Origin of the sequence: Bradyrhizobium sp. McL0616 (genome assembly GCF_049993385.1) — a bacterium.
In the GTDB taxonomy this organism is placed as follows: domain Bacteria; phylum Pseudomonadota; class Alphaproteobacteria; order Rhizobiales; family Xanthobacteraceae; genus Bradyrhizobium.
In genome coordinates, this window is the sequence record NZ_CP188255.1 from 4,609,950 (window position 1) to 4,720,259 (window position 110,310).

At 62.8% G+C, this 110,310-nt stretch carries 112 protein-coding genes and 6 pseudogenes (1 of these 118 cut by a window edge); 60 read left to right on the forward strand and 58 right to left on the reverse strand.

Annotated features, from left to right (window positions below):
• Nucleotides 1-787, forward strand: partial view of a VCBS domain-containing protein gene (locus ACPPVR_RS22395; protein WP_426608756.1) — the 3' portion only. 674 nt of this gene lie to the left of the window's left edge; 787 of the gene's 1,461 nt are visible here — the last part of the coding sequence; the start codon falls outside the window, past its left edge; the stop codon is at nt 785-787.
• 588 nt (nt 788-1,375) lie between these two features.
• Here the strand turns inward: ACPPVR_RS22395 and ACPPVR_RS22400 are convergent.
• Nucleotides 1,376-1,585, reverse strand: a complete 210-nt coding sequence (locus ACPPVR_RS22400) for a hypothetical protein (protein ID WP_426608757.1) — start codon at nt 1,583-1,585, stop codon at nt 1,376-1,378.
• 430 nt (nt 1,586-2,015) lie between these two features.
• Complete coding sequence (locus ACPPVR_RS22405) at nt 2,016-2,219, reverse strand: hypothetical protein (protein ID WP_426608758.1); 204 nt, start codon at nt 2,217-2,219, stop codon at nt 2,016-2,018.
• Nucleotides 2,220-2,350: 131 nt separating this feature from the next.
• Between ACPPVR_RS22405 and ACPPVR_RS22410 the strand changes: the two are divergent.
• Both ACPPVR_RS22410 and ACPPVR_RS22415 read left to right on the forward strand, forming a co-directional pair.
• Nucleotides 2,351-2,665, forward strand: a pseudogene (locus ACPPVR_RS22410) (recombinase family protein); the annotation flags it as partial.
• Nucleotides 2,666-2,844: 179 nt separating this feature from the next.
• A pseudogene (locus ACPPVR_RS22415) lies at nt 2,845-3,056 on the forward strand (SDR family oxidoreductase); the annotation flags it as partial.
• A gap of 6 nt (nt 3,057-3,062) precedes the next feature.
• Here ACPPVR_RS22415 and ACPPVR_RS22420 read toward each other — a convergent pair.
• The 5 genes and pseudogenes from ACPPVR_RS22420 to ACPPVR_RS22440 form a co-directional block, all read right to left on the reverse strand.
• Nucleotides 3,063-3,520, reverse strand: a pseudogene (locus tag ACPPVR_RS22420) (MaoC family dehydratase).
• Nucleotides 3,521-3,532: 12 nt separating this feature from the next.
• Complete coding sequence (locus ACPPVR_RS22425; protein ID WP_426608759.1) at nt 3,533-4,183, reverse strand: 3-oxoacid CoA-transferase subunit B; 651 nt, start codon at nt 4,181-4,183, stop codon at nt 3,533-3,535.
• Nucleotides 4,184-4,187: 4 nt separating this feature from the next.
• Nucleotides 4,188-4,835 carry a CoA transferase subunit A gene (locus tag ACPPVR_RS22430; protein WP_426608760.1) on the reverse strand — a complete coding sequence of 216 codons (648 nt, stop codon included), beginning with the start codon at nt 4,833-4,835 and terminating at the stop codon, nt 4,188-4,190.
• Nucleotides 4,836-4,929: 94 nt separating this feature from the next.
• Nucleotides 4,930-5,523, reverse strand: coding sequence for a hypothetical protein (locus ACPPVR_RS22435; protein WP_426608761.1), 594 nt, complete (start codon nt 5,521-5,523; stop codon nt 4,930-4,932).
• Nucleotides 5,520-6,446 (reverse strand): alpha/beta fold hydrolase, encoded by a 927-nt coding sequence (locus ACPPVR_RS22440; RefSeq protein WP_426608762.1) that lies wholly within the window; start codon nt 6,444-6,446, stop codon nt 5,520-5,522. The genes ACPPVR_RS22435 and ACPPVR_RS22440 overlap by 4 nt, the downstream gene beginning before the upstream one ends.
• 127 nt (nt 6,447-6,573) lie before the next feature.
• Here ACPPVR_RS22440 and ACPPVR_RS22445 point away from each other — a divergent pair, with 127 nt between their 5' ends.
• The 6 genes from ACPPVR_RS22445 to ACPPVR_RS22470 all read left to right on the forward strand — a co-directional run bounded on the left by ACPPVR_RS22445 (nt 6,574) and on the right by ACPPVR_RS22470 (nt 11,925).
• The gene (locus tag ACPPVR_RS22445) at nt 6,574-9,081 is read left to right on the forward strand and encodes an alpha/beta hydrolase (protein WP_426608763.1); all 2,508 of its coding nucleotides are present in this window, start codon (nt 6,574-6,576) and stop codon (nt 9,079-9,081) included.
• Nucleotides 9,082-9,090: 9 nt separating this feature from the next.
• Nucleotides 9,091-9,954, forward strand: a complete 864-nt coding sequence (locus tag ACPPVR_RS22450; protein ID WP_426608764.1) for an alpha/beta fold hydrolase — start codon at nt 9,091-9,093, stop codon at nt 9,952-9,954.
• 25 nt (nt 9,955-9,979) lie between these two features.
• Nucleotides 9,980-10,330 (forward strand): phasin, encoded by a 351-nt coding sequence (locus tag ACPPVR_RS22455; protein WP_426608765.1) that lies wholly within the window; start codon nt 9,980-9,982, stop codon nt 10,328-10,330.
• 225 nt (nt 10,331-10,555) lie between these two features.
• The gene (locus tag ACPPVR_RS22460; protein WP_426608766.1) at nt 10,556-10,726 is read left to right on the forward strand and encodes a hypothetical protein; all 171 of its coding nucleotides are present in this window, start codon (nt 10,556-10,558) and stop codon (nt 10,724-10,726) included.
• 140 nt (nt 10,727-10,866) lie between these two features.
• Nucleotides 10,867-11,130 (forward strand): hypothetical protein, encoded by a 264-nt coding sequence (locus ACPPVR_RS22465; RefSeq protein WP_426608767.1) that lies wholly within the window; start codon nt 10,867-10,869, stop codon nt 11,128-11,130.
• A 189-nt stretch (nt 11,131-11,319) separates the two neighbouring features.
• Nucleotides 11,320-11,925, forward strand: coding sequence for a MarC family protein (locus ACPPVR_RS22470; protein WP_426608768.1), 606 nt, complete (start codon nt 11,320-11,322; stop codon nt 11,923-11,925).
• Nucleotides 11,926-12,124: 199 nt separating this feature from the next.
• Here ACPPVR_RS22470 and ACPPVR_RS22475 read toward each other — a convergent pair whose 3' ends face one another.
• The 5 genes from ACPPVR_RS22475 to ACPPVR_RS22495 all read right to left on the reverse strand — a co-directional run bounded on the left by ACPPVR_RS22475 (nt 12,125) and on the right by ACPPVR_RS22495 (nt 16,310).
• Nucleotides 12,125-12,601 carry a DUF992 domain-containing protein gene (locus tag ACPPVR_RS22475; protein WP_426608769.1) on the reverse strand — a complete coding sequence of 159 codons (477 nt, stop codon included), beginning with the start codon at nt 12,599-12,601 and terminating at the stop codon, nt 12,125-12,127.
• Nucleotides 12,602-13,201, reverse strand: coding sequence for a hypothetical protein (locus ACPPVR_RS22480; protein ID WP_426608770.1), 600 nt, complete (start codon nt 13,199-13,201; stop codon nt 12,602-12,604). It lies immediately after the preceding gene.
• Nucleotides 13,188-14,318 (reverse strand): AI-2E family transporter, encoded by a 1,131-nt coding sequence (locus ACPPVR_RS22485; protein ID WP_426608771.1) that lies wholly within the window; start codon nt 14,316-14,318, stop codon nt 13,188-13,190. Before ACPPVR_RS22485 ends, ACPPVR_RS22480 begins: the two co-directional genes overlap by 14 nt.
• A 284-nt stretch (nt 14,319-14,602) precedes the next feature.
• The gene (locus tag ACPPVR_RS22490; RefSeq protein ID WP_426608772.1) at nt 14,603-15,910 is read right to left on the reverse strand and encodes an amino acid permease; all 1,308 of its coding nucleotides are present in this window, start codon (nt 15,908-15,910) and stop codon (nt 14,603-14,605) included.
• Nucleotides 15,911-16,088: 178 nt separating this feature from the next.
• Nucleotides 16,089-16,310 (reverse strand): DUF6894 family protein, encoded by a 222-nt coding sequence (locus ACPPVR_RS22495; RefSeq protein ID WP_426616159.1) that lies wholly within the window; start codon nt 16,308-16,310, stop codon nt 16,089-16,091.
• A 235-nt stretch (nt 16,311-16,545) separates the two neighbouring features.
• Here ACPPVR_RS22495 and ACPPVR_RS22500 point away from each other — a divergent pair, with 235 nt between their 5' ends.
• On the forward strand, nt 16,546-17,256 hold the full coding sequence (locus ACPPVR_RS22500) for a Bax inhibitor-1/YccA family protein (protein WP_426608773.1): 711 nt from the start codon (nt 16,546-16,548) through the stop codon (nt 17,254-17,256).
• A gap of 5 nt (nt 17,257-17,261) precedes the next feature.
• Here the strand turns inward: ACPPVR_RS22500 and ACPPVR_RS22505 are convergent, their stop codons facing one another.
• The 8 genes from ACPPVR_RS22505 to ACPPVR_RS22540 form a co-directional block, all read right to left on the reverse strand.
• Complete coding sequence (locus ACPPVR_RS22505) at nt 17,262-17,765, reverse strand: DUF1269 domain-containing protein (protein WP_426608774.1); 504 nt, start codon at nt 17,763-17,765, stop codon at nt 17,262-17,264.
• 197 nt (nt 17,766-17,962) lie between these two features.
• Entirely contained in the window at nt 17,963-19,735 is a 1,773-nt protein-coding gene (locus ACPPVR_RS22510) for a complex I subunit 5 family protein (RefSeq protein ID WP_426608775.1), read from the reverse strand.
• Nucleotides 19,735-20,076, reverse strand: a complete 342-nt coding sequence (locus ACPPVR_RS22515) for an NADH-quinone oxidoreductase subunit K (RefSeq protein WP_426608776.1) — start codon at nt 20,074-20,076, stop codon at nt 19,735-19,737. Before ACPPVR_RS22515 ends, ACPPVR_RS22510 begins: the two co-directional genes overlap by 1 nt.
• The gene (locus tag ACPPVR_RS22520) at nt 20,073-21,017 is read right to left on the reverse strand and encodes an MnhB domain-containing protein (protein ID WP_426608777.1); all 945 of its coding nucleotides are present in this window, start codon (nt 21,015-21,017) and stop codon (nt 20,073-20,075) included. Before ACPPVR_RS22520 ends, ACPPVR_RS22515 begins: the two co-directional genes overlap by 4 nt.
• Nucleotides 21,014-21,307: a cation:proton antiporter gene (locus tag ACPPVR_RS22525; RefSeq protein WP_426608778.1), complete on the reverse strand. Its 294-nt coding sequence runs from the start codon at nt 21,305-21,307 to the stop codon at nt 21,014-21,016. The genes ACPPVR_RS22520 and ACPPVR_RS22525 overlap by 4 nt, the downstream gene beginning before the upstream one ends.
• Nucleotides 21,304-21,594, reverse strand: a complete 291-nt coding sequence (locus tag ACPPVR_RS22530; RefSeq protein WP_426608779.1) for a monovalent cation/H+ antiporter complex subunit F — start codon at nt 21,592-21,594, stop codon at nt 21,304-21,306. The genes ACPPVR_RS22525 and ACPPVR_RS22530 overlap by 4 nt, the downstream gene beginning before the upstream one ends.
• A complete protein-coding gene (locus ACPPVR_RS22535) occupies nt 21,587-22,108 on the reverse strand; it encodes a Na+/H+ antiporter subunit E (RefSeq protein ID WP_426608780.1) in 522 nt (173 codons plus the stop codon). Before ACPPVR_RS22535 ends, ACPPVR_RS22530 begins: the two co-directional genes overlap by 8 nt.
• A gap of 105 nt (nt 22,109-22,213) precedes the next feature.
• Complete coding sequence (locus ACPPVR_RS22540; RefSeq protein WP_426608781.1) at nt 22,214-22,417, reverse strand: DUF3551 domain-containing protein; 204 nt, start codon at nt 22,415-22,417, stop codon at nt 22,214-22,216.
• A 261-nt stretch (nt 22,418-22,678) separates the two neighbouring features.
• Here ACPPVR_RS22540 and ACPPVR_RS22545 point away from each other — a divergent pair, with 261 nt between their 5' ends.
• The 8 genes and pseudogenes from ACPPVR_RS22545 to ACPPVR_RS22580 all read left to right on the forward strand — a co-directional run bounded on the left by ACPPVR_RS22545 (nt 22,679) and on the right by ACPPVR_RS22580 (nt 30,756).
• Nucleotides 22,679-23,788 (forward strand): efflux RND transporter periplasmic adaptor subunit, encoded by a 1,110-nt coding sequence (locus ACPPVR_RS22545; RefSeq protein ID WP_426608782.1) that lies wholly within the window; start codon nt 22,679-22,681, stop codon nt 23,786-23,788.
• Complete coding sequence (locus tag ACPPVR_RS22550) at nt 23,785-26,856, forward strand: efflux RND transporter permease subunit (RefSeq protein WP_426608783.1); 3,072 nt, start codon at nt 23,785-23,787, stop codon at nt 26,854-26,856. Before ACPPVR_RS22545 ends, ACPPVR_RS22550 begins: the two co-directional genes overlap by 4 nt.
• Before the next feature lie 141 nt (nt 26,857-26,997).
• Nucleotides 26,998-27,153 (forward strand): annotated as a pseudogene (locus ACPPVR_RS22555) (arginine-ornithine antiporter); the annotation flags it as partial.
• On the forward strand, nt 27,146-27,412 hold the full coding sequence (locus ACPPVR_RS22560; RefSeq protein ID WP_426616335.1) for a hypothetical protein: 267 nt from the start codon (nt 27,146-27,148) through the stop codon (nt 27,410-27,412). The pseudogene ACPPVR_RS22555 and the gene ACPPVR_RS22560, both read left to right, overlap by 8 nt.
• A gap of 59 nt (nt 27,413-27,471) precedes the next feature.
• On the forward strand, nt 27,472-27,714 hold the full coding sequence (locus tag ACPPVR_RS22565; protein WP_426608784.1) for a hypothetical protein: 243 nt from the start codon (nt 27,472-27,474) through the stop codon (nt 27,712-27,714).
• A 342-nt stretch (nt 27,715-28,056) separates the two neighbouring features.
• Nucleotides 28,057-29,223: an ATP-binding protein gene (locus ACPPVR_RS22570; RefSeq protein ID WP_426608785.1), complete on the forward strand. Its 1,167-nt coding sequence runs from the start codon at nt 28,057-28,059 to the stop codon at nt 29,221-29,223.
• A gap of 113 nt (nt 29,224-29,336) precedes the next feature.
• On the forward strand, nt 29,337-29,966 hold the full coding sequence (locus ACPPVR_RS22575) for a response regulator (RefSeq protein ID WP_426608786.1): 630 nt from the start codon (nt 29,337-29,339) through the stop codon (nt 29,964-29,966).
• A 154-nt stretch (nt 29,967-30,120) separates the two neighbouring features.
• Nucleotides 30,121-30,756: a response regulator gene (locus ACPPVR_RS22580; protein WP_426608787.1), complete on the forward strand. Its 636-nt coding sequence runs from the start codon at nt 30,121-30,123 to the stop codon at nt 30,754-30,756.
• A gap of 358 nt (nt 30,757-31,114) precedes the next feature.
• On the opposite strand, the gene ACPPVR_RS22585 is transcribed toward ACPPVR_RS22580, so the two are convergent.
• Nucleotides 31,115-31,543: a YybH family protein gene (locus ACPPVR_RS22585; RefSeq protein WP_426608788.1), complete on the reverse strand. Its 429-nt coding sequence runs from the start codon at nt 31,541-31,543 to the stop codon at nt 31,115-31,117.
• A 484-nt stretch (nt 31,544-32,027) separates the two neighbouring features.
• On the opposite strand from ACPPVR_RS22585, the gene ACPPVR_RS22590 reads away from it, so the two are divergent.
• Entirely contained in the window at nt 32,028-32,219 is a 192-nt protein-coding gene (locus ACPPVR_RS22590) for a hypothetical protein (protein WP_426608789.1), read from the forward strand.
• A gap of 43 nt (nt 32,220-32,262) precedes the next feature.
• On the opposite strand, the pseudogene ACPPVR_RS22595 reads toward ACPPVR_RS22590, so the two are convergent.
• Nucleotides 32,263-32,505, reverse strand: a pseudogene (locus tag ACPPVR_RS22595) (hypothetical protein).
• Between the two features lie 224 nt (nt 32,506-32,729).
• Here ACPPVR_RS22595 and ACPPVR_RS22600 point away from each other — a divergent pair.
• Entirely contained in the window at nt 32,730-33,047 is a 318-nt protein-coding gene (locus ACPPVR_RS22600; protein WP_426608790.1) for a DUF1476 domain-containing protein, read from the forward strand.
• 10 nt (nt 33,048-33,057) lie between these two features.
• Here ACPPVR_RS22600 and ACPPVR_RS22605 read toward each other — a convergent pair.
• Nucleotides 33,058-33,637 (reverse strand): annotated as a pseudogene (locus ACPPVR_RS22605) (TIGR00645 family protein).
• Nucleotides 33,638-33,808: 171 nt separating this feature from the next.
• On the opposite strand from ACPPVR_RS22605, the gene ACPPVR_RS22610 reads away from it, so the two are divergent.
• Nucleotides 33,809-34,084, forward strand: a complete 276-nt coding sequence (locus ACPPVR_RS22610; protein WP_426608791.1) for a hypothetical protein — start codon at nt 33,809-33,811, stop codon at nt 34,082-34,084.
• A gap of 26 nt (nt 34,085-34,110) precedes the next feature.
• Here the strand turns inward: ACPPVR_RS22610 and ACPPVR_RS22615 are convergent, their stop codons facing one another.
• Nucleotides 34,111-34,239 (reverse strand): hypothetical protein, encoded by a 129-nt coding sequence (locus ACPPVR_RS22615; RefSeq protein WP_426608792.1) that lies wholly within the window; start codon nt 34,237-34,239, stop codon nt 34,111-34,113.
• 801 nt (nt 34,240-35,040) lie between these two features.
• Here ACPPVR_RS22615 and ACPPVR_RS22620 point away from each other — a divergent pair.
• Nucleotides 35,041-35,979 (forward strand): septal ring lytic transglycosylase RlpA family protein, encoded by a 939-nt coding sequence (locus ACPPVR_RS22620; RefSeq protein WP_426608793.1) that lies wholly within the window; start codon nt 35,041-35,043, stop codon nt 35,977-35,979.
• Nucleotides 35,980-36,171: 192 nt separating this feature from the next.
• On the opposite strand, the gene ACPPVR_RS22625 is transcribed toward ACPPVR_RS22620, so the two are convergent.
• Nucleotides 36,172-37,128, reverse strand: a complete 957-nt coding sequence (locus ACPPVR_RS22625; protein ID WP_426608794.1) for an alpha/beta fold hydrolase — start codon at nt 37,126-37,128, stop codon at nt 36,172-36,174.
• 152 nt (nt 37,129-37,280) lie between these two features.
• Here ACPPVR_RS22625 and ACPPVR_RS22630 point away from each other — a divergent pair, with 152 nt between their 5' ends.
• From ACPPVR_RS22630 to ACPPVR_RS22655, 6 genes are read left to right on the forward strand one after another with little or no spacing between them, the layout of a single operon-like run.
• Nucleotides 37,281-38,543: a D-alanyl-D-alanine carboxypeptidase family protein gene (locus tag ACPPVR_RS22630; RefSeq protein WP_426608795.1), complete on the forward strand. Its 1,263-nt coding sequence runs from the start codon at nt 37,281-37,283 to the stop codon at nt 38,541-38,543.
• Nucleotides 38,544-38,545: 2 nt separating this feature from the next.
• Complete coding sequence (gene tmk, locus ACPPVR_RS22635; protein WP_426608796.1) at nt 38,546-39,232, forward strand: dTMP kinase; 687 nt, start codon at nt 38,546-38,548, stop codon at nt 39,230-39,232.
• Nucleotides 39,229-40,275 carry a DNA polymerase III subunit delta' gene (locus ACPPVR_RS22640; RefSeq protein ID WP_426608797.1) on the forward strand — a complete coding sequence of 349 codons (1,047 nt, stop codon included), beginning with the start codon at nt 39,229-39,231 and terminating at the stop codon, nt 40,273-40,275. The genes tmk and ACPPVR_RS22640 overlap by 4 nt, the downstream gene beginning before the upstream one ends.
• 47 nt (nt 40,276-40,322) lie before the next feature.
• The gene (gene metG / locus ACPPVR_RS22645) at nt 40,323-42,293 is read left to right on the forward strand and encodes a methionine--tRNA ligase (RefSeq protein ID WP_426608798.1); all 1,971 of its coding nucleotides are present in this window, start codon (nt 40,323-40,325) and stop codon (nt 42,291-42,293) included.
• A gap of 12 nt (nt 42,294-42,305) precedes the next feature.
• Complete coding sequence (locus ACPPVR_RS22650; protein WP_426608799.1) at nt 42,306-43,082, forward strand: TatD family hydrolase; 777 nt, start codon at nt 42,306-42,308, stop codon at nt 43,080-43,082.
• Nucleotides 43,083-43,095: 13 nt separating this feature from the next.
• Nucleotides 43,096-43,893, forward strand: a complete 798-nt coding sequence (locus ACPPVR_RS22655) for an MBL fold metallo-hydrolase (RefSeq protein WP_426608800.1) — start codon at nt 43,096-43,098, stop codon at nt 43,891-43,893.
• A gap of 6 nt (nt 43,894-43,899) precedes the next feature.
• Here ACPPVR_RS22655 and ACPPVR_RS22660 read toward each other — a convergent pair whose 3' ends face one another.
• From ACPPVR_RS22660 to ACPPVR_RS22675, 4 genes are all read right to left on the reverse strand, one after another.
• Entirely contained in the window at nt 43,900-44,139 is a 240-nt protein-coding gene (locus ACPPVR_RS22660) for a hypothetical protein (RefSeq protein WP_426608801.1), read from the reverse strand.
• Between the two features lie 82 nt (nt 44,140-44,221).
• Nucleotides 44,222-45,865 carry an acyl-CoA synthetase gene (locus ACPPVR_RS22665; RefSeq protein ID WP_426608802.1) on the reverse strand — a complete coding sequence of 548 codons (1,644 nt, stop codon included), beginning with the start codon at nt 45,863-45,865 and terminating at the stop codon, nt 44,222-44,224.
• 18 nt (nt 45,866-45,883) lie between these two features.
• A complete protein-coding gene (locus tag ACPPVR_RS22670) occupies nt 45,884-47,767 on the reverse strand; it encodes a TRAP transporter large permease subunit (RefSeq protein ID WP_426608803.1) in 1,884 nt (627 codons plus the stop codon).
• Nucleotides 47,768-47,791: 24 nt separating this feature from the next.
• Complete coding sequence (locus ACPPVR_RS22675; protein WP_426608804.1) at nt 47,792-48,811, reverse strand: TRAP transporter substrate-binding protein; 1,020 nt, start codon at nt 48,809-48,811, stop codon at nt 47,792-47,794.
• Between ACPPVR_RS22675 and ACPPVR_RS22680 the strand changes: the two genes are divergently transcribed.
• Nucleotides 48,810-49,091 carry a hypothetical protein gene (locus ACPPVR_RS22680; RefSeq protein WP_426608805.1) on the forward strand — a complete coding sequence of 94 codons (282 nt, stop codon included), beginning with the start codon at nt 48,810-48,812 and terminating at the stop codon, nt 49,089-49,091. The genes ACPPVR_RS22675 and ACPPVR_RS22680 overlap by 2 nt on opposite strands.
• 185 nt (nt 49,092-49,276) lie before the next feature.
• On the opposite strand, the gene ACPPVR_RS22685 is transcribed toward ACPPVR_RS22680, so the two are convergent.
• Together ACPPVR_RS22685 and ACPPVR_RS22690 are read right to left on the reverse strand one after the other, a co-directional pair.
• Entirely contained in the window at nt 49,277-50,611 is a 1,335-nt protein-coding gene (locus tag ACPPVR_RS22685; RefSeq protein WP_426608806.1) for an MFS transporter, read from the reverse strand.
• A gap of 85 nt (nt 50,612-50,696) precedes the next feature.
• A complete protein-coding gene (locus tag ACPPVR_RS22690; RefSeq protein ID WP_426608807.1) occupies nt 50,697-51,710 on the reverse strand; it encodes a methyltransferase in 1,014 nt (337 codons plus the stop codon).
• Nucleotides 51,711-52,126: 416 nt separating this feature from the next.
• Here ACPPVR_RS22690 and ACPPVR_RS22695 point away from each other — a divergent pair, with 416 nt between their 5' ends.
• A complete protein-coding gene (locus ACPPVR_RS22695) occupies nt 52,127-53,683 on the forward strand; it encodes a winged helix-turn-helix domain-containing tetratricopeptide repeat protein (protein WP_426616160.1) in 1,557 nt (518 codons plus the stop codon).
• Between the two features lie 359 nt (nt 53,684-54,042).
• Here the strand turns inward: ACPPVR_RS22695 and ACPPVR_RS22700 are convergent, their stop codons facing one another.
• From ACPPVR_RS22700 to ACPPVR_RS22715, 4 genes are all read right to left on the reverse strand, one after another.
• Nucleotides 54,043-54,849 (reverse strand): hypothetical protein, encoded by an 807-nt coding sequence (locus ACPPVR_RS22700; protein WP_426608808.1) that lies wholly within the window; start codon nt 54,847-54,849, stop codon nt 54,043-54,045.
• Nucleotides 54,850-55,041: 192 nt separating this feature from the next.
• Nucleotides 55,042-55,455, reverse strand: a complete 414-nt coding sequence (locus ACPPVR_RS22705; RefSeq protein ID WP_426608809.1) for a nuclear transport factor 2 family protein — start codon at nt 55,453-55,455, stop codon at nt 55,042-55,044.
• 152 nt (nt 55,456-55,607) lie between these two features.
• A complete protein-coding gene (locus ACPPVR_RS22710) occupies nt 55,608-56,603 on the reverse strand; it encodes a cupin-like domain-containing protein (RefSeq protein ID WP_426608810.1) in 996 nt (331 codons plus the stop codon).
• 98 nt (nt 56,604-56,701) lie between these two features.
• Nucleotides 56,702-57,163, reverse strand: coding sequence for a GrpB family protein (locus ACPPVR_RS22715; protein WP_426616161.1), 462 nt, complete (start codon nt 57,161-57,163; stop codon nt 56,702-56,704).
• Nucleotides 57,164-57,555: 392 nt separating this feature from the next.
• Between ACPPVR_RS22715 and ACPPVR_RS22720 the strand changes: the two genes are divergently transcribed.
• The 5 genes from ACPPVR_RS22720 (at nt 57,556) to ACPPVR_RS22740 (ending at nt 64,151) form a co-directional block, all read left to right on the forward strand.
• Nucleotides 57,556-59,565, forward strand: a complete 2,010-nt coding sequence (locus ACPPVR_RS22720) for a S53 family peptidase (RefSeq protein WP_426608811.1) — start codon at nt 57,556-57,558, stop codon at nt 59,563-59,565.
• 207 nt (nt 59,566-59,772) lie between these two features.
• Nucleotides 59,773-60,726, forward strand: coding sequence for a glycosyltransferase (locus ACPPVR_RS22725; RefSeq protein ID WP_426608812.1), 954 nt, complete (start codon nt 59,773-59,775; stop codon nt 60,724-60,726).
• 10 nt (nt 60,727-60,736) lie between these two features.
• Nucleotides 60,737-61,660 (forward strand): glycosyltransferase family 2 protein, encoded by a 924-nt coding sequence (locus ACPPVR_RS22730; RefSeq protein ID WP_426608813.1) that lies wholly within the window; start codon nt 60,737-60,739, stop codon nt 61,658-61,660.
• Nucleotides 61,657-62,580 carry a glycosyltransferase family 2 protein gene (locus ACPPVR_RS22735; RefSeq protein ID WP_426608814.1) on the forward strand — a complete coding sequence of 308 codons (924 nt, stop codon included), beginning with the start codon at nt 61,657-61,659 and terminating at the stop codon, nt 62,578-62,580. Before ACPPVR_RS22730 ends, ACPPVR_RS22735 begins: the two co-directional genes overlap by 4 nt.
• Nucleotides 62,581-62,954: 374 nt before the next feature.
• A complete protein-coding gene (locus tag ACPPVR_RS22740; protein WP_426608815.1) occupies nt 62,955-64,151 on the forward strand; it encodes a M24 family metallopeptidase in 1,197 nt (398 codons plus the stop codon).
• On the opposite strand, the gene ACPPVR_RS22745 is transcribed toward ACPPVR_RS22740, so the two are convergent.
• Nucleotides 64,148-64,975, reverse strand: a complete 828-nt coding sequence (locus tag ACPPVR_RS22745) for a hypothetical protein (RefSeq protein ID WP_426608816.1) — start codon at nt 64,973-64,975, stop codon at nt 64,148-64,150. The two genes, ACPPVR_RS22740 and ACPPVR_RS22745, sit on opposite strands and share 4 nt — an antisense overlap.
• Before the next feature lie 155 nt (nt 64,976-65,130).
• Here ACPPVR_RS22745 and ACPPVR_RS22750 point away from each other — a divergent pair, with 155 nt between their 5' ends.
• Nucleotides 65,131-65,583 carry a universal stress protein gene (locus tag ACPPVR_RS22750; RefSeq protein WP_426608817.1) on the forward strand — a complete coding sequence of 151 codons (453 nt, stop codon included), beginning with the start codon at nt 65,131-65,133 and terminating at the stop codon, nt 65,581-65,583.
• A gap of 35 nt (nt 65,584-65,618) precedes the next feature.
• Here ACPPVR_RS22750 and ACPPVR_RS22755 read toward each other — a convergent pair whose 3' ends face one another.
• Nucleotides 65,619-67,616, reverse strand: a complete 1,998-nt coding sequence (locus ACPPVR_RS22755; protein WP_426608818.1) for a primary-amine oxidase — start codon at nt 67,614-67,616, stop codon at nt 65,619-65,621.
• A gap of 15 nt (nt 67,617-67,631) precedes the next feature.
• Nucleotides 67,632-68,828: a serine hydrolase domain-containing protein gene (locus ACPPVR_RS22760; RefSeq protein WP_426608819.1), complete on the reverse strand. Its 1,197-nt coding sequence runs from the start codon at nt 68,826-68,828 to the stop codon at nt 67,632-67,634.
• Nucleotides 68,829-69,007: 179 nt separating this feature from the next.
• Here ACPPVR_RS22760 and ACPPVR_RS22765 point away from each other — a divergent pair, with 179 nt between their 5' ends.
• Nucleotides 69,008-69,994, forward strand: a complete 987-nt coding sequence (locus tag ACPPVR_RS22765; protein WP_426608820.1) for a helix-turn-helix domain-containing protein — start codon at nt 69,008-69,010, stop codon at nt 69,992-69,994.
• 119 nt (nt 69,995-70,113) lie between these two features.
• On the opposite strand, the gene ACPPVR_RS22770 is transcribed toward ACPPVR_RS22765, so the two are convergent.
• The 4 genes from ACPPVR_RS22770 to ACPPVR_RS22785 all read right to left on the reverse strand — a co-directional run bounded on the left by ACPPVR_RS22770 (nt 70,114) and on the right by ACPPVR_RS22785 (nt 74,562).
• Nucleotides 70,114-70,779, reverse strand: coding sequence for a methionine ABC transporter permease (locus ACPPVR_RS22770; protein WP_426608821.1), 666 nt, complete (start codon nt 70,777-70,779; stop codon nt 70,114-70,116).
• Nucleotides 70,769-71,902: a methionine ABC transporter ATP-binding protein gene (locus tag ACPPVR_RS22775; protein WP_426608822.1), complete on the reverse strand. Its 1,134-nt coding sequence runs from the start codon at nt 71,900-71,902 to the stop codon at nt 70,769-70,771. The genes ACPPVR_RS22770 and ACPPVR_RS22775 overlap by 11 nt, the downstream gene beginning before the upstream one ends.
• 237 nt (nt 71,903-72,139) lie before the next feature.
• Complete coding sequence (locus ACPPVR_RS22780) at nt 72,140-73,615, reverse strand: DASS family sodium-coupled anion symporter (RefSeq protein ID WP_426608823.1); 1,476 nt, start codon at nt 73,613-73,615, stop codon at nt 72,140-72,142.
• Between the two features lie 140 nt (nt 73,616-73,755).
• On the reverse strand, nt 73,756-74,562 hold the full coding sequence (locus tag ACPPVR_RS22785; protein WP_426608824.1) for an enoyl-CoA hydratase/isomerase family protein: 807 nt from the start codon (nt 74,560-74,562) through the stop codon (nt 73,756-73,758).
• Nucleotides 74,563-74,684: 122 nt separating this feature from the next.
• Between ACPPVR_RS22785 and nthA the strand changes: the two genes are divergently transcribed.
• Genes nthA through ACPPVR_RS22800 form a run of 3 tightly spaced genes read left to right on the forward strand, consistent with a single transcriptional unit; the run spans nt 74,685 to nt 76,350 of the window.
• The gene (gene nthA, locus ACPPVR_RS22790; protein WP_426608825.1) at nt 74,685-75,320 is read left to right on the forward strand and encodes a nitrile hydratase subunit alpha; all 636 of its coding nucleotides are present in this window, start codon (nt 74,685-74,687) and stop codon (nt 75,318-75,320) included.
• On the forward strand, nt 75,317-75,976 hold the full coding sequence (gene nthB, locus ACPPVR_RS22795) for a nitrile hydratase subunit beta (protein WP_426608826.1): 660 nt from the start codon (nt 75,317-75,319) through the stop codon (nt 75,974-75,976). The genes nthA and nthB overlap by 4 nt, the downstream gene beginning before the upstream one ends.
• Nucleotides 75,976-76,350, forward strand: coding sequence for a nitrile hydratase accessory protein (locus tag ACPPVR_RS22800; protein WP_426608827.1), 375 nt, complete (start codon nt 75,976-75,978; stop codon nt 76,348-76,350). Before nthB ends, ACPPVR_RS22800 begins: the two co-directional genes overlap by 1 nt.
• Here the strand turns inward: ACPPVR_RS22800 and queC are convergent.
• The gene (gene queC, locus ACPPVR_RS22805) at nt 76,347-77,060 is read right to left on the reverse strand and encodes a 7-cyano-7-deazaguanine synthase QueC (RefSeq protein ID WP_426608828.1); all 714 of its coding nucleotides are present in this window, start codon (nt 77,058-77,060) and stop codon (nt 76,347-76,349) included. The genes ACPPVR_RS22800 and queC overlap by 4 nt on opposite strands.
• A 126-nt stretch (nt 77,061-77,186) precedes the next feature.
• Here queC and mazG point away from each other — a divergent pair, with 126 nt between their 5' ends.
• Nucleotides 77,187-78,041 (forward strand): nucleoside triphosphate pyrophosphohydrolase, encoded by an 855-nt coding sequence (mazG, locus tag ACPPVR_RS22810; protein WP_426608829.1) that lies wholly within the window; start codon nt 77,187-77,189, stop codon nt 78,039-78,041.
• A 22-nt stretch (nt 78,042-78,063) separates the two neighbouring features.
• Here mazG and hflX read toward each other — a convergent pair whose 3' ends face one another.
• From hflX to ACPPVR_RS22830, 4 genes are all read right to left on the reverse strand, one after another.
• A complete protein-coding gene (gene hflX, locus ACPPVR_RS22815; protein ID WP_426608830.1) occupies nt 78,064-79,446 on the reverse strand; it encodes a GTPase HflX in 1,383 nt (460 codons plus the stop codon).
• An 11-nt stretch (nt 79,447-79,457) separates the two neighbouring features.
• Complete coding sequence (hfq, locus tag ACPPVR_RS22820; protein ID WP_007591126.1) at nt 79,458-79,706, reverse strand: RNA chaperone Hfq; 249 nt, start codon at nt 79,704-79,706, stop codon at nt 79,458-79,460.
• 238 nt (nt 79,707-79,944) lie between these two features.
• Entirely contained in the window at nt 79,945-81,315 is a 1,371-nt protein-coding gene (locus ACPPVR_RS22825) for a sigma-54-dependent transcriptional regulator (RefSeq protein ID WP_426608831.1), read from the reverse strand.
• A 17-nt stretch (nt 81,316-81,332) separates the two neighbouring features.
• Nucleotides 81,333-83,762, reverse strand: coding sequence for an ATP-binding protein (locus ACPPVR_RS22830; protein ID WP_426608832.1), 2,430 nt, complete (start codon nt 83,760-83,762; stop codon nt 81,333-81,335).
• Nucleotides 83,763-83,950: 188 nt separating this feature from the next.
• Between ACPPVR_RS22830 and ACPPVR_RS22835 the strand changes: the two genes are divergently transcribed.
• Nucleotides 83,951-84,127: a hypothetical protein gene (locus ACPPVR_RS22835; RefSeq protein WP_426608833.1), complete on the forward strand. Its 177-nt coding sequence runs from the start codon at nt 83,951-83,953 to the stop codon at nt 84,125-84,127.
• 136 nt (nt 84,128-84,263) lie between these two features.
• On the opposite strand, the gene ntrC is transcribed toward ACPPVR_RS22835, so the two are convergent.
• From ntrC to dusB, 3 genes are read right to left on the reverse strand one after another with little or no spacing between them, the layout of a single operon-like run.
• Nucleotides 84,264-85,706, reverse strand: coding sequence for a nitrogen regulation protein NR(I) (gene ntrC / locus ACPPVR_RS22840; RefSeq protein WP_426608834.1), 1,443 nt, complete (start codon nt 85,704-85,706; stop codon nt 84,264-84,266).
• A gap of 9 nt (nt 85,707-85,715) precedes the next feature.
• Nucleotides 85,716-86,891 (reverse strand): two-component system sensor histidine kinase NtrB, encoded by a 1,176-nt coding sequence (locus ACPPVR_RS22845; RefSeq protein WP_426608835.1) that lies wholly within the window; start codon nt 86,889-86,891, stop codon nt 85,716-85,718.
• The gene (gene dusB / locus ACPPVR_RS22850; protein WP_426608836.1) at nt 86,888-87,889 is read right to left on the reverse strand and encodes a tRNA dihydrouridine synthase DusB; all 1,002 of its coding nucleotides are present in this window, start codon (nt 87,887-87,889) and stop codon (nt 86,888-86,890) included. Before dusB ends, ACPPVR_RS22845 begins: the two co-directional genes overlap by 4 nt.
• A gap of 281 nt (nt 87,890-88,170) precedes the next feature.
• Between dusB and ACPPVR_RS22855 the strand changes: the two genes are divergently transcribed.
• Both ACPPVR_RS22855 and ACPPVR_RS22860 read left to right on the forward strand, forming a co-directional pair.
• Nucleotides 88,171-89,352, forward strand: coding sequence for a bifunctional 2-C-methyl-D-erythritol 4-phosphate cytidylyltransferase/2-C-methyl-D-erythritol 2,4-cyclodiphosphate synthase (locus ACPPVR_RS22855; protein WP_426608837.1), 1,182 nt, complete (start codon nt 88,171-88,173; stop codon nt 89,350-89,352).
• Between the two features lie 3 nt (nt 89,353-89,355).
• Complete coding sequence (locus tag ACPPVR_RS22860; RefSeq protein ID WP_426608838.1) at nt 89,356-89,964, forward strand: CinA family protein; 609 nt, start codon at nt 89,356-89,358, stop codon at nt 89,962-89,964.
• 97 nt (nt 89,965-90,061) lie between these two features.
• Here the strand turns inward: ACPPVR_RS22860 and ACPPVR_RS22865 are convergent, their stop codons facing one another.
• The gene (locus ACPPVR_RS22865) at nt 90,062-90,241 is read right to left on the reverse strand and encodes a hypothetical protein (protein ID WP_426608839.1); all 180 of its coding nucleotides are present in this window, start codon (nt 90,239-90,241) and stop codon (nt 90,062-90,064) included.
• A gap of 449 nt (nt 90,242-90,690) precedes the next feature.
• On the opposite strand from ACPPVR_RS22865, the gene ACPPVR_RS22870 reads away from it, so the two are divergent.
• From ACPPVR_RS22870 to ACPPVR_RS22895, 6 genes are read left to right on the forward strand one after another with little or no spacing between them, the layout of a single operon-like run.
• Nucleotides 90,691-91,398, forward strand: a complete 708-nt coding sequence (locus ACPPVR_RS22870; RefSeq protein ID WP_426608840.1) for a c-type cytochrome — start codon at nt 90,691-90,693, stop codon at nt 91,396-91,398.
• 11 nt (nt 91,399-91,409) lie between these two features.
• Nucleotides 91,410-92,648, forward strand: a complete 1,239-nt coding sequence (locus ACPPVR_RS22875; RefSeq protein WP_426608841.1) for a cytochrome c — start codon at nt 91,410-91,412, stop codon at nt 92,646-92,648.
• An 8-nt stretch (nt 92,649-92,656) separates the two neighbouring features.
• The gene (locus ACPPVR_RS22880; protein ID WP_426608842.1) at nt 92,657-92,833 is read left to right on the forward strand and encodes a hypothetical protein; all 177 of its coding nucleotides are present in this window, start codon (nt 92,657-92,659) and stop codon (nt 92,831-92,833) included.
• Nucleotides 92,830-93,393 carry a cytochrome C oxidase subunit II gene (locus ACPPVR_RS22885; RefSeq protein WP_426608843.1) on the forward strand — a complete coding sequence of 188 codons (564 nt, stop codon included), beginning with the start codon at nt 92,830-92,832 and terminating at the stop codon, nt 93,391-93,393. Before ACPPVR_RS22880 ends, ACPPVR_RS22885 begins: the two co-directional genes overlap by 4 nt.
• On the forward strand, nt 93,380-95,002 hold the full coding sequence (locus tag ACPPVR_RS22890; protein WP_426608844.1) for a b(o/a)3-type cytochrome-c oxidase subunit 1: 1,623 nt from the start codon (nt 93,380-93,382) through the stop codon (nt 95,000-95,002). The genes ACPPVR_RS22885 and ACPPVR_RS22890 overlap by 14 nt, the downstream gene beginning before the upstream one ends.
• A complete protein-coding gene (locus tag ACPPVR_RS22895) occupies nt 95,002-95,817 on the forward strand; it encodes a c-type cytochrome (protein ID WP_426608845.1) in 816 nt (271 codons plus the stop codon). Before ACPPVR_RS22890 ends, ACPPVR_RS22895 begins: the two co-directional genes overlap by 1 nt.
• On the opposite strand, the gene ACPPVR_RS22900 is transcribed toward ACPPVR_RS22895, so the two are convergent.
• Nucleotides 95,818-96,288, reverse strand: coding sequence for a type II toxin-antitoxin system RatA family toxin (locus tag ACPPVR_RS22900; protein WP_426608846.1), 471 nt, complete (start codon nt 96,286-96,288; stop codon nt 95,818-95,820).
• Between the two features lie 6 nt (nt 96,289-96,294).
• A complete protein-coding gene (lipA, locus tag ACPPVR_RS22905) occupies nt 96,295-97,251 on the reverse strand; it encodes a lipoyl synthase (protein WP_426608847.1) in 957 nt (318 codons plus the stop codon).
• Between the two features lie 130 nt (nt 97,252-97,381).
• Between lipA and ACPPVR_RS22910 the strand changes: the two genes are divergently transcribed.
• Entirely contained in the window at nt 97,382-97,984 is a 603-nt protein-coding gene (locus ACPPVR_RS22910; RefSeq protein ID WP_426608848.1) for a DNA-3-methyladenine glycosylase, read from the forward strand.
• A gap of 2 nt (nt 97,985-97,986) precedes the next feature.
• Here the strand turns inward: ACPPVR_RS22910 and ACPPVR_RS22915 are convergent, their stop codons facing one another.
• The 5 genes from ACPPVR_RS22915 to ACPPVR_RS22935 form a co-directional block, all read right to left on the reverse strand.
• A complete protein-coding gene (locus ACPPVR_RS22915; RefSeq protein ID WP_426608849.1) occupies nt 97,987-100,863 on the reverse strand; it encodes a valine--tRNA ligase in 2,877 nt (958 codons plus the stop codon).
• Nucleotides 100,864-100,992: 129 nt separating this feature from the next.
• Nucleotides 100,993-101,775, reverse strand: coding sequence for a PopZ family protein (locus ACPPVR_RS22920; RefSeq protein ID WP_426608850.1), 783 nt, complete (start codon nt 101,773-101,775; stop codon nt 100,993-100,995).
• A 304-nt stretch (nt 101,776-102,079) separates the two neighbouring features.
• Complete coding sequence (locus ACPPVR_RS22925; RefSeq protein ID WP_426616162.1) at nt 102,080-103,471, reverse strand: TolC family outer membrane protein; 1,392 nt, start codon at nt 103,469-103,471, stop codon at nt 102,080-102,082.
• A gap of 228 nt (nt 103,472-103,699) precedes the next feature.
• Nucleotides 103,700-104,362 (reverse strand): protein-L-isoaspartate O-methyltransferase family protein, encoded by a 663-nt coding sequence (locus ACPPVR_RS22930; protein WP_426608851.1) that lies wholly within the window; start codon nt 104,360-104,362, stop codon nt 103,700-103,702.
• Between the two features lie 139 nt (nt 104,363-104,501).
• Nucleotides 104,502-104,681 (reverse strand): hypothetical protein, encoded by a 180-nt coding sequence (locus tag ACPPVR_RS22935; protein ID WP_426608852.1) that lies wholly within the window; start codon nt 104,679-104,681, stop codon nt 104,502-104,504.
• A gap of 394 nt (nt 104,682-105,075) precedes the next feature.
• Here ACPPVR_RS22935 and ACPPVR_RS22940 point away from each other — a divergent pair, with 394 nt between their 5' ends.
• The 9 genes from ACPPVR_RS22940 to ACPPVR_RS22980 all read left to right on the forward strand — a co-directional run bounded on the left by ACPPVR_RS22940 (nt 105,076) and on the right by ACPPVR_RS22980 (nt 109,457).
• The gene (locus tag ACPPVR_RS22940; RefSeq protein ID WP_426608853.1) at nt 105,076-106,317 is read left to right on the forward strand and encodes a tyrosine-type recombinase/integrase; all 1,242 of its coding nucleotides are present in this window, start codon (nt 105,076-105,078) and stop codon (nt 106,315-106,317) included.
• Nucleotides 106,317-106,883 carry a hypothetical protein gene (locus tag ACPPVR_RS22945; protein ID WP_426608854.1) on the forward strand — a complete coding sequence of 189 codons (567 nt, stop codon included), beginning with the start codon at nt 106,317-106,319 and terminating at the stop codon, nt 106,881-106,883. Before ACPPVR_RS22940 ends, ACPPVR_RS22945 begins: the two co-directional genes overlap by 1 nt.
• Before the next feature lie 103 nt (nt 106,884-106,986).
• Complete coding sequence (locus ACPPVR_RS22950) at nt 106,987-107,187, forward strand: hypothetical protein (RefSeq protein WP_426608855.1); 201 nt, start codon at nt 106,987-106,989, stop codon at nt 107,185-107,187.
• Entirely contained in the window at nt 107,187-107,372 is a 186-nt protein-coding gene (locus tag ACPPVR_RS22955; protein WP_426608856.1) for a hypothetical protein, read from the forward strand. Before ACPPVR_RS22950 ends, ACPPVR_RS22955 begins: the two co-directional genes overlap by 1 nt.
• Nucleotides 107,372-107,587 carry a hypothetical protein gene (locus ACPPVR_RS22960; RefSeq protein ID WP_426608857.1) on the forward strand — a complete coding sequence of 72 codons (216 nt, stop codon included), beginning with the start codon at nt 107,372-107,374 and terminating at the stop codon, nt 107,585-107,587. Before ACPPVR_RS22955 ends, ACPPVR_RS22960 begins: the two co-directional genes overlap by 1 nt.
• Nucleotides 107,584-107,895 (forward strand): hypothetical protein, encoded by a 312-nt coding sequence (locus tag ACPPVR_RS22965; RefSeq protein WP_426608858.1) that lies wholly within the window; start codon nt 107,584-107,586, stop codon nt 107,893-107,895. Before ACPPVR_RS22960 ends, ACPPVR_RS22965 begins: the two co-directional genes overlap by 4 nt.
• A complete protein-coding gene (locus ACPPVR_RS22970; protein WP_426608859.1) occupies nt 107,895-108,221 on the forward strand; it encodes a putative PDDEXK endonuclease in 327 nt (108 codons plus the stop codon). Before ACPPVR_RS22965 ends, ACPPVR_RS22970 begins: the two co-directional genes overlap by 1 nt.
• The gene (locus ACPPVR_RS22975; protein ID WP_426608860.1) at nt 108,214-108,453 is read left to right on the forward strand and encodes a hypothetical protein; all 240 of its coding nucleotides are present in this window, start codon (nt 108,214-108,216) and stop codon (nt 108,451-108,453) included. The genes ACPPVR_RS22970 and ACPPVR_RS22975 overlap by 8 nt, the downstream gene beginning before the upstream one ends.
• Nucleotides 108,450-109,457, forward strand: a complete 1,008-nt coding sequence (locus tag ACPPVR_RS22980; RefSeq protein WP_426608861.1) for an AAA family ATPase — start codon at nt 108,450-108,452, stop codon at nt 109,455-109,457. The genes ACPPVR_RS22975 and ACPPVR_RS22980 overlap by 4 nt, the downstream gene beginning before the upstream one ends.
• The last annotated feature ends 853 nt before the right edge of the window (nt 109,458-110,310 follow it).

The window sequence follows — 110,310 nt, forward strand, 5'->3', positions numbered from 1 at the left end:
CGTCGACGTCGACGGACCTTCGGATGATTTCGATGCGGCGCCGTGTCCCGAGAGGAGCGACCACGGCTACGGCAGCTTCACGATGACCGCCGACGGCCACTGGACCTACGCGCTCGACAATGGCAATTGCGCTGTCCAGGCGCTCAACGTCGGCGACAGCCTCATCGACAGCTTCACGGTGAAGACCGCGGACGGGACCGCGCAATTGTTGACCGTCACGATCGAGGGCAGCAACGACGCGGCGACGATCTGCGGCGACGCCGACGGACGCGTCACCGAGCCGAGCAACTCCTGCGCCCCGCCGCCGAGCGCCTGCGGCACTCTGACCGACAAGGACGTGGACAATCCAGACGACACCTTCACGGCGACAGCGTGCCCGCAGGCGAGCGAGCACGGCTACGGCAGTTTCACCATGACCGCCGGAGGCGTCTGGACCTATACGCTCGATCCGGCCAATCCGGCGGTCGAGGCCCTGCGATCCTGCGACAAGTTGATCGACTGCTTCACCGTGACCACGGTCGACGGCACGCCCCAGGTCGTGACGGTGGCGATCCAGGGCGCCGGCGATCCGCACGACCAGTCCTTCCATTTCAAAGAGGACGCGGCCCCGCCTGCTCCCCCGAGTGCAGCCGCCGCGCCGCCGGATCCGGTCCCGCCGGCCGCCCAGGCGGAGCCGCCCGCGCCGCATCCGACCGCACTCGGGTCGGACGTCTGGCATCTCGCCGGACACGACGACGGCACCGTCCACGCCGGCCTGCCTCTCCCGCATCACGACCTTCTCGTCTGAGAGGCGGGTTCCGGTCTTGCGGGCTTTGCGTTTTCCGCACGCATCAACGGCATTTGCTGGCATCTGCGGAAGTGCAGGGGTCCCGGGGAGGTCGGCGTGCCGCGCGCGCTGGGTCGGAAACTACGGTCGTCAAGATGCAAATAATGACCGTGGCTGCGACCGTAGATTCCGCGAGAGGCGCGCGGAAAAAACGCGCGATATCAACAAGGTTGACCAGACATCCCTGGAGCTTTGATTGCCTGCGGAACGGCCATCTCCTTTGGCAGCGATCGCACTTTGGTCGATTTGCCGCGTTTTAATGCGAGCACCAGATGGTGCGCATCTTCTTGGGTCGTTCAGGGTAGATGTCCAGGGGCCGAACAGGCCACCCTTTGGTGGTGCTTTTGTGCTTTCCTAGGTCGCAAAGGTGCATCCGTGCGGCCCGCGAGTTGCTCCCGCAGGCGGCGGCGCCTAAAATCGGAATCTCCATTTTACTTTTGGTGAGTTTTAGAGCGCCAGAGTTATATCCGTATGGACACACGGTGACTGAGGGATGAGTAAGGCCCTCCGGCGTGAACCGGCGGGCCTTGTTTCGTTAGATCCCTCTGGCTACTGCGCGGCAGGCTTCGTCATCTTGGCCGGTGGCTTGGCGGTGGGGGTGCCGCTTTTCGGCGTGCCATAGTGCGCCACATTTGGACCGCCGCCGGGCTTGCCATTCATTTTGCCGGCCGTCGCCGGCCCCGCCATAAATCCCGCGGCGAGTATGACGCCTCCGAATGTAACGATCATGAATAGGGCGATAGCTCTCAGGACTGACATGTGCTGCTCCTAAAATGCTTTCTGAACCGCCACGTGAATATGCGCGTAGCTCGGAGAGCCTATGCCAGATCAACGACACCTGCGAGCCATTCCTCCTGTCAGGGCCTCCCAGTGAGAATTGGATCAGGAGGCTGCCAAAAAAGGCCTGAGGAAAGGAGACCTGGGGCCCAAGACTATCTTGTTGCTTCGGCCATACGCCGAAACCCGGTTCGCGGGTTGGACCGTTCCTACATGTCCGCTCCCGCACCGGCCAAAAGAAAACCCGCCAACCTTGTGAGCCGGCGGGAGTTTAATTGAGATTGTTGGCAATCGGCGGGCATCGATCACCGGGTTGGGTTAGTAGAGCCGCCAGCACAGCGCGAATTCGCCGGGCCCTTGTTTAATCACCTGAGCCGCCGGCGGTGCGTCATCAACCGCTGCCGGTCGCGCTTCATGTGCCCGGCTTTCCGCCGCCGAGCCGCCAGTCACCGTCGTCGTACTTCATCTCAAATCGAAGCAACATCTCCCTGAGATGATAGATGCCAAACATGGCCAGGTTTCGCTTCTCACACGTCGGAGGTTCACCCTCTGCATCGTGAGCGAGATCTGCAGCAATGCGCCCCATGTTGACCAGATCGCGGAGGTCGCTCTCCATCTCCTGGTAGGCGCCAGCGTCTCTCTTGTCGCGCTCAGCTTTTTCCTGATCGTTCGTGCGACGGCTCCCATGACCGTCGGCTGATCTTTGGCTGCACGAATGGGCAAACGACAGAGAACCAGCGCCGCGAGCTGGAGGCGGTCGCAGCACATTCCGGATGGCAGGTTGTTGGCGTTTACGAGGACGCCGGCATCTCGGGCGCAAAAGGTCGGGACAAACGCCCAGGGTTCGATCATCTCCTAAAGGATGCTACGGCGCGCAAAATAAACATGATCGCCGCCTGGTCCGTCGACCGGCTCGGGCGCAGCCTCCAGGACTTGGTCGGGTTTTTGTCCGAGCTGCAAGCGTTGGGCTGCCATCTGCATCTGCACCAACAGGCACTCGACACCAGCACGCCGTCGGGCCGGGCGATGTTTCAGATGTGTGGCGTCTTCGCCGAGTTTGAACGCGCCATGATCCGAGAGCGGGTCAACGCCGGGCTTGCACGGGCCAAGGAGCGCGGCACAAGACTTGGTCGTCGCCCGGTCAAGTTATCGATTGAAACTCGCATTCGTGAACTTCGGGCCGAGGGCATGGGTATGCTCAAACGCGGGCGTACCCTCGGGATCGGCACCTCGGTGGTGCAGCGATTTCGCCGGGACCGCTGGCAACGCGCGCCGCGTCAGGCATTCCCGAGTTCGACGAGCTCATGGACAAGGCGCAAGCGAAGGCGCCGGCGCGCAGCCTCGTCAGCATCGATGATGTCGGCAATGCCACCGCGTTTCTTGCGCTCGACGGCGCCAAGCTGATCACCGCAGCGTGCTCTATATCGACGGCGGATATCACATCATCGACTGAGCGCGATCAGCGATAATGCAAGGCAATGAGCTCAGCGGCGCAGGCGGGCTTTTTGCCGCCTTCAATCTCGATCACCAGGTGATAATTGACGCGTAGGCCGTCCGGCGGCACGTCCTCGGCCTCGGCGACCGTGACCCGCCCGCGCAGCCTGGAGCCCGACGGCACGGGTGCGAGATACCTGATCCGATCGGCGCCATAGTTCAGGGTGTTGCGCAGCCCTTTAGGCCAATCACCGAACGGATGAACAGCGGTGCCAGCGCTAGCGACAGCAGGCCGTGGGCGATGGTCTTCCCACCTGGCATCTCCCTGGTCGCACGCGTCTGGTCGACATGGATCCACTGCTCGTCGCAGGTTGCCTCCGCAAACTGGTTGATGCGATCCTGTGACACCTCGACCCAGTCACTGACGCCGATCTCGGTGCCGACGGCGGATTTGATCTCGTTGAAGTCGCCAAATATCCGCATGGGCCGCCCCCATCAGAGTGCCATTTCCTTCACGGAATCGGCGATCGCGAGTTCGGCTTCAGTCACGGCCAGGACTTCTCCGACCTTGACGCCGGGTGCGGTCTCCAGCAGCGTCGCCTTGCCGTCGGGAAAGCCGATCACGGCCATGTCGGTGACGATCAGGTTGACCGGCCGCGCCGAGGTCAGCGGCAGCGTGCATTTGGCGACGATCTTGGACTTGCCCTTGGCGGCGTGCTGCATGGCGACGATGACGCGTTTGGCGCCGCTGACGAGGTCCATCGCGCCGCCCATGCCCGGCACCATCTTGCCCGGAATCATCCAGTTGGCGAGCAAACCATGCGCATCGACCTGGAGACCGCCGAGCACGGTGACATCGACATGACCGCCGCGGATCAGCCCGAACGACATCGCGCTGTCGAAAGTCGCCGCACCCGGCAGTGCGCTGATCGGCCGGCCGCCGGCGTCGGTGAGCAGGGGATGGGCCATGCCTTGCTCCGGAATGGGTCCGGTGCCGATCAGGCCGTTCTCCGACTGAAAAAACACCTTGAGATCGGCCGGGACGTAGTTCGCGACCAGGGTCGGAATGCCGATGCCGAGATTGACGAGGTTGCCGCTCTTCAGTTCCTGGGCGACGCGCCGGGCGATGATGATCTGCGGATCCATGATCTCACCCGTTCGTAATGAGGTAGTCGACGAGCGGCGCCGGCGTGACGACATGATCAGGCGCGATGACGCCGACCGGCACGATGTGCTCGGCCGTCACGATCACCGTGTCCGCCGCCATGGCCATGATCGGGTTGAAATTGCGCGCGGTGAGCGCGTAGGTGAGGTTGCCGAGATAGTCGGCGAGGAAGGCGTGGACCAGCGCGAATTGCGCGCGGATGGCGGTCTCCAGCAGGAACGGCTTGCCGTCGACCTCGATCAGGCGCTTGCCCTCCGCAACCAATGTGCCGACACCTGTGGGCGTCAGCACGCCGCCCAATCCGCAGCCACCGGCGCGAATGCGCTCGACGAAGGTCCCTTGCGGCACCAGATCGACGTTGATCTGGTTCGCAAGCATCTGCTGCTGCGCTTTCGGATTGAGCCCGATATGGGTTGCGGTCAGCCGCGACACCAGCGTCGCATCGAACAACTTGCCGACGCCTTTCCCGACGAAGGCGGCATCGTTGGAGATCAGCGACAGGCCGGTCTTCTGCTGCCTCACCACTTCGTCGAGCAACCGCTCCGGTGTTCCCACGCCCATGAACCCGCCCACCATGACGCTGGCGCCTGCCGGGATCATCGCAACTGCTTCTTCGACGGAAACGGCCCGCATGGTTGGAACTCCGGTCGGCGCGCGCAGGCAGCGGCAACAAGCCGATGTTGGCGGGCGATCGCGTGCTACCGTTGATCTGCGTCAAGGCTCCGCATCATTCGCGCGCGTCGATGCCGAGGCCCGCCAGCATCTCGCGCCAGTGCCTGCGCACCTCGGCATGACGCTTTTCCAGGGCCACGCTGACCGCATCACGAAAAGGCAGAAGATCAGGCCCTTTCAGGAACAGGATCTGGGCCTGCATCAGCCGGCCGCTTTCGAACTCGATGCGGCGTAGCGCCAGCACAAAGGGGTCCGCAGCGTTGACCTCGACCGGCAGAAGGGCTGCGGGACGAATGCCGGCATGAATGGCATGGGCAAGCGTTGCGAGATTGATTGCCGGCGCGAGCGCGCGGTCGACCGTTTCCATCGGCGCGGGAAACCAGCTGGTCTCCCAGGAGGCGGCCATGTAGCCGAGGGCGATGTCAGGCACCCAGGACGTCGTGCGTTGCAGCAGCGAGACGATCTCCGACTCTCGGTAGAACTGCGCGTTCAACTCGGTCTGCCATGCGGCCTCGATCCGCAACGGCAGTGCCAATGCGAACTGGCGCGCCAGTGCGCCATGCGCCGAGATCAGAAAGGCAGCAACGCGCGTCTGCTGACGTGGTGGCACGCACCCCTCTGCGTCGAGTGGCCCGAGAAAGCCGCTCATGATGCCGGCCTCTGCACCGGGATGGCGCGCAGATGGTCGTAGCCGGCCGGAAATGGCGTGATCTCGCCGCCGGGCTCGTTCGGAGCCACCCGAACGGCCTTGCTGCCTTGCCAGCGTCCGGCCAGCACGTCCTCGGCAAAGCGCGCGAGCAAATCGGCCGTGAGCGCGCCTTTCTCGAGGGTGAAGGCGTGATAGGCCTCCGGAATGATGACGAGCGCACTGTTTGGGATCTCGACTCGCAAGGTCTCGTGCAGGGCGCGGGGCGTCAGGAAATCAAATTCGCCATTCAGGATCATGGTCGGGACCGCGATCGACGAGAGTTCCGCGGTGATCGGCTGGAAATCGAGAAACGACTCCATCAGGTTTTGCAGGGCGTAGACGTCGTTGACGAGCCAGCCCTGCCGCTTCACGCCGTCGAGCTTGTCCAGAAGCGGTTTGAGCCATTGATCGGACAAGTTCATCGGCAGCAGTAGGTCCTGGAGATAGCCGGTGCCGCCGAGGATCAGGCCGGTGCGCAGGGCATTACCGATCAGGAGCAGTTGTGGCGTTAACTCCGCAAAGCAACTCATGGGCACCAGGCCGGACAGCCGCTCGCCATACCGGATGGCGTAGCGCAGCGCGATCAGGCCGCCAAAGCTGATGCCGCTGAGGAAGACGGGACCATCACCGAGCTCACCGATCAGGCCATGAAGGGCTGCAACCTGGTCGTCCTGGTTGATGAACAGGGCGGGCTTGTCGGAGCCGCCCTGGCCGAGCATGTCGAAGGTCGCGACTCGAAAGTGCCGTGCGAGCAGGGCGTCACGGTAGGCCGTCCATAGTTCGGCATATTGCGTAAGCCCGTTCACCAACACATAGACGGGGGCACCTGCCGGTCCGTCCAGCTCATAGCGAATTCGGTATGAGCCGTGAGTGAGAAACGGCATTGCGGCGACCGGGGGTTTCGACGCTGCAATCCTCGCCCGGCAGATGCGCATTCCATTGAGTTAGATCAATGCTCGGCTGGTGGCGCTGCCTAGCGTCGCGCCAAATTGCGGGAGGGAGGACGCCGTCATGATCGGGAGAGATCTCGTGAAGCGTTGTTTCGTCAGCCTGATCCTACTGCTGGTCGGCACTGCGCTCGCAGTCGCGCAGCCCTTCACGCGACGTTCGTCGCAGATGCAGCATGACAGTTTGAAGAAGACGTATGAGATCGCTAATTTCAAGATCGGCGGCAAGTACGATCTCGCCGATCCCGGCAAATGGGAGTTCGGCGGCGAGGGCGGCGTCACGCTGGAATCGCTCGGCGCGGGCAAGCTGCGCACCGGCTATATCGCGATCGGCACCGCGCGGCGCAACGCGGCGGGCGAGATCACCAATGCGGTCGTCATCAGCTCCTATTATTCCGGCGACTCGACCGACATGTACGAGCAGTGGGTCAAGGGCGCGCCACTGTCTGGCGGCGTGCCGATCGTCGGCCCTGGCCGGCCGATCGATACCGACCGCTATTACGTCATCATGGTGGACCCTCTCGGCACCTGGGGCGCGAGCAAGCCGTCGGATGGGCTCGGCATCAAGTTTCCGCAGTACAGTTACTACGACATGGTTCAGGCGAACTATCGCCTGCTGCGCGACGAGCTGAAGGTCGCGCGCGTCGCGCTGGTCACGGGCGTCTCCATGGGTGGCACGCAGACCTATGTCTGGGGCGTGATGCATCCGGAATACATCAACGCCTTGATGCCGATCGGCGGCACCACGCAATCCGACGGCGAGGATCCCGTCGGCAACTGGACCTTCCAGATGATGACAGCCGCGATCGAGGGCGATCCGGTCTGGCAAGCGACCAAGGGCGACTACTACAATCTGCCCAAGGAGAAGCATCCGATGCCGGGCGTGGCGTTCGGCTGGTCGATCCTGGGCATGACGGGCTACGACTTTGGCTATCGCACGACCCAGAACTGGACCGCGGTCCAGCCCGAGATCTTCTACTGGGATCCGCCGAACGAGAAGGCGGGGCTCAGTGTCATCAACCGCGCCAAGCTCTATGATGCCGTCGATCTCGTCTGGCGTAACAGGGTCGGCGAGACCCACAACATCAATCCCTATCTCGGCCGCATCCAGGCGCGCACGTTGGTGATGCACATCACCAACGATCTCTGGCTGAACTTCAAGCTGGCCCAGAAGGCCGTCGATCGCGTGCCGGGCGCGGACCTGATCGCGCAAGAGAGTCCGGTCGCCCATTACGGCGTATTCCCGATCATCAACCAGCGCAAGAACGATCCGAAGTTCGTCGCCTTCATGGACGACGTGGCGGCCCTCGACCGGGCCCAGATGTTCGTCGACAAGAACTATCGCGTGCCCGGCGTCGCCGAGAAGATCGATCCGGGCAAGTCCTTCTGGAAGGACTTCGTGACCTATCCCTATCCGGTGAAATACGCCAACACCAAGGACAAGATCGGCAACACCTGGCAGATCGGTTACATGGATGAGTATGCCGGCACGGACAAGGATCCGAAGGTTCTCGTCATCATTCACGGCAAGGGCGCATTCGGCGGGCACTATGGCAACATCATGCAATACGCGCTGCGGAGTGGCTTGCGCGTGATCGTGCCGGACCTCCCGGGCTACGGCATGTCCGGGCCGGGCAATCTCGACAAGAGCCCGGCACGCACCATGCAAGACATGCGCGAGGTGATCTACGACCTCGTGGTCAACCAGCTCGGCGTCAAGAAGGCGTACTATCTCGGCCACTCGCTCGGCGGTCAGTTCGTCACGGGTTACGCCCTGACCTGGCCGGAGGCGGTGCAGGGCCTCGCGCTCGAAGCACCATCCGGCCTCGAGGAATATCCGCGTGACATCACCATTGCGAAGGACAAGAAGGCACCGCTGTTCCAGCCGGGGCTTGGCCGCGACTTCGACAAATGGAAGCAGATCTGGGACCAGACCGGCATCCTGGCGGCGGAGAAGGCCCGTGACGAGCAGGGCATTCGCGACTTCTTCTACTTTAGGAAACGCGACCCCGACACCGGCGCAGTGTCGGCGGCCAAGAGCGGCTATTTCTTCAGCGACAGCGAATATGCGCGCTTCCATACCGAGCAGCGCGTCGGGCTTACCAAGGGCAACCCCAAGGAGCTCGACCAGTGGTGCAACGTCTTTATCTTCGACATCTACACGATCGGAGCCGAGCTCCAGCAGGATGATCCGAAGAACCTTTACGAGCGGGTCACAGAGATCAAGGCACCGATCTTCCTGGCGTTCGGCGACAAGGAGCCGTTCATCCCGACGCCGGCCTTCAACGGGCTGACCGATCTCGGACGCGACGTCATCACGCCGTTCATGACGCGGATGACCAATGCCGGCAACCGGCCGATGCTGAAGATCTATCCGGAGACCGGACACTTCATCCACACCGACAATCCGGTGGAATATTCAGCTGACGTCGTGGATTTTGTGACCAAGGGACGCGTGGACACCTCATCGCCGCTCGGCACCGACCGCATGATCAAGGGCGCGGTGGCATCGGCCATACCGGTGGCCCCGACGCCGCCTGGTGCTGCGCCCACGGCCGGGTTGAACAAATAGGATGGTTTGATGGTGCGGGTGCAGGCAGGTGAGATCCAGCTCGGCTGGCGAGAGTGGGGGCAGGGCGACGTCACCGTCGTCTTCATCCACGGCAATCTCGCCAGCAAGGATTGGATCGAGCTCGCCGCGCCGCTGTTTCCGTCCGGCCTCCGCGTCATCGGCATCGACTGGCGCGGCTGCGGCGACAGCGACCGGCCGAGGCCCGTGGCCGACTATTCCAACTACTCCATGCAGCAGCATGCCCTGGATATGCTCGCTGCGCTCGATACGCTTGACATCGGCTATTGCCACCTCGCGACGCATTCGACAGGTGGCATCATCGCCGCCCGCATGCTCTTGATGCAGCCGCAACGCTTCGGTCGCGTGTTCGCGCTCGACCCGGTGACGCCGCTCGGCATGGCTTTCAACACAGATCAGATTGGCGTGTTTCGAGCGATGATGGAGAGCAAGGAGCTGACGCGGACGATCATGGCAACCGCGGCCTCGTCGCTGTTTGTGCCGGAGAGCATGGCGCCGAACGTCATGCCCCGATTTCGGGAGGGATTGAAGGAGATCCAGGCTCTGTTCGACCGCATCATTGAGCAGACCTTTGGTGTCTCCGAAGGGATCTGGATCGGAACGCCGGTCAATCTCACGCGAGAACGAGAGAGCCGCGAGCTCGAGCGCCGCATGCCGGAGCTGAAGCAGCCGCACCTGGTGCTGTGGGGCGAATGGGACGGCTGGATTGCTCCAGCCGATCTTCGCACGATGGCTGAGGCGATGCCGGATTGTCGCCTCGTGGTCGTGCCGCGCGTCGGGCATTCGATGAATCTCGAAGTGCCGGCGCTCTACGCCGGCTATTTCGGCGCCTGGTTCGGAGGACTTACCGCGTAACTACAACGAAGAGAGGAAAGTCGTCATGGCAGAGATCAATTCGTCCGTCGAAGGCGTCCGTGCGGCACTCACCGATGCGCTCGGTCGCCTGCGCAAGGCCAATACGGAATATTTCGAGATGCTGGAGAAGGGCCTTGCCTCTTCGCCGCTGCCGATCGCCAGCCAGGCGAAGGAGTTTTCCAGCTTCATGCAGCGCAATGTCTCCGCGACCTTCGACCTCAGCGACAAGCTCATCCATGCCAAGGACGTGCAGGACGCGCTCAAGCTTCAGTCCGAGTTCTTTCAGGACCAGATGCGCACTCTGACCGACCACGCCAGGACGATGAGCGAGTCGGCGATGAAGGCGGCTGGCGGCCTGTTCAGCCCAAAAAGCTGAAGCCGCGGGGCGCACCGCGGGGATGAGGAATACGACACCTGCAGCGAGGTGGACGCATCATGTTCAAATACATACCGGCTATTCTCGCCATCCTCGTTCTTCCTGGCGCCTGCCTCGTGCCCGATGATGCCTTCGCCCGGGGAGAAACATACGGTAATTGGGTCTGCCCTCAGAACAATCCTTATTACCCATTTGATGGGTGCAGAAACACAAGAGAGGTCTGCTATGGCCGAAACGAACAAGCTCTCCGTCGAGAAAGCTCTCGAAAAGTTACGGCAGAATGATCAGCTCGGATCGGCGAAGGAGCTGCGCGACGAAAAGAGCGAAGCCCTGAATCGAGAGATCAAGCGCATGAGAGCGCAACGGATGCGCCTTGATCAAAAGCCATCCAACTGAGATCGAAACGACCGGGCACAGGTGCGGACCGCGCATTTTTGAGAATAGAGCGAGATCTCAATTCTCGATCGAGAGCGCTTTGCTAGCGTCGACCTTTAGAGCAAGGCGCGGTGACGAGCGGGCAAAAGTTGGAGAAGTCGATGTGGGTATTGATGTATGTCTTTTCCTACTCCGTCAGTCCTGCGGCGACGAACGACAAGGCGGAATGGCGGCTCCTCCCTACAGTCGTCTTCCAGGAGTTCTCTAATGAACAACGATGCAGGAAGGCAAAGGCCACGCTCGAGGCCAGCTTGAGCGAAGCGGGAGAAAAACTCAGAAAAGGCCTAGAAGATCTGAGGAGTTTGGGTAAAGCTGATCCGGCTCAGATCATCATCGCGTACAATGTAGAATGTCTGCCGAAGTAAATCCGAAAGCGGCGGAGCGATGCGGGAGGCTGACCAGTGGATCGACGGGCTGCCAATCGGCTTCCATCAAGAAATCTGCATCGCAAGAGATCGGCCTGACGCCAAATGCCCAGTTTCGTGACATCCCGATGGGTCGCCGATTTCCTGTTCAGCTTCGGCGCGCTGTTCGCGATCATCAATCCTTACGGCTTGGCTTTCATCTTTCTGGACAGGACCAGAGGCCTGCCTGAAGGCGAGCGCGCGGATCTTGCACTGCGGGTTGCCGGATACGCCTTCGCCGTTCTTCTGGTGTCGCTGTTTCTCGGCAGCCAGATCCTGAACTTCTTCGGCGTGACCATTCCGGCGCTCCGGATTGCGGGGGGCTTGGTGGTTGCGGCAACAGGCTGGTCGATGCTTCACGCTCCGCCCGGCGTGGGCGGGCCCCACGCTGAATCATCCGCAGATTTCGCGACTATGAAACGGATGGCATTCTTCCCGCTGACGATCCCGCTCACGACCGGGCCGGGAACGATCGCGACGGCCATCGCTATCGGAATAAGCCGGACAGATAGCCTCGACGCGATGTTCGGATCGTCGATTGTTTCTCTCCTGGTGGCGATCGCCGTGTCCGCGGCGATCTACCACGCTTACCGGAAATCCAGCGCGATGGCGCGCCTGTTCGGTGAGGAGGGCACCAGCGTGGTCACAAAGTTGTCGGCATTTTTGCTGCTATGCATCGGCGTGCAGATCATCATCACTGGGGCGTCTGAGGTTGCGCGATCGATCCTGGACGGTGCTTCACGCACGATCCAGTAGCGGCCTCACGCTGGCGGCCGGCAAAATCAGTGGTTGCAGCAAAAAGCTGCATTTCACGGTTCGGCCTTTTCAACGTCTCGGACCGGAGGTGTCCCTCACAGGTGCGAAGCGAACGTTTCGGCAGTCGGTTTTTGGTGGGCGTGAGACAGAGAAATTTGCCGCGTCTGCCGAATGGAATGTTCGCGGTTTACTCAAGCATCTATCGCCGGCCGAGCGTCAGATTGGTGATCCCAGCCGCAACGTTCAATCCGATTGATCGCTCTATCGAAAGAGGCTGCAGCATAATCGTCCGGCGGGAGCCGCCGATCAGCACGTTCGCTCCGAGACCGGGCCCAAAAGCGACATTGCCGCTCGCGCCAACGTAGTTCCCGCGCAGTGTGCCCGGGCCGACGCGTGAGTTCCTCGCGAAGACAGCCCAGGAAAGAGACCCTGCGCTGGTTACGCCGAGATCGAGGCCGACGCGCCTGATTCGGCCCTCGTAAACATATTGGCGAGGCGGCCTTGTCGAAGCGAATACGCAACGAAGCTCCTGCGCCGAGCCAAGCACGAGCCCCACACGTGGCGAGCTCGTGCAGATAAGTCTGCCGACCCTGAACCGCTCGGCGCGGGCGGGCATGGCAACGGAACATATCGCTGCGGATACGCAGATGCTTGCAATGAGCGAATTCAGTCGCATTCATGCCTCCGTTTGGCTTCGGGTGTTGGCGGGCGCGTGATCGGGGGCGCGGTCCTGGCGAAGCCAGAACGTGATGCCGAGGCCGATCAACAGGACGGCGCCCAGCAGGAAAAAGATCACGGATTGCTGCAACCAGGAGATTGCCGGAACCGCAAGGCTCATCGCAATGCCGAGGAAGGCGATTTGCAGCGACAGAAGACTCACGCCGGCGAGGAAGGTTCCGAGCGCAAGCAATGTGAGGAGAACAAGACTGGTCGCCGGCGTCGGCAGCAATTGTTGAACACCGGATACCAGCATGATGTTCATCGTGACCAGAACGGCCACCCAGTGCAGCGCCTGGGTCCAGATCAGCCGCCACCGTGCCTCCTTGCCGTCGACCTCCGGCCATTTGTGGATGACACAGACTACGCCGATGGCGAGCGCAAGAAATTCCCAATAGCCGACCAGGGGCTGGTGCGAGGCATTGGTATAGGCGACGCCCGCAATGGCGAGCACCAGTGCGACGATGTAGGGAAGCTGCTGCCACACAAAGCGGGTTATCCCCGAATGTGTTGAGGGAGGTTCCGCTCCGCCGTCCCGTTCGGCTTCAATCTCGCTCATGGACCACCTTGCGATCGTTAGCCGTTCGCCCGAGATTGTCGCCGAGGTAGTCCTCGACGTAGAACCTGATGATCGCGACGCGGCCCACCGCGACCAGCGGCATGGCGAGCGCGATGCCCATGACGCCGAACATCGCGCCGAGCAGCACGATCGCGACCAACGTCCATGCGGGAGGAATTTCCACCGCCTGACGCTGGATCAGCGGGCCGACCACATAGCCCTCGATCGATTGAATGATGGTGTAGACGACGACAGCCCAGATCAGCAGCGATCCGCCGAGCGGCATCGCGACGAGGGCAATCGGGATTGCGGCAAGGATCGGTCCAAGATAAGGGACGAAGTTCGACAGGCCCGCCTGCAACCCAAGCACGAAGGGGCCGGGTAGTCCGATCGCATAGAGGGCGACCCAGACGCACAGCGTCATCAGGATGATGCGGATCAGTTGTCCGACAAACCACAGCCGCAGGACGTTACCCATCTGGTCCATCACGCCGCGCGTCCGGGCGCGGTAAGATGGCTTGGCGAGCATGACGAGGCTCTCGCGGTGGCTGGTGGGATCAAATGCAAAGAGGATGCCGAGGAATACGATCACCAGCATGCCGGCCAGAAAACTGGACGCTCCGCCAAGGACGCGCTGGGCGTGGCTGAAGAAGCGGCCTTGGTCGGAGACCAGCCATTGTGCAAAATCCCGGCCCCATTCCGGACCGAGCAGATCGACGCCGTAGCTCAGAAGCTTCTGCTGCAGGATGTCGAACTGGGTGTCCATGACCTTCAGCAAGAGGCGCGTTTGCTCCGGAAGCTTGGCGGCTCCCCAGACAAGGCCAAGTCCGACCGCGGCGGTGAGCAGCACAAGTACGAAGGTCAGCCGCCAGACGCGATCGAGCGGAAAGACAGGCGCTATTGCCCTCGCAGCGGCATCCAGAAAAGCCGCAAACAGCACGCCCGCAAAGATGATGAGGAGGCTCGAGACCGTTTGCCACGCCAAAAAGAGGGCAACGCATGCGGCGAGCAAGGCAAGGCCCGTTGCGAGAAAGCCGCGCTGCCGATAGGCCGCGGCTGGAGCCTCGCCGGTCGCGGTCTCGCGAAGTTGTTCTGGTCCTGTCCTCACGTCGCTCATCGATCGGGCAACTCGGGAGATTGCAATGATGGGCCGCCGCGTCCGGGCCTAGGTCCGAACGCGGCGGCTGCCAAAGTGGGGATGCGAGCCGCCACGATGGCGCCAGTGGCGATGCTTGGTAGGGTTCGTATTGGTATTTGGCGTCGCAGCACCGGTCGCTTGTGTCGCAGCGGCGGGCTTGGGCGCGGAGGCCGCCGGGGCGGTCGACTGCGCCTGAGAGAAGGTCGGCTGCGCGGCTGCGATCGTTGCGGCTAGAACCACAGCGCCGCAAGCGGTCCGGACATTCATGTTCGCCTCCATTCGACCAACAAGACCTCAGATCGAGATAGCACCGACGGCCAGCGCATAGATGCTGGTACAAGCAGCGTGATCACGGCAAAGATGATCGCTTCGAACGGCTTGAAGACCGTTTCCTTCCGTTCGCGCTTGGCCAAAAAAAACAGAAACGTTCCCAGCGCATACAAGATCGACGACAGCAGGAGAAACGTCGGGCCGCCCGCGTAGATCATGCCTACGGCGTAGATCGTTGCGATCGCCGAGCAGATCCCGTCAACGGTGCGGGCAAGTTCGCCGGCATGATAGGAGTTGCCGAGATACGCCAGCCTGAGGCCGTACGCGGCAACCAGGAAATACGGGATCAGCGTCATCGCGCTCGTCATCTTCAAGGCGAGCGTGAACGCATACTCGGCGAACCAGGTGACCAGAACGAAGGCCTGGATGACGCAATTGGTGAGCCAGAGCGCCCCGGTAGGAACCTGGTGGATCACGCCGGCCATCGACGGTGTTGACAGGCCCGTGAGCTCCTGTCGCGTGAGGATGCCATAGGACAACAACGTCACGAGAACGAGAAGGCAGAGAACCGACAGGAAGCCGGTAACGGTTGCAAACCCGATGTCGGAGCGATCTCTGGCGTAACGCGAGTACACGCTCGCGCCCTCAATTCCGACGAAGACAAACACGGTCAGCAGCATCGTGCTGCGGACCTGTGAGGACACGGCTGCCACGCTGGGCTGCACCGTCCCCCAGAAGTTCTGCGAGATCAGGTCGGGATCGAGGACCAGGAGGGCCACGCCGATGAAAACCAGGATCGGGATGATCTTGGCGTAGGTCGCAATCGTATTAAGGGTAGCGGCCCCCTTGATGCCTCGCAGCACCAGGAAATGGACGCCCCAAAGCAGCACGGATGCCGATGCGATGGCCGCCGGCGTCGTGCCGTCACCGAAGATGGGAAAAAACTGTCCGATTGTCGCCTTGATCAAAATGAGACAGGCGACATCGGCGAGGCAACATCCGATCCAATAGCCGGCTGCGGAAGCAAAGCCGATATAGTCTCCGAACCCTGCCTTGGCGTAGGCGTAGATGCCCGCGTCCAGGTCCGGCCTGCGGCGGGACAGCGTCTGGAAGACGAAGGCAAGCATGAGCATGCCGGTGCCGGCGATGACCCATGCGATCAACGTCCCGAGCACGCCTGTGACGCGCCCGAACGCCGCCGGCAACGCGAAGATGCCGGAGCCAACCATCGACCCCACCACGAGCGCAACGAGCGCGCTGCGCGAAAGCTTCTGGTCGACCTCGTTCGACGAAGGAGCCATGACGAGGATGGCTTTCCAACCGGAGATGAGGCGGGCGCGACGGTCGAATTTGAGCGGGATAGGCCGGCCACCGTTGGCGCGACGTTAGAGGCGGCTTCCTGCCCGGGACATCAGGGTTTCTCTGTAGAGGGCAAGGCAGAAAATCGGCCGACCGGCGGCTCCGGCCGCCCGCTTGACGTCAATGGGACGGAGGCCGCGCACCCTGGTGGCGACTTGCCGATCCGGGCGCAGTGGCGCAGGCGACCAACACGAAGCCTGCGCGGAAGAACTCGCCAGCTTTCGCGAGTTCCGTCGCGAGACGCCTGGCATGCAGGGCGGCGGCGTCTTGGTCCGCGTACTCATGTCCCGTGCCGTCCGGACAGAGGCCGTATTTGTCGACGATATGAAAGAAGTAGTGCATGTAGACGGAGTAGGCCGGTGCGCTCCCGGCTTCCAGTGACAAACCCGTAAGGGTTCAAGCAAAAGGGATTAGGAACGCGTCGATCCCGGGATTACATTTCGGCAATGCCGCTCGGGGGGCGTTTCGCGACATAGGGTGATGTATCCTCCAGCACTCGGGTGATCATCCGATGTTCCGGCCAGAGCCGGATCAATAGCCTGCCTTTATGCTGCGAACAGACGCCAGGAGACAAACAATGTCGAACTATGATCCGAATCTGACCGTCTCGGCCTCCGGCGGCAGCCCGCTCGCGATCGACGCCGGATTGCGCGCCTACATGCTGCGTATCTACAACTATATGGCCGCGGGCGTCGGCCTGACCGCTATTTTGGCGTGGCTAACCTATCAGGTCATGGGTCCCGCGTTGCTCGAGAGCCCGCTGATGTGGGTTTTCATCCTGGCACCGCTCGGACTGGTGTTCTTCATAAGCGCGCGCATCAATACGCTGTCGGCGGGAACTGCGCGGCTCCTGTTCTTCGTCTATGCCGCGTTGGTCGGAGTCTCGCTCTCGACCCTGCTGCACATTTACACCAGCGCCTCGATCACGCGGGTCTTCTTCATCGCGGCGGCAATGTTCGGGGCACTCAGCCTCTTCGGCTACTCCACCAGGCGCGATCTGTCCGGGGTCGGCAGCTTCCTGTTCATGGGCCTGATCGGCATCATCATTGCAAGCCTGGTCAACCTCTTCCTGAGGTCGACAGGTCTGGATTGGTTGATCTCGATCGTCGGTGTTGGTGTCTTTGCGGGGCTCACGGCCTACGACACGCAGCGGATCAAGGCGATGTATGACCGCAGCGACGACGAGACCACGGCAGGCCGCAAGTCCGTAATCGCGGCCCTGTCGCTCTACCTCAACTTCCTCAATCTGTTCATGATGCTGCTACGCCTGTTGGGCGGCCGACGGTAGACAGCTCAGGCCGTCGGTCGCTCCGCTGCGCTGGCGAGCGCGTCGCGCAAGATTTTCTCCTTGGTCTCGTCCAGAGACGTCTTCAGCACGACCCCGCCGGCGTCCTTGATCTCCTTGAGGACCTTGTCGGCCGTCATGTTCTTGATCAGGACGAAGAGCGCTGCGTTACCCGGGTGAAGCGATGCGGACAACTCCTTCACGAAGGCGTCGTTGATGCCGAAATCGGACAAGGCACCTCCGATCGCGCCGGACGCAGCACCGACCGCAACACCGATGATTGGATTGAGGAAGAGCACTCCGACCAGGAGTCCCCAGAAGCTGCCGGTGATCGCGCCCGTCGCCGTGGTGTTGACAAGCTGGTTAAGCCTGATGCCGCCGGACTCGGTCTTCACAGCGATGACGGCGTCGCTAATGGTGATCAGATACTCCTTTTGCAACTTGAGCAGCCGTTGACGGACCTCTTCGGCCTTCGCCTCGCTTGGGTACACAATCGCGACCAGATCAGACATGGAGACCTCCTGCATTTTCCGCCGGGCCAACCCTCTGCGCGAAGCCTGACGCCAGCTGCATGGTGCATCGGTCAGACTAGGCGGCGAACCGGGTGGCCGGGCATCCGAGAAAACCCTCAGGCGCGAGATGAACGTTCCCGATCATTGGATCGAGCCAATCCTTCCGCCAGGCTCGCTGGAGCCAAATGTCCCGTTTTTCAGTTCGCAGCGAACATCAAGATGGCGAGCAGCAGCGCCACTAGGAGCAGGGAAATGCCTGCTGCGGACCATTGACGAAGAACGTCGTCGGCCTCTTCGAAAAGGCTGCCGAGGACGAGACAACTGCGCCGGAGGGGGGCCACCACGCTCATCAGCGTCTTCCAGGCCGCCGAAGAGGCCAGCGGATGTGGCCAGGGGCTGAGCAGGATCGCGAGCGTCGCACCTCCCAGCACAGGCAAGAGCAATTTGACGAGCCCGTCGATGCCGAACAGTTTCGATGCCGCAGGAGACGGGATCGGCAGATACGGCTCCCATGGCAGCAGGCCAAGCAGGAGCGAACAGAGCGCCAGGGCAAGCGCCGCCATGTCGCGGCTGCGCGGCGTCGGACCGGTGAGGGCGATCGGCCGATCCGACGGCCCGAGCGCATGAGCCAGGACCAGCACGACATAGGCGCTCGTGAACATTCCGCCGGCCTGAAGCACGAGAGCCCACCACCACTGTCCCGTCCTGGTCGTCTCCTGGAGCAACAACTCCTTGGCGAGGGACGCACCGCTCGGTTGAATACCCATCAGGGCGGCGCCGCCCAATGCGAAGGCCAGGACGCTGAGGGGAAGAGCCCGTGCGACCCCGCCCAGCCCGGTGATGCGATCATGGCCCAGCCCGGCGTAGATCGATCCGACGGCCAGGAACATCGCCGCCTTCGCGGTGGCATGGGAGATTGCCTGAAGCAATCCACCCGCAAGGGCCGGCCCATTCTCGAGTTGACCCGACGCATTGAAGGCGAGCGGAAACATCAGGAAGAGATATCCGATCTGGGCCAATGTCGAATATGCGATGAGCAGCTTGAGGCGCTCCTGCCGCAGGGCGACGACGCTTCCGACCACAATCGCGCCGGCTCCCAGTGCCGCCAGCAATTGCGCGGCGGCAAAGCCGGGCAGGCCAGGCAGGACGTTGAACCAGAGTCGAAGGAGGATGAAGAACGATCCCTTCACGACCAGGCCGGATAGGATCGCGCTTGCTGGGGCCGGTGCGCCGGCGTGAGCCGGCGGCAGCCAGAGGTGCAACGGAAAGAGCGCCGTCTTGGCGAGCAGGCCGGTTGTCATCAATGCCGCGGCAATGAGCGCACCGGGTTCGGCGAAGACCCGACGCGACAGCAGCACGATATCGAGCGTGCCGTAGAGGCCATAGAGCAGGGCCGTACCCAGCAAGTAGAGGACCGAACCGAGTAACGCGAAAAGAAGATAGCGCAGCGCAGCCTGAAGCGTCTCCGCGCGGCCTTCGAGGGAGACCAGCGGCACTGCGGCGAATGTCAGTAATTCCAGAGCGACGTACAGGGTAAAAAGGTCTCCGCCGACGAAGATCGTGTTCAGGGCCCCCCAAATCGCCAGCAACAGAATCCAGAATGCGAAGGGGGCGCGACCGTTCATTGCTGCAGGGCGGAAATCGGTCGCGGCAAAAACGGCGACCGCGCAGATCACGATCGCCGTGGTCGCGAGCATGACCGCCGACAAGCCGTCCGCGCGAAGGGCCACGCCCAGCGGCGGCGGCCAGGCGCCGAGCAGATAGATGAGGAGGCCATCGCTACGCGGCAAGGCCAGGAGAACAGCGGCGGCAATCGCCAACCCGACCGGGATGACCGTGAAGGCGACCTGCCGGACGTAGCGATCGCCGAGAGTGAACGCCAGCAAGACGCCCGCGACCGGCACGACGATCGACAGCACCAGCAGGAAGCCGGCCGAGGTCGTCGCCAGCGCGGGGGCGGAGGGCAGCATCAGTCACCGGATGGATCGGAGTGCGGGCTCGTCGGCGCGGGACTGCCGAGCGTCGTGGAGCCGGCGGTGTGGAACAACCGGAGCAACAAGGCGATCGCCAAGGCCGTTGCTGAAAACGCGACCACAACCCCCGTGATCACCAGGGCCTGCGGCACCGGATCGTTGCCAAAGCCTGCCGCAGCGCCCCTCCGTCCCACGACGCCGAACAGAAGAAATACGCCGCTGCCGAGCAGATTGAATGCGACGATCTTGCGAAGCGGCTGCGGGTTCGTAATGAGGCCGTAGAGCCCAAGTCCGACCGCAGCGGCGGCGCACAATCCGAACACCGTTACGGCGCTCATCGCTCTGCATTCCTTTCCGGTGCGCCGGCGAGCAGGAGGGCGAGCGTCGCTGCGATCGTCAGGATCATCGCGACCTCGATACCCAGAATCAGCGGTTTGGCGAATGCAGCCGGATAGGCCAGGAACGCCGTTCCGAAACAGAGGCCACCAAGGCCGATGACAAGAAACAGGCCGGGCCCGGCCACCAGGATAAGCCGCAGCCATCGGTTGCTCACCGGCGGCGTATCCGCCAGACCAGCCATGATGACCAGCAGCCACATCGACGCGAGAACCGCGCCGCCCTGAAATGCTCCGCCGGGGTGATCGGCCCCCGTCCACAGCATGTAAACGCCGACGACAATGCCCGCGGGGGGCAAGAGGCGGGCGAGAAAGGCGAGAACGCCATTTGGATCGGCTTCGTGGCGCGGTCCCGGACGGCCGCCCCAGGCCCGGTCCGACGCGAGTGACCAGACACCGACGACGGCCAGCAGGAGCACGACCTTCTCGAGCATGGTGTCCATCCCGCGGAATGCCATCAGGACGTTGGTGACGGGGTTGGCCAATCCGGTCGCTCCGGCGTTCGAGACGACGGCCGGCGCGAGCGTTGGTGCCGGATCCGGCAGAAGCAGGACTGCGAGGCCCAGCGCAGCCGCGATCGATGCCGACAGGATGGCCGCACTCAGACGCGTCATGCGGCTGGGTCGCTCAGCCGCCGTCGCCTCGGCATCGCGCAACCGGGCAGCCGCGCCCAACAAAACGACGCCGCCCAGGCCTCCGCCAATGGCAGCCTCCGTCAGTGCGACATCGACCGCGTCGAGGCGAACCCAGATCAGCGCCACCAGCAGACCGTAGGCGACAAAGCCGACCGTTGCCGAATAGGTCTCGGGGACGGAGATGGTCCAGATCGCAAGGCCGAGCACCACGGCAGCGAGCACGATCTCGAAAACCGTCGCGATACTCATCTGGCTGATCCGCTCTTGCGTGCCGTGCGCGCGATCAGTTGGGAGACGGTCGCACCCGCGAGCAGCGCGAACATCCAGATGCTGATCAATTTCAGCCCCTCCCGCAGGCTTCCTGCCTGGGGAAGCAGCCCAAGCACAACGAAGCCCAGGCCGAGGTTGTCGGCCTTGGTCAGCGCGTGCAGCCGGGTCAGGGTGTCGGGAAAGCGAAGAAGGCCGATCGTGCCGGCCAGGAAGAAGAACGCTCCCGCCGACACGCAAGCAATCGTCACGATGTCGCGTGCGAGGTTCATTTGTCCTCCGCCGAACCGCTACCGTCGGTTTCGAGACGGGAAAGCCCCTTCTTGACGAACGCGATGGAGGCGAAAGTGGCGAGCAACGCCAGGATCAAGGCCACGTCGACGGCCGCCGGCACGCCTGTCACCGTGCCGAGCAGCAGCAGCGCGGCGATGCCGGCGGTGCCGATCAATTGCGCGGCCATCATGCGGTCGGCGTCGCCTGGACCGCGCAATATCGACACCAGGCCGAGCGCGAGCAGCGCCAAAATCAAGCCGACCACTGCGGTCAGGAACTCAGTCATTGTAGAGGGCTCGAACCAGCGCCGCTTCCTCGGCGGCGAGATCGGCAACGATCGGCTGTGTGACGTCGAGGCAATGATAGATGATCTGCCCGTTCTCCTCGCCGGCCGGCACTGTCCCGGGCAACAGGCTGGTGAGCGTCGTGAACACGTTCTGCCGTATGCCGCGAGATAGCCGGGTCGGATAGGCCACAAATCCCGGATGCAATGGCAGTCGGGGATTCAGCGCGCGTCCTGCGACGTCTATTCCGGCGACGACCGAATGATACAGGAAGAGCAGCGCCAGGCGGGCAATGGCTGGAGGCGATCGCCGCGAGCGGCTTGGTTCGAGCAGGTGCAGGCTTGTCCAGGTTGCTGCGACGATCGCGGCCGCAGCGGCAGGAATATCTGCGGCATTGGCTCCGGCAAGCACCAGCCAGAGGCAGAGAAAGAGTGCCGCTCGGGACGTTGCGGTCGGCCACCATCGTCCACCTGTGATAGCCGTCCGCCCGTCTCGATCATCTGAGGACCCGGTCATGTCGGCTTCCTCGGTTGTTCCGGATTTGTGTCGCCGGGCTCGGCGGTGCCTCGAGATCGTCCGGCGCCATCGTCTTGGAGAGGATCTCGCGACGGTGCCGTGCAACTAGTGCGACGCCGGTCGAGCGAAACAGGTGCCGCCCCTTCCGCTCCTGGACGCGCGGCACTGGTCCTCGGTGGAATACTTGCAATTGGTCATTCCCTTGAACTTGGAGCACCATTGATGCGGCTGGGCCGGCGCCTGTGCTGCGACGGGCGTGATCGCCAGAGTCCCGAGGATTGCGGTTGCAACCAAGATGAACTTTCGCATTTGAGATCCTCCTGATCCCTGCCGATTGCACCATGAGGTGTCGGCTGAGCCGGCGATATTGGGTGATTGCCTGATCGGGTCTCAGGAATCTCCCGAGGCACAAACCACGGCGAACCACGATTACATCCGGTTGCATCCAGTAGATTTACCGATATTGGCGGTGGCCCCCTTGGGCAAAAATACCGATGGAGACGCCGGGACGCCGCAACCTCGGAAAGGCCGATCTGCCCGGCAACATTCACTCCCGGAACGGAAGAGCTTATGTTCACACGCGGCAGCCGATCCACGCCCCGACGCATCGTCATTTTGACGTTCGTGGCTGCATTCTCGCCGTTGCTGGCGGGCTGCGGAAGGGAGGCGGCAACGAACGACACGCCGGCCTCGCGGATCGTACGCACGGCGACGGTGGAAAAGCGCAAGATCACGACACCCCTGACGTTTTCCGGACGAATCGAAGCTGAAGATGAAGTAAATGTTGCATTCCGGATATCCGGGCGGCTGTTGAACAACGACGCCAAGATCGGCGACCGGGTCAAAGCCGGCCAGGTGCTGGCGCGATTGGAGTCCCAGAACGAGCTGAATGCGCTGCGACAGGCACAGGCGTCTCTTGCCGCGGCGCAGGGGCAGTTCACGCAGGCGCGCAATCACTTCGATCGTCAGGAGACGCTCCTGGCGCAGGGCTGGACAACGCGCGTCAATTACGATGCTGCAACCCAGGCGCAGCAAACGGCGCGATCGCAGGTCGATGCTGCCGAAGCGGCACTGAGTGCCGCGCATGACCTCGTCGGATTCACCGAACTGACGGCCGATGCGCCCGGCGTGATCACCGCCACCGGTCCGGGGGCAGGAGAGGTGGTCCAGGTCGGGCAGATGATCGCGAGGATTGCGCGGCAAGATGGCCGCGACGCAGTCTTCGACGTACCCTCTCAATTGGTCAGATCAGCTTCAGCCGATCCGGCGGTCGACGTCAGCCTGGCAGATGATCCGGCAATCAAGGCGACGGGGCGTATTCGCGAGGTTGCCGCGCAGGCCAGTGCCGTGACCCGGACCTTTGAGGTCAGGGTCGGTCTGACCGATCCTCCGCCGGCGATGCGGTTGGGCGCGACGGTCGTCGGGCGGGTGAGCACGAGTGCAGGGCCGATGATCGACGTTCCGTCATCCGCTCTGACCAGGATGAATCAGCGCCCCGCCGTATGGATCGTCGATCCGGTCACCAGTACCGTCTCGGTGCGCAATGTCGATGTGCTGCGGTTCGACGAAGCCCAAGCCGTGATCTCGCAGGGGCTCGATACCGGTGAAGTCGTTGTCACCGCCGGCGTCCAGGCGCTTCATCCAGGTCAGAAGGTCCGGGTTCTCGGATCAGAGCAATGAGCGGAATCAATCTTTCCGATTGGGCGCTGAAGCACCGCTCGCTGGTCGTTTATATGATGATCATTGCGGTGGTTGCGGGTGCGCTGTCCTATTTCCGGTTGGGTCGCAACGAAGATCCCGCCTTCATTATCAAGACCATGGTCGTTCAGGCCGCATGGCCCGGCGCGTCTGTGGAGGAGACGATGAAGCAGGTAACCGAGCGCCTCGAACGTCAGCTCCAGGAAACGCCGCATCTCGACTTCCTGCGAAGTTTCACCAGGGCAGGGGTCTCGACCGTCTTCGTGAACCTGCAGGGGAGCGCAAACGCGAAGGAGGTCGCCGATACCTGGTACCATGTCCGCAAGTCCATTGGCGACATGCGTCACACACTGCCCACCGGTGTGATCGGACCCGGGTTCAACGACGAATTCGGCGATACGTTCGGGATCATCTACGGCTTCACCAGCGACGGCTTCAGCCAGCGTGAGCTGCGCGATCGGGTCGAGGAGATCCGCTCAAGGCTGCTGCTCGTGCCTGATGTTTCAAAGATCGAGCTCCTGGGCGAGCAGGATGAGGTGATCTTCGTGGAGTTTTCCACGAAGGAGCTTGCGGCCCTCGGAGTTGATCGGTCGGCCCTGATTGCAGCGCTCCAGTCGCAGAACATCGTGCGTCCGGCAGGAGCGATACAGACGAGTTCAGAAAGCATCTCCATTCGGGTGTCGGGCAGCTTCCAGTCCGAGCAGGACATCGCCAACATCAATTTCTCGGCGGGCGGGCGCATGCTTCGCTTGAGCGATATTGCGCGAGTGCGGCGCGGTTACACCGACCCGCCCCACCCAATGTTTCGTGTCAACGGCCAGCCGGCAATAGGACTTGCAATCGCCATGCGGGATGGCGGGGATATCCTTGCGCTTGGCGCCAACATCAGAAGGGTGATGGTCCAAATCACGGCGGAACTCCCGGTCGGAATTGAGCCGAGCCTGGTCGCGAACCAGCCCGTTGTGGTCGACCACGCCATCCGCGAGTTCATGGTCTCGCTGATGCAGGCCATCGCCATCATCATGGTGGTGAGCTTCATCAGCCTCGGCGTGCGGCCCGGCCTGATCATTGCGCTCGCGATACCGTTCACGCTGGCGATCGTTCTTCCGATCATGGGACTTCTCAGCATCGATATGCAACGCATATCGCTTGGAGCGCTGATCATCGCGCTCGCGCTGCTGGTCGACGATGCGATGACGACGACCGACGCGACGCTCACCAAATTGGCGGAGGGCGCCAGCAAGGTCGAGGCGGCAATTTTCGCATACCGAACCCATGCGATGGCGATGCTGGCGGGCACGCTGGTGACGATCGCTGGTTTCATTCCAGTAGGCTTTGCGGCCAGTTCGGCCGGCGAATACACGTTTTCGCTGTTCGCCGTCGTTACGATCGCGCTGCTGGTGTCGTGGTTCGTTGCGGTCATTTTCACGCCGCTGCTCGGCGCTGCGATCCTCGTTCCACCCAAGCAGAGCGGCTCCGGGGATCAGGGCAGGATCTTCCGCATGTACCGGAGCTTCCTGACATCAGCGATGCGTGCGAAATGGCTGACCATCGCGATATCGGCGGCGCTCTTTGTCGCCTCGGTCCTCGCGATGCCGTTGATCCCGCGACAGTTCTTTCCGTCGTCGGATCGACCGGAACTGCTGGTGGATATCAGCCTGCCGCAGAATGCGTCAATTTATGCGAGCGAAGCTGCCGCCAAGCGACTGGATGCAGCTCTCGCGGCCGATTCCGACGTGGAACGATGGAGCACGTATGTCGGACGCGGCGCTATTCGGTTCTACTTGCCGCTCAACGTCCAGCTCCCGAACGACTTCTTCACGCAGACCGTGGTTATCGCGAAGGACGTTGCTGCACGAGAACGCCTGCATGCCAAGCTCGAGAAGCTGCTGGCGCAGGAATTCCCCAAAGCCATTGCGTTCGTTTCCCCGCTCGAGCTCGGACCGCCGGTTGGATGGCCGATCCAGTATCGGGTCAGTGGGCCTGACGTGGAACGGGTACGTGAGATCGCGCTCAAGGTCGGACAGATCGTCGCTTCCGGTCCGGACACCAAGCAGATGAATTTCGATTGGATGGAGCCCGATCGACAGGTGCGCATTCGCGTCGACCAGAACGAAGCGCGGCAACTGGGACTGAGCTCGCAGGCGATTGCGACCGTCTTGAACGCCGTCATCACGGGCACCCCGATCACGCAGGTTCGCGACGATATTTACCTGGTCAATGTGGTGGCGCGCGCGACCGACGAGCAGAGGGTTTCGCTGGATAGTTTGCGCAATCTGCAGGTGGCGCTGCCGGGTGGACAAACCGTTCCTCTCAGCCAGTTTGCGTCCTTCGAATATGACCAGGAGTTTCCACTCATCTGGAGGCGCGACCGTATTCCAACCTTGACCGTCCAGGCTGCCATCGTCGGTGACAAACTGCCGGAAGGCGTGGTCACCTCCTTGTCGCCGGCGATCGAGAAGTTGCGAAAGACGCTTCCGCCGTCGTACAGCGTGGTCGTGGGCGGGACAGTGGAGGAGAGCCAGAAGTCGCAGGCATCTGTGCTGGCCGTTGTGCCCGTGATGCTGTTCGTCATGTTCACAGTTCTCATGATACAGCTCCAAAGTTTCCCGCGACTGTTCATGGTCCTGAGCGTAGCGCCGCTCGGCTTGATCGGAGTCGTTGCGGCGTTGATGCTTTCCGGCAGGCCGCTCGGCTTCGTCGCCATTCTCGGTGTGCTTGCGCTCCTCGGCATGATCAGCAAGAACGCGGTGATCCTGATCGGTCAGATCGACGCCGAACGCGCCATGGGCAAGACGCCTTGGGATGCTGCGGTAGATGCCAGCAGCTCCCGGTTTCGGCCGATCATGTTGACCGCGATATCGACTGTCCTTGGGATGATCCCTATCGCGCCGACGGTGTTTTGGGGGCCGATGGCATTCGCGATCATGGGCGGCTTGCTTGTTGCGACAGTCCTTACGCTCGTGTTCTTGCCGACACTTTATGTCGCGTGGTTCAGCGCGACGGAGACGGCGGGCGATCCCGCGCTGCACAAGCCGCTGGAGAGGTGAGGGCGAAGCCCGATAGGGAATCCTCGCCTCCGGCCAGGTAATCAACCTGATGCACCCGACTCCGAAGTGGGCGCATCCGTGATGATCGAAGCAGCTAGCTGCGTTGGCCGTGAGGGCATTGCAAATAATCGGGATTCCACCATGAGCGCGAATGCAGATGTACAAGAACTGCCGCTCTGGACCCTGACCGCGATGGTGGTCGGCGGCATGGTTGGCGCCGGCGTATTCTCGATACCGCGCAACTTTGCGCAGGCAACCGGCATTTACGGCGCCCTCATCGCCTGGGCCATTGCCGGCCGTTCTCGGCATCGAGGTCAAGCTGGATCCGAAATGGTCGATTGTGAGCACGCCCCTGTTCGAGGCCTACTGGTTCACCGACGGGCTGAATAGCGGCCGTCGCGATGAGCTCTATTCGGTAGACGTCGGTCTGAGGTACAGCTTCGCCAGCAATCTGTCGCTCACGAACACCGTGCTGTACGAGGGGCGAACGTCGAACGTTGCGATCCGGCACTACAGGGATCTTCGGATCGGTCCGCGGCTCGACTTCGCCTTTTGAGAGAGTATCTGAGAATGCTTACAAGACGCCCGTCTGTCGTGCTGGGGGCGATTTTCGTAATGATGACTGCAACCTCGGTAGCCGCGGATCCGCGCGATTCCGTGGATCGGGGCCAGCGCCTGGATACCGACGCGCTGAGGGATGATGTTGGGATAAACCGTCTTCGGATACCGCCTCATCCCCTCGTGATTGCACCGCCGCCGCAACCCGCTCCGATATCCAAGCGAAAGAAGAAGTCGAGCGCAAGCTTGCCGCTTCTGAAGACGAGCGGCGTCGACGATATCGTCATCGAATTTCCCTAAGCTTGCTCGGACATGGGTTGGACCACGTAGAGGCGGCTGCCCATAGCAGGCGAATCTCGAACTGCTTGACGAAATTTTTAGTCGTTATCGTCGCGCGGTTAGAGCGCCAGCACTGCAACGACTGGCACAAACTGCACATTTGTATGCGTAGATTCATGTCAGTCATGCGCGGTGGGACACAAAATATAATCCATGTGGTTGCAGGTGAAACGTGGAGGTGTATTCTGGGTCAATCCCTTAGGGGTTTGCCCGCGGCGCGGTGGTCGCTGCCGGACCCAATGGGCGGGTAGTTCTCGAAGTCGGCCGTTGAGAGCCGAATACGATAATGGCCTAGGAAAGTTGGTGCGTGCCGTGAACCGTCACAGTCCTCCAGCCAGCCCGTTGACCGGGCCCAGCAACACGGAGCAGTTGATTGTCTCGGAGGCGGTCGGCTATCGGCTAGACGGTACTAATTGTGAAGACTTTCTTTTTGTAGTGCGCCCGTTGCGCGGGGGTCGTTTCGCCTATGAGGGGATTAATCGGGCCTTCGAAGCCGTCCTGGGAATGTCATCGCGCGAAGTGTCGGGGCTCGACATCTTCCATTGTATGGGAAGCGAAGATTCAGAGTCTGTCTGCGAGGCCCTCGAGGCGTGCTTGGCAGAAGGATCTGAGGTTAGAATTCACCACAGCTTGGCACTTGGCGGCCTCCGCCGGAACGTCGAGACAACCGCTGTTCCGATCCTCGATCCAGTGGCCGGCGTCATTGTCCGATTGATCGGTCGTCATCGGATTCTCCTTAAGGAGTTTCCCGGAGACGAGCCGGTCGACCTCCGTAATAGCGTCAGCCTGGCTGCCATTCAGGAAGATATCCAGCAGCGAATCGCGTCCGAGCTTCATGATTCGACATGCCAGCATCTGATTGCCGCGAGTCTTGGCCTGATGCGCATTCGCACCTGCCTTGGCTCGGCGGGTGAGGTCGAGCGCCTTTGCGAGGGCGTCGATGCCTCGATTGACGAAGCCCTGAGGGAGATCCGCTCCCTCACCTATCTGCTACATCCTCAGAACCTGATGGCGCAGGGACTCAAGGCGACGATCGAGTGTTACGCCCACGGCTTTGCCGTACGTACGTCGTTGCGCGTCAGCATCGATATCGATGCCGCTGTTGATCGTCTCTCTTACGAGAGCCAGCGCTCGTTGCTGCGCGTCGTCCAGGAAGGACTCACGAACATATTCCGCCACGCGAAGGCGACCCAGGTCAAACTTTCCGTTGGCTTAACCGACAAGCAGTTCCGGTTGACGATGAGCGACAATGGACGCGGCTTTCCGGCCCGCCGCGCGAGGCGCGGTCGCGGCGCTATGTCGATGGGGGTCGGCATTCCCGCCATGAGGGCGAGACTCGAGCAGCTTGGCGGCAGTCTTGAGATCTGGTCCGATCCAGCAACACTGCACTGCGGCACGACGTTGTGCGCAGTGTTCCCGCAAAGCGTCGAAACCAAGCGGCGTAAACGGCGGTTGCCGTTGCAATCATGAATGTCAGCGCGGACACGCGACGAAGAGATCCTGGGACAACGGTCGCAAGCTGATCCTGACCGTCGGCTCCTGGCACTCGAAGCATTGATGTTACTGAGCCTGGAGTTCCTTCCATGAAGCGAATCCTTATCGCCGATGATCACGAGGCGGTCCGTTCGGGTCTCCGCGCGGTACTAGCGCAACGTGCGGACTGGGAGGTCGTCGCGGAGGCGAGCGACGGCAGCAAAGCGGTGGCCGCCGCCATCGAGAGCCAGCCGCATGTGGCTATCGTCGATTTCTCAATGCCTCGCATGACCGGGGTGGAGGTTGCCCGCAGAATCCGGGAATACCCGCTGTTGACCGAGGTGATGATCTTTACCGTCCACAACTCCAGTGTGCTGGCGCAACAGGCCTATGAGGCCGGCGCGCGGGCGTTCCTGGTGAAGTCGGACGCGAACAAGCTTCTGCTGGCGGCTGTCGACTCGCTGCTGGCTCACAGGCCGTTCGGTGTCAGCAAGGGGTCGAAGGAGTTTGATTGCGGACCGGCCCACCTCGCGGACGGGCGGTACGGGCTGACACCGCGCGAGCGACTCGTCGTCAAGCTGGTCGCCGAGGGCTATAGCAACAAGGGCATCAGCGCCATCCTGAACCTGAGCGTGAAGACGACGGAGGCTCATCGGGCAGCCGCGATGAGGAAGCTCGACGTAAACTCGACCGCCGGTCTGGTCCGATACGCTGTTCGAGCAAAACTGATAGACGCGTGATCGGAAGTGCCGCCGTTGGTACATTCGCCGGAAAACATCAGGGTTTTGCAGGATAACCCTTTGAAGGACACCCGGTATGATCGGCCGACTTGGCTGCCGGCCATCTCCGTTGATTGCCCGATGGGTTCGAGGGTCGACATACGGGAACGACGCCGTGAAGCGCATCGTTATTGCCGATGATCATGAAGTTGTACGTTCTGGACTTCGCGCGATCGTGGAAACGCGCGCCGACTGGATCGTCAGCGGGGAGGCGACCAACGGCGAGCAGGCCGTGGCTGTGGCATTGGAGACGCTTCCGGACATCGTGATCGTTGACTATTCGATGCCGCTCATGAACGGACTAGAGGTTAGTCGCCGCCTCAAGTTGATGCATCTGCGCACCGAAGTCCTGATCCTTACGATGCACGAGAGCGAGGAGCTCTTGACCGAGGCCATTCTGGCCGGAGTCCGGGGCTTCCTGTTCAAGTCTGACGCCAGAACGCACCTGACTTCCGCGATCGAAGCGTTGCTTGACGGCAGGCCCTACTTCACCAGCGTGCTGTTGGAGAAGCTTCTGCACGACTATCAAATCAACAAGCAGAACAAGTCCGACGTGCTGCTCACCTCACGCGAGCAGAGCGTGGTTCAGCTCATTGCGGAGGGGCATACGAACAGATCCATCAGCGCCATCTTGAAGCTGAGCGTAAAAACTGTTGAGACACATCGTGCCGCAGCGATGCGCAAGCTTGGGATGTCGTCGACGGCGGAGCTGGTTCGGTATGCGATCCGGAAGAAATTAGTCGCGCCCTGAATTCGTCTAACGCAAATGGGTCGCCGACAGCCCGGCGCGCATGGTGCGCGTTTGAAGGGCAGGGGGCCGGCGCGTTGCGGGAGCTGTTCGGAATGGCCCATACAAGGCGCCTCCAGCGGATTTTCCGAAATTGACAGGATGCCACTGTTTTGCCCGACACGTCAAACGGCATTGCCGCGCATGCCGAAAGGCGTTGTGCCAGTGGGGCTTAGCTACTGTGCATTGGGGTTATCGGGGTCTGCGCCTCGATGGCTTCGGCTACGAGGCGCAGTCGTGGGCGACCTTCAGCAGAGCGGTTCGGGCGAGGTCCATGGCCGCGGCCCGATCGAACAAGCTGTTTGGCCCTTGGGCCGCAGGACTAGCGCATGAGGATCGCCTTCATATCCTCGAAACGGATCGGCGCCGAGCTATGTTCGTGCACGATTTTCCATAGGTCTGCGCGTCGTACGAGCGACCTTGTTACGCGGTTCTGCATTGATCGCAGTTCTTCCCCGTTTGCTGAAACAGCCGTGTAGGTCGTGACCGCGCTGACGACCGCCAGGTCCGATCCGCGTTCGGTCCTGACGTCATCGAAGACAACCTTGACGATTTCGTCCTTTAGCGACCCGAACCAATGCTCGACGACCTGACGCCAAGCCGCGATGCCGTCGTGGGTCCATACGCCCCACGTGTCGAAAACGCGTATGTCGTCTGCGTAAAGCTCCATCATGCCTTCGACATCCTTGTCGAGTACCGCCATTCGGTATCTGCTCAGAATATTCGCAATCTGATCCTCATTGTCGCTCATGCAAAACCTCCGAGGCAGCTCGATGCGCGCAGAAAATCCAGTGCGGTGTTGCCCATGCTCCAAGGACGAACGAGAGGTTCGCGGGCCGACACGACATCCCGGATTTTCCTGCTGGCTTGTCGTTGGAAGCGCGGGGCGGCGGCTCGTCTGTTCGCGGAGGCTCGACACTCCGACCAGATCGGCGCGCTATCGGCAATAGTCCCAACGGATTCCGAATATGGCGTGATGCCAGTGTTTTGCCCGACGCGTCAAACGGCATTGCCGCGGATGCCGAAAGGCGTTGTGCCAGCGGGGCTTAGCTACTGTGCATGGGGTTGTTTTCGAGGTTTTATGTGGCGCGTGGTGAGGCGCCAAGCGGGTCGGCAATGAAACCGGCCGTCGTCCTGCATGTTAAAGGCCTGATTGCGCAGTCGTTTTGGTTGACCTCAAACGCCGCGAGGTGCCTCGGAGTGGAACTTTTTCCGCACCGCCGCGTTATTCCGCCATGACAGAAGATATTTCGTTCCGACGCAAACCCCTGACACCCGAACAGCGCCAGGCGCGCGATGCTTCGCGCCGGATCGAGGCGGAAAAGGCCATGCGCGACCATGAGGCTGCGCAGAGGGCACTTTATGCCAATCGCGAGCGGCTGAGGGCCGAGCGGCTCGCGCGCGAGGCGGCGGCTGCGAAGAGCTGACCCGAGCGGTCTTCGCCAAAATCTCCCGATCGAAGCGGACAGCTCAGTGCCGGCTGGACGGACGTGCCGCGCTCAGGGCGACCCTGAGGGCCTGCACGGCACCAGCGAATGCGCCGCGGGTCGGGGCCTGCGCCTCCGGGACCTGCGCTTCGATGGCTTCGGCTGCGAGGCGGCAGTCCTGGGCGACCTTCAGAAGCCCGGTTCGGGCGAGGTCCATGGTGGAGAGCGCGGCCTACTCCAGGCACACACGCTCAAGCCGTCGAAACTCCCGCAGCTCTCTGTTCATGCGTCGGCTCTCGCTATCCCCAACGGCCATGCGGCCGTGAGTCCGCTTAACAAACAGTAAACATGACCGCTTACCCGATCAGGCTGGCGCGGACCTGACGCTGTCTGCCAAGTGGCTTGACGGCGTTCGCCCCCTGCCGGAAGGTATCGAATGATCCTCAATTGACGAGAACCACGGAGACGTTCGCTCCAGTCCAGATCCCATCAACGCAAATGGAGCTGACCATGACCACGTTCGACAAGCGCGAGCAGGGTTTTGAGGCCAAATTCGCCCACGACGAGGAGTTCATGTTCAGGGCCACGGCCCGGTCGAACAAGCTGCTTGGCCTGTGGGCCGCAGGTCAGCTCGGCCTTAGCGGCGATGCCGCGGCAAGCTATGCGACCACGCTGGTGGCGGACAATCTGGAGAGCCAAACGACGGACGAGACGTTGCGCAAGGTGTCGCGCGACCTTGCCGGCAAGGGTGTGTCGCCCGGGCAGGTCGCGCAAAAGCTTCGGGAGTGCCTGCACCAGGCCGTGCAGCAGCTCGAGGCGAACCGGTAAGGCGACGGCCTTACTCGGCGTGCTTGCGCATGCCGGAATCGCTGAGCTTGTCGACGTAGGCGATACCGATCGCCGAGACCACGAAGGTGATGTGGATCAGCACCCTGCCACATCACGCCTGCCTCAGTAAAGTTGGCGCGATCCAAGCCGAGATTGCCGGCCTCGATGAAGGTGCGCAGTAGCGCGATCGAGGAGATGCCGATGATCGCCATGGCGAGCTTGATCTTCAACACGCTCGCATTGACGTGGCCGAGCCATTCCGGCTCGTCGGGATGGCCCTGGAGATCGAGCCGCGAGACGAAGGTCTCGTAGCCGCCGACGATCACCATCACGAGCAGGTTCGAGATCATCACGACGTCGATCAGCGCCAGCACGCTCATCATGATCTGCTGCTCGGTGAGATCGATCGCGTGCCAGGAGAGGTGCCAGAGCTCCTTCAGGAACAGCACGATGTAGACGCATTGCGCCACGATCAGCCCGAGATAGAGCGGCAGTTGCAGCCAGCGCGAGCCGAAGATGACCATCGGCAACAGCCCCAGGCGCGGCGTGGGCGGGCGGGGTCCGGTGCTGGTGTTGGGTTCAACCGACATTCAGGTGTCCACGCATCGAGGTGACGCTGGTCTCATGTAGCCCGGCAAGATGGCCGGTGGAAGACGCGATCCCGCTCGCCGCTCCCACTTGCCTTGCCTGTCCATTGCGCGGGCCCATGCTATCCTGCCGAAGAGCCGACGCGCAGACGGGCACGGATCGGAGGTCGACAGGTGTCCTGCAATATTCCGGGCAAAGTACTCGGCGTGATCGCGATCCTCATCGCCGGTCTCGCCGACGCCTCAGCGCTGCCGCTGACGCCGTTTCGCAACGAGGCGCAGGCGCAACGCCATTGCCCCGGCGACAAGGTGGTCTGGTTGGATTTCAGGAAGGGCGTCTACTACGCCAAACGGCAGAAGCGCTATGGCCAAGGTTTTGAGGGCAGCTTCGTCTGCCTGAATGAGGCCCGCGACAGCCTCTACCGCCGTTCGCTACTAGGTTTGCGCTGAACGGCGCGTGGTCTCAGCTGGGTCCGCTATTTCTGGTCCGGCAGTTTCACCGGCACGTGCGCGGAGGTGCTGATGACCCGGGGGCTTCCGTCGGGATAGGTGCGGTCGCCGCGAATCAGCGATTCCAGGACCAGGAAGAATTTCTCGGCAAGCATGCGTCTCACCCTCGTTGGCGATGGCCTCTTCAAATGAGTCGAGGCGCCGATGCGGAAATTCAATCAACTAAACGGGAGCAGAGCAATTCCGCACAGACACACGTGCCGCATCCCGGTGGCGCAGAGGTCTGAAAATACGAAGTGCGGTTGAGGATCAGCCGAAGGCCAGGGCCACAAGGCTCGAGCAGAGCAGGAACAGACCGCCAGCGGTCAATGCCAGGAAGCCATCGGATACGAGGTCATGGTTGCGCATGGGACACCTGCTGCTCTCGTCTGCAATGCTCGCTCGGATCGATTAAAATTGTCCGAACGCGCCTTCGTGAAGAGGTGATGCAATGTCGCCCGCGCGAGTGCCTTCAGGCCCTCGAGCGGTAGCCTTCAAACGCATGGGCCAGGAAGATCGCCGCGCTTACCAGACCCATCAGTGCCGAAACCGTCTCGATCATCGTTAAATTCCAAATCCGCCCTTGACGCGAGAAAACGCGGGCGGCCTTGCACAGTCAAAAGAATTCCAGTGAGGACCGAGACAATGGGGGTGGAGTGAGGATTTGGCGCAACAGAATGTCCAGGAGTGGCACAGAGAACGGGCCCGCGCTCCGTAGATCAACGGGGAAGCGCGAACGTCCTGTTTACCATCCCGGCGCGAACGCTGTGGGCTCCCCATTTCCGCCGTGTTCAGGTTGCGATATCGTCACGACTTCCGACGCGGTGGTGGGCCGCCTCGGAGCTTGATGTCCGGTAGGTGCTTCCCGTAGCCAAAGCGGGTTGGGTCCATCTCCGGCGGAATGGTATTTGGGGCGAATGGGGATCCGACGGTCAGATTCGGTGGTGCGGGCCGCGCGTAGCCTTGCGGCGGTCGCCACCTGCCTAGCGCTCGCCAATTGTGCCTCGTCAGGCAAATTCGCCAGCCGCGTCGACCCGAAATACGGCGTGTCCTCCAGTCCCCGGGTCGTGGCCTTGGGCGATCCTGTTCCCAAGGGCGGCGGCACCTACCGCGTCGGCAAGCCCTATATCGTTGCCGGGCGCACCTACGTGCCGGAGGAGGACGTCAACTACCGCGCCGAGGGCATGGCGTCGTGGTACGGCGACGATTTCCACGGCCGCCAGACCGCCAATGGCGAAGTGTTCGACATGGGCTCGCTGACGGCGGCGCATCCGACGCTGCCGATGCCGTCCTATGCACGGGTGACCAATCTCTCGAACGGCATGTCGCTGATCGTCCGCGTCAATGACCGTGGGCCCTATCACGGCAACCGGCTTATCGATGTCTCGAACAAAGCCGCTGAACTCCTTGAATTCAAAGGCAATGGTGTCGCCAAGGTCCGCGTCGAATATGTCGGCCGGGCGCCGCTCGAAGGCTCCGACGACCGCCAGCTGATGGCCACTTTGCGCACCGGCGTTCCGGCGCCGTCGCCCTCGATGGTCCGGGTGGCCTCGGCCAGGCCCTTCGTGCCGGAACTGCCGTCATCGACCCGCGGCGCCATCCGTGGCGAAGTCCCGACGCCGGAGGGGCGGCCCTACAATCTCGGCAACACCTCGGCCGATGTCGCCTCGATCAACGCGACCTCGGAGATGTCGGCCTCCAGCCGCAGCCGTGGCCGGACGCTCCAGAACGCCCGCGCGGTGTCCTATGACGAGGACGGCCGCTACACCTCGGACAACGGCCCGTCCTCGGCCTATGTCCCGGACAGCGGCGCAGCCGAAGCCCGCGGCATCCTGAGCGGCCGCGGCCTGTACTGATCCCGAAACGCGTTGCTGTACGAATCCGTAGGGCCGTTGACGCGAACGGTCAGAACGGCACGCGGGCGCGTCCGGTGAAGGTCCAGATCTGCGTGTTGCCACCAATGCCGCCGAGTTCGGCCCCGAATCCGACGGTGGTGCCGCCTGCGAGCAGGCGGGCGCCGCCCACATCGCGATGAGCAAGAATATCGTCTAGCGCGCCGTAGCTTCGCGCAGAAATTTCATCAGCGCGGCGTTGACCTCGTCGGGCCGTTCCTGTTGCACCCAATGGCCGGCGCCCTCGATGATCAGCTTTCGCGTAAGATTGGGCAGCACGCGCTCCAGCTCGTTGACGCGCTTGGCGCCAATCAGGCCGGTGATGACGGCATCGGTCGAGCCGGCGATAAAGAGCGAGGGCTGGTGGATCTGCGCACCCTGCCAGGGCGCGGTCAGCTCCCAATTGCGGTCGAGGTTGCGATACCAGTTCAGCCCGCCGCGGAAACCGGACTTGCCAAAGCTCTCGGTGAAGACTGCAAGATCGGCCTCGCTGAGCCAGGCCGGCAGCGGCTCCTCTGCCGGCGCGTGGCCGAGAAAGCCCTTGTCCTCCTGCACGAACATCGCGGCGGTCGGATCGGACAGTCCGCGCCCGCCGAGCACGATGCGCATGGTGCGCGCGACGTCCTGCTCGAACTCGGCCTCGGGGACGCCGGGAGCCTGAAAATACTGCCAGTAGAAATTGGTGACGCCGCCCTGGCGCAACAGCTCGAGCGGCTTGCCGCGGCCGCGGAACGGGGGCGGCACGCTGAGACCTGCAACAGCCGTGAAGATATCGGGACGGAACAGCGCCGAGTGCCAGGCGACCGGCGCGCCCCAGTCGTGGCCGACCACCATCGCTTTGGTCTCGCCGAGCGCCTGCACCAGGCCCACGACGTCGCCGACCAGGTCGAGGATCGAATAGGCGGTGACGTCAGGCGGTGCCGCGCTCTGGCCGTATCCGCGCATGTCGGGGGCGACGACGTGAAACCCGGCGGCCGCGAGCGCCAGGATCTGATGCCGCCAGGAATAGGACAGTTCCGGCCAGCCATGGCACAGCACCACCAGCGGTCCCTGGCCTGCCTCGCGGATGAAGAGGTCGATCCCATTGGCCTTGATGACGCGGGTGGAAGACATCGCTTTTCCGCCTTGTTTCAGGGGTTTGGTCCAAGAACCTGAGGTGCCACGATAGAGACGCGACGAGAATCGTGCAATCTCGGGGGCAAGCGCCATCCTCGTGTTGTTCGCACCGGTTCCAACTGTTAGAACGCCGCTCTCAGGGCTTCGCCATGGCATTTCGTCTCATTTCGCTCGGACGCACCCGGTTCACTGCCGGTGCGTGGATGCGCGGGCTCCTTGCCGGGCTGCTGGTCGCGAGCGTCAGTTGGAGCGGGGTACTCTATGCCGCCAACCAGAGCGTCCAGGGGGCCAAGAAAACCGAGGACGTGGGCTTTGACGGCGATGCCCCCACCGCGATCCTGATCGAGGCTTCCAGCGGCAGCGTGCTGTTCGAGAAGAACGCCGACGAGCTGCGCGCGCCCTCCAGCATGATGAAGCTCGTGACCGCGGAAGTCGTGTTCAACGCGATCAAGAAGGGCGACATCAAGCTGACCGATGAGTATCGGATCAGCGAGAACGCCTGGCGCAAGGGCGGGGCGCCCTCCGGCGGCTCGACGATGTTCGCGGCCATCAACAGCAAGGTCGCGGTCGACGACCTCCTGCATGGCGCCATCATCCAGAGCGGCAACGACGCCTGCATCGCGCTTGCCGAAGGCATCGCCGGCAACGAGCGGATTTTTGCCTCCGATTTCATGACGAAGCGCGCCCGCGAGCTCGGCCTGACCAAGTCGACTTTCGGCAACTCCAACGGCTTGCCCGACCCCGGCAACAAGATGACGGTGCGCGAGCTCGGTATCCTCGCGCGTCACATCATCCTGGACTTCCCGGAATTCTATAAACTGTTCGGCGAGAAGGAGTTCACCTGGAACAAGATCCGCCAGCCCAACCGCAATCCGCTGCTCAATTCGATGGAAGGCGCTGATGGCCTGAAGACCGGCTACACCAAGGAAGGCGGCTACGGCATGGTCGGCTCGGCCGTGCAGAACGGCACACGGCTGATCGTCGTCGTCAACGGTCTGGAAGATCCTGAGGACCGCGCCACCGAAGCCAAGAAGATGCTGGAATGGGGCTTTCGCAATTTCGAGACCCGCACGCTGATCGCCGCCGACCAGCAGGTCGGCTACGCAAAAGTGTTCGGTGGCGAGAGCCGTTCGGTGAAGCTCGTCGCAAAAGAGCCGGTGAAGGTGATGGTGCACAAGAGCGGCGGCGACAAGCTGATTGCACGCGTGGTCTATAGCGGCCCGGTGCGCGCGCCCGTTCAGGAGGGGCAGCAGGTCGGCGTGGTCAGGGTATGGCGCAGCGGCAATATCGCGGTGGAGACGCCGGTCTATGCGGCCGAAGCGATCGGCACCGGCTCGACCATGCGACGCGCGATTGACGGCGCCAGCGAGCTCGTGATTGGCATGTTCCGCGCAGGCGCCGAGAAGCTCTGATCATGAATGAGAGCACTGGACAGCGTCCGTCCGGACGCGGACGCTTCATCACCTTTGAAGGCGGCGAGGGAGCGGGCAAGTCGACCCAGATCAAGAAGCTCGCCGACCGCCTCAATGCGGCCAAGCTGCGCACCCTCGTCACGCGCGAGCCGGGTGGCTCGCCGGGCGCCGAGATCATGCGGCATCTGGTGCTGTCGGGCATGGGCAAGCTGCTAGGTCCCGAGGCCGAGACGCTGCTGTTTGCCGCCGCCCGAGACGACCACGTCCGCACATTGATCGAACCCGCGCTCAATCGGGGCACATGGGTCTTGTGCGACCGTTTCGCCGACTCGACACGGGCCTATCAGGGCAGCCTTGGCCAAGTGCCGGCCGGGCTGATCAATGCCATGCAGCGGGTCACGATCGGGGATCTCAAGCCCGACCTCACCATCCTCCTCGATCTGCCGGTAGAGATCGGTTTGCAGCGCGCCGCCGCACGTCGCGGCAGCGCCACGCCTGACAGGTTCGAGGGTGAGAAGCTCAGCTTCCACCAGGGCCTGCGCGAGGCCTATCGCAAGATCGCGGCGGACGAGCCTGAGCGCTGCGTGCTGATCGACGCCAATTCCGACCTTGATACGGTCGCTGGCCGCGTCTGGACAGCGCTGCGCGAACGTCTACTTCCCACGCCGGCCTCGGTGGTCTCAGCATGAGCCCGCGTCAGGTCGAGCGCGAGAGCGCCATTCCGCATCCGCGCGAGACCAGCCTTCTGTTCGGCCATCGCGAGGCGGAGACCGCGCTGCTCGCGGCGTATCGCAGCGGGCGCATCCCGCATGCGTGGCTGATCGGCGGGCCGCAGGGGATCGGCAAGGCGACGCTGGCCTATCGCATGGCGCGCTTCGTGCTCGCCCACGGCCAGCCGCTGGCGCCTGCCGTGCAGCGCGCCGAAAACCTCGCGATTGATCCCAACAACCCCGTTGCGCGGCAGGTTGCGGCCAGCTCGCATGGCGGGCTGTTGACGCTGGAGCGGACCGCGAACGATCGTGGCGTGATGCGCACCGTGATCACGGTGGACGAGACGCGTGAGACCATCTCGTTCTTCGGTTCGACGGCTGCCGCCGAAGGTTGGCGCGTCTGCATCGTCGATACCGTCGACGAGCTCAATCCAAATGCGGCGAACGCGCTTCTGAAGATTCTCGAGGAACCGCCGCAGCAATCGCTGTTCCTGCTGGTGAGCCACGCGCCGGCGCGCGTGCTGGCCACGATCCAGTCACGCTGCCGCAAGTTGCGCCTGCGCCCGCTCGCGACCGACGAGGTGATTGACGCGGCGGCAGCGGCTGCCGACCTCGCCCCGACCGATCTGGCGCTGCGCGAGGCAGCCGAGGCCTCCGAGGGTAGCGTCGCGCGGGCGCTGACGCTGCTCGGCGGCGACGCCCTGAAACTCCAGCAGCGCACAGCGGCGATGCTGGCGCGGCTGCCGCAGGTCGATCCGCGCGAATTGCACACGCTCGGCGATTCGCTTCCCACCAATGACCGCGTTGCGCTTGCGGCCTTCATCGACGGGATCGACCGCTGGATCGCGGAACGCCTGCATGCGGACGACGCCAACGCCAATCAGAACCTGCCGCGCCTTGCGCGCCTTAGCGAGGTATGGGAAAAGATCGTCCGCGCCGCGCGCGACACCGAAACCTACAATCTGGAGCGAAAGCCCTTGGTTTTCTCGGTGTTCGGCTGGCTGGCGGACGCAACGCGCTAGGCGCAGGTTCGTTTCCAAATTTCGAGAAGCCGGTAAAGGAATTCGTCGTGGCCACGCGAGCTAAGAAAACCGCTAAGGGCAAGAGCAGTAAGAAGGCTGCGAAGAAAGCCGCGAAGAAGGCTGTGAAGGCGCTTGCGCGCAAAGGTGCCAAGAAGGTCAAGAAAGCCAAAAAGGCCGCCGTCAAGAAGCGCGTGAAGAAGAGCGCAGCGAAGACAACAAAGAAAGCTGCGAAGAAGCAGGTCGTCGCCAAGAAATCTTCCAAGAAAGATTCCAAGAAAGCGGTCGCCAAAAAGACCGCCAAGGCTCCGGCGAAGAAGGTGGCTACGAAGGCGAGGGTGCTCATGTCTCCCGTCGCGCCGCCTCCTGTCGTTGCTCCGCCGAGGGCTGTGAAGCCCAATGTGTCGAAACCCAAGGCGCCGACTGCGCCGAAGCCGCTGGCTGCACCGCGGGCGGCAGCGCAAGTTTCCGCACCGGCGCGCGACAACGTCTTCTACATCACGACCGCCATCGCCTATCCCAATGGCAGCCCGCATATCGGCCACGCCTATGAGGCAATCGCGACCGACGTGCTGGCGCGCTTTGCGCGGCTCGACGGCAAGGACGTGTTCTTCCTGACCGGCACGGACGAGCACGGCCAAAAGATGGTCCAGACCGCGCAGAGCGAGGGCCTGACCCCGTCCGCACTCGCGACACGCAATGCTGGCCGCTTCAAGGAGATGGACGAGCGTCTCAACGTGTCGTTCGACCGTTTCATCCGCACCACCGAAGAGCGGCACCACCGCTCCAGCCAGGAGATCTGGCGGCGCATGGAAGCAAACGGTGACATCTATGCCGACACCTATGCCGGCTGGTACTCGGTGCGCGACGAAGCCTATTACGCCGAGGACGAGACGCGCCTGAACGACGACGGCGTACGCCTCGGGCCGCAGGGCACACCAGTCGAGTGGGTCGAGGAAAAGAGCTACTTCTTCCGCCTGTCGGCCTATCAGGACAAGCTGCTCAAGCTCTACGAGGCACAACCCAATTTCATCGGCCCGGACTCGCGCAAAAACGAGGTGGTGAGCTTCGTACGAGGCGGCCTGCGCGATCTCTCGATCTCGCGCACCACCTTCGACTGGGGCGTCAAGGTCCCCGGCGACGAAGATCACGTAATGTATGTCTGGGTCGACGCGCTGACCAACTACATCACAGGCGTTGGCTTCCCCGACGAAAGCGACAAGAACTGGCGCTACTGGCCGGCCGACGTGCACATCATCGGCAAGGACATCATCCGCTTCCATGCGGTGTACTGGCCCGCGTTCCTGATGTCGGCCGGCATCCCCGTGCAGAAGCGGGTCTATGCCCACGGCTTCCTGTTCAACAGGGGCGAGAAGATGTCGAAGTCGGTCGGTAACGTCGTCGATCCCTTCAACCTCGCCGACCAATATGGCGTCGACCAGATGCGCTATTTCTTTTTGCGCGAGGTGCCGTTCGGCCAGGACGGCAACTACAATCACGAGGCCATCGTCGCGCGCATCAATGCCGATCTCGCCAACGACCTCGGCAATCTTGCGCAGCGCTCGCTGTCCATGATCGCCAAGCAACTCGGCGGCGTGCTGCCGGAGCCCGGTGAATTCAGCGATAATGACAAGGCGATTTTGGCGATGGCCGACGGCATGATCGCCGCCTCGCGCGAGGCGATGGCGACGCAACAGATCCACCATTGGCTCAACGCCGTGTGGGCCGTGGTCGCGGAGGCCAACCGCTATTTCGCGGGAGAGGCGCCTTGGGCGCTCGCCAAGACCGATCCGGCACGCCAGAAGACGGTGCTCTATGTCACCGCCGAAGTCGTGCGCCAGATCGCGATCCTGGCCCAGCCGGCGATGCCGACCGCCTCGGGATTGCTGCTCGACAGTCTCGGCACTCCCGCGGGCGAGCGCGACTTCGCCATGCTCGGCGGCGCCAAGCGCATTGCGCCCGGTTCGACGCTGCCGGCGCCGACGCCGGCGTTCCCGCGCTACATCGAGCCGGCGGCGTAAGGCGCTCGTACGATGCTGGTCGACAGCCATTGCCATCTGGATTTTCCGGACTTTGCGGAGGATCTCGACGGAATCGTATCGCGCGCGCGGGCAGCGGGAATTGGCCGCATGGTCACGATCTCGACGCGGGTGCGGCGACTGGACGGCCTGCTAGCGATCGCGGAGCGCTATGACGACGTCTATTGCTCGGTCGGCACCCATCCGCACAACGCGGATGAGGAGGACGGCATCGCGCCGGACGAGCTGGTCGCGCTGACGCAGCATCCGAAGGTCGTCGCGCTCGGCGAAGCCGGGCTCGATTATTTCTACGACGACGGCTCGCCGGAGGCGCAGGCGAGGGGCTTTCGCGCCCACATTGCGGCGGCACGCGCGACCGGCCTGCCGCTCGTAATCCACACCCGTGAGGCGGATGAGGATTGCGCTCGCATTCTGGAAGAGGAGACGGCCAAGGGATCGTTTCGCGCGGTGCTGCATTGTTACACGGGCGGGCGCGGGCTGGCGCTCAAGGCGGTATCGCTCGGGCTCTACATCGGCTTCACCGGCATCTTGACCTTCAAGAAGTCGGAGGCCCTGCGCGCGCTCGCGGCCGAACTGCCGGCCGACCGTATTCTGGTTGAAACAGACTCGCCCTATCTTGCGCCCGGCAAGTTCCGGGGCAAACGCAACGAGCCGGCCTATGTGGTCGAGGTCGCCAAGGTACTGGCCGAGACGCGCGGCGTGTCGCTCGATGAGATTTCGCGCCAGACCAGCGAAAACTTCTTCCGCCTGTTCTCCAAGGTGAAAGCTTGAGGTTGGGAGCCGCATGACGCTGACGCTGACGATCCTGGGCTGTGGCTCCTCCGCCGGCGTGCCGCGCCCGGCACTCGGCTGGGGCGCCTGCGATCCCAACAATCCAAAGAACCGCCGCCGCCGCTGCTCGCTGCTGGTCGAACAGACGTCAGGCCACGGCACCACGCGCATCGTGATCGACACCTCACCGGACCTGCGTGAGCAGTTGATCTCGACAGATGTCGACCACATCGACGCGGTGTTCCTGACGCATCAGCATGCCGACCAGACCCACGGCATGGACGATTTGCGCTCGGTCGTGATCCACATGCGCAAGCGTATTCCCGTTTACTTGAACCGGTCGACCGCCGACGACATCATGGCGCGGTTCTCCTATTGCTTCATCTCGCCGGAGGGCAGCGACTATCCGCCGATCCTGAGCCATCACTCGATCGAGGCGGGAGAGAGCCAGACCATCAGCGGCAAGGGCGGGGACGTGACCATGACCGCCTTCCTGGTCGAGCACGGCCAAATCCCCGCGCTCGGCTACCGCATTGGCAACGCCGCCTACACGCCCGACCTCAACGACATCCCGCGCGAGAGCTGGAGTGCGCTGGAAAATCTCGATCTCTGGATCGTCGACGGCCTGCGCTACACCGGCCATCCCAGCCATTTCAGCATCAACGACGCGCTGTCCTGGATCGAACGCTTCAAGCCGAAGCGCGCCGTCATCACCAACATGACGGCCGACGTCGATTATGAAGTGATCAGGCAATCACTGCCATCAGGCGTGGTGCCGGCCTATGACGGAATGCGGCTGGAGACGCGCTGAAAGCACCTACCAAGCGTAGCGCAAGATGGCCTTGCCGGTATAGGAGCGCACGAGGCTCGACAGTTCGCTGTCGAAATTTGCTGCTGCGGACCCATCCGTTGATGGCTCGGAGCTCGAGCGATACGCCGAGTTCGGCGCAAGCGCCGTGCTACCGACGACGAAGCCTTGAGGGGATACGGCCTGGAACACCGCCGGCATCGATTGCGTCGCGCTGAAATCGTGCGCCCAGGCGAGACGGCCGCGCAAGTCGAGGAGGCCGCCAACCCGTACAATCGGTGTCAGGACGATGCGGCCTATGTTTCTAAATGTGTCTGCGGCCGGGACGAGCTCAGGCTGTAATCGCCTTCGCTGATCCCACTTCGTTGCGCAGCAGGAATTTCTGGATCTTGCCCGTGGACGTCTTCGGGATCGGTCCGAACACGACGGCCTTCGGTGTCTTGAAGCCGCTCATATGCGAGCGGCAGAAGGCGATGATGTCGGCCTCGGTCGCACTGGCGCCCTCCTTCAATTCGACGAAGGCGCAGGGCACTTCGCCCCATTTCGGATCCGGCTTTGCGACGACGGCAGCGAACAGCACGGCGGGGTGCTTGTAGAGGATGTCCTCGACCTCGACGGAGGAGATGTTCTCGCCGCCGGAGATGATGATGTCCTTGGAGCGGTCCTTGATGATGACGTAGCCGTGCTCGTCGAGCACGCCGAGATCGCCGGTGTGAAACCAGCCGCCTTCGAAAGCTTCCTTGGTCGCTTTCTCGTTCTTGAGATAGCCCTTCATCACGATGTTGCCGCGGAACATGACCTCGCCGATGGTCTCGCCGTCGCGCGGCACCTCCTGCATGGTCTGCGGATTGATGACGGTGACGCCTTCCTCGAGCGGGTAGGGCACGCCCTGCCGGCGCTTCATGCGGGCGCGCTCGGCGGCCGGGAGCTCGTCCCAGCCGGGCTGCTCGGCGCAGACCGAAGCGGGGCCGTAGACCTCGGTCAGGCCATAGACATGCGTGAGCTTGATGCCGATGTTTTCGGCGCCTTCGAGCACCGCGACCGGCGGAGCGGCGCCGGCGATCAGGCCGACGACGCGGCGAGCGGCATTTCCTTTTGGCGCGTCCGGCGCATTGATCAGCGTGTTGTAGACGATCGGCGCGCCACACATGTGGGTGACTCCGTGCGCCTTGATCAGCTCGAAGATTTTGGTCGGCTCGACCTTGCGCAGGCAGACATTGATGCCGGCGGCCGCCGCGATGGTCCAGGGAAAGCACCAGCCGTTGCAGTGGAACATCGGCAAGGTCCAGAGATAGACCGGATGCTGGCCGAGTTGGCCTGCAAGGATGTTGCTGACGGCGTTCAGATACGCGCCGCGATGATGGGTGACGACGCCCTTGGGATTGCCTGTCGTGCCCGAGGTGTAGCTCAGCGCGATAGCATCCCATTCGTCGCTGAGTGGGACCGCCGTGAAATTCGGATCGCCTTGCGCGACGGCCGCCTCATATTCGATCTCGCCGATGCGCTTGCCGCCCTTGAACGCGGCATCGTCGACGTCGATCACGAACGGCTTTGGCCCGCTCATCTGCGCGAGCGCGTCGGTAATCACGGTCGAAAATTCGGGATCGACCAGAATGATCTTCGCTCCGCCATGGTCGAGTTGAAACGCGATCGAGGGCGCATCGAGACGGATGTTGAGCGCATTGATCACGGCGCCCGTCATGGGCACCGCGAAATGCGCCTCGTTCATCGCCGGGATGTTCGGCAGCATCGCTGCGACAGTATCGCCGACGCGGATGCCCTTGCTGGCAAGGTACGACGCAAAGCGCCTGCAGCGCGCGTAGGTCTGAGCCCAGGTGAAGCTGCGGCCTTCATAGAGCGTGCTGACGTGATCGGGATAGACGTCGGCGCTGCGCGCCAGGAAGCTCAGCGGGCTTAGCGGCACGTAATTGGCGGGCGTCTTGTCCAAGCCGATATTGTACTGGCTCTCACTCATCGACACCCTCCTTCGCCCTCACAGGAATCCGATCGAGATCCACGGAAAGACCGCGACGACGATCAATCCCACCAGCAGCGCCAGCAGATAGCCCCAGATCGGCCTGATGCCTTCGGCCGGATCGACCTTTCCGATGGCGCAAGCCGCATAATAACCGACGCCGAAGGGCGGGGCGAATAGCCCGATACCCATCGCCAGAATGATGATCATGGCGTAGTGCACCTCGTGCACCCCGACAAGGCGCGCGATCGGAAACAGCAGCGGTCCGAACAGCACGATCGCCGGAATGCCTTCCAGCACGCTGCCGAGCACCACGAAGGCCAGGATCGAGACCGCGATGAAGGTCGCGGAGCCGCCGGGCAGGCCGGTCATGGAGGCCGCGAGCGCCCGCGAGAAGCCGGATTGGGTCAGGCCCCAGGCCATGCCGGTCGCGGTGCCAATGATCAGCAGGATCGCGCCGGACAGGCACGCGGTCTCGATCAGCATCGGCAACAGCCGCCGCCAGTCGAACTGGCGGTAGATCAGGAGCCCGATCACAAGCGCGTAGACGATGCCGATGGTCGAGACTTCCGTGGCGGTCGCAATGCCTTCGACGACCGCGTACCGGATCACGAAGGGCAGGGTCAGGGCAGGGATGGAGACCACGAACGCGCGGCCGATCTCGCCCGACGTGGCACGACGGACATGGCTGAGGTCCTCGCCGCGATAGCGCCACCAGACCAGCCCCGACAGCGTCAGCGCCAGCACGACGCCAGGCAGAAGACCGCCGGTGAACAGCGCCGAGATCGAGACGCCCGTGACCGAGCCGATGGTAATCAGCACCAGACTCGGCGGAATGGTTTCGGTCTGAGCGCCGGTCGCAGCCAGCAACGCCACGAGATCGCCGGGGCGGGCGCCACGTTGCTTCATTTCCGGGAACAGCACCGGCGCAACGGCCGCCATGTCGGCAGCCTTGGCGCCGGAGATGCCGGAGACCAGGTACATCGCGCCGACCAGCACGTAATGCAGACCGCCGCGGACATGGCCGAGCAGGCTCGACAGAAACGCCACCATGGCCCGCGCCATGCCGGTCATTTCAATCAGGAGCCCTAAGAATACGAACAGCGGCACCGAGAGCAGGATCAGATGGCTCATGCCCTCGTCCATGCGCCCGACCAACACCATCAGCGGCGTCCGCGTGGTCAGCGCCAGATAGCCGAAGATCGCTAGGCCAAAGGCGAACGCGATCGGGACGCCCGCAAACACGCAGAAGCCGACCACGCCGACGAAGAAGATGATGAGGTTGATGTTGCCGAGCGGCTTGAGCAGCGGCTGCGCGAACCAGAACAGCCCGATCAGGATCGCGACTGTCGCCACGGCCGCCAGCAGCGTCTTGAGATCGCCGGCGCGGAGCAGCCGCAGCAGCGCGAACAGCACCATCAGGCAGATGCCGACCGGCAGCGCCGCGGCGCGCCAGGTGTTGGAAATCTGCAGTGCCGGCGTGGTGATGAAGCTCTCTTCGTAGGCGTATTCATAGGCCGGATGGACGATCAGCAGCAGGAACGCCAGCGCAGCACAGGTCGCGAACACGTCCAGATAAGCCCAGAGCCTCGGGCCTGCGCTGGCGACCAGCGCCGTCATCCGCATGTGCTCGTTGCGGCGAAATGCGACCGCCGAGCCCAGCATCGCCAACCACAGGAACAGCATCGAGGCCAGCTCGTCGGACCACACCAGCGGCGCATGCAGCACGTAGCGCGAGACCACGCCGGCGAACAGGATCACGATCTCGGCGACGACCAGGATCGCCGCCGGGATCTCCACCAGCCATTTCAGCGCAAGCTCGATGGACCCGAGCACGGGCCTGCGGCGAGGGGGTGTTGCCACCTCGCCGGCCACGGCTGGCGTCATGTCGACATGAGCCATGGCAGGGCCCCTATTGCTCGCGCGTTACGACAGCTTGCCGACAGACTTTTCCAGCAGATCCCAGGCCTTGTCGCCGTACTTGCCCTTCCACTCATTGTAGAAGCCGGCGGCGCGCAGCTTGTCGCGGAACGGCCCGACCTCGGGCTGGTTGAACGTGAGGCCCTTGCCGGCAAGTTCCTGCCTAACGCTGATATTGAGCTTCTCGGTGTCCTCGCGCTCCTTGACGGCGGCGGCGTTGACGTTCTTGGCGACGATGGTGCGGATGTCTTCCGGCAGCGCCTGCCAGGCGCGGCGGTTCATCAGGAACCAGAAGCCGTCCCACATGTGGTTCGTCATCGAGCAGTATTTCTGAACCTCATAGAGCTTCGCCGTCGAGATCAGCGCCAGCGGGTTCTCCTGGCCTTCGACGATCTTGGTCTGGAGCGCCGAATAGACCTCGGCGAAATTGATCGAGGCGGGCGAGGCATCGAACGCCTTGAACATCGAGGTCCACAGCGGCGACACCGGCACGCGGATCTTGAAGCCCTTGAAGTCATCCGGGCCGTTGATCGGCTTGGTCGAGGACGTGGTCTGGCGGAAGCCGTTGTCCCAGATCTTGTCCATGACCTCGAGGCCGGCCTTGTTGATCTCGCCGCGCACATAGGCGCCGAGGTCGCCGTCCATGGCCTTCCAGACCGTTGGATAGTCCGGGAACGCAAACCCGATGCCGTTGATCGAGGCCGCCGGCACCAGGGTTGCCAGGATCAGGCCGGACAACGTGAAGAACTCGACGCCGCCAGAGCGCACTTGGCTCAGCATGTCGGTGTCGGAGCCGAGCTGGCTGTTCGGGAACACCTGGAGGTCGAACCGGCCATTGGTCTCGGTCTTGATGGCAGCTGCCATCTCACGGGCGCGCGCCACGAACGGATGCGACTCCGGCAGATTGTTGGCGAACTTGTAGGAGAACTCGGCGGCCTGGGCACGGGCCACATAGGGCGCGCTGACGCCGCCGAAGACGGCGGTCGCGGCGGAGGCCTTGAGAAGCGTGCGGCGGGAGAAACTCATGGGTCTGCTTCCTCAAACGTTTGTTTTTGTTGTGAGACGCAAACCTATACGGACGGACGGCCTGAAGGTCATCTGCGATCTCGCGAAGCCTCGCTTATTGCAGCCGGACAACGGCGCGGCAATATCGGCTTTCGGCGCGACGGCGCTCGCAATAAAAAACGCGAAAACAACCCCATGCACAGTAGCGGTCAAGGGGCTGGGTGGGAGCCCGATGGTCAAGACGAACGGGGCTGGACGCGAAGCCGGGATGGCAGGAGTTCCACCTAAATATCTGATCTAATTAGATATAAATATATTCCATAATATACCTTATGCGAATCAGACCTGTGGCTGTGCAGATCGGGGCGTCATGAACCTTTTCTCCTTATCTGAGTCTGTTTTCAGCTATTTTGAGTCTGCCCCCCTACGACAAGCGGCCTCACCGCCTGGGCCTGGTGTCGCGGGTGAGGTTTGGTCGGTTATGGGTCAGGGATGCCATTTCGGGGTCGCTGCGGCCCGCATGCTCAGCAGCAAGAGCGCGCCGGAGAGTAAGTACAGCGCCATGACGAAGTACATGCCATAGAAGTTGTCGCCGGCATTCCGCACGACGAACCCGGTGATCGATGGGCTTACCGCCGGACCGAGGTTTCCGAGACTGGTGATGAGGGCAAGTCCGCCGGCCGCTGAGCCGGCAGAGAGATACTCGCTGGTCAGCGTATAGAAGAGCGGTGGCGCCGACACAAACCCGATGACCGCGACGGAGAGTGCCAGGATCGAACCAATCAGAGTGCCCGGATGCAACATGAGGAGGAACAAGCCTCCGGCGGCAATCGTCACGCAACTTGCATAGTGCCATCGGCGCTCATGCCACTTGTCCGAATGACGACCGATCAGGACCATGCAGATGATGCCCGCAGCGTTAGATATTGCGTGATAGACGCCGACCATGAGTGGATCCTTCACGCCCCAGCTATTGATCAGGGTCGGCATCCAGAACACCATAGTGTAGTTGGCGCCCAGCAGAAGGAAACAGACCAGCGATAGCAGGTAGACCTTCGGATCTCGCAGCAATTGCCCGAACGTCCCCGAGGTCGTCTTCACGATGTTCTCTTCGTCATGCTGCAAAGCATCGTCGAGCTGCGCCCTCTCCTCCTTCGAGAGCCATGCGGCTTGGGACGGCTTGTCCTTGAGCAGGTAGTACAGGAGAACACCGAGGACCGGCGCAGGCAGCCCCTGGATCAAAAAGAGCCATTGCCAACCGTAAAGTCCACTGACGCCATCGAGATACTTCAGGATCGAACCACACAAAGGACCTGCGATGAACATCACGAGGGGCGGCGCCGACGTTAGGATCGCGATCACCTGCCCGCGCCTCACCGACGGATACCAGTAAGTCAAGTACAGAAGCACGCCCGGGGCGAAGCCGGCCTCAAAGACACCAAGAAAGAACCGGGCCGCGTAGAACTCTAGCGGCGTCGATACGAACATCGTGGCGATCGCCGCGAGTCCCCAGAGCACCATGATCCGCAACAGGGTCTTGCGCGCGCCGATCCTCTCCAGAAGAAGATTGCTAGGCACCTCAAACAGGAAATATCCGACGAAAAAGATGCCTGCGCCGAGCGCGTAGACTGCATCATCAAACGGCAATGTCTGCTTCATCTGAAGCTGTGCAAAGCCGATATTGATGCGGTCGAGAAAGGCGACCATACTGGCGATCAGCAGCAGCGGTATGAGGCGCCAGTCGACTTTCGCGAAGACCGCCTCGTAAACGGGGTTCTCCAGTGCGGGCGGCGATGTCTCGCTTGCAGCGGGCAGATGCATTCTCATTCCTTCAAAAGTATGCTTTGCCTATGACGTCCTGCGACGCTGCTCCATTGCGCGGGAGTGATAGTCTGCCTTCGAAAGCTTAGCCGGCCCTTGCCTCGATGACGCTAAGACGTTCGGCCGGGTAAGTTGCGGTGTGAGTAAAACCAGATTCACGAAACAGCGAGGCGTACTTCTTTTCGGTTCTTTCAAGACCGCCGGGCCCGCGCAGCATGAGCAGATCGGACAACGTCTGTTCCTTGTGCTCATCGCTAACGTTCGGGAATTCCGGCATGATCCGTTCGACCAATAGCAGCGCACCACCTTCCGGAAGCGCTCTTCGACAGTTTGTAAGGATAGCCAGGCTGCGCTCATCGCTCCAATCGTGAATGATGTTCTTCATGACGATGCCATCCGCGATCGATGGAATCGTCTGGAAGAAATCGCCGGCCATGAATTTGACGCGGTTACTGAGCCCGGTCCGCATCAGGTGGCCAGTCGCGGATTCGGCGCAGCGCGGAAGGTCGAAAATGGTCCCTCGGATATGTGGATATTGCCCGGCTATGGCGCCGAGGAGTTCGCCGGAGCCGCCACCGACATCCATAAGATGAGCGAACGTACCGAAGTCGTAGGCCCCCAGGACATCCGGAATCGCTAGACGGCTCCCCTCCGTCATCGCGGCATTGAATACGCCGACCATTTCTGGATCGCGTGCCATCAGATCGAAGCTGTTTTCGAGGCCGAGCAGTTGCGCGGCGGACTTGCCTGTCACGATGGAGTCCAGCAACCCGGTCCATGAATTGGCCAGGAACTGGCCTTCAAAAATCGTCCAGTTCTTGAGGGACTGCGTTGCGGCCCCGTCGAGGCAAGCACCCAGTTCGGTCAATGCGTATCGCTCTTCAACGACCGTGCAAATGCCTATGGTCGAAAGCGCAATCAACAGTCGGCCGAGCGCCTGCTTGTTCGCACCCGTCGCCTCGACGAGTTCGCCAAGGGGACGCGATCCATCACGCAGGAGTTCAGCAATACCCAGCCTTGCGGCGACATAGATGACCGCGGTCACGCGCTGCGACTGAACAAGGCGCAACAATTTGATTGATGCTTGGGTAGACGACATCGCTCATTCCCTCCCCGTGTTGTTCACCGGCGCCGGTCGAACACCGCCCGGCCAAAACTGCTCAGGTTGGAGAGCTGCCCGCTCTACGGCATCCTTTGGCCGATCCTGATCTCGGTGCCGGTGACGCCGGCGCCGCATTGCTTGTCTGCTCCCGAAACCGAATAAAGGATGAAAACTGAAACACTTAGCGCAACAAAAGATGGCCGAATAAACCATGGAGGCCTGCCTGGCGTTGGCTGCCGCTGGCGGATCTCGTCTCGGGACGGTTTTGCTATCCCGCGCCACAGGATGATGCTGTACAGTCGACACTGCGTCCCGAAACTTGGCCGATATTTTGCCGATATTTTTCCGGAATGGCGCACGAGGCGTTCGTGCTTAAATCATCGCAGCCTTCGATTGTTATTGGCGACCGGACTGTGGACTTGACCCGCGAACTGCTGCTCGACGGGCGCGGCGACATCGTGCCGTTGCGTCCTCAGGCTTGGTCGGTGCTGCGGCTGCTCGCGACGCGAGCCGGACAGTTGGTAGGCAAGGGCGAAATCCTGGACGAGGTCTGGTCCGACTGCGAGGTCACGGAAGATTCCCTCGTCCAAGCCATCGGCGACGTCAGGCGCGCGCTCGGTGAAGCGGGCAGGACAGCCCTGAGGACCCTGCCCCGCCGCGGCTACATGCTGGCAATAAATGGAGAACCGATTGATGACGCGGACCTTCCGATCGCGGCGGCACCCGCTTCCGATCCAGAGGCGTCGATTCCATCCGCGGTGCCACATCTGTCCATAGTTGTCCTGCCGTTTGCGAACCTCGGCGACAATCCGGAGCAGGAGTACTTCGTCGATGGCGTGACCGACAGTCTCACGACGGACCTGTCGCGCATCGCCGGCGCGTTCGTCATCGGCCGCAACACCGCATTCACCTTCAAAGGGAAAGCAGTAGATGCGCGGGAGATCGGCCGTGAACTGAATGTACGTTACGTGCTGGAGGGCTCGGTGCAGCGCGCCAGCAACCGCTTTCGCCTGAACGTCCAGTTGACCGACACGGCAACCGGCGGCCAAGTGTGGGCCGAGCGTTTCGACAAGGCAGCAGCTGACTTGCTGGATATGCAGGATGAGATCGTATCCCGCCTCGCCAATACCTTGAGCGCCGAACTCATCAAGGCCGAAGCGCGACGTGCGGAACGGTCGCTCCGGCCGGACGCCATGGATCTATATTTTCAGGGCAGGGCTATCCTGAACAAGGGAATAACGCCCGCGGTTATGGCGCAAGCAAGGGGGTTCTTCATGCGCGCCTTGGCGCTTGATCCAGACCATATCGAAGCAGCGGTTGCCGCGGCTCACGTCGATTTCGCAATTGGTTCTTCCTCCATGGCCGATGACGGACCAGCGCGTTTCAGGGCCGCGGAAAACGCGTTGAATAGGGTATTGTTGCGTGCGCCCAATCACCCCAGAGCCCACATGCTTCTCGGCGCGGTTCAAATTCGGACCAACCGCGCTGCCAAGGGTATCGCTGAATGTCGGCAGGCGCTGGCGCTCGATCGGAATTTGGCCGATGCGCATGGGTTCATTGGCCTTGGGAAGCATGCGCTGGGGCGCGGCGCGGAAGTCGAGGGACATATTCAAGAGGCGTTACGACTGTCCCCGCGCGATACACGCGCCTTTCTTTGGTTCACGATTGTCGGGATGGCTAAATTGATGTTGACCAACGCAGACCTCGAGGCACTTGACTGGCTTCGCGGGAGCATTGAGGCCAATCCCAATTTTGCGCTCGCCCACTTTCACTTGGCCGGCGCATTGGCCATGATGGGAGACCTCAAGGAAGCACGATCCATTGCCGAAGCGGGACTGGCACTCGATCCGGACTTCACCATTTGTCGATACGAGGTCAGTGCCCTCTTCCTATCCGACAATCCAGCATGGCTTGCCAGGCGCGAGCGCTTATATGAGGGTATGCGCATGGCCGGCTTACCGGATGGATGAGTCGAATCGTGTACCGGAGAGGGAGGGATTCCCCACTCGCCGGAACCAAAATGCCCCCCCCGGAAAATGAGGCTCGCTGAAAGACCGGGTGACAGTCTCCGTGCGCGAACCCGTTCTTATCGAGCCGAACGCTGCGATCCCCGCTCAGAGTGTTCGATCCCCCGTAAATGCTGATCGAAATGACCCCCATCGGCGTCATGGCGTGAGAAGTATCACGTCAATGGGCACTGAGCGCTTTGGCCTCATTGCGGTAAGCCGCGAAGCGCTCATGACGGGTCCGCCCTACCCGTCGATATGGCGGATCGGCAAGCTATCGAAGTCGAAGGGTCCCGGACAATCGAGTTGAGGCTTGGCTCGGCTCAGGAAGAAGATGGAGCGGTCTGCAAGAAGCGCCTCCAGACTGTAGGAGCGCCGGTCCCAGCCAAGATCTTATGCTTGACATGGTTTTGATTCAGGAACCCGCCGATCGAGGCGATGAGTCCACAGTGGCACAGACAGTCCACTTCCTTAACGAAGGTCATCATCGCGCTGCGGTCCATGCGCTTTACAAAACGCCCTCCTTCGGCGTTGGTCTCGAATGCCTTGAAGATGGATCGTGCATTCGCGAAATGCGAGGCCATCATCTGCTGAACGAATTCCGAGTCCGTCACGACGAATACCGGCACGTGCCACGGGATCGCTATGAGTGATTTGACCGTCTCCTCGAGCTCCGCCGGCTCCCTGTGCGGTCGCCGTTTGTCTTGCGAGACCTCGGTCACACGAACACGGATTCCCAGTCGCGAGGTCAGGCCGTGCCGTCGAACATAGTCCGCGCTCTGGCGTCGCAACGACGCGGCGGGCGCGAAGTAGAGTTGCGCCCAGTTTCGCGCGACGCGCCGGGCCAAGTCCCCAGTGTCCCTGAGATCCCATGAAAAGAGGCTCCCTGGAGCAAACTCCTTGAAATGCGGCAAGACCGGCCTGAGATCATCGAGCGTGACCTTGGACCGCCGCCTGACCAGCTCGGCCACGTGATCGACAAGGTCCTCGGAGACGTTGAAGACTCTGAGACCCGGCACCGCAGCAAAAAGTTCCTCGAATCTGCAATACCCTACCCCACGGGTCACCCCCCACATGAGCCAGAGGGAAAGACCGTGCGCATCGGCAAAGCACTTTGCCGCGGACGCCATCGCGACCCGATGCCGAACCCCGCTGGCGGCCGAGGCAATGCAGACTAGCGAAGGCCTCATCGCCAGAACTCGCCTGCACGAAGCGGCTGCAAACCGCGCGGATTTGAGCCCGGCAGAGCGGCGTTCGCGTCGTGGAAATACGACGCCAGCATGTCTTGCAGGTATACCACATCGGGGACCGCGAAGATTGTTTTAGGCATGGCCCGCGATCCGGGTCGACTGAGAATAAATCAGCTTCCAGCTCCCCCGCGCTTTTTTGAAAATCCGAACATAGCGGAACGCGTGATTTCGCTTCGCGGAACTCAATTCGGCGACACCCGACGAGATCGCGATGTCGCGATAGACCCGCAACTCGCGATCCTTCTGATGTCCCTGGTCGAAACTGGGAGTGCTCCGCGCGATCGAAGCTAGGAATTGCGGCTTGGACTGGACGTCTCCATCCGAGTTCGATCCGAAATAGGAATCGTCGATAAGGTCTTCGCTGATCGTTGCGATCCCTCGCATGCGTTCGGAAAACCAATCGTCCTCGAGCGACGAGAGCGAGACCAGATCGACGGCACGGCGTTGATCCTGCCAGGCGCGCGCCTCGTTCCTGGGCATCTTCATCGTGGTGCTCCTCTCCGACCAAGCCGCAAGGTCGAATGCCATTGAGTCTTCTGGAAAAGATGCCTATGGCCGAAGTCGTTGACGACGTTGAGAATAGTCGGGTCGTCCCTAGCGTTCTGCCGCGGTATGGAGGCCCTTTCGGCGGATATGACTTAGGGCGTCCAAGCGTACTCGTTCTGGACCTTGAAGTTCGTGAAAGACACGCTGATGCTGATATCGAGCGATCGAACATGATGCCACCACCCCACCGGAATGAAAAGCATCTGGCCCGGTTCAAGGACAAGCTGCATTCTCGAGGTTTCCCGGAAAAGTGGGTAATTCTCAAGATCGGGATGCTCGCAATCGACCTCGCTGTACACCCCGATGCTGTTGTACATCAGATGGGTTTCCCAAGACGGTATCAGCGTGACAAGCTTTCTCCCGTAAACCTGCGCGAGCAACACGTTGCATGTGTCATGATGAAGCGGTGTGATCGTTCCCGCCGGACCAAACCAAAGGAAGATCCTCTTTTCGGCATTGGCGCGATCCAGGATACCGTCCGGGAGATTCAACTCGCTGAGCAATGCCCGCATGTTGCCCTGGTCGAGGGACCGGTTGTTAGCGACCATGTAAAAATCATTCGTTTCGCCGGCGGTGCGAACGAGATTGACGAAATCCCGGAGGGGCATTCTGGTCTTGTGGCGCTCTGAGTTCAATTCATAGTCGGGGTCTTCGTTTCGTCTCCGCATGACCTGGACATTTTCGTTGCCCCAGCGCGACGCAAGGTACTCAGGGGTCCAGCGCGCGACGGCCGCCCACCCGACCGCTCCGTCGAGGACGACCACTGGATTGTTCAGACTATAGTACCACCGGAAGAAATCCGCGGGCGACAAATTGCCGACCCGATCACAGTGGGCCGCCCCGCGTGCGCGCCACAACTGTGAATAGATGGCCATGAGATCCTGAACTTTTCCTTTCGGAGGCTCGGGACTTCTGCGATCTGCCCTGCCGCGCGAAGCCAGCGAAGCGGCGGCCAGTTGATCGACGGCGCCCAGGTCGAAGCCATTTTCCCGAAGGACGCCGGCAATCTCGGATCTTGGAACCCCCAAAGAGAGATTTTCCGTGACCCAATTCGACCAGCTGACCGGAAGAGTGGTTGTCGGTGACATCGTCGGTTTTCCTGTTGGAGCCGATCCGCGCGCCTTCCGCAAAATTGTCCCGGACCGCTTCGTTCCTGCGAGACATCCAACGGACGCGCGATGACCCCTCACGCGCCGTCCGGGTTGCAACCTGCGGGAGCCAATCCGAGCACCCGTTCGATAAAATGCCGCTTGCGCCGTCTGTATTCTTCCATTGCTTGACCATGCCACTTCAATTTCAGTTCATTGTATTCAAACCGAAGGTGTCTGTGGTCGCGGAGTGCTCGAGTGAACGTTTCGAAATTGTCATCGGAGGATCCCGCGACAATCACGTGAAGCGTTGCGTCGAACCTCGACGGGATGTCGAAGGCCGCGCGATCGGACCTGGAGCGCCGGCGACGTCGCCGGTTGAAATGTCCGTCGAGCGTACCGGTCGTCTCGGCGAAGTCAACGGCATCGACGCGCACGACAAAGTCGAGGTCCTGCTTTCCGGTAACTCCGCGCACGGCCGTGCTCCCGACCTCAATCACGGCTTTGCCTCGCACAATCGCCTCGACGAGGCGCTGAATGCGGCGACACTCGGTGCGCATCAGCTTCCGATCGACACAGCGGATCAAGAACCGGTCAGTCTGCACATCGGTGTACTCCGCCCGCGCTTGCTTCAGGTCTGCGGGCCGGACAGCGGTACTCGGCACTCCGATCGAGCCGTCGCAATCGAACCGTGACTATTCGAACAGGACGCCGTGTTGCGCAAACGTGGCCCGTCGTCTCAATATTCTGCCAGCCAGGCTGGACGCGTCGCCCTTGGAAAGCAAAGTCCTGCGCCGTCGCCGAGAATTCTGCGTTGTCTTGGGTCGATGGATGGGGTAGTATCGACTAAACTTTTCTACCAACCGTTTATTTCTCCCATCCCGATAGAATTCCGTCAAGCGTCTCCAGATCGACTCTGAAACCTTTGCAGGTCTCAAGTAGGGGTACCGACATGGCGAAGCAGCGCGTCATTTTACCAGGAAGCTTTCGAGATCCCCTGCCCGGTCATGAGCGAATTATGGCCGCTGATCCGCAAGAGATCGCTCATGTCACAGTCGTAGTTCGGCGCAAGGAAGAGCCGTTGCCGATTACGCCTCACAACGCTTTCCAGAGAAGCCACGACTATTTCGAGCTCCACGGCGCGAGCGCCGCGGACTTCCTTGCGATCCGTGATTTCGCCCGTGAATACAATCTCGAGGCCCGCAACGAAAATCCCGCGGCGCGTACGATCGAACTCCATGGCACCATTGGCGACCTCAGCAGGGCGTTCGGTGTCACGCTCGAAATCGCGAGAATCCAGGACCAGACACTCCGGCATCGCACCGGGAACATCACGGTTCCAGAAGATCTCATTCCCGTCGTTCAAGCCGTTCTCGGACTTGACACCAGACCCGCAGCGAAGCCGCATTTTTTTGCCTTGGACAGGGACAAGATCAGAGCTGCGGATGTGGCGCAGTCTCTGTCTCCGCTGGCGATCGCGCAACTATACCAATTTCCTCAGAACCTGGACGGCTCGGGTCAGGTCATTGCGATTATCGAGCTCGACGGCGGTTTTGTTCAATCCGATCTCGACGCGTATTTCCAGAGTCTCGGGCTGATCTCTCCGACCGTCAATGTTGTTCTTATCGATGGACAAACCAATCAAATCAACAAGCATCTTCCGCAGCATCCCGAATTGAATGCGGACGGTGAAGTTGCCCTGGACATAGAAGTCGCGGGCGCGATTGCGCCAAAGGCGAAGCAGATCGTGTATTTCGCCCAGAACAGCGATCAGAGCTTCCTTAAGGCCGTGAACACGGCCATCTTGGCGAACCCGCGGCCGACCGCCATTTCGATCAGCTGGGGACATCCGGAAAACACCTTCACGGACCAGTTCAAGCATTCATTCGAACAAGCGTTTCAAGACGCTGCCAACCTTGGCATTCCCATCTGCGTCGCGGCTGGCGATGACGGATCGTTCGATGGAACAGCTGCGCTGCAAGTCGACTTTCCTGCGTCCGCCCCTCATGCTCTCGGATGCGGTGGCACGAAGCTGATTGGCTCGGCGGGAACGATTACGAGCGAGACTGTTTGGAACGCGCTCGTGACCGATGCCAATGGGAATCAGGTGCGCCAAGGTACCGGTGGTGGGGTCAGCGCGTTCTTTGCCAAGCCGTCCTATCAGTCCAGCGTTTCCGTTCCGCCTCCGCCTGCCGGACCTACTGGCGGTCGAGGTGTTCCGGACGTGGCGGGGGATGCAGATCCCGCAACGGGATACAGGATCAGGGTGAAGGGCATCGATACGGTCGTGGGCGGGACGAGCGCTGTCGCACCGCTCTGGGCCGGACTCATCGCGCGATTTGGCCAAAGCTTCGGTCGGCCCGTCGGATTTCTGAACCCGCTGATCTATGGAGCCGGCGTCAGCTCGGCGGGCTTCAACGACGTGACGCAGGGTGACAATGACAGTCAAGGAGCCGGAGGTCTGTACCGAGCAGCAACTGGGTGGGACCCATGCACGGGCTTGGGAAGCCCGCGGGGAAGTTCATTATTGTCAGCTCTCGGATCTACGCCGCCCACTCCTACGCCGCATCCGACTCCCACGCCGCATCCGACGCCGACACCTCATCCGACGCCCACACCGCATCCGACGCCGACACCTCATCCGACGCCGACACCTCATCCGACGCCAACGCCGCATCCGACGCCCACTCCGACCCCGACCCCGCATCCCACCGGGTCGACGGGCGACATCGGAGGCATGGCGACAGCGATGGAGTTCCCGCCCTTGCCGTACCCCGCACCGACGCCGGCACCCTTGCCCCCGGCAATCGCTTCGCCGCCCTCGCCAGCAGCATTGCTCGGCGCCCTCAACGGTTCAAACTCGGTCGCCTTGGTTGCCGTCGTTGGTCTGGCGGCCGTGATGGGAATGGTCGCGGCGGCAGGGCTTGTGGCCACGGTCGCGATCAGCAAGGACAAGCCCTAAAGCACGGCGGGCGCAGGTCGAGTCGGTGCCTCGGCCTTAACTCGTCACCGCGCTTGCAGGTAGGGCTGTCGATCGCAACTGCCTCCGGGCGAGCTCGGAAAGCCAAGGCCGCGGCCCGCGGAGCAGGGCCGCCAAACAAGCGACCGTAGCTCCGGCCAGCCAGCGGAGACCCGAAATCCGGATCTGGCTCACGCGATTGGGGATGATGTGTTCCAAGCACGCCGCGTCGCATCTCCGCCCCTGATCAGTGTCGTCATTCCCGTGCGGAATGAAGGGCGTCGGCTCCGGTCGACCATCTCCTCGATTATGGACAACCGGTCATGCCCATTCCCCATCCAGATCATTGTCATCGACGATGCGTCTTCAGACGGTTGTTGTTCTGCCGCATTGAAGGCCTGCTCGTCTGATCGAAATCATGCGTCGATCGAAATCGTTCGCCTGCCACGGTGGTCGGGCATTCCGTATGCCCGCAATGTCGGCGCCGGGCTGGCGCGGGCCCCCATCCTCTTCATGACCGACGCGAACGTCCGGTTCCCACGCTGCTGGGACCATCCCATCCGTGACCACATCGGCCCGGGCCGTGTCATCTGCGCCGCTATCGCCGATGCGGAATCGCAATTCGTGGGCTTTGGCGGGACTCTGCATGTGCCGTCGATGGGGTTCGACTGGGTCAGGACGCTTCACCCGCACGGGAACGCGGTGCCCTTGAGCCCCAGCACAGGGACGATCATTCCGACCGAGCTGTTTCGGCGCGTCGGCGGCTATGACACCGCGATGCCGATCTACGGTGCGGCGGAGCCTGAGTTAAGTGTACGCGTTTGGTTGAGCGGAGCCGAAATCGTTTGTATTCCAGGTCTTGTTCTCAAGCATCACTTCAAGTCTGCTTCCGAAAAGAAGCCGTTCCTCAAGACAATAGAACCAACACTTGTCTACAATTACATTCGGTTCGGCCTGCTGTATCTGGATCGCATGAGGATGGAGCAGATGTTGACTTACTACTCGAACCAATTTCCGCTCTTGTTCAAGGACGCTCTTCGCCGCGCTTGGGTCGGCGACGTCTGGAACCGCCGTTCGCTGCTCGAACGAATCTTGCCCCGCACGTTCGCCGACTTCGTTCGGCAGTTCAAGATCGTGGACGCCACCGGCCAAAGTGCGGCGTGAGGCGATGCCGATGCGGCATTTATCCGAGACACCTATTACCGCTTGCATTCCCTACTACCGCTGTCGGACGCATGTCCGAAGAGCGGTGGACTGCATGTTGACCCAAACGCATCGAAATATCACGGTCATTGTCATCAATGACGGAGATCCCGACCCGCCCTGGCCCATGCTGGCCGATATCAAGGATCCGCGACTAGTCCGCTTCGATTTGCCGATCAACCGCGGCCCCTACTTCGCGACGGCCTTGGTGGCCGGAGCGACGACGGCGCCTTATCTCCTCATCCAGGATGCGGACGATTGGAGCGCGCCCACACGCGCGAGCGTCCTCCTAAACTACCTCGAGCGCGACCGCTCGGATTTCGCCTTTTCCGCGCAGCCTCAGTACGTCTTGACGAACGCAGGCAGCCGCATCCTGGGGGTGCGATGGCTCGCTTCTCGGCCAAAGCAGACCTCCGAAGCACAATTCACCTATCGCCCGGGGCTGAATGGCGTCTACCGCTACCGGGCGCCGCACCACGGACTCTTCCGCACCGATTCATTGCGCCGCATCGGCGGCTATTATGGAGGTTTCCGAATATCCTACGACACCCTCCTCACCAATCTCATCATGATGACCGGACGCGTTTCTCACGTCGCTCATCCGCTATATTATCGCCAGATGAGAGGAAGCTCGCTTACACATGCGGATACGACCGGTTTCAGATCACAGTACGCCAAAGAGATTCAAGCCAGGCTTTCAGGCATCTATCGATCATGTTTTGATTGCTATCGCCGATTCAGTAAGGGCGAGATGGACAGCAGGTCCTTCTGTGAACTTATCGCGCGGACCGCGACCCGCCACCTCACCAATGCCGAACGCCGGATCATGGCAGCGGAGACGCTCCGACTCAAAAGGTGTCTTGATCCGACACGACGGGCCGAGACTGTCCCGTGAATTTCCCGCAGCACGAACGGGCAAAACAGCCGGGCAAACGGAGCCGCACGATCACGGCCTGCATTCCCTACCATGGGTGCGGAGCCATCGTCCGGAGAGCTGTCGAAGGCCTGTTGCAGCAAACGTTTCGCGACCTCACCGTCATCGTGGTCAACGACGGCGACCCGACGCCTCCCTGGAATTGGCTTCGCGACATCGGCGACCCACGGCTGGTCCGCTTCGATCTTGCGACGAACGGCGGCCCCTATATGGCGACAGCCATCGTCTTGAACGCAACAGCCTCGCCGTACTTTCTCATTCAGGATGCCGATGACTGGAGCAGGCCGGATCGGGCGTCGCGCCTGCTCGGGATGATAGAAGCCGACAGGTCCGACTTCGCCGTATCCGGCCAGTTGCATGTGACGGCGTCACAGGGGCCGCGAGCGGTCGCCGATGTCACATGGACCTCGGTGGTTACGGATCAGCCTTCGCCGCACCGCCTCGTTCTCAGAACGCGGATTACGCCCGACTTTGTCTATCGAGCGCCCCATCATGGGCTCTATCGCACCGAGGCCCTGCGACGCCTGGGTGGCTATTATGGCGGGTTTCGCGTCAGTTATGATGCGCTCCTCACGAACCTGATCTTGATGACCGGACGCGTGTCGCACACACCTCTCGCACTATATCATCGGAGTATCCGTCCGGGATCCCTGACCCGATCCGCGAGCACGGGATTAGGATCCCAGTTCCGCGACCAGACCGAACAGTCGATTCGGGTCATCTATGATCGGTGCTTTCAACACTACCAAGCCTATCAGCGCGGGCGGATCAACAGCCAATCGCTGATTGATCGGCTCCGAGAACTGGTCCTGAACAACGTATCCTCAGCCGAAGCCGGCCATATCGCCAGCGAGTCGATGCGTCTGCTCCGCCTCCTGTGATCAATCCAGTGAGGCGCGACGGTTCGACCGCGGGGGCTCGAACGGCGCGCTGAAGAGCCGGCTTAGCGTCAAAGGATCCATTCGCGCGGGTTGAACGCTGAGGCGCCTTCCAGCGATTCGTGCCCACCGGCGGCACTGCGAGACGGCGACATTGGACGTGCGGCGCTGCGAGCACTAATGCCTTATCGGAATGATCTGCGAACAAAACGGTATGCTGCATCAGAGTGTCGGCCGAGTGCCGGCAAGCTCAATCCTTGGTGAAGAAGCTCTGGCGGCCGAGTCACAGGCTATCCAGAACCCCTCTCCCGGCCCACAATCAATCCCAGACAACGGACGCAGCCGCTCGAGCAGCGCCGCCATTGGGAGGTTTTGTCATGCAGGAGAACGTCGCCCGCGCGAGCACCTCGCGCGCCATTTCATTCGACGCCGCCAAGCTCGACAGGCTGATGGACGCCGCCGGCATCGATGTCCTGATCGCGACCTCCAAGCACAATGTGCAGTACCTGTTAGGGGCCGAGCGCGCGATTTTCTTCGACTACATGGACGCCATGGGCGTCAGCCGCTATCTGCCGGTGCTGGTCTATCCCAAAGGCGCGCCCGACAAGGCTGCCTATATCGGCCACCGGCTGGAGACCCATCAGCGCGCGGTCGTACCGCCCTGGGTACCGCAGGTTCGCACCGAGTCCAACGGCTCGGTCGATGCCATGACACGCGCCGTTGCAACGTTGAAGGATTCCGGCGTGCCTATGAAGCGGATCGGCGTCGAGATGGCGTTCCTGCCGATGGACGCAGGGAAGGCGCTGGCGGACGCCCTGCCCGACGCTGAACTCAAGGACGCGCTGCTGGTGCTGGAGCGGCTGCGTGCGGTGAAGTCGGCGGATGAATTGGCAAAGCTCAAGACAGCCTCGGAGCTGGTGATCGCCTCGATGCTTGAGGTGATCTCCAAACACGGCCCGGGCACGACCAAGCAGCAATTGTCGGATGCATTGCGCGTCGCCGAAGCCAACCGCGGACTGACGTTCGAGTATTGCCTGCTCGCCTGCGGCAACAGCCACAACCGCGCGCCGTCATCGCAGCGCTGGGAGCAAGGCGACGTGCTGTCGCTCGACTCCGGCGGCAATTATCACGGCTATATCGGCGACCTCGCGCGCATGGCCGTGCTCGGCGATCCCGACACGGAGCAGAAGGATTATCTCGCCGAGATCGAAGCGGTCCAGCGCGCGGCCTTTGCCGCAGTCCGGCCGGGCGCCATGGGCGGCGACATCTACGTCGCAGCTGAGCGCGAGCTCGGCCAGATCAGCCAACACGGCTGCACCGACTTCCTGGCCCACGGCATGGGCCTCGTCAGCCACGAGGCCCCTCGCCTGACCGCCAAGGGCCCGGTTCCCTATGACGATGTCGACGCTCGGCTGCCGCTGGAGCCCGGCATGGTGGTGTCGATCGAGACCACGATGAAGCATCCCAAGCGAGGGTTCATCAAGCTGGAGGATACGGTGGTGGTGACGGCGGCGGGGTACGAGATTTTTGGCGAAGGTGGCCGGGGCTGGAATTTGGGCGGCGGCGCGCGCTAGCGCAGCGGCAGCATGTCGAGCTGCGCCTGCGCCTTCTTCACCGCCGCCGCGAACCAGGTCTGGCTCGGCGCCGCCCTGGCGAAGCACTGGGTAAACGCGGTCATGGCATTGTCTTCGCGGGTCATGTCGCCGCGCGGGTCCTTCTTGTCGATGGGTTTTGCCATCCCCTGCTTCCAGACCGCCTCACAGGCCGGGATCGTCCCCGTCTTGATCGCATCACTGGCGGCGACGAAGTACACCTTCTCGCCCTGGATCACGATCACGTCGATCTCAGTCGGCGCACCCTTGATATCGCCATTGCCGCGCAGGCCCAGCACGGCGACCGCGACGCTCGCCGATGCGGGCTTCGTGATCGGCAGCTCCGCGTATTTGCCGAAGGCGGAGTCCTGGATCGCGGCGTAATAGAAGCTGTCTGATTTGAACGCGGCGTCGATCTCCTGGGGCATGCCGTCCTTGCGATGCTCGGCAAGCCAGTGCTTGAGCAGCCCAGTCGTGGTCACCACCGCCTGGATCTTGTCGCCTTCCGTCGCGAAACCGAGCCCGTCGAGATGGCCGAAGCCCGAGTCGCCCTTGTACAACGTGTCCACGTTGGACTTTGCGTCCGCCGGCAGCCCCTTGATGGTGACGGGTCCGATCAGGCCGCGCAGCACGCCGGTCAGCTCATTGATCGCCGCGTCGTGCTGCTTGGTGGTCTCGTCGTTCTCCGTGGCCTTCGAGAACTTGGCGATGCCGCGGTCGCGCAGGTCGAGATAGTGCTGCTCGGGCGGGGCTGCATTTGCGCTCGCGGCGAACAGGGACAGGCAGAGCAAGGCAAGCCACTTCATCGGCAATCCCGCGGGTTGGAAACGATCTCCAGCCTTTGTGGCCTCGTTTCACCAGAAGGTTCATCCTCGATAACGGATAGACCGGCGGCAAGGACCGAACCATACTGGCGAGGGGCGCCTGGGGAAACACGTTCGACCAGCAAGGGAGCCATGGAATGTACGCCAATATTCTGTTGAGCACGGATGGATCGAGTGTCGCCAGAAAAGGCGTCGAGCACGGCATGGCCCTGGCCAAGGCCTTGAACGCCAAAGTGACGGTCATGACCGTAACGGAGCCGTTGCCGATCGATTATGGGGGTGGACACGATTCGGGATGGATTCCCTCGCAGGACGAGGTCGATAGTTTCGACGCAGCCTGCAAGGAGCGCGCAAACAAGGTGCTCGCTGACGCGCGCGCCGTGGCGGAGCAGATCGGGACATCGGCAGAGCTCCTGCATGTTCCCAATGCGCACCCGGCCACCGCGATTGTCGAAACGGCAAAGTCCAGAGGTTGCGATCTGATCGTCATGGCCTCGCACGGGCGTCGCGGCCTCAGGAAGTTCTTGTTGGGAAGCCAGACGTCCGAGGTCCTGTTGAATGGAAGCGTGCCGGTGCTGGTCGTGCCGTAGCCATTACGATCCGTGAACGAAGCGGACGGGCCGTCCTACCCCTTGTGACAGCACGCCCCTCCGCTAGCACCCTTCTCCTCGCCTGCCAGCACGCTTCGGCTGTTGCGGTCCGGCGGGATGTCGCCGGCCGCATTGGCCGCGAAGAAGCCGGTGGGCTTCAGTGCAAAGCCGGCATATTCGACCGGCATGATCGGAAAGTCCTCGGGCTTGCAGACATGGGTGTGGCCGAAGGAGTGCCACAGCACGATATCGGCATTCTCGATATTGCGGTTCTGCGCGGCGTAGCGCGGCAGGCCGTCGCCGCCGGCATGGACGTTGGGATAGTCGCCGCTGGCGTACTTCTCGTCCTTGTCGAACGCCGTGACCCAGACGTGCCTGGCCGCAAATCCGCCGCGCTTGCGCACGTAGCTGCCCTCCTGCGCCAGCATCAGCGGGCTCGGATTGACGACGAGCTTGTAGGCCGGCGCATTGCCGACCGAATTGGTCTCGTTGGGATTGCTGATCTTCCAGAACCGGCCGGTCTCGCCATTGGCGATCGCCGCCGCATCGCGCTCGCGTGACAGCACGCGCGTCGTGGTGTCGAACGCGTTGCCATGCGGATTGTCGTGGCCCCAGGGCCGCGGCACGAAGTCGTGCTCGCTGACGGTGTTGCCGCCGCCGTCGAGATCCATGTGCATGCGCACGTTGAAGAAGTGCTGATGCGTCGGGCCGCCGAGATTGTCGTCGACCATCCCGCCCCATTTGTACTTTTCGCCTGGTAGCACGGCGGCGGTCTGGATGATGCCGGTGAGCTTGGTCTCGAGCTGGATCGTGCCGTCCTGGTACAGATACCAATAGAAGCCGTAATCGTAATTGCCGACGGTTGCGAAGAACGAGATGACGAGACGACGGGAGCGACGGACCTCGAACAGGCCGTTGCGGAATTCATAGTGCTTCCAGGCAATTCCGTAGTCTTCTTCATGCATGCAGATGGCGTTCTGCATGACGAAGGGCTCGCCCTTGTTGTCGGCGGCCGGTACGTCGAAATAATGGATGTTGCCGAGGCAGTCGCAGCCGAGCTCGAGCGCGTTGGCGAGCATGCCGAGCCCGTATTCTCCGGCATCGAACGCCGACTTCCAGAAATGATTGGCGGTCGGATCGGCGTAAGGCACCACCATCTCGGTGACGCTGGCCCGGTGGATCAGCGAACGCTTGCGCATCCCATCCTGGTAACCGAGCTGATGCAGCACCAGTCCCTCGCGCGGCGTGAAGCCGATGCGAAAGCTCCATTTCTGCCACTCGACCTTCCAGCCATCGACCTTGAAGCTCGCGCCCTCCGGCTGCTCGATATGCAGCGGCTTGATGTCGGTGCGCGGGTTCGTGACTTCATGGGCGCCATAGTTCCGCTTCTTGCGCGGGATCGGCACGATCGGGTCCGCGTCGGTGAGGTCGATCACCTTGCCGGCAATCAGGTCGACGACGGCAACGACGCCCTCGATCGGATGGGCATAGCCGTTATCCTGGAGGTGCTCGCGAAAGAAGCTGACGGCACGAACGATGCGCGCGCCGCGCTCGTACTCGAAGTCGAAGAAGCCCGAGGAGAACGGGTCGACCTGGACCCGCTCGATGTCCTTCTCGGTCAGTCCGCGCCGAAGCATCGCTGCGCGCCATCCAGGATCGGCCTTGACCACGGCCTCGCACTTGAAGAATTCCTCCAGCATCACCGGGGGCTGGCCATAGGGCGCTTCGCGGTTTGGGATAACCCTGCGCGCAACGATCTCGTTGCGGCCGAGGTCGACGATGTGCTCGATCGCCTCGCCGGTCGTCACGTCAAGCGTCAGCGCGAAAGCACGGCGCGGCAGCCCTGCTTCACCCGCCAGTTCCTGCTTGGTCGGTTCTTCCAGCCGCACCGTCGGGAACCGGCAGTTGTCCGGCGAGGTCGCGGCCGCACGTACCAGCGTGCAGGCGGCTGTAATCTCGGCGGCCGTCAACGGATCGAGCGGATGCGGTGTCGCGGTCTGCGTCGACGATTTGGCTTTGGTACTATCGAGCATTGTGATGTCCAGAGATCAGCGCGGAGCGAGATGCGTGGTGATGGCGCGGAAAGCCGCGAACCAGCGTTGGTCGATCGGGACGTCCATCGCCTTCGGCTGCGTTGCGAGCTTGACGATGACGGTGTCCGAGTCGAGATCGACATAGAGGTGCTGGCCGTGGATGCCGATCGCGGTGAGCGCGTCGCGCGCCGGATCGATCGTGAACCATTTGCTGCGATAGCGCGCGCCCGGGAAGTACTCGGCGAGGTCGCCGTCAGCCCAGGCCTTGGGATCACCGTTCTCGCGGATGTCGTCGATCCACCATCCCGGCACCACCTGCCGTCCATCGACCACGCCGCGATTGCGCATCATTTCGCCGAAACGCAGCAGGTCGCGCGCGGTCACGGAGATACCGCCGGCGAGGCGGCCCATGCCGTGGCTATCGAGCGTGAGAGAGCCGTCCTCCTCAGCCCCCATCGGCTGCCAGAGATATTCGGACAGGATGCGATGGTAAGGCATGCCGCAGGCACGCTCATAAACCCAGCCGAGCACCTCGGTGTTGGTCGAGACGTAGTGGAACACCTTGCCATGCGGCTTGCCGGTGCCGCGCAGTGTGGCGAGATAGGCGCGCTGATGGCCGGGGTCGACGCCGGGCGGCGGCACGTCCCAGCCTGACGAAAAACGATAGCGCGCAACATCGCCCGCGGGGTCCTCGTAGTCCTCCTCGAACTTGATGGCGACCGCCATGTCCAAGAGGTTGCGGACCGTACAGGTGCCGTAGACCGAGCTCTCGAGCTCTGGCACGTAGCGCACCACCCTCGCCTCCGGATCGACGAGCCCGCGCGCGGCCAGCACGCCGCCGAGCGTACCGGCGACCGCCTTGCTGATCGAGCAGATCAGATGCGGCGTGGTCACGCTCATGCCGTCGCCGTACCATTCGTGGATCAGCGTGCCCCTGTGCATGACGAGCAGCGTATCGGCAAAGGTCTCGCGCAGCGTGGCCTCGATGGTGGTCGGCTTGCCATCGGGCGCAGTGAAGCCGAGCTTTGCCAGCTCGCGCGGCGCGCTGACGATCGCCGTTGGCTGTGCCGAGCGGCGGATTTCGGCGGTCGGCAGCACTTCGCGGGTATGGGTGAAGCCCCAGCGGATCGCGGGGAAGCTGCGCCAGTTGGCGCGGGTCACCTGGGCCTCGGACGCGGGCGGGCTGCCGCGCATGATCTCGGTCGGTCGCATCTCGATCCTCCGCAAGGCCATCCCGACTCCGGTGTCGGGAACGGCAAGGAGCAAGACTGCACCCAGGCGCCATCCGGCGTTATCGAAATCCCGCAATATTTTGCTGGACAGGAGCGTGGGCCGTGCCAGTCTGGCGTGGTTCTTGCTGGTGCTCGGCTTACAGATTCCGACGTATGGTCATGGCCTTAAGCGCAACTCCTCCAATTCAGGACTCGGCTGCCGGCCTGTTCCAGGCGAGCAGCTCGGATGTCGATGAACATTGCGCCGCGCTCGGTCGCTGGCGACTGAATTACGACCAGATCAGTGCCGGCGCGTTCCTGGGCAGCTTCACCCAGCTTTCGCTCCCCCGCGTCGAAGTGTTCCGCGAGATCACCAGCCAGCAGGTCCGCCAATACGGCCAGCTCGGTGCCGACAGCTTTGGCATTGGCCTGCCTTGGCACGGCGATGGCGAGGTCAATTGCAACGGGGCCAGCGTCGCGGGCGCGCAGGTGATCACCTGCATCGACGCCGAGGTGGACATGTGCACGCCGAAGGCGTTCGAGCTCCGCGGCGTCGTCACCAGCGCGGCGCTGATCGAGGCGCTTGCCGCGCGCCTCGATATCGCGTTGCCGCGCGCGGTCTGGCACCAACTGCGGGCGATCGAGATGGCGGAGGCGCCGGTCGCGCGTCTGCGCGCGCATCTCGCTGCGATCCACGAGACCATCACAACTGCGCCAAGGCAGTTCGAGGATCCGACGACCCGGCAAGCACTTGAGGACGCCCTCCTCGTCGAAATCATGGACATGCTGCCGACGGCGCGGCCGAGCGATCCCGGCCGCAGCGCCACCGCGCGCAAGCGTACCGTCGATCGCGCCCGCGAGCTGATGCATGGCAGCGGGGATCGCGCGCTCTCGCTTTTGGAGGTCTGCAAGGCGGTCGGCGCCAGCCCGCGCAAGCTCGGCTATTGCTTCCAGGAGGTGCTGGGCTCAAGCCCGATGCATTATTGGCGCGCGATGCGCCTGAATCGCGTGCGCCGCGACCTCAAACGCGCCGGCGGCGCCGAGACTTCGATCTACGACGTCGCCGTGCAGCATGGCTTCTGGCACTTCAGCCAGTTCTCACTCGACTACAAGCGGCACTTCTCCGAGCTGCCCTCGGAGACGCTGCGACGCGCGCGAGCCGCGTAAGGCCAACCGGCGATCAAGCCGACGCGGATGGTTTCGGCCCGGGCTGTGCACGCAAGCAAGGCTGCAGCCGCAAGGGTTGCGAGAAAACGCATGGATGTCCCGAGGTTGGGAAGCTTGTGTTAGCGGTGCCGCAGCCGGCGGTTGACCCGGCGTGCCAGATAATCGCCCGCGCTCTGCACGAGCTGCACCAGCGCGATCAGCACCACGACGACGGCCAACATCATCTCCGGCATGAAGCGCTGATAGCCGTAGCGGATGCCGAGATCGCCAAGGCCGCCGCCCCCGACCGCGCCGACCATGGCGGAGTAGCCGAGCAGGCTGACGACTGCGAGCGTCAACGCCAGCAACAAGCCCGGCAGCGCCTCGGGGATCAGCACCTTGAACACGATCTGGAGCGGCGATGCGCCGAACGAGGACGCGGTTTCGATCAGGCCGCCATCGACCTCTCGGATCGCAGCCTCGACGAGGCGCGCGATGAACGGCGTCGACGCAATCGTCAGCGGCACGATCGCCGCCGTCGATCCGATCGAGGTGCCGGCCACCAGTCGCGTGAACGGGATGATGGCAACGACGAGGATGATAAAGGGCGTGGAACGCGTCGCGTTGACGACGATGCCGAGCACGCGATTGACGGTGGGAGCCGCGAACAGTTCCGCTTTCCGGCTGGTTGCGAGGAAGACGCCGAGCGGCAGGCCGAAGGCGGTGCCGAGCAGCGCGGCGATGCCGACCATGTACAGGCTTTCGCCGGTGGCCAGGACGATCAGATTGATGAGTTCAGGCGACATAGCCGAGACGCTCCGCCGAGAATTGATATTGAGACAGCCACGCCAGCGTGCGCGTCGCCGCGCTTTCGCCGCCGGGAATGCCGAGCACCAGCGAGCCGACATGCTGGCCGCCGATCTCGTCGATTCGCGCCGACAGCAGCGAGACGTCGAGGCCGAGCTCGCGGGCCAGCCGCGCGATCAGCGTGTCGCCCGCCCCTGCTCCGCGCACCTGGACACGGAGCACGGCGTGGCTGCCCGCAACCGGCTCCGGCACGATCCGGCTTGCCAGCGAGACTGGCAGGCTGTCGCCGGTCACCTCGGCCAAGAAGGACTGCGTGATCGGATGCTTTGGATGGGTGAAGATATCGGCGACGTGGCCGCTCTCGACGACATGGCCGGCGTCGAGCACGACCGCTTCCTTGGCGAGCTGGCGCACGACGGACATTTCATGGGTGATCAGCACGATGGTCACCCCGAGCTCGCGGTTGATGTTCGCAAGCAGATCGAGGATCGCGCGCGTGGTCTGGGGATCGAGCGCGGAGGTTGCTTCGTCCGACAGCAGCACGCTCGGCCGCGTCGCCAGCGCCCGCGCAATGCCGACGCGCTGCTTCTGGCCGCCGGAGAGCTCTGACGGATAGCGGTCGTGCTTATCGGCGATGTCGACGAGGTCGAGTAGCTCGGCGACGCGCGCGCGGATGTCGGCCTTGGACCAGCCGGCGATCTCGAGCGGCAGCGCGATATTGGCGGCTGCGGTGCGCGACGACAGCAGGTTGAAATGCTGGAAGATCATCCCGATCGAGCGCTGCGCCAGCCGCAGCTCGCGGCCTGCGAGCGCGGAGATATCGCGGCCGTCGACGACGACATGTCCCCTGGTCGGCTTCTCCAGACCGTTGATGAGCCGGACCAGGCTCGACTTGCCGGCGCCGGAGCGCCCGATCACGCCCGTGATGGAGCCGCGCGCAATCGCGAAGTCGATCCCTTCGAGCGCATCGACGCCGGGCTTGCCGCGATAGGCCGGATAGGTTTTCGAGATGCCGGCGAAACGGACCATCGGGTCGATTTCGCGCGCGGCGGGCGCGTCTCGGGTCTCGATGGGATCTCCGACCACCAGCGATGGGTGCGCGTTCATGGAAGCGGCTTTCATGCACGATCATTAGCTCGTCCGCCCGAAAGGCGCACGAGAACCAGGTCGCTATCCAAGCGACGGGAGGTGGAACAGCGGCAGATCGCCCAGGCAAAACAACGCTGCATTGCAACATACTATCGCCCGGGGCGGTCTCTCTTGCAATTTCAGATATTTGCGGGGTGTTGGATGAAGTTTTCCAAAACCCTCCCCGGCGAAGAAAATTCGTCTGCCGGGGGTATCAACCTCCGGCCGGGATCACCGGACCATCTGCAACCAGGGCATCACGATCACCAGCAGTCCGGCGAAATAGAGCAGCCCGAAGATCAGGCCAAAGCCCCAGAACTGGCGCTTCCCGATATAGCCGCTGCCGTAATACATCGGCGCGGGCCCTGTCGCGTAAGGCGAGATCACGCCCATCAGGCCGAGCGAATACATGCAGAGCATCGCGAGCGTCGCGACCGGCAGATCGGGAATGCCCGATCCGACCGCGAGCACGACCGGCAGCACGGCGGCTGCGTGCGAGGTGATGCTCGAGAAGAAATAGTGAATCCAGAAGAACAGCGCGACCAGGAGGATCATCGCGGTCGACGGCGAGAGCCCCACGAGCGGCTTTGCGAATTCGTTGGCAAACCATTTGATGAAGCCGATCTCGTTGAGGCCCGAGGCCAGCGTGAGCAGCGAGGTGAAATAGAAGAATACCTCCCAGGCGCTCTTCTCGCTGACGATGTCGGCGAACTCGATCACGCCGGTGACCAGCATCAGCGAGATCACGATGAACACGACGGTGGTGGCGTTGACGAAGTTCGAGCCGAGCAGCGGCACATGGATGTCCGGGCTCGAGCCCGCGATCCACAGGAACATCGCTAGGATGATCAAGGCCAGCATGATCCACTCGTTGCGCGACATCGGGCCCATCTCCGCGAGCTCCTTGGCCGCCCATTCGGAAATCTCCGGGCTGTGCTTCACCTCGGGCCGGCAAATCGCATAGCTGAGCAGCGGAACGAGGATCATCAGCAGGATGCCGAGCGGGGCAAAGCCGATGAACCACTGGCCCCAGCTGACATCGACCCCGACCGTCTTCTTGGCGATTGCGAGCGCCGCCGCATTGGGCGCGAGCGCGGTGAAGAACAGCGAGCTCGTGATCGCGGTCGCAGCGAACGCGGTCCACATCACATAGGTGCCGATCTTGCCGGCGGTCGGTCCGGGCTCGGAGCCGTAGATGCGCGGAATATTGCTGATAATGGGATAGACGATGCCGCCGCTGCGCGCGGTGTTGGACGGCGTCGCCGGCGCGAGTAGAAAGTCCGACATCGCGACCGCATAGCCGAGCCCGAGCGTGTTGGTGCCGAGGCGTCGTACCAGCACCAGCGCGATGCGCCGGCCAAGCTGGCTCTTGCGATAGCCGATCGAGAACACGAAGGCGCCGACGATCAGCCACACCGTGCTCTCTGCAAAGCCCGCCAGCATCCAGCGCAGCGACTTGGCGGGATCAGGATCGATATAGCCGCCGACGCCGGCAACCGTGAGCCCGATCAGGCCGACCGCGCCGACCGGCATCGATTCCAGAATGAGCCCGGTGATGACGGCGGCGAACACGGCAAAATAGTGCCACTGATTGACGTTGAGACCCGCCGGCACCGGCCACAGATAGATCGCGAGCCACACCACGAGCGGCGCGAATAGCTTCCAGCGAAACCCGTTCGCCTCGGACGCCTGTGTGTTGGCGGTCATGAGCCCTCCCCCTGTCATTTCGTCGCACGCGCCGCGCCCGTTGGCCTAGGCGTGTTTGTCCCCGCGCGGCGTATACGAACTGTGCGCGGCATGATCAATGGTCCAAGATCAATGGCCAAGGATCAATGGCCAAGCCGGTTCTACCGTCCCTTGAAGCGTGGCTTGCGGCGGGAGAGGAAGGCCTCGACGCCCTCCTTGTGGTCCTCGCTGAGGCTCGCCAGCGCAAACTGGTCGATATCCATGTGGCTGGTGAGATCATCCAGCGCATGGGCGAGCCGGTTGACGGTGAGCTTGGTCATGGCGACCGAAAGCGGCGGCTGCAATGCCACCTTCCAGGCGAGCTCCATCGCCGCGTCGAACGCCTTGCCGGGATCGACGACCTGCTCCACCAGGCCCCATTCATAGGCCTGGTCCGCGCTGATGCGCTCATCGGCCAAAATCACCGCCTGCTTGGTGCGTGCCGGGCCGATCAGATGCAGCATGCGCGGGATGCTTTGCCAGCTCATGTTCATGCCGAGCCCGATCTCGGGCACGCGCAGATGCGCATCGCTGCCCATGACGCGAAAGTCGAGCGCGACCGCAAGCGCGACGCCGCCGCCGACGCAAAAGCCTTCGATGGCTGCGATCGTAATCTGCTCCATCTCCTGCCAGGCATGGGTCAGCCGCGGCCCGAGCTTGAGATGTCGCCGCAGCGTGCCGAGGTCCATCTCCTTGCGCGAGCGCCCTTCGGCGTCCTTGAGGTCGAAGCCGGCGCTGAACGCGCCCGCATTGCCTGTCAAGACCACCACAGACGTCGCCGCGTCGTCCTCAAAGCTGCGCGCCGCCGCTGTGAGCTGGCGGAGCACCTCCGGCGACAAAGCGTTGATGCCGTCATGGCGGTCGAACCGCACGATGGCGATCCGCCCCTCGGGCCCGTGGCCCTTCTCGATCTTGACGAATTCTTTCATCAGGCCTCTCCGAAGCTGATTTTCGCTGATGTTAGCGCACAAACGACGTCACGAATACGTGGCTGGATTGCGCTGCAACGAAGGCTCGACAGGCAGGGAAGGATTCGCTTAATCTTCCGCGCATGAGCCATGATCACGACCAACATCATCACCACGACCACGATCACTCGGAATTGTCGGAGACCGAGCTGCGCGTGCGCGCGCTCGAGACGATCCTGACCGAAAAAGGTTATGTCGAGCCGGCCGCGCTCGATGCCATCATCCAGGCCTACGAGACCAAGATCGGCCCGCACAATGGCGCGCGCGTCGTCGCCAAGGCCTGGACCGATCCCGCGTTCAAGACCGCGCTGCTGGAGGACGGCAGCAAGGCTATCGGCACGCTCGGCCATGTCAGCCGCGTCGGCGACCATCTCGTCGTGGTCGAGAACACGCCGCAGCGGCACAACATGGTCGTGTGTACGCTGTGCTCCTGCTACCCCTGGGAAATGCTCGGGCTGCCGCCGGTCTGGTACAAGGCATCGCCCTATCGCTCACGCGCAGTGAAGGACCCGCGCGGCGTGCTCGCCGATTTCGATGTCGCGTTGCCGAAGGACATGGAAATTCGAGTGTGGGATTCCACCGCCGAGACTCGTTTCCTGGTGCTGCCGATGCGCCCTGAGGGCACGGACGGCTGGAGCGAGGAGCAACTCGCCGAACTTGTCACGCGTGACTCCATGATCGGCACCGGCTTCGCCAAAACGCCCGGAGCGCCGTCATGAACGGCGTACACGACATGGGCGGCATGGACGGGTTCGGCAAGGTCGAGCCCGAGCCAAATGAGCCGGTGTTCCACGCGGAGTGGGAAGGTCGCGTGCTGGCGATGGTGCGCGCGATGGGCGCGGCCGGCGCCTTCAACATCGACACCTCGCGCTTCTATCGCGAGACGCTGCCGCCGCACGTCTATCTGTCGAGCTCCTACTACAAGAAATGGTTCCTCGGGCTCGAGGAGATGCTGATCGAGAAGGGTTATATCTCGAGGGAGGATGTCGCCGCCGGTCATGCGGTGCAGCCGGCCAAGGCGCTCAAGCACGGCAAGTTGAAGCTCGAGGCTGTCGAGCCCAGCATGGTGCGCGGCAAGTTCGCCCGCCCTGCTCCAGCCCAGGCGAAATTCAACATCGGCGACCGCGTGCGTGCGAAAAACATTCATCCGTCGACGCACACCCGCCTGCCGCGCTATGTGCGCGGCCATGTCGGTGTTGTCGAGCTGAACCACGGCTGCCACGTGTTTCCGGATTCGGCGGCAATAGAGCTCGGCGAAAATCCGCAATGGCTCTACACGGTCGTGTTCGAAGGCAGCGATCTCTGGGGCGCGGATGGTGATCCGACGTTAAAAGTCTCGATCGACGCGTTCGAGCCCTATCTGGACCCGGCGTGATGAGCAGCAGCGCTGCGGCTGCCACGGCCGCAATACCGAGCATTCCGCGCGATGATGACGGCCCGGTGTTCCGCGCGCCCTGGGAGGCGCATGCGTTTGCGATGGCACTGACGCTGCATGACCGCGGCGTGTTCACCTGGCCTGAATGGGCTGCAGCCTTGGCCTCCGAGATCAAACGCGCGCAGGCCGCCGGCGACCCCGATACGGGCGAGACCTATTATCTGCACTGGCTCGCCACGCTGGAGGGACTGGTCGCGCGCAAGGGCGTCGCATCGACGGAGACGTTGCATCGCTACCGCGACGCCTGGGACCACGCAGCGGACCGCACCCCGCACGGCAAGCAGATCGAGCTGCGGCCTGAGGATTTTGGCTAGCTCGCCGCCACATACTCCCGCCACCCCTTCGCCCGCAGGCTGCAGGCCGGGCACTCGCCGCAGCCATAGCCCCACTCATGCTGCGCGCCGCGTTCGCCGAGATAGCAGGTGTGCGACTGCTCGCGAATGAGATCGACGAGGCCTTCGCCGCCGAGGTCATGCGCGAGCTTCCAGGTCGCGGCCTTGTCGATCCACATCAGCGGCGTGTGCAGCTCGAATTTACGAGCCATGCCGAGCGACAGCGCGGCCTGCATGGCGCGGATGGTGTCGTCGCGGCAATCGGGATAGCCGGAATAGTCGGTCTCGCACATGCCGCCGACGATGTGGGTGATGCCGCGCCGGTAGGCCAGCGCCGCGGCGAACGTCAAAAACACGAGGTTGCGGCCGGGCACGAACGTGTTCGGCAACCCATCGGCGCCCATGGCGATCGCGACATCGCGCGTCAGCGCCGTGTCCGAGATCGAAGCTAAGGTCGGGATCGACAGCGTGTGGCTCTCGCCGAGCTTTACAGCCCAATCCTGGCGCAGGCCCTTGAGACCATCGACCAGCCGGTCGCGGCAAGTGAGCTCGACCGCATGGCGTTGGCCGTAATCGAACCCCAGCATCTCCACGCGCGCAAAGCGGCTCAGCGCCCAGGCGAGGCAGGTGGTGGAATCCTGGCCGCCGGAAAACAGCACCAGCGCGGTTTCGGATGAAAATGCGTCACTCATGGCCCGCGCTTTAGCACCGCGGACCGCGCCCGCCAATCGGTGGAAAGCAGCTTGTTCCGCAGCGTTATGCTGGGAACGGCGGCCCGCTTTTGGCATAAGGCTGAGGACCCCGGAGAACAGCCCGCAATGACCCCTTCCCGCGACATTTCCCGCTTGATCGAGATCATGGCGGCGCTGCGCACGCCGGTGACCGGCTGCCCCTGGGACCTCGAGCAGAATTTTGCGACGATCGCGCCCTATACGATCGAGGAGGCCCATGAAGTGGTCGACGCGATCGACCGCGGCGATCTCGACGATCTGCGTGAGGAGCTCGGCGACCTCCTGCTACAGGTGGTGTTCCACGCCCAGATGGCCGAAGAGCAGAACGCCTTCGCGTTTGGCGACGTCGTCGAGGCCATCACCCGCAAGATGATCCGGCGCCATCCCCATGTCTTCGCCGACAAGGAGGGCAACCTTGCCTCCTCCCACGTCAAAGAGGTCTGGGACCGGATCAAGGCCGAGGAGAAGGCCGAGCGCGCCGCGCGCCGGCCGCCCGAAGCAACTCCGTCGCACAAATCATTGCTTGCGGGCGTGAAGGCCGGCCAGCCGGCGCTGACGCGCGCGATGGAGCTTCAGCGCAAGGCCTCCACCGTCGGATTCGACTGGAACGACCCGCGCGCGGTGCTGCAAAAGATCCGCGAGGAAGCCGACGAGATCGAGGCGGCGCTCGACCGCAATGACAAACAGGAAATCGCAGAGGAGACGGGCGATCTGATGTTCGCGCTCGTCAACCTCGCCCGCCATGTCGACGCCGATCCGGAAGCCGCGCTTCGCGCGACCAACGCGAAGTTCGAACGACGGTTTGCGTTTATCGAGCGGGCGCTGGAGGCACAGGGCCGGACGCTGGAGCAGGCATCGCTGGCGGAAATGGATGCGCTGTGGAATGCGGCGAAGGGGGACGAGAAGCCGCCGTCAGAGGGGCGCCAGGAAGCTCGCCGCTAACTCAACTGTCGTCCCGGCCTAGCTACGCCGAGAGACGCGGCACAGCATCGAACCGGTTCACCACAATATCCCGCTTGGTCTCGTCCACGCGCACGGTCATGTCGAAGCGGCCGTCGTGCAGCTCCTTCGCCAGCACCTCGGAATTGCGGTGCAGCCAGCTGATGCCGGCGCCGTCGGCGGCGTCGATGGAGAGATCGAGCGTGGTGCGCGTCGCGGCTAGGCGTTCCTCGATCGTGGCGAGCAACGCATCGATCCCCTCGCCTGACACGGCCGAGACCAGCATCGCCGGGTGATCCTCAGGTCTGCGCGCTGCGATGTTGAGCAGCTCTTCGCGCTGCTCGGCATCGTAACGGTCGATCTTGTTCCAGACCTCGATGATGCGACCGGAGTCATCAGGGTTGATGCCGAGCTGGCGCAGCACCGCGTCGACGTCGCTCTGCTGCGCTTCGGCGTCTTCGTGCGAGATGTCGCGCACATGCAGGATCACGTCGGCTTCCAGCACCTCCTCCAGCGTGGCGCGGAAGGCGGCAACAAGCTGCGTCGGCAAATTGGAGATGAAGCCGACGGTGTCCGACAGCATCGCCTTGCCGCCATGCGGCAAAGTGAGCGCGCGCAGGGTCGGATCGAGGGTCGCAAACAGCATGTCAGCGGCCTGCACATCGGCGCGCGTCAGGCGGTTGAACAGCGTCGACTTGCCGGCGTTGGTGTAGCCGACCAGCGCCACGACGCTATACGGCACGCGCTGGCGGCCGGCGCGATGCAGTCGCCGCGTGGCCTGCACCTTCTTCAGTTCGCCCTCGAGCTTGGAGATGCGCTCCTGGATCAGGCGGCGGTCAGCCTCGATCTGCGTCTCGCCGGGACCGCCCATGAATCCGAAACCGCCGCGCTGACGTTCGAGATGGGTCCACGAACGCACCAGGCGCGAGCGCTGGTAGTTGAGATGCGCAAGCTCGACCTGGAGCGAACCTTCCTTGGTCTTGGCGCGGCGGCCGAAGATTTCGAGAATGAGCCCGGTGCGGTCGAGCACCTTGGCGTGCAACTCCTTCTCGAGATTGCGCTGCTGGATCGGCGCCAGCGCGCAATCCATCACCACGAGTTCGGCGTCGAGGCTCTTGGCCAGCGCAGCGATCTCCTCGACCTTGCCTTTGCCGATGTAAGTGGCGGGGCGGATCTGGCTGATCGGCGCAATGATGGCGTCAGCAATGACAAGATCGATCGCCCGCGCGAGACCGGCGGCTTCGTCGAGCCGGGCCTCGGCGTCTCGCTGGACATGGCTCTCAGATTGCGCGTCGGCACTGCCTGCGCGCACACGCAAGTAGGGGCCGATGACAAGCACCCGCCCCGTTTGCTTAGCCCCTGCCGGCCGCGAACGGTCGGCATCCCCGTCGAAATTCCGGGGTTCCAATCAAATCACTCTCAAGCCGGCTGATCCTCGCCGCCTTCGAACAGCTGGATCGGAGCGCCCGGCATAATGGTCGAGATCGCATGCTTGTAGACAAGCTGCGAGTGACCGTCGCGCCGAAGCAGCAGACAGAAATTGTCGAACCAGGTCACGATGCCCTGGAGCTTCACTCCGTTGACCAGAAAGATCGTCAGTGGCGTCTTGGTTTTGCGAACGTGATTAAGGAAGGTGTCCTGTAGGTTTTGTGCGCGGTCTGCCGCCATTGTTTTTCTCGCTTTGAGTTTCTTTTTATTGCGCCGGTTGCGGCCCTCTTTTGATGATTTTGGAGCCTCTTCCGGTTGCCGTCCCCCATGAGATCCCCCTCGGGGGGAACAGCGGTTCGATTAGAGGACAGGTCGGGTTATTAGGCAAGCCGCTTAACGCGGCAGAGCCGGCCCGATTGCCCCGATAAACTACGGAAATCGATGATTTTCCTTGGCTAATATGAACGTGCGGGCGGCGTCAGCCGACGCCGAGCGCCTTCAACTTGCGATGCAGCGCCGAGCGCTCCATGCCAACGAATTCCGCTGTACGAGAGATATTCCCTGAAAAACGGCTGATCTGTGCAATCAAATAGTCGCGCTCGAACACTTCGCGCGCTTCGCGCAGCGGCAGGCCCATGATGTGCTCGCCATTGTTGCTGGTCGGCATCGCCGGCACCATGGAGCCCACGTCCTGCGGTAGCATGTCGGCTGTGATGATCACCTCCGGTCCACCTGCGGCCAGAATCATGACTCTCTCAACGTTATTGCGAAGCTGGCGCACATTGCCGGGCCAGACATGCGATTGCAGCACCGCCATCGCGTCCTGGCCGATCTGTCGTTTGGGCAGGCCGCTGCCGGCCGAAATCTGCTCCATGAAATAGTCGATCAGCTCCGGGATGTCCTCGCGGCGCTCCGACAGCGCCGGCACACGGATCGGCACCACCGAGAGGCGATGATAGAGGTCTTCGCGGAAATGGCCGGCCGCGATCTCCTCTTCGAGATTGCGCGCGGTCGACGAGATGATGCGCACGTCGACCTGCACCTTGCCGGTGCCGCCGACACGCTGGAACGACTGCTCGACCAGCACGCGCAAAATCTTGTTCTGGGTCTCGCGCGGCATGTCCGCGATCTCGTCGATGAACAGCGTGCCGCCATGGGCTTCTTCGAGCGCGCCGGGCTTGCGCGCCTGCTCTCCGTTCGACTGCTCGACGCCGAACATCTCGTGCTCCATGCGCTCCGGCGTAATCGCGGCGGCATTGATCACGACGAAGGGGCCGTCGGAGCGGCCCGAGGCCGTGTGCAGCGTGCGCGCGGTCAATTCCTTGCCGGCGCCGGCGGGGCCGACGATCAGGATGCGGCTGTTGGCTTTCGCCGCGCGGTCGATGGTCTGGCGCAGCTGGTTCATGCTGGGCGAGCGGCCGACCAGCGAGCTTGCGCTCGGAGCGAGCTGCTTTAGCTCCTTGACCTCGCGCTTGAGCCGCGAGTTCTCAAGCGCGCGGTTGGCGACCAGGATCAGCCGGTCGGTCTTGAACGGCTTTTCGATGAAGTCATAGGCGCCGCGCTTGATCGCGGCGACCGCGGTCTCGATGTTGCCGTGGCCGGAGATCATCACGACCGGAAGGTCGGCGTTGTCCTTCTTGACCTGCTCCAGAAGCTGCAAGCCATCGAGCTTGGAGCCCTGGAGCCAGATGTCGAGGAACACCAGATGCGGCCTGCGATTGGCGATCTCGGCCAGCGCCGTGTCGCTGTCGCGTGCGGTCCGGGTGACGAATCCTTCGTCCTCGAGGATGCCCGCAACGAGATCCCGAATATCGGCCTCATCATCGACAATCAGAATTTCACTTGCCATGGGTCGCGCCTGTCTTGTCAGATGCCTGTTGAGGCTTCGATCTTCGTTGAATCATTGGTCTTTTCAGCCGGCTCTTTGGTTTCGGGAGCCGGCCCTTTTGTTTCCGGGGCGTTGACGGATTGCTCCACGGATTCCTTGGCGACTTCCGCTTCCTTCGCCGTATCCTTGACCGTTTCCTTGGTCGCTTCCTTGGCGGCCGGCGCCGGCTCGGTCCCCTCGGCCTTCGCAGGCGCGCCGGAGATCGCAAAGCGCATCCGCATCCAGGCGCCGCGCTGGCCTTCGCGGAAGTCGGAGGCGTCCTTCAGCTCGATACGGCCGCCATGGTCTTCCAGCACGCGGCCGACGATCGCAAGACCAAGGCCGGTGCCTTTGGCGCGGGTTGTTACATACGGCTCAAGCAGCCGCGAGCGCGCCACCTTGGGCAGCCCGATGCCATTGTCGACGACATCGATCAGCACGTCCTCGCCCTCGCGTGACACCACGACGTCGATGCGGCCTTTACCGAGCTCCTCCACCGGGACCTGCTCGATCGCCTCGGTGGCGTTTTTGACGATGTTGGTAACCGCCTGCGCGATCAGCCGGCGGTCGAACTGGGCGCGGAGCGGATCTTCCTTGAACTCGGCCTCGATATCGATCTCGGGATGGGCGACCTTCATCAGGAATACCGCCTGCCGCACGGCGTCGGCGACGTCCTCGCCTTCCATCACGGGCTTGGGCATCCGCGCGAAGCGCGAGAACTCGTCGACCATGCGGCGGATATCGTCGACCTGGCGCACGATGGTGTCGGTGCACTGCTCGAAGATCTGCTTGTCCTTGGCCTCGGTGATGTCCTTTCCGAACTTGCGGCGGATGCGCTCGGCCGAGAGCTGGATCGGGGTCAGCGGGTTCTTGATCTCGTGGGCGATGCGGCGGGCGACATCGCCCCAGGCCGAGGTGCGCTGCGCCGACACCAGCTCGGTGATGTCGTCGAGCGTGATGATGTAGCTGTCGTGCGGCTGGCTGGTCTTCTCGGCGCTGACGCGGACCGAGAGGTTGCGCTCCTGTCCATCGCGCATGATCGTGATCTGGCCCTGCACCAGGCGCTGGGTCCCTTCCCGCGCCGTCTTCATCATCTCGTCGAGCTCGGGCAGCACGTCGGATAGAGCATGGCCGAGCGTCTCCGCTTCGGAGTGCCCGATCAGCTTCTCCGCCGAGCGGTTGAGGATGCCGACGCTGCCCGAATTATCGACGCCGATGATGCCGGCGCTCGCCGAGGACAGCACGGCCTCGATGAAGCGGCGGCGGCTGTCGATGAGGTCGCTGGCGTTGACGAGCTCGTCACGCTGGCTGCGCAGTTCCTGCGTCATCTTGTTGAAGGTTTCGCCCAACTGCGCGAGGTCGCCTTCCGACTGGTGCACGGGCACTTTCACATGGAGATCGCCGGTCGAGACCGTGTGGGCCGCATTCATCAGCCGCCGGATCGGCGCCACCAGCGAGTTGGCGAAGTTCAAGCCGATCAGCACCGAAGCCATCAGAATCGTCAGCGCGATCACCGCGAACATCAACGCGAAAGCGACCTGGATGCCCAGCCGGCGTGACTCGATCTGGGCGTATTCGGCGACGCTGACCTCGGTCTGCTTGAGCTGATTGACGACGTTAGGATCGAGCGGACGCGCGACATAGAGGAAGGTGTCGCTGAAGGCGCGCAGGCGGATCACCGCGGCGACGTAGCTCGCGTCGGGCAGAACCGCGATCTCGGGCTCGTTCTCGTTGACGTTGCTGAGGAAGTCCGGCGCCGGCGGCGAATAGGCCAACCGCATGCCGGTGTCGGCGGATTCCAGGATGTTGGTATTCTTGTCGATGATCATCGCGCCCGGCAAATTGCGGGAGCCGGCGCTGGACGTCAGCAATTCGCGGAACGAGCGGCGATCCTGGTCGTAAAGCGGCCTTGCATGCGCGATGTCATTGGCCATGCCGATGATGTCGCCGCGGATCAACTGTGCGTGGTCCTGCATATAGGCCCGCGCAATCGTCAGCGAATTCTGGATCACCTCTTTGGTCGGGCCGGAGAACAACCGGTCGAGGCCGCGATCGAGGGTGACGTTGGCGACGACGGCAACCAGCACCGCCGGCAGCACGGCGACGATCGAGAACAGGCTGACGATCTGGACATGCAGGCGTGCCGCCGCCCGGCCCCGCCGTCGCGCCAGGATCAGCTGCCAGAGCTCGCGAATGATGATGCCGACCAGCAGCAGGATTGTGCCCGCATTGATCAGATAGAACGAGCGGACCACTTCCGGGGTCGGCTCGATCTTGGTGAGACCGGTCAGGACCAGGAAGGTCAGGAGGGCCGACAGCAGCGCGAGCGCCACGGCAAACGGCGCCAGCCAGCGCCGCAGCGACCAGCGCCGGGGCTCTTCTGCTAGGGCCGTGTCAAAGGATCCGGCCGAGGTGTCTGCGCTGGTCATTCCGGCAATGAGGTGCTGAAAACGGGGTCCGCGTCGGGCGGATACTGATGTATTCGTACCACATTGTTGCCGAATTGCGACAATTCCGCGGCGCCCACGTCGCGACGGACGGGCGCATCCACAGGAGCGCTCTCAAGCCAGACGCCGATGATCGGGAACGGAATTCGGCCATTCCGGCTTGACCCGGCATGGACAAGTTCTTTCTCGCGATGATGGTTTCGGCAGTGCTGCTGCTGATCGTGGCCTCCGACCTCCTGGTCAACGGCCCAAGCAGGCAGGACCAGACGGCGCAAATGGCCAATATCCAGCCGGTGTCAGCCCGTCTGATCAGATTAGGTGCGACGCCGCGCCCTGCGGATGCATGACCAATTCTTGCGCTTCAGCGGAACATATCAGCCCGATGCAGACTTTAGCTCACCGCGTCGGCCACAAGGGCCAGCGCGATCCGGACAGGCTCAGCTCACCTTTGGTAGGGGGAGCTGAGCCACCGTTACGGGCCAACTAGCCCCCGCTCCGATACACCTGGATATCGAGATCCCGGATCTTCTTCCGCAGCGTGTTGCGGTTGAGGCCGAGCAGGTCTGCGGCGCGGATCTGGTTGCCGCGGGTGGCCGCGAGCGCAGCGGTGAGCAGCGGCACCTCGATCTCCTTGAGAATGCGGTGATAGAGGCCCGGCGGCGGCACACCGTTCGGAAAGCCCTGGAAGTGCGAGGAGAGATACGCTTCCACCGCGCCGCCGAGATTATCGACACCTTGCTGGACAGCGGCACCCGGGCTGACCGAGGGCGGCGCGAGCTCGCCGTCGATGACGGAGGCCGTGATCACGTCCTGCGGATAGAGTGCTGCTAGACGCCGTGCGAGGTTTTCGAGCTCACGCACGTTGCCGGGCCAGCGATGCTGCTTCAGCCGCTCCAGCGCCAGCGAATCGAGCTTCTTCGGCGGCAGGCCGTCCTTCTCGGCCAGCGCGAAGAAGTGGCGGATGAGATCGGGCAGGTCCTCGATGCGCTCGCGCAGCGGCGGCAGCCTCAGCGGCACGACGTTGAGGCGGAAGAACAGATCCTCGCGGAACAGGCCCTGCTGGATCAGGACGCGCAGATCCTTGTTCGAGGCTGCGACGATCCGTACGTCGGTCTTGATCGGCGTGCGGCCGCCGACGGTCGTGTATTCGCCCTGCTGCAACACGCGCAGCAGCCGGGTCTGAGCCTCCATCGGCATGTCGCCGATCTCGTCGAGGAACAGCGTGCCGCCCTCGGCCTGCTCGAAGCGGCCGGAGGCGCGGGTGTTGGCGCCGGTGAAGGCGCCGCGCTCATGACCGAACAGTTCGGATTCAATCAGGTCGCGCGGGATCGCCGCCATGTTGACCGCAACGAACGGGCCGTTGCGGCGCTTGCCGTAATCATGCAGCGCGCGCGCCACCAGCTCCTTGCCGGTGCCGGACTCGCCCGTGATCATCACGGTGAGGTCGGTCTGCATCAGGCGCGCGAGCACGCGGTAGATTTCCTGCATCGCCGGCGAGCGTCCGACCAGCGGGATCGCCTCCATCTCGGCGTCGTCGTCCGGCGTCGAGACCCGCTCCTTTGGCTCGGCGAGCGCGCGGCCGACGATGGCGATCAGCTCCTTCAGGTCGAAGGGCTTTGGCAGATATTCGTACGCCCCGCGCTCGGAGGCGCGGATCGCCGTCATGAAGGTGTTTTGCGCGCTCATGACGATGACCGGCAAATTCGGCCGCATCTTCTTGATCCGCGGCAGCAGATCGAAGGCATTTTCGTCCGGCATCACCACGTCGGTGATGACCAGATCGCCCTCCCCCTGGCTGACCCAGCGCCACAGCGTCGCGGCATTGCCGGTGAGCCTGACTTCATAGCCGGCACGGGAAAGTGCCTGGTTGAGAACCGTGCGGATGGCGGTGTCGTCATCAGCGACGAGAATGCTACCTGCGGGCATTGTTAATCCTCATTTTGCCCCCTGAGATGCAGACGACGACTTCCCGGCAGAGCCGTCGCGACTGCTTAGATCGGGATGTTTGACCGATGTGGAGTACATCGGCATCAGCACGCGGAAGGTGGTCTTGCGCGGCTGAGATTCGCATTCGATGATGCCCCCGTGATCGCCGACGATCTTCGCGACCAGCGCAAGGCCCAGGCCTGAGCCGGTCTGCTTGGTGGTCACGAAGGGATCGAACAGGTTGGGCAGGAGATCGTCCGGCACGCCTGGTCCATTGTCCCTCACGCAAAACTCGAGCGGCAGGGATACCCGGGATTTTTGACCGGGGACTGACAGGCGCACGCCGGGGCGGAACGCGGTGGTGAGCTGAATTTCGCCGTCGGAGACGTCGATCAGGGCTTCGGCGGCGTTCTTCACGAGATTGAGGAACACCTGGATCAGCTGATCCTGGTTCGCCAGCACCGGCGGCAGCGAGGGATCGTAATCCTCGATGAAGCGGATGTTGCGGGCAAAGCCGGACTGCGCCAACCGCTTCACGTGATCGAGCACCGAATGGATGTTGACGGGGCCGCGCACCACGGGACGCTCGTCGCCAAACACCTCCATGCGGTCGACCAATGTCACGATACGGTCGGCCTCGTCGCAGATCAGCCGCGTCAGCATGCGGTCCTCGGACGAGGCCTGCTGTTCCAGCAGTTGCGCCGCGCCGCGAATGCCGGAGAGCGGGTTCTTGATCTCGTGCGCCAGCATCGCGGCCAGCGCGATCACCGAGCGCGCTGCGCTGCGATGGGTGAGCTGGCGATCCATCTTGTCGGCGATGGAGCGCTCCTGCAGCATCACCACGATATGGCCGGGCCGCTCCGTGAGCGGGGCGACATGGAGATCGACCTGGCGGTCGCCGCCCATGCGCGGCGTGCCGAGATCGACCTTGTATTCGTTGACCGGCGAGTTGGACGAGCGCACCTGGTCGATCAGTGCCAGCAAGGGGCTGCCGAACGGCACCAGCTCCTTCAGCGACTGCCGCTTCAAAAACTGCGTCGAGATATCGAAGAAGGCTTCGGTCGCGATATTGGCGGCGACGATCTTGCCGTCCGGCCCGATCATGAGGACGGGATTGGGCAAGGCATCCAGGATTGCGTCGCTGTCGGTCGGAACCGGCCGACGATGTTCTGCAGCTGAGCTCATGCAGCAACGCTCCATGCGAAGTCGTCGAAAGCATCTTGCAGTGACTGGTGGACGAGGCGCGGATCTTCGGCGGTCAGAATCTTCTGGCGCCAGGCCTTCAGTTTTTCAGCCGGCGCACGGCTCGCATCGGCGGCCACGTCGAGCGCCCAGCCGAGATGCTTGCGCGCGTGCCGCAGCCCGATGCGCAGGCCATAGAGCGTGCAGACGCCCTCATAGAGCGTACGGACATAGTGGAGCTGTGTGTCGAGCGAAGGGGTCGCTTCCGCTGCCCCGCCCTTCAGGCGCCGGCCGATCTCGCCGGGCAGCCAGGGCTGGCCCTGCGCGCCGCGGCCGATCATCACGGCATCGGCGCCGGAGGCTTGAAGCGCAGCGAGCGCCTTTTCATAAGATGTGATGTCGCCATTGACGACGAGCGGAATGGAGATCGCCTCCCGCACGGCGCGGATCGCGTCCCAATTAGCCTCGCCCTTGTAGAACTGGCAGCGGGTGCGGCCATGCACGGTGACGAGCTTGATGCCGGCGGCCTCCGCCCGGCGCGCCAGCTCGGGCGCGTTGCGGGTGCGGTCGTCCCAGCCGAGCCGCATCTTCAGCGTCACCGGCACTTTCACGGCGGCAATGGTTGCCTCGATCAGGCTGACGGCATGGTCGAGATCGCGCATCAGCGCCGAGCCGGACTGACCGCCAGTGACGTGGCGGGCTGGACAGCCCATGTTGATATCGATGATTTCGGCGCCCTCGGCTTCGGCGATCCGGGCGCCTTCCGCCATCCAGTGCGTCTCGCAGCCGGCAAGCTGGACCACATGCGGGCCGATCCCGGTCGCTTCGCAGCGCAACCGCGACATCCGATGGCCGTTGGCAAGCTCATCGCTGGCCGTCATTTCGGAGACGACCAGACCAGCCCCGAGCTCGGCGGCAAGCCTGCGGACGGGCGAGTCAGTCACCCCCGACATCGGTGCCAGGAAGACCGGGGTAGCGATTTCAATGTCGCCTATTTTCAATGGCTTAGAGCCTGATCCTACCGGGCCGGTCACAGTGGTCTCGTTGCGTAGGCAGGGCCTCATCGCACTGCCATGACCTATCTTGCGCACAATTCTTGTGCAGTCAAGCGTCATGCCTACAGTTTAGACAGTTCTGCAAATCTTTCAAGTGCAGTGCAACAAAATGCTGTTTCCCACAATCCGGGGAAACCCCCTTTTTTTGCGGGCCTGTCGTGCTAGAGGCATGCCGGCAATTCACCCCACTCCACGACTCTTCCCTGGCAACTGAGTATTTGAGTCCTATGGCGAAATCACAACGCACCGCAGTCGTCCTCGTCGCGGCCGGACGTGGCCTGCGTGCGGGCGCCGGCGGGCCGAAGCAATATCGCGAGATCGGCGGCGTGCCTGTGATCTTCCGCGCCATGGAAGCGTTCAGCCGTCATCCGGACGTGTTCGCGGTGCAGCCGGTGGTCAACCCCGACGACAACGTCATGTTCACGGCGGCGGTCGCAGGACTGAAGCACGAGCCGCCGACCAATGGCGGCGCGACCCGGCAGGCCTCGGTGCTCGCCGGACTCGAAGCGCTCGCCAAGCACAAGCCCGACATCGTCCTGATCCACGACGCCGCGCGGCCCTTCGTCTCGGCAGGCCTGATCTCGCGCGCGATCGATGCGGCCAGCCGCACCGGTGCCGCGATCCCCGCCATTGCCGTCACCGACACCATCAAGTTCACCGGCGAGGACGGCAATGTCGAGGACACACCGGACCGGGCGCGGCTGCGAATTGCTCAGACGCCGCAATCCTTTCGTTTCGACATTATCCTCGAGGCGCATCGTCGCGCGGCCAAGGACGGACGCAGCGATTTCACCGATGATGCCGCGATCGCCGAATGGGCGGGATTGACGGTTGCGACCTTTGAAGGCGATGTTGCCAATATGAAACTCACCACCCCCGAGGATTTCGTGCGCGAGGAAGCGCGCCTGGCCAGCCTGCTCGGCGACATCAGGACCGGCACGGGCTACGACGTGCACGCCTTCGGCGACGGTGACCACGTCATGATCTGCGGCGTGCGCGTGCCGCACAGCAAAGGCTTCCTGGCTCATTCCGACGGCGATGTCGGCCTGCACGCGCTGGTCGACGCGATCCTCGGCGCGCTTGCCGATGGCGACATTGGCTCGCACTTCCCGCCGAGCGATGCCAAGTGGAAGGGCGCCTCCTCCGACCAATTCCTGAAATACGCCATCGAGCGCGTCACGCAGCGCGGCGGGCGCGTCGCCAATCTCGAGGTGACCATGATCTGCGAGCGGCCGAAGATCGGGCCGTTGCGCGACACCATGCGCGCGCGCATCGCCGAGATTTCCGGCGTCGACATCTCCCGCGTCGCCGTGAAGGCGACCACCAGCGAGCGGCTCGGCTTCACCGGCCGCGAGGAAGGCATCGCGGCCACCGCGAGCGCCACCATTCGCCTGCCCTGGAGCGTCTAGGTCATGGGCGGCAGCGACGCACGCGCCCTCTCCCGCTCGCTGCTCGATTTGTGCCGGATGCGCAAGCTGACGATCGCTACGGCTGAGTCCTGCACCGGCGGGCTCGTCGCAGGTGCGTTGACCGATATCCCCGGCTCCTCCGACGTGATCGACCGCGGCTTCGTCACCTATTCCAATGACGCCAAGCGCGCGATGCTCGGCGTCGAAGCCAGCACACTCACGAATTTCGGTGCCGTCAGCAAGGAGACCGCGATCGCGATGGCGGTCGGCGCGCTGGAGCGTGCCGGCGTCGATCTCGCGGTTGCCATCACCGGCATTGCCGGCCCCGGTGGCGCCACCCCAGGCAAGCCGGTCGGCCTCGTGCATTTCGCTGTCGCCGCGCGCGACGGTCGCATCGTCCACCGCGAGCAACGTTTTGGCGCGATCGGCCGCACTGCCGTGCGCGCCCGCTCCGTGGTCGAGGCGCTGCGCATGCTGATGGATCTCGCCCGCGGCCCGCAGGCGGCGACCAAGCCGCGCCGCGCCGCCGCAACCCGCCTGCGCCCGCGCGTCACGCGAACGCCGCGCCGGCATGCAGCAAAGCGAAGACCGCCGCGCTCGCCGCGGGGCTAACAGCCCCCTGGCCCGGGTGAGCGGAGCGATACCCGGGACCTTGGAGACGAAGCCCGCATGTCGCTTCGCTCATGCGGGCTTCGACGGTGCTCCCCGTTTATTGTGCCGGGCGCGCGATCCGATGAATGACAGGGAGCTTTTGCTCGATCGCCTTCGCCAGCACCGTCCCGGTGGTTCGGCCGAGTTCCTTTGCGATCATCGTGATCGGCTTGGTGCCCGCTAGTCCCCTCAGCCGGGTGAGATCTTCCTCACTCCACGATTGCTTCCAGCGTGCCATGTCCCGGGTCCCACCACAAAATCCCCTGCTCCCGACTCGTATTGTAGTTAAACAGCGCACGACATGCAGCCGTTATACGTGTGCCGCTCATGGCAAAGGGTGTTCTGTCAGCACATCGCATTTTGGCACAAACTGCACTTGTCACCCCCGGAGCGCCAAGTTCGTATCGAAGACTGTGCGCAGAGCTTGCGATGCCGTCGCCAGCTACGTTTCCTTATGCTGCGCCGAGTGAGAAGCGCCGCGAGACCATGACGTCGCGCTTGCTTTTTCAAATTGCACGCAGATTTATCGAAATCGGTCATGATCTGCGAGGCTGCGGCTCGCGACCAAAAGTCATTGTTCCCTTCAGAACTTGCGCGCGACTATACTGCCGCAATAATAACGGTCTAAGTTGTGGCCAAGAATCAACTTGCCCACCAACTTGGTCCAGCACTCTGGAGGGCGGCGAATTGTTCGCTCGCGATGCGGCCCTTGCTGCAGCACTTGTCACCTTGGTCGCCTTCGATGGTGCGGCTGCCCAGACCACGAACCAGCCGCCTGATACGATGGCGGCGCGGGTGGAGGCCTGCACGCCCTGTCACGGCAACAAGGGCGAAGGCACCAGCGACGTCTATTTCCCGCGTCTCTCCGGAAAGCCGGCTGGCTATCTCTACAACCAGCTCCTCGCCTTCCGCAGCGGCCGGCGCAAATACCCGCCGATGAACTATCTCCTGGAGTTTCTGCCCGATCCGTATCTGGAGGCGATGGCTGAGTATTTTGCCAGCGAGCATCCCCCGTTACCGCAGCCGGCGCCGAGCGAGGTCAGCAAGGACGTGCTGGCGCAAGGTGAGCTGCTCGCCACCAGCGGCGATGCCGGCCGCAACATTCCGGCCTGCGTGAGCTGCCACGGTCCCGGTCTTACGGGCATGCAGCCCGGCATCCCCGGCCTGCTCGGCTTGCGCGCAGCATACATCAGCGCCCAGCTCGGCGGCTGGCGCTACGGCACGCGCACGGCCAAATCGCCGGACTGCATGCAGCTCGTCGCCGGCCATCTGACCGAAGCCGACGTCACGGCCGTTGCGGCCTGGCTCGCGACGCGCCCGGCGCCCACCAACCCGGCCCCCGTACCGAAGGGCACCTACGCGCTGCCGTTCGGCTGCGGCAGCCAGCCCAACTGACGAGGCGGATGATGGGCTCAAGACTCTCGATCACGCTTCTCGCTTTCGCCGCGCTCACGACGGTCGCCCAAGCACAGGACAAGACCAGCGACGTCATCGCGCGCGGCGAATATCTCGCCCGCGCCGGCGATTGCACCGCCTGCCACACCGCGGCTGAGGGCCGCCTGTTTGCCGGCGGGCGGCCGATGCCGACGCCGTTCGGAACGATCTACACCTCCAACATCACGCCCGATCCGGAGACCGGCATCGGCAAGTGGAGCGCGGACGATTTCTACAGGACCATGCACAACGGCCGTTTCCCGGATGGCGGGCTGATCTATCCGGCAATGCCATTTGCGTCCTACACCAAGGTCACGCGCGCCGACAGCGATGCGATCTTCGCCTATCTGCGCTCGGTCACGCCGGTGAACCAGAAGAACAAGCCGCACGAGCTGCGCTTTCCCTATGACAACCGCCAGCTCATCCTCGGCTGGCGCACGCTGTTCTTCAGCGAGGGCGAGTTCAAGCCGGACCCGTCCAAATCAGCCGAGTGGAATCGCGGCGCCTATCTGGTCGAGGGTCTCGGCCATTGCGGCATGTGCCATTCGCCGATCAACGCGCTTGGCGGTACCTCGCAATCGGACGCCTTCAAGGGTGGCCTGATCCCGATGCAGAACTGGTACGCGCCCTCGCTGACCTCAAACCGTGAGGCCGGCCTCGGCGACTGGAGCATCAAGGACATCACCGATCTGCTCCAGACCGGCGTCTCCGCGCGCGGCGTGGTTTACGGCCCGATGGCCGAGGTCGTGCACAACAGCCTGCAATATCTCAACGACGAGGACACCAGGGCGATGGCGGTGTACTTGAAGGGCATCGCGGAGGCCTCATCGCCGCCGCCGCCGAGCTCCGCGCTGCCAACCACCGAGAGCAGCCTGCTGATCAGCCTCGGCAAGACCGTCTACGACAAGAATTGCGCGAGTTGTCATGGCCTGCAAGGCGAAGGCAAGCCGCCGCACTGGCCCCCGCTCGCCAACAACCAGTCGATCGAGATGCAGTCGGCGGTCAATCCGATCCGCATGGTGCTCAATGGCGGCTATCCGCCGGGGACCAAGGGCAATCCGATGCCTTACGGCATGCCGCCCTTCGCCGGCCTGCTCTCCGACAACGAGGTCGCCGCCGTCGTCTCCTACATCCGTACCGCCTGGGGCAATCGTGGCACGCCGGTCTCGGCGCGCGATGCCAACGAGCTGCGCTCCGCACCGCTGAACTGAGAGGCGTCATGTTCAACTCCGATCCGCCGACCAGCCCAGCCGCCGCCGACCAGGCCGTCGACGAAATCGTTGCACAGGGACCATCCGGCGCGATTGCGCTCGCAGGCGTTGCCACCGCCTGCGTGGTCGCGATGTGGTTCGCGTTCTATCTGTTCGTCTTCCTGCCACGCGGGTCGCTGCAATGAGCGCAGAAGACAGCCATCGCAGCGCTGAGGTCGCCGCGCGCGTCGAGCGTCGCTGGGCCACCATCGCGGTCGCGATCATCGTGATGATGGCGCTCTTGGCAGCGTTCGCCGGCATCCATCGCGCGACCATGCCGCAGCCGCGCGTCGAGACCACCGATCCGTCGAGGATTCATCTCTCCGGCGAGTTCGTCGAAAGCAACCTCGGCAGCGTGCTGGAGGCCAATGGCAACGTGACCGTGCGCGCGATCGGCCAACAATATTCCTTCACGCCGGCCTGCATCGTGGTGCCTGTGGACACGCCGATCACGCTGCGCGCCACCAGCGCGGACGTTGTGCACGGCATCCTGATCCAGGGCACCAACGTCAACACCATGCTGGTGCCCGGCTACGTCTCCGAGCAGCTGATGCGCTTTACCAGGACCGGCGACTATCTGATGCCCTGCCAGGAGTTTTGCTCCTTTGGTCATGAGGGCATGTGGGGCAAGGTTCGCGTGATCGACAAGACCGACTTCGCCAATCGCGCGAAGGGCGGCGGGAGGCTGAGCTGTGTTGGTCAATAGGAAGCTCATCCTCGCCCATTTCTGGTTTGCCTTCGCGGTGTTCGGCGTCGCGCTGACGCTCGGCGCCTGGCAGATGTTCATCCGCAGCCCGATCGGGACTTGGCTGTCCAATCCCGAGCTCTATTACCGATCGCTGACAGCGCACGGCACGGTGATGGGCTATGTGTTCCCCACTTTGGTCGCGATGGGCTTCGGCTACGCCATCAGCGAAACCGCGCTGGAGCAGCGCCTGGTCGGCGTGCGCTGGGCCTGGGCCGGGTTCTGCCTGATCGTCATCGGCAGCATCATGGCGGTGATCCCGATCGCGATGGGGCGTGCTTCGGTGCTCTACACGTTCTATCCGCCGCTGATCGGCAACGTCTTCTACTATCTCGGCGTCGTGCTGGTCGTGGTCGGCTCCTGGATCTGGGTCGCGCTGATGTCGATCAATCTGCGCATCTGGCGCAAGGCCCATCCCGGCGCACCGGTGCCGCTGGCGATGTTCGCCAATGTCGCCGGCTCTTATCTGTGGGCCTGGACCGCGGTCGGCGCCGCGCTCGAGCTGCTGCTGCAGATCATCCCGGTGGCGGCGGGGCTGAAGAACACGATCGATGCCGGACTTGCGCGCATCTTCTTCTCCTGGACGCTGCACGCCATCGTCTATTTCTGGCTGATGCCGACCTACATCGCCTATTACACCATCGTGCCGCGCGCGATCGGCGGCCGGATCTTTTCAGACACCATGGCGCGGATTTCCTTCATCCTGTTCCTGGTGGTGGCGATGCCGATCGGTATACATCACACCTTTGCCGATCCGCAGGTCGGCGCCGGCTTCAAATTCATCCATTCGGCCTTCACGGCGCTGGTTGCGCTGCCGACGCTGCTGACCGTGTTCACGATCTGCGCCTCCGTCGAGATCGCCGCGCGGCTGCGCGGTGGCCGCGGGATGTTCGGCTGGATCAGGGCCCTGCCCTGGGACAATCCGATGATGCTGGCGCTCGCCTTCTCCTTCGTCATGCTCGGCTTCGGCGGCGCCGGTGGCCTCATCAACATGAGCTATCAGCTCGATGCGTCGATTCACAATACGCAGTGGATCACCGGCCATTTCCACCTGATCTTTGGCGGCGCCATCGTGATCATGTACTTTGCGATCGCCTATGATCTGTGGCCGCATCTGACGGGCCGCGAGCTGATCGACCTTCGCCTGATCCGCACCCAGCTCTGGCTGTGGTTCGTCGGCATGATCGTCACGACCTTCCCGTGGCACTGGGTCGGCATTCTGGGCATGCCGCGCCGCATGGCCTATTTCGACTTCGGTGATCCCGCCATCGCGCCGCAGGCGCTATCGGTCACCTTCTCGGCCATCGGCGGCTTCATCCTACTGACGTCGGGTATCATGTTCATCGTCATCCTGGCACGTGGCATGCGTGCGCCTCAGGTTGACGCCGGCCCCTACCGTTTTGCACTCGCCGTGCATCAGTCGGCGACCGTGCCGGTCGCGCTCAACACGCATGCGCTGTGGGTGGCGCTGATGATCGTGCTCACCCTCACCAACTACGGCTATCCGATCCTGAATCTGGCACTGACCGAAGGCACCTCGGTGCCAGCCGTCTATGTGGGAGCGCAGTGATGAGCGCGCGCGACCTTTTCACGTTCCGTAACAGCCATTTCAAAATTGGCGTCGGCATCACCGCCGGAATGCTGGTCGTGACCGTGATTGCCGGCTTCATCGTGCTGCCCTTCGCGCAGTCCTGGGTTCAGTTCGCCAATGTCTGGGATGCAATCTGCAGCGCCGCCGGCGTGCCGCAGCGTGCGGCGAACGTGACGGCGCCGGAGCAGACCAAGCGCCTGTCGGAGGTCGTGCTCACCTCGCACACGCTGTCACGTCCAAGCCAGGAAGCGATCGGCCGCGGCGCGACGCTGGCGCAGCGCTGCGCGATCTGTCACGGCCCGACCGGCATCAGCCGCGCGGACTCGCCCAACCTCGCCGGCCAGTATGCCGCCGTGATCTACAAGGAGCTGCACGATTTCCGCTCCGGCGCGCGCAGCAATGCCGTGATGTCGCCGTTCGCCATCAATCTGACGGACGATGAAATCGCCGATCTCGCAAACTACTACGCCTATCTGCCGCGGCTGCCGGCCTATCACCCGACGCCGCAACTGCCGAAACCCAACATCGTCATCTACGGCGCGCCGATGCGCGGGATCGCACCCTGCGGCGCCTGCCATGGCAGCCTCGACAACAAGACCGGAAGTCCGTGGCTCGAAGGCCAGTCCGAGGCCTATATAAAAGCCCAGCTCCTGGCGTTCGCTGGCGGCGAACGGCACAACGACATCAGCCAGCAGATGCGCAACATCGCACGCGCGATGACGCCGCAGGAGATCGAGGCCGCCGCGGCGTATTACGCCTCGCAGCCGCCGGATATCGTGAAGGCGGTGGATTGATCAGGACGATGGGAGCTTCGGCCGGCCGTAGATCGCATCTGCGCGCTTCTCGAACGCGATGGAAAAGCGTGCGAACGCGGCGTCGAACATCGAGCCCATCAAGAGCGCCAGCATGCGGCTCTTGAACTCATATGCGAGGAAGAAGCCGACGTCGCAGACGTCTTCTCCTTTGGGCTCGAAGGTCCAACGGTTTTCCAGGTTGCTGAACGGACCTTGCAGATATTCGACCAGGATCGTCAGGTTGGCGCGATCGAGCGTCACGCGGCTGGTGAAGGACTCCTTGACCAGCTTGAACGACACCGTCATGTCGGCGACCAGCACCTCGGTGCCATCGGGCTTGGCCATCCGCTGGCGGATCTTCAGCGCGCTGCACAGCGGCACGAATTCCGGATAGCGCTCGATATCGGCGACCAGATCAAACATCTCGGATGCGCTGTGATTGACACGGCGCTTGCTCGAAAATTTGGGCATATCGGTTCAGCGGGCGTGCGCGGCCCGTGCGGCCTTCAGTCTGGCAAAATCCTCGCCGGCATGATGCGAGGAGCGGGTCAGCGGACTTGCCGACACCATCAAGAAGCCCTTGGTGTAGGCGACCTTCTCGTAGGACGAGAACTCGTCCGGCGGCACATAGCGCATCACGGCGTGGTGCTTGCGAGTCGGCTGGAGGTACTGGCCGATGGTGAGGAAGTCGACGTCGGCCGAGCGCAGGTCGTCCATCACCTGCTGCACCTCGTGCCGCTCCTCGCCGAGGCCGACCATGATGCCGGACTTGGTGAAGATGGCGGGATCGAGCTCCTTGACCCGCTGCAACAACCGGATCGAGTGGAAGTAGCGCGCGCCCGGCCGCACGGTGAGATAGCACGACGGCACGGTTTCGAGATTGTGGTTGAAGACGTCAGGCCTGGCCGCGACGACGACCTCGAGCGCGCCTTCCTTGCGCAGAAAGTCGGGCGTCAGGATCTCGATCGTGGTCGAAGGGCACGCGGCGCGGATGGCGCGGATGGTCTGGGCGAAATGCCCAGCGCCGCCATCAGCGAGATCGTCGCGGTCGACGGACGTGATGACAACGTGCGCCAGTCCCAGCTTGGCGACGGCCTCGGCGACGTTCTGCGGCTCGGTTGCGTCGAGCGCATTGGGCATACCGGTCTTGACGTTGCAGAAGGCGCAGGCGCGGGTGCAGGTGTCACCCATGATCATGAAGGTCGCGTGCTTCTTGTCCCAGCACTCGCCGATATTCGGGCAGCCCGCCTCCTCGCACACCGTGTGCAGGCCGTTGGCGCGCACAATGTTGCGGGTGTCGGCATAGCCGCGGGTGTTGGGCGCGCGCACGCGGATCCAATCCGGCTTCGGCGGCGAAGCGGAATCGGGGCGGTTCACCTTTTCGGGGTGGCGGGGACGCAGCGGGTTCGTGATGGTATCGACAATAACGACCATGGGGTGTCCGGTCTGTTCAGGTCCTACCTAGTCGGTCTGGCGCGCCATCGCAACCCGGCTCGCCCGGCTTCAGGGAACATGGCAGATATGGGCAATATCCTGCTCTGTTCTCAAGCGATTCTCACCTCGAATGGCTCCAGCATCGAACCCTTCTACGCCGCGGCTCGGCAAGCGGCTCAAGCGTGCCTTTTTCGGCCGCAGCGTCCGCGAGGTCGCGCACGACCTGATCGGTGCCACCATGCTGGTCGATGGTGTCGGCGGCCTCATCGTCGAGGTTGAGGCCTATCATCATACCGAGCCGGCGGCGCACTCTTACAATGGCCCGACGCCGCGGAACCAGGTGATGTTCGGTCCGCCCGGCTTTGCCTATGTCTACCGCTCCTACGGCATCCATTGGTGCGTCAATTTCGTCTGCGAGGAGGAAGGCTCGGCCGCGGCCGTGCTGATCCGCGCGCTGGAGCCGACGCATGGGATCGCAACGATGCGCCGCCGCCGTCATGCCGTCGACGTGCACGCGCTGTGCTCTGGTCCGGGGAAGCTGACCGAAGCACTCGGCATCACCATCGCGCACAATGCCCTGCCCCTCGATCGGCCGCCGATCGCGCTGCACGCGCGGACCGAGGACGTGGAGGTGGCAACGGGCATCCGTATCGGCATCACCAAGGCGGTCGAGCTGCCCTGGCGCTACGGCGTCAAGGGCTCGAAATTCCTCAGCAAGCCGTTTCCGAAGTAGGCCTACGTGGCCTGCTTCAGCCGCTCCAACGCCTCGAGCAGCTTGGCCTTGCGCGCCAGCGCGGCCTCGCGCTTTTCGCGCTCCTCCTCGACGACCTCCTCGGCCGCGTTGGCAACGAACTTCTCGTTCGCGAGCTTTGACTCGGCGCGCTTGATGTCGGCATCGGCCTTACCGATCTCCTTGTCGAGACGCGCGCGCTCGGCGGCGACATCGACCACTCCCTTCAGCGGCAGCGCGGCCACTTCGCCGCGCACGAGGAGCTGAACCGCGCCGTCAGGCGCGCGGTCGGCGAAGGAGATGTCCGAAAGCCGCGCCATGCGCTTGATGACGTCGGTCCAGCGCGGCGCGCGCTCCTTGGTTTCGGCCGAGGCGCCAGCGAGCACCAGCGCCGTCAGCGTCGCCGGCGGGATGTTCATCTCGGCGCGCACCGAGCGGATCTGCGTGACGAGGTCGATGACCCAGCCGATCTCGGCTTCCGCCTTTGGATCGCTGAAGTCGGCATGGTCGAACATCGGCATCACCAACGCCGGCGAGATCAGCGGATCGGACGGTCCGGCGGCCGCGGCGAGCATCGCCAACTGCTCCGGCGTCGGCTCGGCCGGCTTCAGGGGCCATGGCGCCAGCGCAAGCAATCCATCGCGCTTGGCGGTGACCTCCCACAGCTCCTCGGTGATGAAGGGCATGAAGGGGTGCAGCAGCTTCAATATCTCGTCGCGCGCCCAGGCGACCATGGCGCGGGTCTCGGTCCTGAGCGGACCGTCGGCGCCGAGCAGCGCAGGCTTTGCGAGTTCGACATACCAGTCGCAATAGACATTCAAGACGAACCGGTACATTGCACTCGCAGCTTCGTTGAAGCTATGGGCCTCGAGTCCCTCTGTAACCTCGCGAGTGGCCTGTGCAGTCTCGTGGGCGATCCAGCGATTCAGCGGCTCCCTCGCCTTCGCCGGCTCAAAACCTTCCGGCAAGACGCAATCGTTCATCTCCGCGAAGCGACAGGCGTTCCAGAGCTTGGTCGCAAAATTGCGATTGATTTCGACAAGCTGCGACGAAAGCTTGATGTCATGCGTGTGGGCCGCCTCTCGCGCCAACGCAAAGCGGAGAGCATCGGCGCCGTACTCGTCGATGAGGTTGAGCGGGTCGATGACGTTGCCTTTCGACTTCGACATCTTCGCGCCCTTCTCGTCACGGACGAGACGATGAATATAGACGGTCGAGAACGGCGCCTCCTTCATGAAGTGAAGGCCCATCATCATCATTCGCGCGACCCAGAAGAAGATGATGTCCCAGCCCGTGACCAGCACGTTGGTCGGGTAGTAGCGCTTCACTTCCGGCGTGTGGTCGGGCCAGCCGAGCGTCGAGAACGGCCACAGCGCCGAGGAGAACCAGGTGTCCAGCACGTCCTCGTCGCGGGTGATGAAGCCTTCGCGCTTGTTGCGGTCGAGCGCCATCTCGCGGCCCTGCTCGACCGTGATCACTTCCTGCTCGACGTAGTAGCCGAGCGCGTGGCTGACAGCCTCCTCCTCGGTCTCGGCGACGAACACCTTGCCGTCCGGACCGTACCAGGCCGGGATCTGATGGCCCCACCAGAGCTGGCGCGAGATGCACCAGGGCTGGATGTTCTCCATCCATTCGAAATAGGTCTTTTCCCAGTTTTTCGGCACGAAGGTGGTTTCGCCCGAGCGCACCGCCGCGATCGCGGGCTTGGCCAGCGTTTTGGCGTCGACGTACCACTGGTCGGTCAGATACGGCTCGATCACGCTGCCGGAGCGGTCGCCATGCGGCACCATATGGGTGTGCGGCTCGATCCGCTCGACGAAGCCGAAATTCTCCAGCCGTTCGACGATACGCTTGCGCGCGACGAAGCGGTCGACGCCGTGGAATTCCTCGGCGAATTGCGAGGCGCCTTCGGGCAGGCCCCGTAGATAATCCTCATTGTCGACGAGTTCGAGGCAGCCTTCCTTGTCGAGCACGCTGATGCGGCGCAGCCCGTGGCGATTGCCGACTTCGAAATCGTTGAAGTCGTGCGCCGGCGTCACCTTGACCGCTCCCGAGCCCTTTTCCGGATCGGAATAGTCGTCGGCGACGATCTGCACCTTGCGGCCGACCAGCGGCAGGACGATGTGCTTGCCGACGAGCTTCTGATAGCGCTCGTCATCGGGATGCACGGCGACGCCGGTGTCGCCGAGCATGGTCTCGGGACGCGTTGTGGCGACGACGATGAAGGTCGATGTATCCTCGGGGCTGAAGGTCTTGCCCTCGATCGGATAGCGCAGATACCAGAGGTTGCCCTTGACCTCGGTCTGCTGCACTTCGAGATCGGAGATTGCGGTCAGCAGCTTGGTGTCCCAGTTCACCAGGCGCTTGTCCTTGTAGATCAGGCCGTCGCGGTGCAGTTCGACGAACACCTTGACGACGGCCTTGGACAGGCCTTCGTCCATGGTGAAGCGCTCGCGCGACCAGTCGCAGGAGGCGCCGAGCCGCTTGAGCTGGTTGATGATGGTGTCGCCGCTCTCGGCCTTCCACTGCCAGACCCGCTCCAGGAACTTCTCGCGGCCCATCTCGCGGCGGCCGGGCTGCTGGCGCTCCATCAGCTGCCGCTCGACCACCATCTGGGTGGCGATGCCGGCATGGTCGGTCCCGGGCTGCCACAGCACGTCGCGGCCGCGCATCCGCTCGAATCGGCACAGGATGTCCTGGAGCGTGTTGTTGAGGGCGTGGCCCATGTGCAGGGAACCCGTCACGTTCGGTGGCGGGATCACGATGGTAAAGGGCGCGGCGTTGCGGCGGTCGGGGCGGCCGGCCTTGAAGGCAAGGCTGTCCTCCCACACAACAGACATGCGGGCTTCGATATCGGCGGGCTGGTAATTTTTCTCGATCATGGGGCCGTTAGAAAGCCGCGCGCGGGGTTCAAGTCAACGGAAAGCTCAGCGGCAAAGGGGCTTTCCGCCCCGACCGGCAGGTCGAATATGACGCAGGAGCAGGGCTTTATCGGGGCCGTACGGCCCAAGCTACCTGCCGCCGCGCGAGACCCGCTCGATTTCAGCCTTCACGATGCGTTCAACCAGTCCCGGCAAATTGTCGTCGAGCCAGGATTTCAGCATCGGCCGCAGCATCTCCTTGACCAGATCCTCGAGTGTCCGCGCATTGCTGCTCAGCACCGTGTGGGCCAGGGAATTGAAGGCGGATTCGACCGCCGAGACGGTCGTTTGCGCCAGAATCGGCTGCTGCGGCGGCAGGGGCGGCACGTCGAAGTCCACCGGCGCGTATGACGGCGGCGGCGTGGGGCGCCGCGGCGGCGATTCGGCGAATTCCAGATCGTCGCGCGGCTCGACCCTGCGGAAGGTTGGCGGCGGCGGGGCCGGTGTCGGCTCCGGGTCCATCGCCATCTCGTCGGTCAATTCGAGCACGTCAGGCTCAGGCTCCGGTTCCGGTTCCGGAGCGCGGACCTCGGGTGCTGGCGTGGCTCCGTCGAGCCCGGCCAGCAGCGCGTCGATATCGTCCTGGTTGTTGGACGCATCCGCCGCTGGCGCGGGCTGCGGTGCCGGCTTGGCGGCCGGTGGCGGCGTGGGCTTTTCAGCGGCAGGCTTTTCAGCTGCAGGCTTGGCGGCGGCAACCTTGGAGGGCGGAATGTCGTTCATCGCCTGCGGCTTTGGTGCGGGCGCAGCGGGCGCTGGCGAAGGCTTCGCGGCCTCGGCCGGCGGCGGCTTGGCCTCGTCGTCGGCAATGATGCGCCGGATCGAGGCCAGAATTTCCTCCATCGAGGGTTCTGTGACCTTTGCAGGCTGCGTCATCTCCGACTCCACATCATCAACGCCCTCGCATGCGTTATTTTACACCAAGCACGACGGGATTGGCCGGTCTCGGACGGACGCCTCGACATTTTCGTCGCGGCAGCCCGACTTGTCCCCAGTTCACGGCTCAACGTGCGGCGGTGCGCCCCTGCCCTGGGCACTCAAGCTTTACGCATACGACATCGGGTGCGGGGCGAATCGACCCGCATCTTCTTGGCAAGGCTATGTCAGGGATTTTGATGATTGCAAGCAAAGCGCCGGTCGGCCTCGGCTGTTTGCGAGGCTAACCGGACAACTACGGCAATCAGCGTCCGTCGGGCGTGCGCACGCCGGCCCAGCTGTCGCGGATCTGCTGGTAGTGCACGCTGGGATCGTAAATCGTGGTCGCAAGGCCGAGCACCTGCGGCGCGAGACGGCCCACCGCACTCAACACCGAGTAGGACGCAACCACGCGATCGTGCTGGGCAGTGACGAGCGCAACGCGCGCGTTGACCAGTGCCTGCTGCGCATTGAGCACGTCGAGCGTGGTGCGCTGGCCGGCCTTGGCCTCTTCACGCACGCCGTTCAGCGCGATCTCGGAGGCCGTGACCTGCGCCTGCGCGGAGGACACCTGCGCCTTGCCGGCGACCAGCTGTCCCCACGCCGTCACGACGGTGGCGCGGGTCTGATCGCGAGTGGTTTCGAGATTTAGGCGCTGCTGCGCCAGGTTCTCTTTCGATTGGCGGATCAGCGAATATTCTGCGCCACCCTGGTAGATCGGCACGGAGGCTGTCGCGATGGCGGAAGCGGTCGTCGTTCGGAAGACCGTCAGGGTCTGCTGGTACGACTGGGAGACACCAGCCTGGACCGTGACCGTCGGCAGCAGCGCGCCCTCGTTGATCTTGACCTGGAGATAATTGACGTCGATGCCGTACATCGACGCCGTGACGTTGGGATTCTCGACCAAGCTGAGATTGACCGCGGAGGGAAGCGTCCCCGGCAGGAAGCGATCGACTGGCGAACCCGGCGCGAGATTGGCCGGCTCATTGCCGATGATGCGGCGGAAGTTGGAGCGGGTCGTGGTCAGATTCGATTCGGCGGTCAACGCCTGCGTATTGCCGGCCGCCAATTGGGCTTCGGATTGCGCGACGTCGGTGCGCGTCACTTCACCCACGTTGAAGCGGTCGCGTGTCTGCTTGAGCGTCTGCTCGAGCACGCGCACGTTGCTGCGCTGGACCTCCAGCGTCGCCGCATCGCGCAAATAATCCATGTAGACGGTGGCGGCCTGGAGCAGAACGTTCTGCTCGAGCACGCGCAACGCCTCGCGCGAGCCCGAGACCTGGCTCTCCGCCGCGCGCGTCTTGTTAGCGGTCTGATTACCGTTGTAGAGCGTCTGGTTGATGGTCAGGCTGGCGCTGTTGGGCTGAAGCGGGGGGTCGCTGTGAATCCCCAGGCCCTTCTGCAACGCTTGGATATCCTGATACTGAGTGCCGGTGCTGAGGGTCACATTGACCTTGGGGCGGTACCCCGACAGCGCCTGCGGCACATTCTCGTCAGTCGAGCGTGCCTGAGCGCGCTGCGCGTTGAGCTGCGGATTGTTTTGATAGGCACGCACCAGCGCAGCCTCGATCGTGTCTGCCAACGCAGGCGTTGTCCCGGCTAGCGCCAGCAGCAGGACCGAAACCGCAGCTCCGGTGAAGAGCTTCACCCCATGCATCCCGTAAATTCCGTTCATTCTCACGCCAAGCTCGTGCCCGCGAGCCTGGTTACCGTATCCGAGTGGAGTCGTTGCCCCGTAGCAACATAGGACGCCGTTGAGCGCGACGGAACTACCTCTGGGTAGTTCTCAGCGGAAACTCTTCACGTGCAGCATCCCGGCCACACTTCTGATTCGGAACGGTATTTTAACAGGCACAAGCCGTCAGTTAGGCTGTCCTTTAGGCCGTCAGAAGACGAAGGCGGCGGCCCGTTCCAGCCCGGGAAGCACCGGGGCTGCGGCGTCAAACAGCGGCCGATAGCCGAATTCGCCGTGGGAACGGGTCACAATCATGGCCCGCGACGGCCTGGATTCGGCGGAGACCCCCACCAGACGCCCCCCCTCCCTCAGCTGGCCGAACAGCCCTTCCGGCGTCACCTCGGTGGCGCCGTTGAGGACGATCACGTCATAAGGAGCGGAAGTCGAATCCCCGTCAGCGGCGGCGGCGGCTTTGCAGGTCACATTGGTGAGCCCGATCGCGGCGAAGGCATCCTTGGCCTTTGCAGCCAGGGTCGAATCGCCTTCCGTCGCAGTGACCTGACGCGCAATCTTCGCGACCAGCGCGGCGAGATAGCCGGTGGCGCAGCCGACGACCAGCACATTGTCGCCCTCGCCGATCTCGGCGGCCTGGAGCAGCTTGCCGGTCAGCGCCGGCTTGATGAGATACCGCTTGGCGGCCCCTTCGCTCACATCGAGATCGAGGTCGAGATAGGCCAAAGCCTGCCTGGTCGCTGGCACGAACGCCTCGCGCGGAACCGAGAGCATGGCATCGAGAATGCGGCGATCGGTGACGTCAGTGGTGCGCACCTGGCCATCGACCATTTTTTGGCGCGCGGTCGAGAAACCGGACATTTGCGGACCCTGCAATGCGGACGATGCCGCGGACGAAACGTGGCGGCATATTTGGAGCAGGCTCCGCGAAAACGCAACACGTCCGTTGGCCCGGAAGGCCTACGGGCCGCGCAAGTGACGGCGTCGGAAGCGAGGCGACCTATTCGATCGCGACCGCGAGCCGGCCGATCAGTGCGGCGACTTCATCCAGCCGTGCCGAATCGGGCGTCTCGACCGCACGGGCAAGCCGCGCGAGGCATTCATCGTCACTGAGCTCGGGGATGTCAGCTGGCAGAATCGAGGGGGCCAGCTGGGAACGGTCGACCTGGATGTCTCGCATGGGAATCAGCTCCGTAAAGGCCCAGCCTCCGGAAGCTCGATTTGAATTGAGTCGATTTGGCGTCACCGTCGCGGCAGCGGCAGCGCCGGCGTACACATCCACTTGAGAATCGGCTGCAACGAGGTCGCGCGCCAGATCAAAATCTGGACGCAAGCCATTAAAATTGCAGCGGAATTTGGCTCCCCGGGCTGGATTCGAACCAGCGACCATCCGATTAACAGTCGGAGAACTGCAATCCATCCAAGCAACTGACCGGACTCGCTTATTCCGCGAAACACGCTGGAAACGCTGCAATATAAGCCTTAATCGCTGTCCACCGAAAACCACCCAACTTCACTTGAAATCACTCCGTTGTGTGTGCATGGTCGTGTGCACGAAAAACGGAGGTCGCATCGTGAAGCAACTGATCAATAAGACCAGCGTAGACGCCCTGCCCGATGGCGCCCTCCTCGTCGACACCAAGATTGACGGCTTCGTTGCCCGCAAGCTTCCCAGCGGCAAGGTCTCCTACGGCTTCCGGTACCGCAAGAACGGCAAGCAGTGGTGGATGGGGCTGGGAGTTCACGGCCAGAGCGGCACGACGGCCGACACCGCCCGGGCCCAGGCCAAGGTGTTTCAGGGCCAAGTCGCCGGCGGCAAGGATCCGGGTGCGAATAAGCTGGCGGAGCGAGAGAAGGCCCTCCAGTCAAAGCAGGCCGCCAAGAACACCGTCGACGTTGTCCTGGACCAATTCGTTAAGCGGCACGTCGACAGCCTCCGTAGCGCCGTCACGGTCAAGCAATGCCTCGATGACTATGTGCGCCCCAAGATCGGCAGCAAATCGATCTACGACCTCAAGCGCCGCGACATTGTGGAGATGCTTGACGCGATCGAGGGAAAGGACGGCGAGTTGGCAGTCACCGCCGATCGGGTGCTTGCCTATGTCCGCAAAGCGTTCAATTGGCAGATGGCCCGGGATGACGAGTTTGTCTCGCCGATCGTCAAGGGAATGGCGCGGACCAAGCCCGCTGAGCGCGCCCGCGATCGCATTCTAGCCGACGATGAAATCCGCAGCCTGTGGAAGGCTCTCGACTCCTCTGAAGCCGGGCCCAAACCTTTCCGCAACATCGTGCGAGTGTTGTTGCTGACGGCACAGCGTCGCGACGAGATCAGCCTGATGCAGGGGGAAGAGATCGACGGTGATACGTTCATCATCCCGGGCGAGCGCTACAAGACCGGCGAACTCAACGCGGTCCCCCTCACCGCCTCCGCCCGTGAATGGATGAGCAATCGCAAGGCTGGCTATATCTTCTCCACCACCGAGGGCGAGCGGCCATTCAGCGGCTGGAGCAAGGCTAAGAACCAGCTTGATGCTGTGATTGCCAAGCAGCGGAAGGCGGACGGCCTGAAGCCGATGGCGGAATGGCGCTTGCACGACCTGCGCCGCACCGCGCGCAGCCTCATGTCACGCGCCGGCGTCAGCAGCGACATTGCCGAAATGGTGCTCGGTCATAAGCTGACCGGCGTTCGCCGTGTCTATGACCGCTACAGCTACGCGGCAGAGAAGCGGGATGCGCTGGAGAAGCTGGCCGGGCTAGTTTCGATGATCCTAAATCCGCCTGCTGATAACGTTGTTAAACTGACGAGGACCGTCTGATGGTCCGCAAGACGGATAGCCAGGGGACGCGCAGAACGAAGCTGGAGCTCCACCGCCGAAAAGCGAAGCCCTTCCCATCTTTTGAAGATCTCGCCGCTCAAAGCCGCCGGCCCACGACGTTCAACCAACTGTTCGATCCACAAGAGCAATCCACCCGATCTGCTGAAAGGGAACGGCTTTGGGCAATACTTGCTCGTGAAGCTCTCTCACTTGGCGACGATGATGACCAGGCAGACCGTGAAATGCGGCGGGCGTTTGAAGCGTTTAAACTGGACCACCGGAATCCATGGTCGTGGCGGCAGCTGGTCCTTTATTTTGCGCACGTGGAGTTTAAGGAAAAACGTCCTCCGGGTGCAAAAAAGGTTTGGACGGATGATCGCATCATGGAGATCCGCAGGGAAATCATAAAATGGAAGCTGCAAAAAGTGGCCGCCAAATTGATTGCCAAGAAGCTTACGTCAAATAAAGCATCCAGCTTCTATGGGGAGAGTTTTGAGCAGCTGCGCATTTGGATCGGTAAGCTGAGAAAGGGAGAAAAGGAAGTTTTTGGCGCTGTGGACGTGTGAGACAATTACACGATTTTGGGGCCTATTTAGTCACAGTACACAAAATCACATTCGCACCCATCCGAAGCACGCCGGCAACACCGGCCAACCCGATGGGTGAAAGATGGCAATTCTTATCGACTGCAAAGCAGCAGCCAAACGCCTTTGCGTGGCTGAAGGCACGTTGTCGAATTGGCGGATCCAGGGCAGAGGCCCCCGCTTTGTGCGCATTGGCGGCAAGGTCTGCTACCGCGACGAAGATATCGACGCATTCATCGCTGGCGGGCTTCGCCAATCGACCTCTGAGAAGGAGGTCGCGGCCTAATGATCCAAGAAAAGAAGAAGGCCGGCCCCGTGGCGGGGACCGACCTTCGGAACACTGTTCTGGCGAACACTTCCGAACATATACGCCTTGAAGCCCTTCGGGTTCAATACCTGGCGGTCATCTTTGACCTGTCGCCCAGCACCGCAGGCACGATTGCCGAGCTTGCCTTATTGGAGGCTCGCTGATGTTGAAGCTTCAGGTTCTAAAGCAACAGATCAAGCTCCTTTGCCAGCATGCTCTCACACATTCTTCCACAGATGATAAGGACGCTCTCGCACGGCAGTTTCGGGAGGCCTCGCAGATCCTTGAAAATGACATATCGGAGCGCTCGCAACGCACGACCAGTTTTCAGGTCTTGAGCAGCGTTTCTTCCGCCAAAAACGGAGGCGATGCAGCATGAACCGCGAAAAACTTCCCAATCTCCGGCTGAACGAAACTCAAGAGTTTGACCGGGACGGTATTCACATCACTATGACGGTTGGCTTCTACAAAACCGGCGAGGTCGGTGAGGTATTTTTGAACGCCGACCGGTCCAATTCGATGTTGGACGTATTGATGAGCGATGCGGCGATCCTTGCCAGTCTCGCCTTGCAGCACGGTGTTCCGCTTCGCACGATTACTCACGCCTTGAAAAGAGACAAATTCGGTATTGCCTCCTCTCCGATCGGCGCGGCCCTTGATCGCATCTCCACGCCGGAGGTGCTGTAATGAAGGGCGGCCGCGCATCTCGTGACAAAGGCAATCGAGCTGAACGCGCGATTGTCAAATATCTCCAGGAACACGGCTTTGCCGCAGAACGTGTCCCCCTTTCGGGCTCCGCCGGCGGCTCATACCTCGGTGACCTAACCGTCCCGCTGCTTAATGTCGACCGCGTGGTGGAAGTAAAATGCCGCGCGAAGGGCTTTCGACAGCTCTATGACTGGTTGAACGAGCGGGACATTCTGATCGTCCGTGCCGATCGCAGCGAACCCTTAGTGGTCCTGCCCCTCCGACTCGCCGCCGAAATCGCGGCAAAGGCGGGTGGCCATGCGTGACATTAAAGAATGGTCACCGCTGCAAACCAAATACACCATGGTCGTCGCCAACGCGAAGTTCTACGCCTTTGCTGAGACAGCTCAGGACGTAAGCGAATTGATCAGCCTCGGTCTTATCGGCAAGACCGAAGCTGCCGATCTCCTCCAGGAGATCGCGATCTATAACCAGCTCACGTTCGAGTACGGGCAGGATCGCGTTCAGAAGGTCATGGCGGAGGGTCTCCGCGGATGAACGTAGCGGCAATGAGCAATGCTGCTCTCGATAGCATCGCGATGGCCCGGGACAAAACCGGGCCAGGCTTCAAGCGCACGAACGGCAATGCGCTTATGGCAGCCACCTTCCCCGCCCTGAAAACCATCGTGGCCGGCTACCTCTACGGTGGTTTCACCGTGCTCGCCGGCCGGCAAAAGCTCGGCAAGACGTGGATGGGACTCGACTTCCTGTTAGCGGTCGCAACCGGAGGCGTCGCGCTGGGGTCAATCGATTGCATTCAGGGCGACGCACTTTGTGTCGATCTCGAAAACGGCGAGCGCCGCATTCAATCGCGGATGAAGGGTCTGTTTCCGTATGGGGAGGTTCCCGACCTTGCCCGGATCGACTTCGTCACCGACGCGCCCTCACTCGATCGCGGCTTTATCGACAAGCTCGAGCAATGGCGCCTCTCGGTGGAGGATCCGCGGCTGGTCGTGATTGACGTGCTCCAGCGTATCAAGCCGCCCGGCAATAAAAACCAGAACGCCTACGAAAGCGACTATTCCACGTGGGCGCCCCTGCAAGCTTGGGCGACGAAGCATGGTGTTTGCGTTCTGGGACTTCATCACACCAAGAAAGGCGGCGCCGACGATCCGCTGGAAGCCCTATCCGGCTCCAATGGTCTCTCGGCGTGCGCCGACACCACCATCGTCTTAGATCAGGATCAGAATGGCCGCACGCTCTATGTCCGAGGCCGCGACGTGGAGGAAAAAGAGACCGCGGTGGTGTTCAACGCCGGCGCATGGTCGATCCTCGGAGAGGCAGCAACCGTTCGGCGCAGCGTTACGCGTAACGTTACACTCGATGCGATCAAGTGTAACGGGCAGCCCATGACCCCGGCTGAGATTGCTGCCGCTACTGGCGAAACCAGCAACAAAACCCGTCAAATTCTCTTCCGAATGGCAAAATCGGGTGAGGTTTACAAAATCCAAGGCCGTTACTGGGTCGATCCCGTGTACCCCAGTAACGCCGGTAACGCGTAACGGAGGACGGCCATGATCGACCGCCAGCCCGTTACACGCGTTACGGCCGTTACACCCGTTACCAGCGTTACGAACGTTAGGGGGTAAGGGGGACAGACAGTTCCTCTAGTAACCTTCCTGAATTGGAATTCTCAGACCATCTGAAAGCTTTGGTTGGTGACGTTGTTGAAGGGAGAGGAAATGCCGGAAAGTAGGCCACCAGCCTCCGCCGAAAGCGGCGAGAAGCTGCCGGCTGTCGCCTTGCGAGGCGCGGGGAGGGTTCAGCGTCGGATCTGGCGTGCTTTCATGGCTTTGCCCGATACTGAGCTGACGACGGCGGAATTGGCGGCCTGGTGCTATCCTCGATCGACCGGAAAGCCTGATCGGCATCAGCGGCGAGCAATCGTTCGGGCAGCTTCTCGAATGGCTCAGCGAGTTCGCCGTGATCGACCTGGAGGCGTCGTTTTTCGGGCTTTTGCCTGAGCACCTGATAATCTATCGGATGGTCTTGGATAAAAACGAGTGAATTATCGCAGAAAACAATGATCAGGCTGAACCCGCCGTATTGTTCACACGACGGTGCACAATCTGACCGTGCTGATCTACGGCCGCCCGCGCGAAAGAGCGTGTCTGCTGCCGATCTTGGTTGGAGTTAATGTTATACCCCGAGATTGCAGTTGGACGCCCACATTCCAGCCTTGTTTCACCCCCCCAACATCGCACTGCGTAATATGAGTAACGGAGGATGGTTCAATGAAAGTCATCTACGTGACGTGCGCTTTTGTACTGTTGGCATCAACGCTCTTGTTGCCCACTGCATCGATGGCGCAAAACTCGCCTACTCCCCCAGCGCGGGGGCCCTTCGCCACGCCGT

Excerpts from the sequence above, each read along its gene's own strand:
- ACPPVR_RS22400 (WP_426608757.1), bottom strand. The coding sequence starts at position 1,585 with ATGTCAGTCCTGAGAGCTATCGCCCTATTCATGATCGTTACATTCGGA.
- ACPPVR_RS22405 (WP_426608758.1), bottom strand. The coding sequence starts at position 2,219 with ATGGAGAGCGACCTCCGCGATCTGGTCAACATGGGGCGCATTGCTGCA.
- ACPPVR_RS22425 (WP_426608759.1), bottom strand. The coding sequence starts at position 4,183 with ATGGATCCGCAGATCATCATCGCCCGGCGCGTCGCCCAGGAACTGAAG.
- ACPPVR_RS22430 (WP_426608760.1), bottom strand. The coding sequence starts at position 4,835 with ATGCGGGCCGTTTCCGTCGAAGAAGCAGTTGCGATGATCCCGGCAGGC.
- ACPPVR_RS22435 (WP_426608761.1), bottom strand. The coding sequence starts at position 5,523 with ATGAGCGGCTTTCTCGGGCCACTCGACGCAGAGGGGTGCGTGCCACCA.
- ACPPVR_RS22440 (WP_426608762.1), bottom strand. The coding sequence starts at position 6,446 with ATGCCGTTTCTCACTCACGGCTCATACCGAATTCGCTATGAGCTGGAC.
- ACPPVR_RS22445 (WP_426608763.1), top strand. The coding sequence starts at position 6,574 with ATGATCGGGAGAGATCTCGTGAAGCGTTGTTTCGTCAGCCTGATCCTA.
- ACPPVR_RS22450 (WP_426608764.1), top strand. The coding sequence starts at position 9,091 with ATGGTGCGGGTGCAGGCAGGTGAGATCCAGCTCGGCTGGCGAGAGTGG.
- ACPPVR_RS22455 (WP_426608765.1), top strand. The coding sequence starts at position 9,980 with ATGGCAGAGATCAATTCGTCCGTCGAAGGCGTCCGTGCGGCACTCACC.
- ACPPVR_RS22460 (WP_426608766.1), top strand. The coding sequence starts at position 10,556 with ATGGCCGAAACGAACAAGCTCTCCGTCGAGAAAGCTCTCGAAAAGTTA.
- ACPPVR_RS22465 (WP_426608767.1), top strand. The coding sequence starts at position 10,867 with ATGTGGGTATTGATGTATGTCTTTTCCTACTCCGTCAGTCCTGCGGCG.
- ACPPVR_RS22475 (WP_426608769.1), bottom strand. The coding sequence starts at position 12,601 with ATGCGACTGAATTCGCTCATTGCAAGCATCTGCGTATCCGCAGCGATA.
- ACPPVR_RS22480 (WP_426608770.1), bottom strand. The coding sequence starts at position 13,201 with ATGAGCGAGATTGAAGCCGAACGGGACGGCGGAGCGGAACCTCCCTCA.
- ACPPVR_RS22485 (WP_426608771.1), bottom strand. The coding sequence starts at position 14,318 with ATGAGCGACGTGAGGACAGGACCAGAACAACTTCGCGAGACCGCGACC.
- ACPPVR_RS22490 (WP_426608772.1), bottom strand. The coding sequence starts at position 15,910 with ATGGCTCCTTCGTCGAACGAGGTCGACCAGAAGCTTTCGCGCAGCGCG.
- ACPPVR_RS22495 (WP_426616159.1), bottom strand. The coding sequence starts at position 16,310 with ATGCACTACTTCTTTCATATCGTCGACAAATACGGCCTCTGTCCGGAC.
- ACPPVR_RS22500 (WP_426608773.1), top strand. The coding sequence starts at position 16,546 with ATGTCGAACTATGATCCGAATCTGACCGTCTCGGCCTCCGGCGGCAGC.
- ACPPVR_RS22505 (WP_426608774.1), bottom strand. The coding sequence starts at position 17,765 with ATGTCTGATCTGGTCGCGATTGTGTACCCAAGCGAGGCGAAGGCCGAA.
- ACPPVR_RS22510 (WP_426608775.1), bottom strand. The coding sequence starts at position 19,735 with ATGCTGCCCTCCGCCCCCGCGCTGGCGACGACCTCGGCCGGCTTCCTG.
- ACPPVR_RS22515 (WP_426608776.1), bottom strand. The coding sequence starts at position 20,076 with ATGAGCGCCGTAACGGTGTTCGGATTGTGCGCCGCCGCTGCGGTCGGA.
- ACPPVR_RS22520 (WP_426608777.1), bottom strand. The coding sequence starts at position 21,017 with ATGAGTATCGCGACGGTTTTCGAGATCGTGCTCGCTGCCGTGGTGCTC.
- ACPPVR_RS22525 (WP_426608778.1), bottom strand. The coding sequence starts at position 21,307 with ATGAACCTCGCACGCGACATCGTGACGATTGCTTGCGTGTCGGCGGGA.
- ACPPVR_RS22530 (WP_426608779.1), bottom strand. The coding sequence starts at position 21,594 with ATGACTGAGTTCCTGACCGCAGTGGTCGGCTTGATTTTGGCGCTGCTC.
- ACPPVR_RS22535 (WP_426608780.1), bottom strand. The coding sequence starts at position 22,108 with ATGACCGGGTCCTCAGATGATCGAGACGGGCGGACGGCTATCACAGGT.
- ACPPVR_RS22540 (WP_426608781.1), bottom strand. The coding sequence starts at position 22,417 with ATGCGAAAGTTCATCTTGGTTGCAACCGCAATCCTCGGGACTCTGGCG.
- ACPPVR_RS22545 (WP_426608782.1), top strand. The coding sequence starts at position 22,679 with ATGTTCACACGCGGCAGCCGATCCACGCCCCGACGCATCGTCATTTTG.
- ACPPVR_RS22550 (WP_426608783.1), top strand. The coding sequence starts at position 23,785 with ATGAGCGGAATCAATCTTTCCGATTGGGCGCTGAAGCACCGCTCGCTG.
- ACPPVR_RS22565 (WP_426608784.1), top strand. The coding sequence starts at position 27,472 with ATGATGACTGCAACCTCGGTAGCCGCGGATCCGCGCGATTCCGTGGAT.
- ACPPVR_RS22575 (WP_426608786.1), top strand. The coding sequence starts at position 29,337 with ATGAAGCGAATCCTTATCGCCGATGATCACGAGGCGGTCCGTTCGGGT.
- ACPPVR_RS22585 (WP_426608788.1), bottom strand. The coding sequence starts at position 31,543 with ATGAGCGACAATGAGGATCAGATTGCGAATATTCTGAGCAGATACCGA.
- ACPPVR_RS22590 (WP_426608789.1), top strand. The coding sequence starts at position 32,028 with ATGACAGAAGATATTTCGTTCCGACGCAAACCCCTGACACCCGAACAG.
- ACPPVR_RS22600 (WP_426608790.1), top strand. The coding sequence starts at position 32,730 with ATGACCACGTTCGACAAGCGCGAGCAGGGTTTTGAGGCCAAATTCGCC.
- ACPPVR_RS22615 (WP_426608792.1), bottom strand. The coding sequence starts at position 34,239 with ATGCTTGCCGAGAAATTCTTCCTGGTCCTGGAATCGCTGATTCGCGGC.
- ACPPVR_RS22620 (WP_426608793.1), top strand. The coding sequence starts at position 35,041 with ATGGGGATCCGACGGTCAGATTCGGTGGTGCGGGCCGCGCGTAGCCTT.
- ACPPVR_RS22625 (WP_426608794.1), bottom strand. The coding sequence starts at position 37,128 with ATGTCTTCCACCCGCGTCATCAAGGCCAATGGGATCGACCTCTTCATC.
- ACPPVR_RS22630 (WP_426608795.1), top strand. The coding sequence starts at position 37,281 with ATGGCATTTCGTCTCATTTCGCTCGGACGCACCCGGTTCACTGCCGGT.
- tmk (WP_426608796.1), top strand. The coding sequence starts at position 38,546 with ATGAATGAGAGCACTGGACAGCGTCCGTCCGGACGCGGACGCTTCATC.
- ACPPVR_RS22640 (WP_426608797.1), top strand. The coding sequence starts at position 39,229 with ATGAGCCCGCGTCAGGTCGAGCGCGAGAGCGCCATTCCGCATCCGCGC.
- ACPPVR_RS22650 (WP_426608799.1), top strand. The coding sequence starts at position 42,306 with ATGCTGGTCGACAGCCATTGCCATCTGGATTTTCCGGACTTTGCGGAG.
- ACPPVR_RS22655 (WP_426608800.1), top strand. The coding sequence starts at position 43,096 with ATGACGCTGACGCTGACGATCCTGGGCTGTGGCTCCTCCGCCGGCGTG.
- ACPPVR_RS22665 (WP_426608802.1), bottom strand. The coding sequence starts at position 45,865 with ATGAGTGAGAGCCAGTACAATATCGGCTTGGACAAGACGCCCGCCAAT.
- ACPPVR_RS22670 (WP_426608803.1), bottom strand. The coding sequence starts at position 47,767 with ATGGCTCATGTCGACATGACGCCAGCCGTGGCCGGCGAGGTGGCAACA.
- ACPPVR_RS22680 (WP_426608805.1), top strand. The coding sequence starts at position 48,810 with ATGGGTCTGCTTCCTCAAACGTTTGTTTTTGTTGTGAGACGCAAACCT.
- ACPPVR_RS22675 (WP_426608804.1), bottom strand. The coding sequence starts at position 48,811 with ATGAGTTTCTCCCGCCGCACGCTTCTCAAGGCCTCCGCCGCGACCGCC.
- ACPPVR_RS22685 (WP_426608806.1), bottom strand. The coding sequence starts at position 50,611 with ATGCATCTGCCCGCTGCAAGCGAGACATCGCCGCCCGCACTGGAGAAC.
- ACPPVR_RS22690 (WP_426608807.1), bottom strand. The coding sequence starts at position 51,710 with ATGTCGTCTACCCAAGCATCAATCAAATTGTTGCGCCTTGTTCAGTCG.
- ACPPVR_RS22700 (WP_426608808.1), bottom strand. The coding sequence starts at position 54,849 with ATGGCGTCCGCGGCAAAGTGCTTTGCCGATGCGCACGGTCTTTCCCTC.
- ACPPVR_RS22705 (WP_426608809.1), bottom strand. The coding sequence starts at position 55,455 with ATGAAGATGCCCAGGAACGAGGCGCGCGCCTGGCAGGATCAACGCCGT.
- ACPPVR_RS22710 (WP_426608810.1), bottom strand. The coding sequence starts at position 56,603 with ATGTCACCGACAACCACTCTTCCGGTCAGCTGGTCGAATTGGGTCACG.
- ACPPVR_RS22715 (WP_426616161.1), bottom strand. The coding sequence starts at position 57,163 with ATGCGCACCGAGTGTCGCCGCATTCAGCGCCTCGTCGAGGCGATTGTG.
- ACPPVR_RS22720 (WP_426608811.1), top strand. The coding sequence starts at position 57,556 with ATGGCGAAGCAGCGCGTCATTTTACCAGGAAGCTTTCGAGATCCCCTG.
- ACPPVR_RS22730 (WP_426608813.1), top strand. The coding sequence starts at position 60,737 with ATGCGGCATTTATCCGAGACACCTATTACCGCTTGCATTCCCTACTAC.
- ACPPVR_RS22740 (WP_426608815.1), top strand. The coding sequence starts at position 62,955 with ATGCAGGAGAACGTCGCCCGCGCGAGCACCTCGCGCGCCATTTCATTC.
- ACPPVR_RS22745 (WP_426608816.1), bottom strand. The coding sequence starts at position 64,975 with ATGAAGTGGCTTGCCTTGCTCTGCCTGTCCCTGTTCGCCGCGAGCGCA.
- ACPPVR_RS22750 (WP_426608817.1), top strand. The coding sequence starts at position 65,131 with ATGTACGCCAATATTCTGTTGAGCACGGATGGATCGAGTGTCGCCAGA.
- ACPPVR_RS22755 (WP_426608818.1), bottom strand. The coding sequence starts at position 67,616 with ATGCTCGATAGTACCAAAGCCAAATCGTCGACGCAGACCGCGACACCG.
- ACPPVR_RS22760 (WP_426608819.1), bottom strand. The coding sequence starts at position 68,828 with ATGCGACCGACCGAGATCATGCGCGGCAGCCCGCCCGCGTCCGAGGCC.
- ACPPVR_RS22765 (WP_426608820.1), top strand. The coding sequence starts at position 69,008 with ATGGCCTTAAGCGCAACTCCTCCAATTCAGGACTCGGCTGCCGGCCTG.
- ACPPVR_RS22770 (WP_426608821.1), bottom strand. The coding sequence starts at position 70,779 with ATGTCGCCTGAACTCATCAATCTGATCGTCCTGGCCACCGGCGAAAGC.
- ACPPVR_RS22775 (WP_426608822.1), bottom strand. The coding sequence starts at position 71,902 with ATGAAAGCCGCTTCCATGAACGCGCACCCATCGCTGGTGGTCGGAGAT.
- ACPPVR_RS22780 (WP_426608823.1), bottom strand. The coding sequence starts at position 73,615 with ATGACCGCCAACACACAGGCGTCCGAGGCGAACGGGTTTCGCTGGAAG.
- ACPPVR_RS22785 (WP_426608824.1), bottom strand. The coding sequence starts at position 74,562 with ATGAAAGAATTCGTCAAGATCGAGAAGGGCCACGGGCCCGAGGGGCGG.
- nthA (WP_426608825.1), top strand. The coding sequence starts at position 74,685 with ATGAGCCATGATCACGACCAACATCATCACCACGACCACGATCACTCG.
- nthB (WP_426608826.1), top strand. The coding sequence starts at position 75,317 with ATGAACGGCGTACACGACATGGGCGGCATGGACGGGTTCGGCAAGGTC.
- ACPPVR_RS22800 (WP_426608827.1), top strand. The coding sequence starts at position 75,976 with ATGAGCAGCAGCGCTGCGGCTGCCACGGCCGCAATACCGAGCATTCCG.
- queC (WP_426608828.1), bottom strand. The coding sequence starts at position 77,060 with ATGAGTGACGCATTTTCATCCGAAACCGCGCTGGTGCTGTTTTCCGGC.
- mazG (WP_426608829.1), top strand. The coding sequence starts at position 77,187 with ATGACCCCTTCCCGCGACATTTCCCGCTTGATCGAGATCATGGCGGCG.
- hfq (WP_007591126.1), bottom strand. The coding sequence starts at position 79,706 with ATGGCGGCAGACCGCGCACAAAACCTACAGGACACCTTCCTTAATCAC.
- ACPPVR_RS22825 (WP_426608831.1), bottom strand. The coding sequence starts at position 81,315 with ATGGCAAGTGAAATTCTGATTGTCGATGATGAGGCCGATATTCGGGAT.
- ACPPVR_RS22830 (WP_426608832.1), bottom strand. The coding sequence starts at position 83,762 with ATGACCAGCGCAGACACCTCGGCCGGATCCTTTGACACGGCCCTAGCA.
- ACPPVR_RS22835 (WP_426608833.1), top strand. The coding sequence starts at position 83,951 with ATGGACAAGTTCTTTCTCGCGATGATGGTTTCGGCAGTGCTGCTGCTG.
- ntrC (WP_426608834.1), bottom strand. The coding sequence starts at position 85,706 with ATGCCCGCAGGTAGCATTCTCGTCGCTGATGACGACACCGCCATCCGC.
- ACPPVR_RS22845 (WP_426608835.1), bottom strand. The coding sequence starts at position 86,891 with ATGAGCTCAGCTGCAGAACATCGTCGGCCGGTTCCGACCGACAGCGAC.
- ACPPVR_RS22855 (WP_426608837.1), top strand. The coding sequence starts at position 88,171 with ATGGCGAAATCACAACGCACCGCAGTCGTCCTCGTCGCGGCCGGACGT.
- ACPPVR_RS22860 (WP_426608838.1), top strand. The coding sequence starts at position 89,356 with ATGGGCGGCAGCGACGCACGCGCCCTCTCCCGCTCGCTGCTCGATTTG.
- ACPPVR_RS22865 (WP_426608839.1), bottom strand. The coding sequence starts at position 90,241 with ATGGCACGCTGGAAGCAATCGTGGAGTGAGGAAGATCTCACCCGGCTG.
- ACPPVR_RS22875 (WP_426608841.1), top strand. The coding sequence starts at position 91,410 with ATGGGCTCAAGACTCTCGATCACGCTTCTCGCTTTCGCCGCGCTCACG.
- ACPPVR_RS22880 (WP_426608842.1), top strand. The coding sequence starts at position 92,657 with ATGTTCAACTCCGATCCGCCGACCAGCCCAGCCGCCGCCGACCAGGCC.
- ACPPVR_RS22885 (WP_426608843.1), top strand. The coding sequence starts at position 92,830 with ATGAGCGCAGAAGACAGCCATCGCAGCGCTGAGGTCGCCGCGCGCGTC.
- ACPPVR_RS22895 (WP_426608845.1), top strand. The coding sequence starts at position 95,002 with ATGAGCGCGCGCGACCTTTTCACGTTCCGTAACAGCCATTTCAAAATT.
- ACPPVR_RS22900 (WP_426608846.1), bottom strand. The coding sequence starts at position 96,288 with ATGCCCAAATTTTCGAGCAAGCGCCGTGTCAATCACAGCGCATCCGAG.
- lipA (WP_426608847.1), bottom strand. The coding sequence starts at position 97,251 with ATGGTCGTTATTGTCGATACCATCACGAACCCGCTGCGTCCCCGCCAC.
- ACPPVR_RS22910 (WP_426608848.1), top strand. The coding sequence starts at position 97,382 with ATGGCTCCAGCATCGAACCCTTCTACGCCGCGGCTCGGCAAGCGGCTC.
- ACPPVR_RS22915 (WP_426608849.1), bottom strand. The coding sequence starts at position 100,863 with ATGATCGAGAAAAATTACCAGCCCGCCGATATCGAAGCCCGCATGTCT.
- ACPPVR_RS22920 (WP_426608850.1), bottom strand. The coding sequence starts at position 101,775 with ATGACGCAGCCTGCAAAGGTCACAGAACCCTCGATGGAGGAAATTCTG.
- ACPPVR_RS22925 (WP_426616162.1), bottom strand. The coding sequence starts at position 103,471 with ATGCATGGGGTGAAGCTCTTCACCGGAGCTGCGGTTTCGGTCCTGCTG.
- ACPPVR_RS22930 (WP_426608851.1), bottom strand. The coding sequence starts at position 104,362 with ATGTCCGGTTTCTCGACCGCGCGCCAAAAAATGGTCGATGGCCAGGTG.
- ACPPVR_RS22935 (WP_426608852.1), bottom strand. The coding sequence starts at position 104,681 with ATGCGAGACATCCAGGTCGACCGTTCCCAGCTGGCCCCCTCGATTCTG.
- ACPPVR_RS22945 (WP_426608854.1), top strand. The coding sequence starts at position 106,317 with ATGGTCCGCAAGACGGATAGCCAGGGGACGCGCAGAACGAAGCTGGAG.
- ACPPVR_RS22950 (WP_426608855.1), top strand. The coding sequence starts at position 106,987 with ATGGCAATTCTTATCGACTGCAAAGCAGCAGCCAAACGCCTTTGCGTG.
- ACPPVR_RS22955 (WP_426608856.1), top strand. The coding sequence starts at position 107,187 with ATGATCCAAGAAAAGAAGAAGGCCGGCCCCGTGGCGGGGACCGACCTT.
- ACPPVR_RS22960 (WP_426608857.1), top strand. The coding sequence starts at position 107,372 with ATGTTGAAGCTTCAGGTTCTAAAGCAACAGATCAAGCTCCTTTGCCAG.
- ACPPVR_RS22965 (WP_426608858.1), top strand. The coding sequence starts at position 107,584 with ATGAACCGCGAAAAACTTCCCAATCTCCGGCTGAACGAAACTCAAGAG.
- ACPPVR_RS22970 (WP_426608859.1), top strand. The coding sequence starts at position 107,895 with ATGAAGGGCGGCCGCGCATCTCGTGACAAAGGCAATCGAGCTGAACGC.
- ACPPVR_RS22975 (WP_426608860.1), top strand. The coding sequence starts at position 108,214 with ATGCGTGACATTAAAGAATGGTCACCGCTGCAAACCAAATACACCATG.
- ACPPVR_RS22980 (WP_426608861.1), top strand. The coding sequence starts at position 108,450 with ATGAACGTAGCGGCAATGAGCAATGCTGCTCTCGATAGCATCGCGATG.